The organism is Komagataeibacter europaeus, from assembly GCF_002173515.1.
Taxonomy (GTDB): Bacteria; Pseudomonadota; Alphaproteobacteria; order Acetobacterales; family Acetobacteraceae; genus Komagataeibacter; species Komagataeibacter europaeus.
The window spans coordinates 2,776,157-2,872,500 of sequence record NZ_CP021467.1; the positions used below are offsets into that span (position 1 = coordinate 2,776,157).

Genomic DNA, 96,344 nt, shown 5'->3' on the forward strand with positions numbered 1-96,344 from the left:
CGCAGGTAGCCATGCGCCAGCACGTAATCCCCCAGCTTCTGGCTGCGGCGCAGTCCCGCGCAATGGCCCACCATCAGCCAGCAGTGCGGGCGCAGCACCGCCAGGTGGTCGGTAATGGTCTTGGCATTGGCGGGGCCTACGCCAATGTTGATCAGCGTGATGCCATCGCCATCGGGGCGGCACAGGTGGTAGGCGGGCATCTGCGGCAGGCTCTGGCCTGCATGGGTGGCCGTATGCGGGGTGTCGCGGGTGTGGATGATCTCGCCCGGTTCGACAAAGGTGGTGTATTCCGATCCCGCATCCACCTGCGCATGCCCGTATTCGCGGAAGGCATCCACGTAACGCTGGTAATTGGTCAGCAGGATGAAGCGCTGGAAATGGCGCGGGGCGGTGCCGGTGTAATGGTGCAGCCGCGCCAGCGAGTAATCGGTGCGCGCCGCCGTAAACAGCGCCAGCGGGCGGGGCACGCCGGGGCGCGGGATGTAATCGCAGTTGGCGATCGAATCATCAGTGACATGCAGGTCCGGCAGCGCGAAATGCGACTGGATCCATGCCAGGTCGGATTCGGTCAGTGACGTGACCGCTTCCTCCATCACATAAGGCAGCGGGATCGGCTGGTTCGACAGCCCGACCATGACCGGCGTTCTGTAGTGGCGTAGCAGGCTTTCGATCTGTTCGCGCCAGTAATCGGCAAACAGCGCGGGCCGGGTCAGGGTGGTGCCGTAAAATCCCGGTTCCAGCACCACGTCAAAGGGGGGACGGGGGCCATCGGGCGGCAGGGCGGCCTGCGGCATGAAGGCCAGGTAGGGATAGACCGCATCCGCAAGGCCCGTCGTGTCGCGCGTGGTGAAGGCATGGCGGACCAGTTCGCCCGCACGGTCATACAGTTCGGTAATGCGGGCCACGGCGGCATCCGCCGTATCGAACGGCTGGAAGTCACGCCCGACCTGCTGCAGGAGGGATGCTGTATCCATGGCGGGTCTCTCCGTCTGCCTGACGCGCCTAGCGGCGGATCAGGATGTAGTTGATGGTCAGGTCAATGGGGAAGGTATCCCCCTGCATGTCCGGCGGCACCGGCGGCAGCTGCGCGTTGCGGAACATGCCCACCGTCGCGGCGTCAAGGTAGTACGACCCCGACTGCCCGGTCAGGCGCACCTTGGTGACATGGCCATCGCGGTCCAGTTCCACATGCACCGATGACGGGCCTTCCTCGCCCGCGCGGGCCGCTTCCTCGGGGTAGTACATATGGCTGCGGATCCAGCGGTCGAGTTCGCTGCCGTAATCATCGCTGACCCCCTTGATCTGCGTATTGGTGGAATAGGGGGCGTTGACCTGGCCATTCTTGACCAGTGGGCCAAGCGACAGGTCGATCGGGCTGCCCGTGCCGCCCGCGCGCCCGCGCTGGCTGCGGCGCGGCAGGGGCGATTGCGACAGCGACCAGTTGCGCGGATGTTCCAGCGCCCTGTAATCCGTGGCGGATGAGTGGTTGCGCGACTGCTGTGCGGGGTGGTGGCCGTGGCCCGAACTCTGCATGGATGGATTGAACGTGTCCTGCCGCTCGGACTGCGGTACCGACAGGTCGGATGGCGCGTCGCTCAGCGGTGGGGCGGCGGGCACTTCCGGCGTGGGCATGTTGGGCGAGGGGGAGGAATCCTCGTCGCTCTGCTGCGGGTTGGGGGTCTTTTCCTGCGCGCTGGGTTCGGGTTGGTCCTGCTGCTGCCGCGGCGCGTTCTGGCCGCCCGCCATGTCGGGCGAGGACTGTCCCTGCATCCCGCTGGAGGTGGGGGGTGAAAAGACCATTTCCACCTGTGGCTCCGACTGCGTGGCGTTGGGGGAGCCGTGCTGGCTGTGGTGGGCGGATTCAATCAGGATGGTCGCCAGAAGGGCCGCGTGCAGCAGTCCCGATATGGCGATGGCCCGGCCGGGACCGGGCGTTTCCTCCGTATCCGGGCGGATCAGGCCCGACATGGTGGGGCGCAGCTTGCGGTATCCCGGTGGCGGCGGCACGGCCACGCCCGCCAGCAGCCGTTCGCGGTCGGGCGGCTGGTACTGATCCCCTGCCGGATCAGGCGGCAGGCTGGCGCCGGGCTGTGTGCGGCGTGGGATCAGTACGGGCTCCACGGCATTGCGCCGCCGGGAGGAGGGACTGAGTGTCACCGTCATGAAAGGCTACGGGTCTCCGCCATGTTGGTCTGTTGCCGGGGCCGCGCACCTGCCTGCCCTGTTATATCGCCAGCATAACCGACGCGGATGGGGGGTCTGTCAAGGACTGGATGTGTAACGGAAGTCGGTTCAGTAACGTTCAGTGAAATTTTCCAGCAGTTCCGCAAATCTTTCAGGGTTTTCGACATGCAGCCAGTGCCCGGCCTGTTCGATCAGTTCCAGCCGGTAGCACGGAAACAGCCGGCGCATGATGGCATAATGCTCGGGGCGGATATAGGGGGAATTCCCCCCCGCCAGGAATAGCGTGGGACCGGGATAGGTATAGCCTTCGGGTATGTAGGGCCAGTTTTCCACATTGGGCAGCGATTCCACGATTTCACGCAGGCCGATGCACCAGCCCGGATTTTCCCCCACCCGGATGTTCTGCAGCATGAGTGCGCGGACATCCGTGTTGGGAATGTAGTGCTGCAGCAGCCTGTCCGCGCCCGCGCGGTTGAGGAACGGCGGAAACGGTACCCGCAGCATCTGTTCACCCAGTGCGAACTGACCATGCCCGGTGCGCGCGGGCGGGATGTCGGCCACCAGCAGGCTGTGCACCATGCCTGGCCGCGTCAGCGCCAGCGTCATCGCGACCTTGCCACCCATGGAATGCCCCACCAGGGTCGCGGGCAGGGCATTGTGGTGGGCCAGCGTTTCCAGCAGGTCGGCGGCCATGGTGTAGTAATCCATGAGCCCGTGCGGGCTGTCGCCATGATTGCGCAGGTCGATGGCCAGCGTGCGGCGGGTTGTGGCAAGCCGGCGCTGGAAGAAGCCAAGGTTGCGCGCCCGCCCGAACAGGCCATGCAGCAGGACAATGGGGGGACGTCCGGCCGTGTCCGGGGTAATCTGTTCTGGTCCGCGCTCAATGACGTTCAGTAGCACCAGCTATGTCCCTATCGTCCTGTCATATCGATGGGCAGGTGCTGCAGGTCCAGCATGATCTTGCCCATATGCGTTCCGTTTTCCATGAGTTTATGGGCATCGGCAACCCGCGCAAAGGGGAAGGTGGCATGGATGATGGGCCGGATGGTCCGCTGTGCCAGCAATGGCCACACCCGTTCTTCCAGCTGGCGGGCGATGGCGGTCTTGTATGCAGTGCTGCGCGGGCGCAGCGTACTGCCGGTCACCACCAGTCTGCGGGTCATGATGCGCGCCAGGCTGACGCCATCGGCCTTCGCCCCCCCCTGCAGGGCGATGATGACCAGCCTGCCCGCCGTCGCCAGTGAACGCAGGTTGCCATCCAGATACGCTCCCCCGATCATGTCGAGGATGACGTCCACGCCCCGCCCTTGTGTCAGTGCCTTTATGCGCTGGGGGAAATCCTCGGTCCGGTAATTGATGGCGGCAGCCGCGCCCAGGGTCGTGCACAGCGTGCATTTGTCGTCCGTGCCTGCCGTGGCGTAGACCGTGCCCCCCATGGCGCGCACCAGCTGGATGGTCGTGGTGCCGATGCCGCTGGTGCCCCCATGCACCAGCACGCTTTCGCCCGGCTTCAGGCCCGCTGTCATGAACAGGTTGGACCAGACGGTGAAAAAGGTTTCGGGCAGGGCAGCCGCATGGATGGCGTCAAAGCCCGCGGGCCACGGCAGGCATTGGCCTGCAGGCACGGTGCAGTACTGGGCATAGCCCCCGCCATTGACCAGCGCGCAGACCCGCGCGCCAATGGCGGGGAAACTGTCGGCGGGCACGTCCGGCCCCGTCGCCACGACTTCGCCCGCGACTTCCAGCCCCAGCAGGGGACTGGCCCCCGGCGGTGGCGGATACAGTCCCTGGCGCTGCATGATGTCGGGCCGGTTGACGCCCGCCGCCATGACGCGGACCAGTACGTCCCCGCCGGTGGGCCGGGGCACGGGCAGGGTGGAAATGCACAGGGAATCGGGGCCGCCGGGCTGGCTGAAGGTAACGGCCTGCATGGTGTCGGGTATGGCTTGGGTCATGTCTGTCCTCGTGAGGCGTGTACGTGCGGCATGCGGGCCTCAAGGTGTAGGCGATATGGTGGGCGGGACCAGTGTGCATGACCGGGAATCGAGCAAACGTGTGCACACCATCCCGGTTGCCCCGTCGCCGCGCGCGGTCGTGACGCGGACATGAAAAAAGCGCCGGAACCATTCCGGCCCCGGCGCTTTCTGCCTGTCAGGTTCCCGGGAGGGAAGCCGTGATCAGACGGAGTAGTACATTTCGAATTCAGCGGGGTGCGGCGTGTGTTCGAACTTGTAGACTTCTTCCCACTTCACGGCACAGTAGCTTTCGATCTGGTCCTTGGTGAACACGTCACCGGCCAGCAGGAATTCGTAGTCCGCTTCCAGCGCCGTCAGGGCTTCACGCAGGGAACCGGCAACCGTCGGGATCTGCTTCAGTTCTTCCGGCGGCAGGTCATACAGGTCCTTGTCCATCGCATCGCCCGGGTGGATCTTGTTCTTGATCCCGTCGAGGCCGGCCATCAGCATGGCGGCGAAGGCAAGGTAGGGGTTCGCGGTCGGATCGGGGAAACGCACCTCGACGCGCTTCGCCTTCGGGCTGGTCGCGTACGGGATACGGCACGAAGCCGAACGGTTGCGGGCCGAGTACGCCAGCAGCACGGGCGCTTCGAAGCCGGGGATCAGGCGCTTGTAGGAGTTGGTGGACGGGTTGGTAAAGGCGTTCAGCGCCTTGGCGTGCTTGATGATGCCGCCGATGTAGTAAAGCGCCTCATCCGACAGGTCGGCATAGCCGTTGCCGCCGAATGTGGGCTTGCCGTCGCGCCAGATGGACTGGTGGACATGCATGCCCGAGCCGTTGTCGCCATAGATCGGCTTCGGCATGAAGGTCGCCGTCTTGCCGTAGGAATGGGCGACGTTGTGCACGCAGTACTTGTAGATCTGCATGAAGTCGGCGGAGCGGACCAGCGTGTCGAACTTGGTGCCCAGCTCGTGCTGCGACTGTGCGACTTCGTGGTGGTGCTTTTCGATGGGCAGGCCCATCTCGCCCATGGTGGTCAGCATTTCGGCGCGCAGGTCGCCTTCGCTGTCAACCGGGGCCACGGGGAAGTAGCCACCCTTGACGCCGGGGCGGTGGCCCATGTTGCCTTCGGGATAGTCCTTCAGGGAGGCGCCAGGCCCTTCGATGCTTTCCAGTTCGTAGGTGCCGAAGTTCGGGCCGGTGCCGAAACGCACGCTGTCGAAGATGAAGAATTCGGCTTCGGGGCCAAAGAAGGCGGTGTCGCCCAGGCCGGTGGACTGCAGGTACTGTTCGGCCAGCTTGGCGGTCGCGCGCGGATCGCGGTTGTAGAACTGCCCGGTGGACGGTTCGACAATATCACAGATCAGGATCAGCTGCGGCTTGGCGGAGAACGGGTCCATAACCGCGGTGGTCGGGTCAGGCAGCAGGATCATGTCGCTTTCGTTGATGGCTTTCCATCCGGCGATGGAGGAACCGTCGAACATGAAGCCTTCGCGGAAGGTGTCTTCCTCGATCGTGGTGACGTACTGGGTGGTGTGGTGCCACTTGCCACGCGGATCGGTGAAACGCAGGTCAACCATCTCGACCGCGTTTTCCTTGATGATATCAAAGACCTTCGCGATGGCCTTGGCGGAATGTGACGGCGTGGAGGCCGCGGCCGGGGCCTGTGCTTTTTTTGCCATGTTAATTTACCTGTCCTGACTTTGGTGTGCCGTTCCATGCGGCGCGGCGGCTATGGTTACGGAAACGGAAGGCGGCTGTCGATAGGCGTGCTGCCATGGGACCCATGTTTGCATCCCGGACCTCAGACCGCATCGGCGCCGCGCTCACCTGTGCGGATACGGATGACATCCGTGACGGGGGTGACAAATATCTTGCCATCGCCGATGCGTCCCGTGCGGGCGGCCGCCATGATGGCTTCTATCGCGCGCTCGGTCATGTCGTCGGGGCACACGATTTCCAGCTTTACCTTGGGCAGGAAGTCGATGATGTATTCCGCGCCACGGTACAGTTCCGTATGGCCCTTCTGCCGCCCGAAGCCCTTGGCCTCCGTGACGGTGATTCCCATCAGACCGATTTCATGCAGGGCCTCCTTCACCTCGTCGAGTTTGAAGGGCTTGATGATGGCCTCGATCTTTTTCATGCTGCTGTGTCTGTCTTCCGTCTCGTGGCGTAAGGTCCGCGTGCCGTCTGTCTGGCGCAGGCAGGGTTGCATGGCTTTGGATTTCAGGCAATCGGATGATAAGGCAAAAAACACGCACGCGCGCGCGTCCTCATGCACGCGTCGGGACAGGATGATACGATGAAACCCGCGAACTCGCTGCTTTCGGGGCTGCCGACCACCATTTTTTCAGTCATCTCCGCGCTGGCGGTGAAACATGACGCCATCAACCTCGGCCAGGGCTTTCCCGATACCGAAGGCCCCGCCGACATGGTGGATGCCGCGGCCGATGCCCTGCGGGACGGGCGCAACCAGTATCCCCCGCTTGCGGGCCTGCCGGAACTGCGGGCCGCCGTGGCGCGGTCGAATTCGCGTTTTTATGGAATCGCGGTCGATCCCGCGCGTGAAGTGGTGGTGACGTGCGGTGCTACGGAGGCGATTACCGCCTCCCTCATGGCGCTGGTCAACCGGGGCGATGAAGTGGTGGTGTTCGAACCGTTATACGACACCTACATGCCGGTTCTGGACATGCTGGGCGCGGTCGTGCGCAAGGTGCGGCTGACGCCGCCGCACTGGGACCTGCCGCGGGCGGAACTGGCGGCGGCTTTCGGCCCGCGCACCAAGGCGATCCTGCTGAACACGCCCATGAACCCGACCGGCAAGGTGTTCACCCGCGACGAACTGGAATTCATCGCCGGTCTTGTCGCGCGCCACGATGCCTATGCGGTGTGTGATGAGGTGTATGAACACCTGACCTTCGGCGCCATTGCGCACCTGCCACTCATGACGCTGCCGGGCATGCGTGAACGCACGATCCGCATCGGCAGCGCGGGCAAGAGCTTTTCCATGACGGGGTGGAAGGTCGGTTACGTCACGGCCCCCGCCCCACTGGCTGATCTTGTGATGAAGGCGCACCAGTTGCTGACGTTCACCGTTGCGCCCAACCTGCAGCGTGCGGTGGCCATGGGGCTGGACAAGGATACCGCCTATTTTCACCAGTTGGCGGAAGGCATGCGCGATGCGCGCGACCGGCTGTCGGACGGGCTGTCGCGCGCAGGCCTGTCGGTGCTGCCATCGGATGGCAGCTACTTCCTGATTGCCGATATCGCGCCGCTTGGCTTTGCGGGGGATGATGTTGCGTTCTGCCAGCAGATGATCCGCCATGTGGGCGTGGCCGCGATTCCGGTCTCGGCTTTCTATGACAGCAGGGGCACGGATATCCCTGCCCGCTATGTCCGTTTTGCGTTCTGCAAGAAGGCGGAGGTGATCGCGGGTGCCGTAAAGCGGCTGCAATCCGTACGGGAACGGCTGTGCGCCGGGAATGTTGTGGAAATCCAAAAAGGGTAGTTGACGTACCGGCACGGATTTCATAAATCACTGCGCAGTTGTGGCGGACGTAGCTCAGTTGGTAGAGCGCCGGTTTGTGGTACCGGTCGTCGCGGGTTCGATTCCCGTCGTTCGCCCCAACCCTTTTCCAGACAATATCAAATACGATATCTGGCGGCAGGTTGCTTCAACCGGGCCGTGCGAACGTATGTTTCAGCCCCGTCCCCAGCGGCACGGGCGAAAGCCCCAGCAGCGTGCGCATGGGCGTAATGTCGAAAATCTTGTCTTCCATCAGGCGCCGTACTTCGGCTGGCGCAATGGGCGGCAGGCCGGGCAGGTGGATTCGCGCCGCCGCCATCAGCAGCCAGCCGGGGACGGATGCAACAGGCCGGGGGCGTAGCCCCGCCGCGATCGCGACATGGCGGGTGAAATCACGATAGGTAAGCTGATCGCCGCCCGCAATGACCAGGCTGTGCGGCCCATCCCATGGATGGTCCAGGGCGGCAAGGATGGCGCGGGTCACATCATCCTGCCATATGGGCTGGATGCGTGACGTGCCACCACCGGGCAGCGGCAGGATGGGCAGGCGGCGCATGAGGGCGGCAAGGCGCTGCACATTATCCTCCCCCGTCGCGCCATAGATCATGGTCGGGTGCAGCAGCACGCCATGGCGGCCTGACCGGGCAAAGGCCCGTGCGCCTTCCATCACGCCACGCGCATGCGCGTCGGGCCAGCGGGTGAAGATACGGGTGCTGCCCAGCGCCACGATCCGGGCCCGTGGCGGGGCCGCCGCCAGCACGGCGGGCAGATGGCGGGCATGGGCGGTCAGGACGATGGATGTGGCATCAGCCAGCGCCGCGCGCAGGCGGCCGGTATCATCGCACAGGTCAGCCACACGGGCCGGATACGCCATGCCCGTCGCCTGCCACCGGGACAGGCTGCGCATGACGGGCATAACGGGCCGCCCGGCAGCCTTCAGCGCATGGCACAGCGCCAGTCCCGACCGGCCGGTCGCGCCAATGACATGCACCGGCCCGGCATCGGTCATCAGGGGGTGGAAATGGTCAGGCCCAGCGGGGCGGCGACCGACGGATCCCCTGCCATGGACAGGGCAACGCCCAGCATCATCAGGTTGACCGGCTTCATCGGGCGCAGGGCGATCTGCAGCGGATGGTCCTGGGGCGACTGCAGGAAGCGGCCCATGGCGCGCATCGAGGCATCATCGGACGTGCTGAGCGTGGACAGCAGGTTCTGCCGGTAGGTGTCCACATCCATGTCACGGCTTTTGGCCAGGCCGGCCACGACGTGATTGGCCAGCGACAGGTCGTCCCACGTCATGGCGGCGGAGACGATCCGCGCGGTTTCGGGAATGATGGCCATGTCGTCAAACGGGATCTGGTCCAGTTCGGACACCATGGTCAGGTTGCCCATGTCGGGGGATTCGATGGTCAGCGGTTCCAGATGCACACGGCCCGCGCTGCGGTCGCTGGTGCTGTTGGCGTGGATGTTGCCGCTGAAATGATCATAGCCGAAGGCGTTGAGGATGGACGGGTTGTCCGTGCCGGTGGCCCACAGGGTCAGGTGGTCCAGCTTCGTATCCATCTTGTCTTCGGTTTCGGTGGAAAAGCGCGACGTGGTGACGTGGTCGATCTGCAGCATGGGATGGGTGCTGTCGATTTCCACCTTCTTCAGGTCCATCGTCTGCGGATGGCGTTCATGGACCAGATGCCCCGACTGGATCAGGCTGGCGACCTCGCTGGCGAAATCCGGGCCGTCCACCACGATATGCTCGACGGAAATGCGGCGCGTGGGTGTCAGGTTGATCTGCGTGGCCAGCCGGTCAAGGTCCAGATGCGACGAACGGCCCATGCCGTACTGGCTGACGGTCATGCGCCCGATGGTCACGTCCGTCTGGCTGGCGGGAATGGCCAGGTGCATGTTGGTGAACGCCCCTTTGTCCAGCACCAGGGAATCGAAACCCAGCGGGCGGGCCATGCCGCCCGCCGCGCGCGCGGTGTTGGGCAGGACGAGGTTGCTCAGTTCCACCTGGTCCAGCGATATGGTGTTGGAGGTGGTCATGACCTTCACGTTGCGCAGTACCAGGCTGCCGATCTTCTCCCCCTGCACGTTATTGCCGGTCAGCCCGCCCAGCCGCACGTCGGCCGCGATCAGCGTCATGGCGGGGTTGTGGTAGGTGACGGCGGTGAAATGCGCCCCCCGCGCCAGCGTGCGCGGCCGCGCCGTGGCGTAGCTGAACGTGGCGTCGGGCCCGATGGAGGCCCGGAAGTCGGCAATGCCGGCCTCCAGCCTGCGTTGGGCAAAGTGGTGCACCCCCCAGCTGCCAACCAGCAGCACAAGTATAAGCAGGGGAATGGCGGGATAGAGTTTCTTCACGAGCCTGATATCCGTAATGACCTTGAACTGAGTGCTATCGCATTCCAGCCCCCTTGGGCAATCGCCAGTGGCGGGAGAGTGGCCGAAAGATATGCGGTATCATGATACCACATGCGTTTTTTTAGCGGAAAAATGCCGCCTGTACGGGATTATGTGCTTGACGTTGGTGTCCCGTACGGATGATAACGCGCCACCTGTTACCGCTACATTACTGGACGGAACACTGAATCCATGAAGACCACACTTTCGCTGAAACCCGCAGAGGTGACGCGTGGCTGGACCCTGATCGACGCCGAGGGCCTCGTCCTGGGCCGCCTGGCGACCATCATCGCCCAGCGCCTGCGCGGCAAGCACAAGCCCCAGTTCACCCCCCATGTTGATTGCGGCGACAACATTGTCGTCATCAACGCCGAGAAGGTTCGCCTGACCGGCAACAAGGTGGACCAGAAGCTGTTCCACTATCACACCGGCTATCCCGGTGGGATCAAGGAACGCACCATCACCCAGCGTCTGACCGGCAAGAACCCCGGTGATGTCGTGCGCAAGGCTGTCGAGCGCATGATCACCCGTGGCCCGCTGCAGCGCGCACAGATGAAGCACCTGTATGTCTATGCCGGTAGCGAACATCCGCACGAAGGGCAGAAGCCGCAGGTTCTCGACGTTGCGTCAATGAACCGCAAGAACGCCGTGAACACCCAGAAGGTCGGGGGCTGAACAACATGTCCGAAACCCAAGAACGTACAGGCACGCTGGCCGACCTCAAGGAAGCGGTTGCTTCCGGCCAGGTCACCTCTTCGCAGGAAGCCGCACCCGTTTACGAAGCCAAGCGTGATGCGCAGGGCCGTGCCTATGCCACCGGCCGCCGTAAGGACGCCGTGGCCCGCGTGTGGATCAAGCCGGGCAAGGGCGACATCATCGTCAATGGCCGTCCGGTCGGCACCTATTTCGCACGCCCCGTGCTGCGCATGCTGATCACCCAGCCGTTCCTGGTTGCTGATCGCTACAACCAGTTTGACGTGTACTGCACCGTTGTCGGTGGCGGTCTGTCCGGTCAGGCTGGTGCGGTCCGTCATGGCATCAGCCGTGCGCTGACCCATTATGAACCCGCGCTGCGCAGCATCCTGAAGGCTGCTGGCTTCCTGACGCGCGATTCGCGTGTTGTTGAACGTAAGAAGTACGGTCGCGCCAAGGCCCGTCGTTCCTTCCAGTTCAGCAAGCGCTGATCCTGCTTTTCCCGTGGCGTGCCACGGGATACGGGTTTTGCAACGGGGTCGGTCCAGCAATGGGCCGGCCCCGTTGTGCATCAGCCGTGCCGGGTCCGCGCGGTATCAGTCAAAGGGGTTGGCGACTTTGGCCGGCTTGCGGGGGGGCAGGGCATCAGGCAGGTCCTTTTGTGCTTCCAGGGTCGCCACGACCTGCTGCATGAACGCCAGCAGCGCGCGCGCGCGTTCCAGCCCGGTCCTGTCACGGCTCAGATCCGTCTGGCCGTAAAAGGCAATGCTGTCGGTGCCGTTTTCCACCGTCATGCCGCCAATGGTGCGGCTGGCACTGTTGTCGGCAAAGGGGACCAGCGCGTCGGTGGCGGTCGGGTGATGGGCGGTCATGATCTGTCTCCTGCGAAAAGAAAGGGGCCGGTCACCACCGGTAATAGATATGCCGGCTGCGGCGGCGGTGGTAACGGGTCGCCCTGTGTGTGCGGGTGTGCGTGCGGGCGCGTGTCGTGCCTGTCGTGCCCAATGGCAGTGCCACGCAGGTCTGCTTCAGGCGTGCGGGCAGGGCGGGAAAGGGGTCGATTCCGGTAACATGCGTCAGTTCCGCCACGCTGACATGACTGCAGCCGGGCGCGCGGGCGACATTATGGCATACGTAAACCCCCGTCTGTTCACGGCGCGGGTCGTATATGGCCTTCCATGTCGAGGTCGGCACCAGCACGCGATCCGTCCCGATGGCCGACAGGGTGGCGCCATGGAAGGCGGGGCCGGTCACGACATACAGTTCCCCTTCACGCAGGGTCAGCCTGCGCACGGCCGATTCGATTTCCTCCCACCTGCCCCGGTTCAGTGCGGCGCGTTGCGGTACGATATTGGACAGCAGGAAGGTCTCTTCCTGTGTCTGTTCGTCGGGCATGTCGCCCGATGGGCTCATATGTCCCCGGTCAAAGCCGGATCGGACATAATCCTCCAGCTCCGCACGTTCACCTGGCGCAATGCGCGGATCGGGATGAAAATCCCCCCGACGCGGGGTGGACATGGCCGCGCGAATCATGGCGGTATCAAGATGTTCCGCCGACCACAGGGGTTCATGTGCCAGGCCGGAATACAGCACGGCATAGCGGGCATTGCACAGTAGCTGTGTCCGGGGCGACAGCTTTGCGTTGTCCAGCGTTGGTAACTGCTGTCCCGCGCCCAGTTCCGCGCACCCTTCGGCGTGGGCGGCATGAGGCGGGCACAGGGTCACAAGCCAGACCAGAAGGGGCAGGACATACCGTGTCATGCGAAAGGCAGGGCAATGTCGGGACACGGTCTGGCGTTATCCATCTGTTCTGGTAAAACGGGACCTATCCATGAAACATCTGATGGGGCAGGGCAATGGCCGAGCAACCTGATTCAGGAAATCCCGGTCCGCAGGACTCCTTCGTCCTGCATCGTCGTGAACTGCCCCCCACGCGGCGCGAGCGTATGCTGCGCATTGGCCTGCGTGTGGTAACGGTCGTGTTGCTGGCGGCGGCGCTGATCGACCTTGTCATGCAGCTTGCCGGACATGGTCGTTAAGGAACTGGAACGACAGCCTGCGCATTATAAAGAAGTTTCTGGTAAGGAATATGTTCTGAGAACACGAAGTGATATTCTGTTCCTGGATGATAAATTTATTGATTTCTATATTAAAAATCAGGTGCCTTCTGCGGCGCGCGTTTCGCAGCCTGAAGCGGCGTATCCTGATTTCAGAATTCTTTAAGCTTGATCCGTATATGTTCGAAATCCTGCCTTTTCATTATAGCGACTGGTTCCATTTTGGCCTGACTGAAGATGTGCTGCCTGATAATATAATGGACGCAAGGTATTGCGAAATAAATCCATACCAGAAATCGATAGACTATTGAGAAAATAAATTTTTCAGAATTGATGCTGTATTATCATGATGACCATACATGCATAAATTAACCTATTGGTATTCAGGATAATAACTTCCCGATTGCCGACACCACTGAAGTGCGGACATATTTTAAGAAATATGAACATGTGGGCAATGATAGATATATTTATTCTATATGCATACTGTATGTTATGTGAAAGAAAATAATAAACAATAATAATAAAATTAATTATGAATTTATTTCATAAAAAGATATATTAATAGTTAAAGTCGAATTTTATCAGAATGGTATATAAATAAATTGACAATACCGGATAATATTATTGTAAAATTATTTATTAATTCCATTGTGGTATTTTTAAAAAATAAAACGTAGAAACTAAAAGAAACGCCTAAGTATTTTTCAGGGGTTCCAAGTTCACACTAACAAGACATATAGGGGAATCTATATTCCCAATCGACACGGATAACGTAAAGATCCGGCTGTTATCCTTCCCCTGATCGCCAGGGACGTTATGCGCCTTGAACGCGTATAACGCTCTTTCTGAGCGTGAAGTATGCGAAAGGTCGTTTCGCGCCCTTTCGCCATGGCATCCTCAAAGGTTTTCCCACAGACTTGGTACCGTCTTGGCAGACTTTTCGCTTCCATTTCCTGTCTGGTATACGTCAGTTTAACTGTCTGTCCGTCGCCTCCGAAATGGCGACGACAAGGTGTTTACCCCGACACGATCTGTCCTGACCGGCTGACATGCGGTACGCGGGGCCAGCAGATAGCAGCCCGACACCAGTCCCTGCTGCGCCTGAACCAGCAGAAACAGCCGCTCCCATAAGCCAGTCTTTTCCTGCCATTATCCGGTAGCGAATGATCTGTATGATTTGTGCTGATGGAAGCCATGTCTGTCGATCATGGCTTCTTTTTTTTGCCCGAATATTTTAGATGACTCTTAACAAAATATGACTACAGACACGCTTGTCAACTGGTACAGGCTGATCATCTTCAGTCTTCTCATGGTGCCTGAAACAGTTTTGTGGTCCCGGATCAAGGAATCCTGCGGTTAAAAAACGTTTTTTCCTTAACCGACCTGCATCATAGGGTTTGCATATTACCTGTCATATATCCTAAAAATACTGAAAGGTTTCCAATCTGATCCAGAAATATTATGAAAAATTTGGCATTATGAAAAAAAACGGGCTGCTTCTGAAGATTTCTGTCGGGGTTTCGACGGTCATCCTGGCTTTGACGGACACGTGTGTTGTTGCCGTGGCGGACGATGTCTCTGGCACGGAGAACTTTACCCTTGCGCCAGGTGAATCCCTGGTGGTCGATGATGACAAGGCGCTGTCGATCAAGAAACCGACCGATATATCTGTTGATATCGGTGCGGGGGCAAAGGTTGTCGGGTCTGATGATGGTATCCACGGTGGCAATGCGACTGCCGGCACCGTGACCATCACCAATAGTGGCACCATTGAAAGTACGCAGGGTGGCCAGGGGATCGACCTGAATGATTTTGTCGGGTCCGATAACAAGACGACCATTACCAACAATGCAGGTGGCCTGATCAAGGCAGACGATGCCGATGGCATCCGCCCGGGTGCGAACGCCACGGTGGTGAATGCGGGCACGATCTATTCCGATGGTGCGCTGGGCGACAGCCATGATGGCGTCGATTTCCAGGAAGCGCCGACCGGCACTGTCATCAACCAGGCCGGGGGACTGATCTCCGGCGAACGCCACGGTATCACGACCGATGGGTACGTGGATGTCTATAACGCCGCGGGGGCGACGATCATAGGCCGCAATGGTTCGGGCGTCGGGTCCGATGGCACCGGCAAGGTTGTCAATTACGGCACCATCATTGGCGGTTACAACGGATCGGGCACCGGCGATGGAGATGGCGTGGATATCGACGGTTATGCCACCGTTGACAACTACGGAACCATCAAGGCTGAAGGCGCCGCGGGTGTTGATAAGAGCGGCAGCCTCAATGTATCCGAAGCACTGACCCTGACCGGTGGCGGCACCATCATAAATGAGAAAGACGCCGTCATCAGTTCTGTTCAGGTCGGGGTGACCCTGTGCTGTACTCTCTCGCCTTTCGTCGCCTACAATTACGGGACGATCCACGGCACGGACATTGGCGTCAGCGCCATGAGCACAACTACTTTATACAATTATGGTAGTATAACCGGCGATTATCATGCTTTCGAGACATATGTCGGCCCGGCGAACATTGCGCTCTACAATTACGGAACGATAAGCAGCCCGCAGCAGGATGCCCTGTTCATGGGGCCGGACAGCAAATACGATATCTATATGTATGCCGGTTCGAAAATCCACGGGAATATCGAAAGTTATGGTGCGGTCACATTCCATAACGATGCCGATTACACGATGGCCAATACCCTTATCGGTAGCGGCAGCCTTACGAAAGCCGGGTCCGGCCTGCTGGATTATACCGGTGACGGTTCGGGTTACAGCGGGCAGGCCGATGTCACGGCCGGGACGCTGGCAGTTGACGGCAATCTGGCCTCTGCCCCGGTGACGGTCGAATCAGGTGCAATGCTGGAAGGTGGCGGCCAGGTCGGCAGCGTTGTTGTCGATCAGGGCGCGGTCCTGCAGGGTGGCCGGAACGGGACGGGCACGCTGTCGGTGAATGGAGACCTGCAGCAGCAGGCAGGTTCGGCTCTGGTGGCCAATGGCGGGCATGTGTCGGTTACGGGTAGCGCGACAATCGCGCAGGGCGCGCAACTGGTCATGTCGCAGGGCGTTCTGGGCGGCCTGCGGAATGCAGGGACGGACGGGTACCGGGTACTCAGCGCGGCGAAGGGCGTGAGCGGAACCTATGCACTGCTGGGCGATACGCAGGTTTCGTCTTTTGAATCCATAATAGACGCATATGACGCCAATGATGTCTATCTGCGCACCGAACAGACCCGTGCCTTTACCGACGTGGCGGTGACACGCAACCAGATGGCCACCGCCGGGGCACTGGATGCATTGGCGAGTAGCGGCATCGCCAGTGCGGTCGGGCTTGTCGGTAGCGATGCGCAGGCACGGCAGGCGCTGAATGCGACATCGGGTGAAATCCATGCCTCAGCCCGAACCGCACTGATCCAGGACAGCTTCTACCTGCGTAACGCGGCAATCGACCGTCTGCGTGGCGCGGCATGTGATCCGGGGGCGGGACCGCAATCGACCGCCAACCTGCATGGTCGCCGCACCGATGGCACATGTCAGCAGGAGCACGCCGCGTTGTGGGGTGAAGCCTATGGCGGATGGGGTCACAATTCAGGCGATGGAAACGCCGCAGGCATGCATCACAGTGTCGGTGGCTTCATCCTGGGTGCGGATACCCCGGTATTCGGTACGTGGCGTGTTGGCGGACTGGTCAGCTATGGCCATTCGGCCTTTGACGTCGGCGGGCGCGATTCCTCGGGCCACAGCAACACCGTGTCGGTGGGTGGTTACGCGGGCACGCACTGGGGGCGGCTGGCGCTGCGGATCGGGGCGACATATTCGTGGGATATGCTGGGCATGAACCGGCAGGTGGCGTTCGCGGGATATTCCTCACGTGAAAGCAGTGCCTACATGGGGGGCACGGCACAGGGATTTGGCGATCTTGGTTATCGCTTCAATGCAGGCCTGGTCGCACTGGAGCCGTTCGCCAACGTCGCCTATGTCAACCTGCATACCGACGGGTTCCACGAACATGGTGGCACTGCCGCGCTGGTGGGGCGCGCGATGGACACCGGCACCACTTATTCCACCTTCGGACTACGGATGTCATCAAGCCTGCGGGCCGGGGCGGTCATGCTGGTGCCTAACGCCAGCTTTGCCTATCGTCATGCCTTTGGTGAGCTGACGCCCACCACGCGGGAATATTTCGCGCAAGGTGGCGGGACGACATTCGATATCGCGGGCGTGCCGCTGTCTGAAAATGCAGCGGTGGTGGATGCTGGCCTGAAAGCGGTTATGAGCGACCGCATCGATGTGGGGGTATCCTATATCGGGCAGTACGGTGAACGTTCCAGGGATACTGGTATCCGTGGGAAGTTCCGCCTGAAGTTCTGATCCGGAGACTGTCTGGCCCCGACAGGGAGCGTACTTCGCCTCTCCTGATCTCGTGTGAAAGTCATGGTCTGTCAGAAGCCATGATCGTTGACGGGTTCAGGATGAGGCCCCTGTACTGGAGATTGCCGGAATACGGCGGAATTATGCGTCTATACTTGATGCAGTGACAGAAGTGCCGGAACGAGGTGTTGTGCCCGTCATGTGCGCGGCAGAGGCTGAGATCGTGTCTTGCCGTGCGGGCGAACCGCCTCAATCAAAGGCTCCCGACCAGAGGCCCGGAAGCAGCGCCGTCAGAATGGCGGCATGACATCGACCGGGTCTATCACTCTTTGTTGTCTGACTGGTCCTGCAATGAAAATATAGGCGTCCAGGCCGCAAAATAATCTCTGCAACCATTGGCATCATGATCTTTTTTTTGTAACCATATATTTGAAAATTAAGATTATAATTTCGGGGCGTCCCTCCATGTTCAAAAAGTTGCGCAAGAAATTAAAATTCATAATCAACATCAAAAAAGAAATTAAATATCAACATTATAAGCTTGCGCGGGTATCTTCCAATGGACTGAAGGGGTTTGCTTTCCACAGACTTGAACCTTCAACTGAAACCGGAGCAGACAAAAAGCTTAATGTCGCATTTTTTGGGCCCTGTGCCCTTTTGCCCATAATCAATTATGCGATCAATCACGGGCATCATGTGATTCATGTGGCAATGTGCGTTGATGAAAGCCGGCAGAGCCATTTTTCTCCGCCATTGTCGGAAGTAAATCACGAAAAAGCAGAAGTGAATGTCATTGGTCTTCCACTTCGCTCGGTCATGGCTGAGGGGGCTGTGCCTTTTGATGGTTTTCAAAACGAAATATTCTGGCCACGCCTGAAAAGTGAAAGTGACCACGAAAATTATCTGAAATATTGTGTTGAATATATTTCCGATTTTGTGGATTCCATTTCTGAGCTGCTTGGTGGCAAGCCGACGTTCTTCCTGTCGTTCTGGGAGCCACGGCAGAATTTCATGGGGTCGCTCTTTCCCCATTTTGATCTGTCAAATCCGCAGTATTTTGTGATGCGGCTCAATGCTGAAATGGAACGGATCATCCGTGCCTATCCGAATACGTACCTTCTGGATGTAAACAATATTCTTAATTCAATGGGACGTTTCCGCATACAGGATGATTATGCGCGGGAACTTTCCCATGCATCGAATATATTCGATACAACGTTCGAGGATGATACCAAGCGTATCCGCAAGAGTACGCCTCTTTCCCATATATATGACGTGGATGGCCAGCCCGCTGTTTATGGGCATTGCGTGTTTAACGCCATTCGCGACAATCTTGCCATTATAAACGCAGCGGCTCCCATCAAGCTCATCATTGTGGATCTTGATGACACCATGTGGCGTGGCGTACTCGCGGATGGCGACCGCTCGCCTTATGAACGGACCGATTACTGGCCAACAGGTTTAGCGGAAGCACTGCTTGTGTACAAGGCCAGGGGTGGATTGCTGGCCATATGCAGCAAGAACGATCCCGAACTGGCCCGTGCCGAGTTCGAGCGCGTGTGGGGTGGGCGCCTCAGGCTGGATGACTTTGTATCGGTCAAGATCAATTTCCAGCCCAAATCCGAAAATATCCTTGAAATACTGGACGAGGTGAATCTTCTGCCGGCCAATGTCCTGTTCGTGGATGACAATCCGCGTGAGATTGATGAAGTTCGGTCCGTTATCCCTGATCTACGGTTCCTGAGCGAAGAACACATGGACTGGCGGCGTGCGATCCTGTTTTCGCCCAGCACGCAGGTGCCCCGGATCAGCACGGAATCCCAGCAACGCACGCAAAGCCTGCGCGCCAAGATCAATCGTGATCAGGTCCGGCAGAAAATGAGCCGCGAGGAATGGCTCCGTTCCCTTCAGATCAAACAGCGTTATGCTGTGGTACGTTCTGAAAATGACCGGAATTTTGCGCGCGCATTTGAACTGCTGAATAAGACCAACCAGTTCAACACCACAGGGCAGCGCTGGTCGCTGGACGCCATCAAGACGCTGTTTGCGCGGGGTGGATACATATTCTGTGTGTTCCTGCAGGACAAGGAAACGGATAATGGCCTGATCGGCTTGCATCTTGTACAGGAAAACAGGATTATTCAGTCCATCCTGTCATGCCGTGTGTTTGGCCTGTGTTCGGAATATGCATCCATGCATGTGCTGGCCCAGCATATCCTGAAGGAATATCCCACTGTAACCGGACACTTCATATCAACCGGGCGCAATTTCTATTGTGAGAACTATCTCGAAAAGTGTGGCTTTACCAAGGAAGCAGATGGCTTCCTGACCAGTGCGGCGCCGCCAAGCCCGCCAGAAATTACCAATGATAACAAAGTGACGTGGTAATGCGGCGTGCGCATAAGGATCAGCGCCGCATGCCGTATCTTCTTTAGATATGCACGGTTGCTGGAAAAAAGTTCTCGATGATGGATCGGGGGCATGGGGCCTGTACAGGTGGGCCTTGCGTGTGAACCGGTCCATGATCACCACAAGATAGAGAAAACCCTATCGCATAGGGATGTAGGCGCTATCAGAACATCAGACCTGACTGGATCGGTCGATGGGCAGATCCCACTGCGGATACGGATATTTTCTATGTTCCGCATATGGCGCCGTCGGGCGTGACCTCTGGTTGGACCTGTAACGGTTTTGTGCCGGTCATCTGAGCGTTTCAGGCTCGTATCAGCAGGCCGACGGAGCAATAAAGCATATGGAAAGCTGTAAACTCGAGGCCGTGGGGATTGCATCAAGCCGTGCCTTGTCACGCACGTGCGTTGCCGCGGGTCTTGGTGTTGGCAAATCCACCCTGGGTTACGTGAATGGCGGATTACTGTCCGACCGGGTCGGCGCCCGTGCAGCATGTCATGTTGATGCTGCTGCTGCGCCACAAGCAGCAGGATTGCCATGATTGGCCCCATGGCTGCATCATTTTTGCAACTATCTGCTTTTGACATGAAAAGAAATAATACCTGTTCCGTTCGGTATATATTCATACGGATATAGATATATCCCTGTAACAGGGAATGTGAAACCTTCATGCCGTTGGGAACAGACCTGAGCAGATCAGGCAACTTCTCCTGTGTCACGACATGGGCGTGTGCTTCAAAACCTTTGTTATTACATGAATTTTTGCGAGACATGACCGTAATGGTCTATTCGGGAAAGAACCTTCCGGATAGAACTTTGTGCAAGTCCAGCGATCACGACTACTGGTATATTCGCAAATAATCAGGTTATTGGATATGATATATCAGAAATAAATATATATTGACAGTGTTTACATCCGATCACATACATTCCGGCAGATGACGTATATCAAAAGTCATATTTGTAGAACGGAATGTTTCTCAATGCTGATACGGTCCTTCTTTAATAAGAAAACGACAAAAGTACGGACAAATGCCACTTCCAGTCCGGTTTCTGTTGAGAAGTGTTCCGAATGGCAGGATTTTACGACCCTGCGCTCGCTCGAATATTGTACTGCCCTGACCAATATAACGTCATGGCGTAACCTGTTCACCAGAATGCGGCGTAACCTCGTCCTGCGTGGGGACAGGTGGGCGGTTCGGCCTGTATCGACCCTGATCCTTGTCCTGGGCTTTCCGGTCGCGGCATCGGCCCAGTGCGTCACCAGTTCCACTGGAGGTTCCATTTCCTGCACGGCGCCTAGTGGAACACAGGGCTCTACCGTTGTGAGTACCACCACGGTGGGAAGTATTACCAACGGGCTGTCCGTTACGGTTGGACAGGACGCCGTCATTTCGACAACCAGTGATGCGGTAACCAACCCCGCGACGCTTGAAAATGATGCGATTGTCGTCGGCACGAATTCCACGGTCGAGGTGGCCGGAACGGTCGAGACCCAGTCGGACAATATAGTCGGCAAGGGAGGTACTATTCCAGGATTGAATAGTACCGACACGATAGAAGGGGAAAACGGGACAACAATTACTGTTGATTCCGGTGGTCAGGTTCTTTCCACGGGTGTTCAGAAAACGGCAGAGGCCATTAACCTTACCGGTGAAGGCAATACCATTATCAATAATGGTACCATTGAATCGCAAAATGCCGATGCAATGTATTTTGATGATGAGAAAGCCAATATTGGCACGGCGACGACTACCGCAACAATAATCAACAACGGTACCATTGCAGGGTATCTGGCCGATAATACAACAGCCAATCCGAATGGAAACGCCAGCACCGTTGCGATTGGTGAAGGTGGTGGCGAGACATTCAATATTACCAATGAATCAGGTGCCACGATCGAGGGGGAGATAGTCCTCAACAAGGGCGTCACCAACCTTACGGTTGATCCGGGTTCCACGATTACCGGCAGCGTGCATGCAGATGGCGTTGCGGCCACCAATACGGTCATTCTTGGCGGCGATTCTTCTTCAACCGGCGTTATGTCTTCGTCCCTTCAGGGTGTGGTCGACGGTTTTTCCACCCTGGACAAGACCGGGACAAGCACATGGGAAGCCGACAAATCCATCAATTCGGAACTGCTTAATAGCAAAGGGGGCGCAGAAGCGGTCGCGGTTGATGTGCAGGGTGGCACTCTGGCCCTGACGGCGGACAACAGTAAGTTTTCAGGAACCATGACGGTTGATTCCGCCGGAACGCTGAAAATCGGTGATGAGGCGGATGGCGCAACAACGGCGGGCAGCCTGACCGGCGCGGTAACGAATAACGGAAGCGTTGTCTTTGACAACAGCGCCAGTACCACGATGACAGGCCTGGCCATCAGCGGCAATGGCACCGTCACGCAGGAAGGTGACGGCGCGACGACCCTCGACACGGCACAGTCCTATACCGGGGCGACGACGATTGATGCAGGCACCCTTGCCCTGACCGGCAACGGCAGCATTGCAGATTCCAGTGGTGTCACTGTCAATTCGGGCGGGACGTTCGATATCAGCGGCACGAAATCCGGCACGTCGGTCCAGACCCTTTCCGGCACGGGTGGCGTCTCCCTGGGGGGCGAGACCCTGACGCTGTCCAACGCCAGCGGTACCTATGGCGGCGACATGTCGGGTACGGGCGGCGGCCTGACGGTGGCTGGCGGGACGGAAATCCTGTCGGGGCAGAACACCTATACCGGCCTGACCACGGTGGGTTCCGCCGGGACACTCGACGTGACGGGATCGGTTGCGGGCGATGCCTCCAACGCGGGCAAACTGAACGTGACGGGCACGGTCGCCGGTACGGTTGGCAACACCGGGACGATGGACGTCAATGGCGGCACGGTGGGTGCCACGACGAACAGCGGTACGGTCACGGCAGAAAACGGTACGCTGGCCTCGCTGGACAATACCGGGACCGCGACCCTGGCGGACAGCACCGTGACGGGCGCGCTGAACAACGGGACAGGCGGCACGGCGACGGCGACCGGCGGGACGATCGGCAGCGTCACCAATGCCGGTACTTTGACGCTGGGCGCGGGCAATACGGTGACGGGTGATGTCACGAACGCCGCGGGCGGCGCGCTGACACTGGATGGCGACACCGTTGGCGGGACGCTGGCCAGCAACGGAACCAGCCTCGACGTGACGACGAACGGCGCGTCGGCCGCCTCGCTTTCGGGCAGCGGCAATGCCGCGCTGGACGGGACGCTTACGCTGACGAATGCGGCGGATACCTATTCCGGCGCGTTGTCGGGCACGGGTGGCCTGACGGTGGCTGGCGGGACGGAAACCCTGTCGGGGCAGAGCACCGGCTATACCGGCACGGCCACGGTGGGGCCCGCCGGGACGCTGGATGTGACGGGATCGATTGCCGGGGATGCCAGCAATGCGGGCAACCTGAACGTGACGGGCACGGTCGCCGGTACGGTCGGCAACACCGGGACGATGGACGTCAATGGCGGCACGGTGGGCGCCACGACGAACAGCGGTACGGTCACGGCGGAAAACGGCACGCTGGCGTCGCTGGACAATACGGGCAACGCCACCCTGACGGACAGCACCGTGACGGGCGCGCTGACGAACGAGGCAACTGGCACGGCCATCGCGACCGGCGGGACGATCGGCAGCGTCACCAATGCCGGCACGCTGACGCTGGGCGCGGGCAATACGGTGACGGGTGATGTCACGAACGCCGCAGGCGGCGCGCTGACACTGGATGGCGACACCGTTGGCGGCACGCTGGCCAGCAACGGAACCAGCCTCGACGTGACGACGAACGGCGCGTCGGCCGGCTCGCTGTCGGGCAGCGGCAATGGTACGCTGGACGGGACGCTTACGCTGACGAATGCGGCGGATACCTATTCCGGCGCGTTGTCGGGTGCGGGCGGCCTGACGGTCGCCGGCGGGACGGAAACGCTGTCGGGAGCCAATACCTATAATGGTGTGACCACGGTGGCATCCGCTGGCACCCTGGATGTGACGGGATCGATTGCCGGGGATGCCAGCAATGCGGGCAACCTGAACGTGACGGGCACGGTCGCCGGTACGGTCGGCAACACCGGGACGATGGACGTCAATGGCGGCACGGTGGGCGCCACGACGAACAGCGGCACGGTCACGGCGGAAAACGGCACGCTGGCTTCGCTGGACAATACGGGCAACGCCACCCTGGCCGACAGCACCGTGACGGGCGCGCTGACGAACGAGGCAGCCGGCACGGCGACGGCGACCGGCGGGACGATCGGCAGCGTCACCAATGCCGGCACGCTGACGCTGGGTGCGGGCAATACGGTGACGGGTGATGTCACGAACGCTGCGGGTGGCGCGCTGACACTGGATGGCGACACCATTGGCGGGACGCTGGCCAGCAACGGGAGCAGCCTCGACGTGACGACGAACGGCGCGTCGGCCGGCTCGCTGTCGGGCAGCGGCAATGCCGCGCTGGATGGCACCCTGACCCTGACCAACGCGGCGGATACCTATTCCGGCGGGCTGTCGGGCACGGGCGGCCTGACGGTCGCTGGCGGCACGGAAACGCTGTCGGGGGCGAATACCTACAGCGGTGCGACAACGGTGGCGTCCGGCGCGGTGCTGCAGCTTGGCACGGGGGGGATGTCCGGTTCACTTGATGGCACGTCCGGCATCAGCGATGATGGCACGCTGGTTGTGGACCGGTCCGATGCATCCACCCTGTCGGCACCGATTTCCGGCAGCGGCGCGCTGGTTCAGGCAGGCACGGGCACGACAACCCTGACTGGCACCAACAGTTACAGCGGTGGCACGACCATTTCCAACGGCACGCTGGCGGGCACGACCTCGAGCTTCGGTTCGGGCGCGATTACCGATGACGCGGCGCTGGATGTCGATGTCGCCTCCACCGATACGGACAGCCTGGCCAACACGGTCACGGGCACCGGCAGCATGACCAAGACAGGCGGCGGTACGCTGGTGCTGGATAACGCCGCCGACAGCTACAGCGGTGGCACGACGGTTGCAGCGGGCACCCTGCAGGTCGATGGCAATGAAAGCCAGATCGGCGGCACGACAACGGTTGCGTCGGGCGCCACGCTGTCGGGTGTCGGGACCATGGGCGGGGATGTCACCATCGCCAGTGGCGGCACGCTCTCGCCCGGTGATGGCGCCAACAGCGTCGGCACCCTGTCCATTGCCGGGAACCTGACCGAAAGCAGCGGGTCCATCGCGAATTTCGATATGGGGCAGGCCGGGACCGTTGGTGGGAAATATAACGATCTGGTCAGTGTCGGGGGCAACCTGACGATTGCCGGCACCCTGAATGTCAGCCAGAGCCCGGGCGGTGATTTCGGGCCGGGTGTGTATCGCCTGTATGATTATGGCGGCACGCTGACCAACAATGGCGTGACGCTGGCCGGGACGGGTGAAACACTGCAGACATCCGTTGATAACGAAGTCAACCTGGTCGTGGCGGCGGCTGGCACGCAGGAGCAGTACTGGGATGGCGGCAACGTCAACGGCGACCACGGCAGCGATGGCACGTCCGGCAACGGACAGGTCGATGGCGGGAATGGCGTCTGGACCGCGCCGGGTGGCAGTGGTGATGGCAACTGGACCAGTTCGTCCGGAACGGGCAACACCCCCTCCACACAGGGCGCATACGACATATTCGAAGGCAAGGGCGGCACCGTCACCGTTGATGACAGCAGCGGCGATGTCACGCTGAGTGGCGCGCAGTTCGCCAATTCCGATGCGTCCAGCGGCGGCAAATATGTCATTACCGGTGATACGCTGTATTCATCCGGATCGGACCTGACGCTGCGCGTCGGTGACGGTACGGCCGCCGGCGCGGCGACGGTCGCGGAAATTGATTCCAAGATTGACGACAGCAAGGTCGCGGGTGGCACGACCCTGACCAAGACCGATGGCGGCACGCTGATCCTGGGCGGAAACAACAGCTATAGTGGCGGGACCGATATCCAGGGCGGCACGCTGGTGGGCACGACATCCAGCTTCGGCACGGGTGCGATCAATGATGAAACGGGCGCCAGCCTGACGCTGGACCAGGGCACGGATGGCACGCTGGGCAACGGGCTGAGTGGTTCCGGCGCGCTGGTGAAGGATGGTTCCGGTGATGTCACGATCGCCAGTGATGATTCCGGCTTTACCGGCAACACCAGTGTCAATGACGGCACCCTGACGGTCGATGGCTCGCTGGCGAATTCCAGCGTGACCGTCGCCGGGGCGGGGACGCTGGCTGGCACCGGGACCGTGGGCTCGACCACCGTTGCCAGTGGGGGCACCCTGTCACCCGCCGGTGGCAATGCGCTGGGGACGCTGACGGTTGATGGCAACCTGAACATGGGTGCCGGTTCCACCTATGTCGTCAATGGCGGGACCGCGGGACAGAGCGACCTGGTATCGGTCACCGGTGGGGCGACCCTGACCGGCGGCACGGTTGAATTCACGGTTCCCAGTGGCACCACACTCAAACCCGGGACCGAATATACCATCCTGACCACCCAGAACGGGGTGACGGGGCAGTTCGCGGGGCTTTCGACCAACCTGTCGGATGCCTATACCTTCCTCTCGCCTGAACTGCTTTATACTGCGGACGACGTGGATATTACGCTGGGCCGGAACACCACGACCTTCGAATCCGTTGCGAATACGCGCAATGAACGCGACGTGGCGGCCGTGCTGGATGGCATGGGTGGCAGCAATGCGATGGTGACCGCCATCGAGCAGCTGAACGGGGCGCAGGCGCGCAAGGCCTTTGACGCCCTGTCGGGCGAGATCCATGCATCCGCCCGGACCGCGTTGATCGAGGACAGTTTCTATGTCCGCAACGCCGCGATCGACCGCCTGCGCAATGCCGCGTGTGATCCCGGCGCCGACGCCAACCAGAAGACGGCAACCCTGAAGGGCCGCAGGACGGACGGCACCTGCATGCAGGACCGCGTGACGCTGTGGGGCGAGGCCTTCGGGTCGTGGGGCCATAATTCCGGCGATGGCAATGCAGGCGGCATGAACCATTCCGTTGGTGGCTTCGTGCTGGGCGCGGATGCGCCGGTCTTCAATACGTGGCGCGTTGGCGGACTGGTCAGCTATGGCCGTTCGACCTTCAGTTCCGAAGGGACCGATGCCTACGGGCACAGCAACAACGTCACGGTTGGCGGCTATGCCGGGACGCACTGGGGTCATCTGGCCCTGCGCATGGGGGCGACCTATACCTGGGCGATGATGTCCACCAGCCGGAGCGCGTCCTTCCCCGGTTTCTATGAAAAACTGAACAGCAGCTACAATGGCGGCGTGGCGCAGGGCTTTGGTGACCTGGGGTATCGCTTCGACCTGGGCAAGACCGCGATCGAGCCGTTTGGTAACGTGGCCTACGTCAACATGCATACGGACAGTTTCCGTGAACATGGCGGGGCGGCGGCGCTGAACGGGCGCGCCATCGATACGGGCACGACCTATTCCACCTTTGGCGTGCGCATGTCGTCCGTATTCCATGCGGGCAATGTCCTGCTGGTGCCCGAAGGCAGCCTGGCCTACCGTCATACCTTTGGTGCGACGGTGCCCACCACGCGGGAAGCCTTTGCCGCGGGCGGCAGTTCGTTTGATGTCGCGGGCGTTCCCCTGTCGCGTGACGCCGCCGTGCTGAATGCCGGGCTGCGCGCACACCTGACGGATCGTCTGGAACTGGGCATTTCCTATATCGGCCAGTATGGCAACAGGTCGGTGGATAGTGGCCTGCGCGGCCGTTTCGCCTGGAAGTTCTGACCGGGCGGCGACGTCCCTCTCTTGATCAATCAATCACCATCTGGCCGGGCGCCCTGTTCCGGCCAGATGCCTGTATGGAATGTGGAATGATGAACTGGAAAATCATGGCAGGCGCGGCAGCCTCCCTTGCCATCCTCGCCGTGGCGGGAACAGAGGTTGCCCAGCATGCCACGGCCTCCACCGCTACAGCCAGGACTGCCCCGGCGGCCACGCCTTCCGCACCGGCACCCGCACCGGCGACGCATCTGCTGCCTGGTGGCGCAACGTCCATCAATGAAACCTATCAGGACTGGCGGGTCATATGCCAGCAGACCGACAAGGCGGCGGGCTGCATCATGGTGCAGCAGATCATGGACAAGAAAACGCACCGGATGGTCATGAACATGGAACTGACCACCGATCCGCAGGGACTGCGCGGTGTTGTCGTACTTCCGTTCGGGCTGGATCTGGGCAAGGGGGTCACGGTAAAGGCGGATAACGCACCCGTCGGGCAGCCGGTTGGCTTCAGGACATGCCTGCCGTCAGGATGTATCGCCCCCTTTGCATTCGATGCCTCTGTCCTGGCGCGCCTGCGGACCAGCAAGACCATGCAGGTTGCCGCAGTTTCCACAAGCGGGCAGACCATTGCCTTCCCGGTATCCCTGAATGGTTTTTCCAATGCGTTTGACCGGATCAGATCCATACGGAAATAGCGCTCCGGTTTTTCCCAAAACTGGTTTGCAGGCCTGCATGATGGCCTGAAATACAGCATTTTATGGATGTTCCGTCTGGAATGCTGTCGTGGCCGCGACGAAGCTGGATGATGATATCAGGACATATGCCGGGCATTGCTTGTTGCCAGTCAGCATGCCATGGCGGCTGGACAACTGACCCATGATCCATTCGTGCTGAGCGTTGAAACCGGATGATCGCGGGTGCACGCATCGTTGTCGGCTTATCCGGGTTTCTTCCAGGCTTTCACGACACGCCCCAGCAGGGAGGTATTGCGGACTGGTGAGAAGCCCAGTTCTTCTTCCATAGCCAGCAGGTCCAGAAAAACCTGGCTGGCCTGAACAAGGGCCAGGTGGGTTTTGGTCAGGATATGCTCGGCGCCGAAGATGATTTCCATGTCTTCGAACTGTTCGGCAAGGTCGAGCAGGAATTCCAGCGAACTGGAAAAGGTAATGGCCCGAAGCGTGGAAAACCCTGCGAACACGTCCAGCCAGTTCTGCTGGACATGCGCGTCCAGTCGGGCCTGAAAGACAGCCAGGGGCGCAGGCTGTCGTGAGGGCAGGTTGGAAAGCAGGTCCGTCATGCGGGGCTCCCGCAGGCATGAAGGGGATGAGACCACCTACGATTGCGCGACTGGGGACCAGCGTGGGATCACGATAGGGAGAAATGTCATTTTTTCGACGTCAGGGGTGTCCATTGTCAGGCAGTTATGGACAGATCCCATGAATGCGGAAAGGCCCCTAAGGGGAGTGCGTTCGCGCTGTCGTGGTGGGCGATGGCAGGTCGGCCGAAATGCCGCTTTTGGACAGGGCGATGGTCACGTCTATCGTTTCCTGATTGACCTGCGCGTCAAATTCCCGGTCCACCACCGGGTTCTGCGCTATCGTCATCATGTCGCCAAAACGCAGGTGCGCCCAGTCGATGCGGTCATGGGCCTGACGGGTCACGTCAAAGTTCACCATGGGGTGCCGTGTTCCGTTCAGGTCTGTGTAGGACCATGCGAAATGGCAGCGTGCGGGCGCGCCGCGCTGGGTAAACAGGGTATGGACGAAGCCGGGCGTCACATCCATCTGCAATGTGTTCATGAGATAACGCGGCGCCTGCTTCTGCAGTGCGGGCGTTACCTGCGTATTGAACAGCCCGGCCTGAATCATTTCGGGCATGTGGGCCATGAACGTGGACTGGTTTATGGTCATTTCGACCACGCATGGCGCGGTCTGCGCAAAGCGGGTTTCAATACCCCATGCGTGCGCGGTCGTCTCCGTTCCCATGATGGGCGCGGGATAGGTGGCTGATGCGGCATGTGCCGCACCCATGCCACCCATAAGGGTCAGGGCCAGGACGGCACCATGCAGGGTCCATCGTGGCGGGACAGGACATTCGGAATGGGTCGGACGTGTCAGGCTAGGCAAGGGTCGGCACCGGTCTGTGTAAGGTCTTGGTGAATTGTCACGACGGCAGGAAACAGCTTTTGTCCCCCTGCTGTCACGGGGGGTATGGGCATGTCAGCCCTGCCCAGTATGGGCGACCCTCCACATCGTGGGCAAGTCCTGCCCTATACCGCGCAAGGGGCAGGTAATGGACTGGCATGTCAGTATATTGCATTTCATGGCAATAATTATTACGGACCATTCATGCTTTGCATGTATTGTTTTGTTATCTGTCTGTCCATATTGTCGCCAGTCATGGAAATGCCACAATAATCGTCTTTTTCATGCCCCGCGGTCCCGCTGCCACGCTCTGGCGGGGGCATGTCACATATCGCAGGCCATGGCTGGCAACTAATTGTGGCCACTGGTTTTTTCAGGGTATGCGATGATGAAACTCCTTCTGCCCTGTCGCGTTTGCGGCGGGTAATGGAAATCAGAAGAATGTTGCCGGTGGCAGCCTGTCGATATGGCCTGCCCATGGGGTGGCCGTGCAGGCTGGCGCAACCGGCAGTTCGGGTCAGGGAACCATGTTTGAGTCAAAGATCATAGAAGTGGATGGCGTATTCGTGGGGGCGGCCATCATTACGGGCATTGCGTCCTCGCTGCGTTTTTACGCAACCCATGACAGCGTGCGCAGCCTGCACAACGCCATCCTGCCCGATCTGGTGGCGCTGAAGCAGCGGGTGACGGCGACATTCCGCCATATGGGGCACAAGGCCGTCACCTTCCGCGAGGCCTAGCCACAAAACGTGCGACGCCCCGGCGGGAACCTGTGTCCCGCCGGGGCGTCGGTGCTGTAAAAGACTGCCCCCTTTTTGCAAAAAGGGGGCACCCCAAAAACCTTTATTGTTTTCAAACAGCCTGCCACATCGCCGGATATATCAGCGGCTGGTGCGGCGTCCAAGCTGGCTGACATCACGCACGGCGCCGCGCGCGGCGCTGGTGGTCAGTGCGCCGTAAGCCTGAAGGGCGACGGAGACTTCGCGCTGCCGGTCCGGCTGCCATGCACGGTCGCCACGTTCTTCCATTTCATCGCGGCGGGCGGCCAGTTCCGCATCGGTGACAGTGGTGCGCAGCACGCGGTTGGGAATGTCGATCTCGATCGTATCGCCTTCATGCAGGAGGCCGATGATGCCGCCTTCCGCCGCCTCGGGCGAGATATGGCCGATCGACAGCCCCGAACTGCCGCCAGAGAAGCGGCCATCAGTGATCAGGGCGCATTTCTCGGCCAGTCCCTTTGATTTCAGGTAGCTGGTCGGATACAGCATTTCCTGCATGCCCGGCCCGCCCTTCGGCCCTTCGTAGCGGATCACCACTACATCGCCCGGCACGATCTTGTCGCCAAGGATGGCGGACACGGCCGCGTCCTGGCTTTCAAAAATGCGGGCCGGACCGATAAAGGTCAGCAGGTTGTCGGCAACGCCGGCGGTTTTGACAATGGCGCCATCTTCCGCAAGGTTGCCGAACAGCACCGCAAGGCCGCCGTCCTGGCTGTAGGCATGTTCCGCATCACGGATCGCGCCATTGGCCCGGTCGGTATCCAGCGCCCTGTACCGGCTGGCCTGCGAGAAGGCTTCCGTGGTGCGCACGCCGCCGGGGGCTGCGCGGAAGAAGGTGCGCGCGGCCTCATCCACCGTATCGGCGCTGACATCCCACTGCGCCAGGGCTGCCGCCACGCTGGGGGCATGCACGTTGGGGGCGTCCATGTGCAGCAGGCCCATGCGGGCCAGTTCACCCATGATGGCGGGAATGCCACCGGCGCGGTGCACGTCCTCCATGTGGATATCCATGCGTGATGGCGAGACCTTGCACAGGTTCGGCACCTTGTGGGACAGGCGGTCGATGTCGGACATGGTGAAATGCACCTTGCCCTCATGCGCTGCCGCCAGCAGGTGCAGCACGGTATTGGTTGACCCGCCCATGGCGATATCGACCGACATGGCGTTTTCAAATGCGGCCTTGGTGGCGATGCCGCGCGGCAGGACGGTTGCGTCGTCGTTTTCGTACCAGCGGCGGGCGAGGGCGACGATCTCACGGCCCGCGCGCATGAACAGGTCGCGGCGGTCGGCATGGGTTGCGACAAGGCTGCCATTGCCCGGCAGGGCAAGGCCCAGCGCCTCGGTCAGGCAGTTCATGGAATTGGCGGTGAACATGCCCGAGCACGACCCGCAGGTGGGGCAGGCGGAGCGTTCGATCGTGGTCGACTGTTCATCCGTCACATCCGGACTGGCGGCCGCCACCATCGACGTGATGAGGTCAACCTGCTGTTCGGTGCCGTTATTGATGATCTTGCCCGCTTCCATCGGCCCGCCGGAGACGAAGATGGTCGGAATGTTCAGCCGCATCGCCGCCATCAGCATGCCCGGCGTGATCTTGTCGCAGTTGCTGATGCATACCAGCGCGTCGGCGCAGTGGGCGTTGACCATGTATTCCACCGCATCCGCGATCAGTTCGCGCGACGGCAGGCTGTACAGCATGCCGCCATGGCCCATGGCGATGCCGTCATCCACGGCGATGGTGTTGAACTCACGCCCGACGCCACCGGCTTCGGCCACCGCACCGGCCACAAGCTGGCCCAGGTCCTTGAGGTGGACATGCCCGGGCACGAACTGCGTGAACGAATTCGCAATGGCGATGATCGGCTTGCCGAAGTCACCGTCCTTCATGCCGGTTGCACGCCACAGGCTGCGCGCACCGGCCATGTTGCGGCCATGGGTCGTAGTGCGGGAACGATAGGCGGGCATGACGGTGACCTCTCGCGACAAAGGGGTTAGACAGGGGAACGATATTGCCTGACCGCATACAGGACGCGCGGCCTGCGCGCCAGTCCAAACCTGCCGTTAACCGTGGGGGTGGATACTGGCGGGGGCGGCAACTCCACCTGCGGCCATCCGTTCATCTGATACCTTACCCGTCATTGCACAAGGAGCACACGCGGCATGCCAGAACCGGACCGTCAGGATGGATCACCCAGCACACGGCGGCGTGGCGTGCTGGCGCAGATACGGTTTCCGGTGCTGGGGGTTCTGGCGGTTGCCATACTGGCGCTGGTCATCTTCTGGTCATGGGACTGGTTCATCCCGCTGGTGGAACGCCGGGCGGAGGCCGCGCTGGGCCGCAGGGTCACGATCGCGCACCTGCACGTGCATCTGGGCCGTGTGATCCGCGTGACCGCCGACGACGTTCATATTGACGAACCCGACGGGTTTGCCGCCCTGCCGCCATTCGCCACGGCGGACCACCTGATGGTGGGGATCAATCTGTGGCACCTGCTGGGGGGCGGGATCGACCTGCCGGTGATCGCGCTGGATCGGCCGGTCGTGGAACTGGATGAAAAGCGTGACGGCAGCGCCAATTACCATTTTCCCGGCGGCAGTGATGGCGGATCCACCGCCATGCCGCAGATCGGGGAACTGAACATTGCCGACGGGCAACTGCATTTCGTGCATGCGGGTCTGCGCAGCGACATGCGCGCGCAGGTGCATACCACACCGGCAAAAGGGGATACGCAGCCCCGCATCGTGGCGGAAGTGCACGGCACCTATACCGGACAGGCCATTACGGGACATTTTTCCGGCGGGGCGCTGGTGTCACTGGCGGACAGGACGAAACCCTATCCCATCGATGTCGAGGTGCATCACGGCCCCACGCGCCTGACGTTGGCGGGATCGGTGGATGACCCGCTGTCGTTCCGTGGCGCGCGCCTGAAGCTGACGCTGGCGGGGCCGGACATGTCGCTGCTGTATCCGCTGACGGGCGTGGTGATCCCGCAGACGCCCACCTATCACGTGGCGGGCAGCCTGGACTACCATGACCAGCGCGTGCGCTTTCATGACTTCGAGGGCGTGGTCGGGTCCAGCGACCTTGGCGGTACGCTGAGTGTCGATCCCCATCAGGTGGTGACGTTCGTAGATGCCGAACTGCATTCGCGCCATGTGGACCTTGCCGATCTTGGCGGTTTCTTCGGGGCGACACCGGGGGATCATCCCTCCACCACGCAGCAGGCGGCGGAACAGAAGGCGCATGAGGCCAGTGGCGCCGTGCTGCCCACCACGCCCATCAACCTGCCCAGGCTGAAGGCCACCAATGTCCATCTGGCCTATCACGGGGACCATATCGAAAACCGGCACGTGCCGCTGGATAACATCGATGCGCTGGTGGATATCCGGGACGGGACGATCGATGTCCATCACCTGAGCTTTGGCGTGGGTAAGGGCACACTGGCCAGCAGTGGCACCTTCGTGCCGCAGGGCAATGGCGTTGATGCCCGCATCCGGGTCGACATGGAACAGATCGACCTGTCCCGTCTCATGCAGGCACTGGGCAATTATCAGGGGCAGGGGACGATTGGCGGCCACATCATGGTGCATGGTCATGGGCAGTCGCTGGCGCAGATCGTGGGCGATGGCAATGGTGGCGTGACCATGGCGCTGGATGAAGGCGGGGATATTTCCGCCATCCTGCCCGACCTGCTGGGGCTGGAACTGGGCAAGGCGCTGCTGTCCGCCCTTGGCCTGCCGGCCAAGACCGACCTGAAATGCCTGATCGCGGACATGCCGCTGCGCGACGGGGTGTTCCATACCAGGACCATGCTGCTGGAAACGGGCGATACCTCCACGGTGGGCAAGGGGGACATCAACTTCAGTGACAACACCATCAAATACGCCCTGCTGACCCGTTCACGCCATTTCGCCATCGCATCCTTCCCCGGCCCGCTGCACATTACCGGGCCGCTGAAACATCCCAGCATCATGCCGGGGGCGGAGGTGATCGGTCGGGCCGTGGCGTCGGTGCTGACGGGTTTTGTCTTTTCCCCCGTGGGCCTGCTGCCCACGATCGAGGCAGGCGTGGGCAAGCAGTCGTCATGTGCCGAGGCGATCAGGGAAGTGAATGAAAATCCCGCCGCCGGGATCGCCCCCCATGCCTCGCGTCCCGTCCGGCATGCCGCGCGGGCGCGCAAGGCCGCCGCGGCACAGCAGGCAACCGGCACGGTTTCCGGTAACCTGAGCCGTGAGGAACGCGAACATATCCGCGCCGTATGGGCCCGGCGGATGGCCGCGCATTAAAGGGGGAATCCCTGCTTGACCATGCGGGGCATTTCGGCAAAAAGGGGGAACAGGAGCAGTGAAGAGTCCGATCATGGGCATGCTTCATTGTAATGCCGGGTTAGCACAGTGGTAGTGCAGCGGTTTTGTAAACCGAAGGCCGGGGGTTCAAATCCCTCACCCGGCACCATCTTTCCCCAGAATACAGCGATCCATGCACTGCACCTGTGGTGTGTAGGATCCTGCATTTATGAAAAAGATAAAAGTTTTCGAGTGCCGCCTTTTTTCAAAAAGGCGGCGTTCTTCTGTAGCTTTTTAAAAAAAGCTACAGAAGAAATATCCTTCAGGCGAAAATACGTTCCATCCATGCTTCGACCGTATCGCCACTGCTGATGGCAGGATCGATCAGGCCATCCACCATGAAGGTGGGGGAGACGTGGATACCGTTCTGACGGCTGTATCTGCACTGCCACTTGATGGCTTTCTGCAATTCCGGCACGGCAAAGGCCGCCTCCAGCTTCACGCCGCTATACCGTTCGATCCGTCTGATAATGTCATTTGGCGTCGCATCCATGTTGGGACCGGCGCAGTGATCGGTAAATTCGAATTCCTCTCGGTGCGCCGCCACGGCGGCCATGACGGTGCGGGCCGTCTCCTTGCCCCCGTCCAGTGTGGCGGCCGCAAGGATGCACCGTATGATGACACCGGAAAACATGTGCCATGGCTGGGACTGCAGGCGGATCCTGATGGTGATCCGGTCTGCGCCGGCCTTTTCCAGCAGTTCAGGCAGTTTGTTGAAGGCGCGGCACGAAAACGGGCAGGTCGGTTCAAGGAAGACATCGAAAACACGCGGGCCATGGCCCCATGCAAGCGGATCGACATGCAGGGGAGACGGGGTTGCTGGCATTGCCTGGATTCCTTCATGCTGGCGTGGCGAGGGGACAGTTTCCCTCCATGGAACATGGGCGGGGCCTGCCGGTTCATCCAATGTCTTTTTTACCCCACGGATGGGGCATATGCCTAATGGGCCATGGTGTGCCGGTCGTGGTCTTTCATATAGGCAATCCGCTGGAAAGCCTGCATAAACGCAACATTCCTCTTTTCCAGAAATCTGCCGATGAGATATCCCGCAAAACAGGAAGAAGTTTTTGGTGAAGCTTTTTTCAAAAAGCTTCAGGGAACGTCGCCTTTTTGAAAAAAGGCGATACCCAGAAACTTTTATTATTTTCTATCAACTGGTTGTCTTGAACTCATTTCCAAGGTGGTAATGCATGGTCCGTACCCTTTTGCTCAGGAATGCGCTGCGTCTGGTTACGATGGATGAACAGAGGCGCGAAATCGAAGGGGGATGGGTACTGGTACGTGACCGGCAGGTCGCGGCCATCGGTACGCCTGCGGACCCGTTGCCTGCCGCTGATGATGTCATTGACATGACGGGGCATGTGGTGATGCCGGGCATGGTCAATACCCACCACCATATGTACCAGACCCTGACGCGGGTCATTCCCGCGGCACAGGATGCCTCCCTGTTCGGGTGGCTGCAGGCGCTTTATCCCATATGGTCAGGCCTGACGCCGGACATGATCCGCGTTTCCGCCTGCACGGCCATGACGGAACTGCTGTGGTCGGGATGCACCACCACCAGTGACCACCTGTACCTGTTTCCCAATGGTGCGCGCCTTGATGATGAAATCGAGGCAGCGGGACAGATGGGCATACGCTTCCATGCCGCCCGTGGCGCGATGAGTGTTGGGGAAAGCAGCGGCGGCCTGCCCCCGGATTGCGTGGTGGAGGACGAGGACGCCATCCTGTCGGATACGCAGCGCGTGATCGAAACCTATCACGACCCCGCACCACTGGCGATGCTGCGGGTGGCCGTGGCCCCGTGTTCGCCGTTTTCCGTCAGTCGTGACCTTATGCGCAATGCCGCCGCCCTTGCCCGCGCGACGGGGACGATGCTGCATACCCATCTGGCGGAAAACGCCAGCGACATTGCCTACAGCCGCGAGAAATTCAACATGACCCCCGCCGAATATGCCGAGGACACCGGCTGGATCGGCCGGGACGTCTGGCATGCCCATTGCGTGCAGCTGGATGATGCGGGCATTCACCGTTTTGGCGCGACCCATACCGGCATGGCGCATTGCCCGTGTTCCAACATGCGGCTGGGGTCGGGTATTGCCCCCGTGCGCCGGATGGTGGCGGCGGGCATGCGCGTCGGGCTGGGGGTGGATGGCTCGGCCTCCAACGATGGCAGCCATATGCTGGGGGAAGCCCGTCAGGCCATGTTGCTGGGTCGCCTGCTGCCTACGGCTGACAACCAGCCCATGATGCAGGCGCGTGAAGTGCTGGAACTGGCCACACGTGGTGGCGCCAGCGTGCTGGGACGTGATGATGTCGGCTATCTGGCCCCCGGCATGGCCGCCGATATCGTGGCGTTTGACATGCGCGGGATCGACCATGCGGGCGCGCAGTCCGATCCGGTGGCGGCGCTGGTGTTCTGTACGCCGGGGCGGGTGGCATGCAGCATTGTCAATGGGCGGGTGCTGATCCGTGACGGACAGTTTACGGCGCATGACCCGGTTGCACTGTCCCGGCAGCATAATGCGCTGGCCCGCGATCTTCTGAAAAAATCATGATAAAGCATTGATAAAAATAAATAAAACTTTTTTGGGTGCCACCTTTTTCAAAAAGGCGGCATTCCTTGAAGCCTTTCGGAAAAAAGCTTCACCAAAAACATCTCTATGATTCCAAGGACATTCAGGGCGGTTACTCTGTCCTGTCGATCAGTTGCGTGAAGCGCGCCGTTTATAGGTGCGATAGCCCATCCGCCCCAGAATTTTCATGACCGGCAGGCTGAGGTTGAGCAGTCCCTGCGATGCAAGGCAGGCATGGGTGAACAGTTTGTCAAAGACGGAACTGAAGATTTCCCGGCTGCTGCGTTCGCAGCATTCCAGGATCCGTTGCGCCGTGACGTCCGGTTCCTGCGGCTGGTCGATGAAATTGTATATCGACCCGCCTGCGTCCATTTCATGACGCAGCATAGGCGTATTGACGCTGGCGGGATAGATGGACGACACCTGTATGCGTCGGGGACGCAGTTCCTGTTCCAGTGCGCGGGCAAAACCGCGCAGGCCGAATTTGGCCGCCGTATAGACACTGCTGCCCGCCAGCGGAAAAACCGCGGCCATGGAATTGACGAACACGATATGTCCCCCGCGCCGCATCGCGGGCAGCAGGGCATTGGTCAGTTCAATGGGTGCGGTCAGGTCGACTGCAATCTGGTCGGCGATTTCCTGCGTGCCCAGCTGGCCAACCGGTCGGGGTGTGATGATACCCGCGCAATGCACGATAACGTCGAGTTGCGGCGCATGCCGGGTAATCGTTCCGGCAGCCTGGCATATGCTGTCCATATTGGTCAGGTCGCATACGACCGGCGTGACACCGGGCATGTCCACCTGCGCCTGTCGGGATAATATGATCACCTGATAGCCACAACCGATCATGCGGCGTACCAGTGCCTGCCCAATGCCACCGGTTGCCCCGGTCACGACGGCGACCCGTCCTGTCGCGGGCTTGCCGATTCTGTCGTTTAAATAACTCTTTTCCAATGAACTACATACTTCCCTGACCGCAATGTCCTGTCGTAGCGCCTGATACGCGCCAGACCCGACATTCCGCAAGGGATTTTCCCTACGGTGCAAGGGAATGCCAACCCCTGTCTGATCGTATCCATGATATCTGTAATAAAATGATACGTCGATAACCTTTCATTTCTCCACATCAATATACCGGCATACGCTGAAAGGGGCATGGATGGCATTATACTGTATTAGTGTTATGCCTGACATGTACAGCACCAGTCTGGCATGAACTTCGTGATGAAGTCGTCTAACGGGTGCAATCAGTGACTGGCGATCTGATCTGGAAGCATAGCGCGCCGTCCGTTTCAGGCCACACCATGAACGACCCATGTTGCAGGTCTGGCCGGGTCCGGCGCACGCAGCGACCTGTATCCGTGGCCGCATGCCGCCGCGATATCCCGATCCCATTTCATCCATACCGCCTGGGACGGCGCCATGCGGATCATCTGGCAGGTAGCAGGGCAAGGCTGCAACCACGATCGGAATGGCTACCTTTGCAACTGATGAGGCGATATATCGCCCGGATTTCTGGCTGCTGCGGTCATGGCCCGATGGGTCTCAGGCGTATCCACATCTCATGCAGGCATCGGATGAAGCCGGCTGCTACTGCGTCGCTGATGACGGCGCTGGCGCGGAGGGTGCCGCCGGTTTCGACTTCTGCGCTGCATCGGGCTGGTAACAGGCAATCAGTGGTTCCAGTATCTTGGCTGCTTTCTGATAACCGCTTGGGGTCAGATGCACGCCGTCATCTGCACGCAGGCGCACTTTTGATCCATCGACCCCTTCGCCATACGCGGAAAAATGTCCGTTGTCGGAAAAAGCTGTCCATAGCGGCACGAACTGGGCACCGTTCCTGGCTGCCTGATCCTGAAAAATAGTATTCAGGATGGCCATGTCAGCCGAGAATTCTTCATCACGCACCATGGGGTGCCCAACCCAGATCACCGGGATATGTCCGTTTTTCAGCGTTGTCATGATGTCACGCACGCGCGCTGAATAAATTTTGGTAAAATTCGCCAGCTGAGCCGGATCAACCGCGCCATGCACCCTGACCGGGGGCCTGTCATTGGCGCCAAACATGACAACAGCAACATCGGCATGTTCGGTCGCCGCCAGTTTATGCACCTCATCCGGCCAGTTATAGAATGATACGGACACCAGGCCGGTGGAAATTTTACTGTGGTCCAGGACACGCATGTTCCTGTTGGTGCGATAAAGCCATCGCAGCCCGCCTGCCAGGCCTTGGGCCTGTGAATCACCAATCACCAGTATGCGCCCGGTTTCACCAGGCGATGAATGACAGACTGGTGCGGGGGGAGGGGAGGCCGCATCGGGGGACGCGGCAGGCGCCGCCTGCGCAGTCGCAGCAGGCGCTGCCGCAGTGGCCGCCGCAGCCGGTGCGGATGCAGCGGCAGGCGAACCGGATTGGGAAGTCCCGGTTGCGGCAGCCGGAGCGGGGGTTTGTGCATTGGCACCAGTGCACAACGCGGAAAACAGCACAGTTGCGCACATCAAATGATGAAGCCGACCCTGAAAATTCTTTTTTAGCCAGCTGGAAGAAAAAATCATAAACGCCTCAAACGTATTCGCAACAGATTGGTGCATGACAACCGGGATTTAGCCAGGAAATCCCGATATCGATGGTTTGTAATTATAATGCGGTTTCCAGGGAGGTGGAGCGGATTGATAAATCTTGATTGTACAATTCAACTCCAGTAGGAAACAATATTTAATATTTTCCAAATATTGATACGACAATACCAGAAATGGAAATACATGCATTTATAGAATTTTCTTTACTATGATCCTGTAAAGGCGTCAATCTTTCCCGAAACAATTCGCGACATCATCACTGCGAATGTGATCGTTTCTTAAGTAGAGTCCGGTCGGGAAGGATATGGACGAATGAAACATGGTCGATTTACGGAAGAACAGGATATCGGCATGCTACATTCCGCATAATGCACGCGGGTGATTACCTGCGGCCGCATGCCCGGGACGGAGCATGTCAAACATGTTTGCTGGAAACGGAGCGATAACCTTTTGTAGGGCTGTGTGAAAAGCCAGTCTCTGCACCCTCGTGTAAATCATGAAGAAGTTTCTGGTGAGGCTTTTTTCAAAAAAGGCGGTATTTAAAGGCTTCTAATTTTTATTTATCAAATACTTAATTTCAAACAGTTCCTTACTGGAGGGATGTTTCCGCCTCCAGCGGCAGTCTGACCTTCTTGTCTTCGGCCAGCAGATCGAGGCTGACGGGACGACGATTGAGCTTTTCTGAATACATCCAGCTACGCAGAAGGACTGTCTCGATCCAGTTGCGGATCTTGGGGTTGGGAATGGCCTCCAGAAAAGCAAGGGATTCATTGGCTTCGTGTTCGGAAGCATTCCAGTGCGCCACCGCGGTATGGCCGACGGCATAACTGGCCAGCAGACGGATGAGATGATTGTTGATATGCCCGTCATGCGCAAGCGCCATCAGGTAACGCTGTCCAACCAGCAGATTGACGGAAGGATTGCTGAGATCCGCATTACGTCCACCGGCGAAATTGGCAGCTGTGCGTGGCATCAACTGCATCAGTCCCCGCGCACCGCTTCTGGAGACCACGGTCGGCTGGAAACGGGATTCAATGGAAACAATGCCATATACAAGCGCCGGGTCCACCACAAACCCACCGCGTGGCGTGAAACGCTGTGGAAGATCAATGGTATGGCCCGGTACAAGTTTGCTGGTCCCCGCGCGACTGGATGTTTCGGCCTCATCCGCGACCGTGTGTACGATCAGCCCTATGGACCGGCGTGCATTGGTATTTTCCGCACTCACCCAGTCCGTGCGCAGTTCGGTCTCAGCCAGGTCCGCACGCCCAACCTGAAGCAGCGCCAGGGCCCGATGGCCTGCCGGCCGTGCGGAAACCGCATTGACGTCCACAACGGTGGGCACACCGGCATCGGCCATCTGCGGGCCGTTTTGATTGATGGCATGCCGTGCGATCACCCCATAAAAGCAGTCTTTGCAATGGGCGCTTTGCACAAGCCAGCGCAAGGCGTCTTTCGTATTGCCGATACGCCCGGTTGCGCGACCTGCCCACCAGGCGGCGGCGCTACGCAGGTCCCGGGTGGCTGTGTCCGCATTGGCGGCCCACGCGAACAGGAGTTGCGCCTGTTGCATCTGCCCCAGCCGCCAGGCCGACAGGCCCGCGTAAAACGCCACCTTGCCACTGGATTCCCTGATGGCGGAAGTGGTCAGGGCCTTGTTGAGAACGACCTGGTCCTGCCCCTGTATATAAAGATTTTGTGCATCAGCGGCATTAATGCTTCCGCTGTCAGCCCGGTTCGCGTTGGCAGGGGCCGTTATTGGAGACCCCGTTGAGACATCTGCCGGCAGGTCGCTGCGGGATTTCAGCAATGCCTGCATCATTGGCGTGTCCGGCAGGTTCGGGTAATGCGCCAGCCAGTCTTTCAGCATGGGTGTCGCACAGGCATATGACGCCTGAAGGCACCGTTCGGCGAGGACGGTACCCGTCAGGCTTTTATCCTTCACCTGTTTCAGCAGGACATCGGCCTGGTCGAAATTGCCGGTGGACTGCTCCGCGAAGGCCGTACGGATACGGGTGGCATCACTTGGGGAAAGCGGATGGAGGAGTGCCGTCTGCCCCTGCTGCATGGCAACTTCATCCGCCCGGGCGTGGCCACGTGAAATATCAGATGCCTGGCAAGATATTGTTGCCAAAGAAAAAGTGGCAATAGAAGCAACGGCAGAAAGAGTCACCATCCTGTGCTTCATGGGTTGTAAAATACACCGCATAATCATGGCCAATAACAGATATTTCAAAATGAATAAATACCGGAATGACACTCTGGTATCCTGTCCGGGGCAGGCTGCCGGTGCGTTCCGCCATGTCCCAATTTTGTAGGAATGCTTCGCTGTTTTTTGGCTACATCCTGTCATGTAAACGTATGGCTTCTGTCCGGGGTTGCCTGACCGTCGTGCCGTGTTCGTGAAAGTGCCCGGCCTGCCTCTGCATGGTCATTATCCGGCGCGCAGGAACAGCAGGAGTGGGCACGCTCCGGGCCTGTCAGGTGATGAAAATATCTGGTTACAGATATCGTGTTTCATGGTAGAATTATGGCAATAAAAAATTTTTACTGGGAACTCAGTGTCATTCTCTCGCCGTAGCCTGAGCGCTCGCCTGCTCCGTAACTGTTCTTTGCCACTGTTTTGTGCAGTTCTGTTAATGGGGTGTGCCGCGGCCCGTGACCCATTACCTGCCCATGAAAAAATCGGCCGTTATGCTTCTGTAGTGCCTTTTTACAAAGCTCTGGATTCACTGCGGAGTGGTCAGGCGACAGAACCTGTGACCGTAATGCAGATTGGTGACAGCCATACCGCCAACGATTCTTTCAGCGACCAGATGCGCACCCTGCTGCAAAAAGATTTCCAGAATGCCGGCAGGGGCTTTTTACAGCCGGGCATCCCATTCCGCTATTACCATCCCGCGCAGGTTACGGTTTCTTCTACAGGATGGACGCCTGTCAGTGCGTTCAGCAAAACAGCTACAGGCCCGTGGGGCATCAGCCTGGTCAGGCAGCATGCCGATACGCCCGCCAGCATGACCATCACCCCGGATGAAGCAGGGGGTGTCGGGCGCGGCATGGTGGAGTTCCTCAGCCAGCCGGGCGGGGGCCAGCTTGTCATCGAGGCGGATGATGGCGGGCGCACCGCTGTTTCAACCGCGTCATCGCAAGATTCCGATTCCATGTGGCTGCGGATGCCCACCACGGCTGATACTCATTCCGTTACAGTTTCCGCCATGGGTGATGGGCCGGTGGATCTCCTGGGCTGGGAAGTGGCAAAAGGAAGTCAGGCAAAGCCCGCGCCGGGAATATTATATTCCAATCTGGGCATTACAGGCTCCACCATAGACATCCTGAGCCGGGTCGACCCGAGGATACTGTCGGAAGAAATGCGGCGTCTGGATCCGCGCCTTCTGATTATCGCCTTTGGCACCAATGAAGGTTTCAATACCTCGACAAATTTCGATACATATTCGGCACGATACGAGCAGATCATACAGATGCTGCGCAATGCAGCGCCCATGGCGGGTCTTGTGGTTGTCATGCCCCCCGACGGCGTTCGTCAGGAACGGCTGCCCCCTTTCACCCGGTCGTGTGAAAGACTGGCGCCCACGGGCAAGGGCTTTGCCTCACCGGCTGCCCTCAATACCGTCCGGCAGGCCCAGATTGACGTAGCCCGGCGTAACCACTGGATGCAGTGGGACTGGCGTCAGGCCATGGCGGATACAGCCCACCCCGATGGTCGATGCACCATTCTGGTCTGGGGAAACCGCAACCCGCCAGTTGCCGCGAAGGACCACGTTCACCTTCTGAAAGCAGGATACCAACAGACTGCAACGTCATTATATGATGATTTAATGAATGGTTATAAATTGTGGAATTCACTGAAACATAAAAAGTAATGCTTTTTCCAACACTCAATTTTGCTTTGTTCTTTATTGCCGTTGCTGTCATTCTGGCATTGATTGGTGGCCTGTGGGAACTCAAGAAGATCTTCCTGGTTGCAGCAAGCTATGTTTTTTATGCATGCTGGAACTGGCATTTCTGCTTTCTCCTGCTGTTCAGCACGACTGTCAGTTATTCGGTCGGCCTGTTTTTGCCAGAAGAAGACAGCCCCCGTTTACGTAAATGGATGGTTGGCGGCGGCATAGCCGTTCAGTTGCTTGTTCTGGCATTTTTCAAATATTACGATTTCTTCGCGACATCCCTGAATAAGGTGACACGTGATATCGGATGGGGGGAACCTGTTCCGCTTATTGAAATCCTTTTGCCTGTCGCCATTTCATTTTTTACCTTTCATGGCATCAGCTACATCGTTGATGTGTATCGTGGTAAAGTCACACGGTGCCGCCGTTTTACGGACATGATGCTGTATATGTCCTTTTTCCCGCAGCTTGTGGCTGGACCGATCGTACGTTCTTCCAAATTCCTGCCGCAACTGGAACGGCCGTCAAGCAATCCTCCCGCCATGGCAGCAGCCCTGTTGATGATTGCAGGGGGGCTTTTTAAGAAAGTTATACTGGCAAGTTATCTGGGAACGCAGCTTGTCGACCCGGTTTTTGCTGATCCCGCCAGTTTTTCCACGCTGGATCTGGTATTCGCCCTTTATGGGTTCGCCGTTCAGATATTTTGTGATTTTTCTGGTTATACGGACATTGCCATAGGTCTGGCTGCCCTGCTGGGTTTCGCGTTTCCGCAAAACTTCAACCAGCCCTATCGTAGTGCGTCCCTGCGCGATTTCTGGCGCCGTTGGCATATGACGCTATCTTTCTGGCTGCGTGACTATCTCTATATACCCCTTGGCGGTAGTCATCGTGGCTCGGTGCGTACATCCGCCAACCTTCTGATTACCATGCTGCTGGGTGGCCTGTGGCACGGCGCCGCCATGAAATTTGTCATGTGGGGCGCATTGCATGGCGGTGGCCTGGTGCTGGAACGCCCTTTTTCCGAGCGTCTGGAAAATACACGGGGCCTTTTCCGCGTCATGGCCGTGCTGCTGACATTCCATTTCGTCTGTCTGACATGGCTGTTTTTCCATGCGGAAGATATGGAAAGCGTCTGGCTTTATCTGCAGTCCATAACACCCCTGAAACCAGGAAGTTTTGCACAGGTCACGCCCTTTACACTTGGCCTGATCGCTATTGGCATCGGTCTGCATTTTGTGTCCAGGAACATGCCTGAACGCATTGCGGCGTTCCCTGTGGTGCAACGTGCGCCGGACTGGGCGCTTGCGCTTGCGTTCGGTATTTGTGTGTTGATGATTGACGCCGCAGGACCAAGCGGTGTCGCCCCTTTCATATATTTTCAGTTCTGATGGCCCATTCTTCCTCCCCGCCCCCCGCGCGTCGTCTGCTCACAATCGTGCTGGTCGCAGCCGCAAGCGGCGTCATTTTTGGATCTGGCCCCATTCTTGCCTGGACCGAGCAGTTGCCGCTCACCATGCCGTACCAGGCGGTGTTGCAATCTGCGGCGGATCGGTGGAATACCATCGCTGCGCGTCTAAAGATAACCACGCCATACGATACGGTCCGTGCTTCGGAACGACGGATCGAGAGTTATCGCTTTGCCCCTGCGCCAGACCAATAAAGACAGTAATTTCATGATATTTTATTTTTAATTATTAATATTAGCTAAGATACTGTTTAAAAAATTATCCCGGAGAACATTCAGCAATCATAAAGAAGTTTTTGGTGAAGCTTTTTTCAAAAAGCTTCGAAGAACACCACTTTTTTGAAAAAAAGCGGTACCCAAAAACTTTATTTATAATTTTTAGACTATTTCAAAAATTCTCTTAAATTCACCCTGTTGAACAGATGGCCTGCCTTGGAACGATCTATATCGGTCCAACGCATCGTGACTACGTTGCTGATCTTATCTTGCCGGAATTACATCAAGGGTGATTTAGAAAGCCAGTTACCAAATCAGGTCAGTAAGATTTGCGGGCCAACTGCATGAGGCGCTGCGAAATCAATACAATGATTATCGCCGGTCGAATATGCGCAGTCCCCGGTTACGTGACGATCGCAAAGGGTCGTGTATCGGGGACGAATGGGTATGACTGCTGTGCTCGACGCAGGCACATGCTACAGGAGGCAGGCAGGAGATCACCGGAAAAGGATGAAAGATCCTGCATGTGGTGGCGCCGTAAACTGGGTATCGCTGCAGAACGTGCAGGAGACATCATGCAGGGTGGCATATGCCTGAACGGCGGGGTCGTCGGGCCTTGGTCCGGTTGTGTGCAATGTCCCAGCAGTCCTGCGCCATGTGCCTGCTTTGAACATCATAAGTTCTGTCCATCTTTGATGGCTTCCACGCTACGCATGAAAGTGCATTGTCCAGACATATCGTGCACGTCATCCATACCCTACGATATGTAACGCTGCACACGTAACTACACCATGCATAACTGTAACGTTGGATGTAGCTAAATAACTTATTTTACAGGGGAAAATAAAGCATGGCGGAGAGAGTGGGATTCGAACCCACGGTACGCTATTAACGTACACACGCTTTCCAAGCGTGCGCCTTAAGCCGCTCGGCCATCTCTCCAGCCGGTACCGGACTTTATGCCATCCTGTTGCAATGGCAGGGTCCGATGCGGCGGAACATATCACCAATTTTCATCGGCGCAAGAGGAAAACGCCATGTTTGCCCGGCCTGCCACAATTATGATGTGACAGGCCGGACAGGGGGATTACTGGTCCATCTTCAGCGCGGCAAGGAAGGCGCTCTGCGGGATTTCGACCTTGCCAAACTGGCGCATGCGCTTTTTGCCTTCCTTCTGCTTCTCCAGCAGCTTGCGCTTGCGCGAGATGTCGCCGCCGTAACATTTCGCCGTCACATCCTTGGACATGGCGCCAATGGTCTCACGCGCAATGATCCGGCTGCCGATCGCGGCCTGCACCGCAATCTTGAACAACTGGCGGGGGATCAATTCCTTCAGCTTGGCGCAGATGGAACGCCCGCGCGTTTCGGCAGCCGAGCGGTGGGCGATGAATGACAGGGCATCCACCGGCTCCTGGTTGACCAGGATCGAAATGCGTACGAGGTCGCTCTCCTCATACCCGTCCATCTGGTAATCAAAGCTGGCATAGCCACGCGTGACTGATTTCAGGCGGTCGTAGAAGTCGAACACGACCTCGTTCAGCGGCAGGCGATACACCGCCATGGCGCGGTTGCCGACATAGGTCAGGTCTTCCTGCACGCCGCGCCGTTCACTGCACAGGGTCAGCACCGCGCCAAGATATTCGTCAGGCACCATGATGGTCGCCTTGATCCACGGCTCCTCGATCTTCTCGATCAGCGACAGGTCCGGCATGTCGGCGGGGTTATGCAGTTCCGCCGTCTCGCCATTGGTCAGCTGCATTTTATAGACGACCGAAGGGGCCGTCGCGATCAGGTCTAGATTGAACTCGCGGCTCAGGCGTTCCTGAATGATTTCAAGGTGCAGCAGTCCCAGGAATCCGCAACGGAAGCCGAAGCCAAGGGCGGCGGAAGTCTCGGCCTCGTAATGGAAGGAGGCATCGTTCAGCCGTAGCTTGGACAGGCTGTCGCGCAGCTTTTCAAAATCATCGGCCACGACCGGATACAGGCCGCACCACACCACGGGGATGGAGGGCTTGAAGCCTGCCAGGGGTTCGCTGGCCGGGCGGCGGTCATCGGTAATGGTGTCGCCCACGTTGGTGTCGGCCACGGTCTTGATGGCGGCATTGATGTAGCCGATCTCACCCGGGCCCAGTTCGTCCACGTTGGTCATGCGCGGGGCGAACACGCCCACCTGATCCACCTGATGGACCACGCCGGTCGACATCATACGGATGCGCATGCCGCGCTTCAGGCGGCCTTCCTTCACGCGCACCAGCGTGATGACGCCCAGGTACGGGTCGTACCAGCTATCAACCAGCAGCGCCTTGAGCGGGGCTTCGGCGTCGCCGGTGGGCGGCGGCAGGCGCTTGACCAGCGCTTCCAGCACGGCCTCGATATTCAGGCCGGTCTTGGCCGATACCTCGACCGCGTCATCGGCGGGAATGCCCACCACTTCCTCGATCTGTTCCTTCACGCGCGGGCAGTCGGCGGCAGGCAGGTCAACCTTGTTCAGAACCGGCACGATTTCATGGTTGGCATCGATGGCCTGGTACACATTGGCCAGCGTCTGCGCTTCCACGCCCTGTGACGCATCAACCACCAGCAGCGACCCCTCGCACGCGGCAAGCGACCGGCTGACCTCATACGCGAAGTCCACATGGCCCGGCGTGTCCATAAGGTTCAGGACATAGGTCTTGCCATCTTCGGCAGGATAGGACAGGCGCACGGTCTGCGCCTTGATGGTGATGCCACGTTCACGTTCCAGATCCATGTTATCCAGAACCTGGTTGGTCATTTCCCGTTGTGTCAGCGCGCCGCAGGCCTGGATCAGGCGGTCCGCCAGGGTGGATTTCCCATGGTCGATATGCGCGATGATCGAGAAATTGCGGATCAGGGAGAGGGGCGTGTCGGTCATGGCCGAGACATAGTGTAAATCGGGAAGAAAGTCAGCCGCTACCTGTCACGATAACACGGAAAATATTACCCCCTGCACGCAATGTTACATGCAGGCCATCGTGATGCGGTGGATGCGGGTCACGCCATCAAGGATGATTTCCTCCCCCTCGATCGCGGCCAGCCCCTTTATGCGCACCAGTTCATGCAGGGGTGCGGTCACGGGCGCGTCGTGCCAGCGTTCGGTCACCAGCCCGCAGCATGACGTGCCCTGCGGGGTATGGAGCAGGACGCGGTCATTGACCCGGATCGCGGCGGTAGGGGAGATGACCAGCGTGCCGCCCTTGCGGAAGATCGGTTCCATGGTGTCGCAATCCACATGCACGGCATAGGAATGGTGGTCGGCCATGCCATGGAATTCCCATTTTTCCCACCGTTCCCCATCGGGCAGCCCGGTTTCGTCAAACAGCTCGGGGTGGGCCAGTTGCGAGAAGGGCGCGATCTTGAGGTGGGAATGATGGGCCTTGCTCGACGCTTCGGGGTCATGGTGGCCTGACAGCAGGCGACTGAACCCTTCAAACGAAATGCCGGTGGCCGACAGCGTGCGCGCCAGACTTTCCGTGCCGGGCCAGCGGGGACGGCCCGATGGCGTGATCCGTTTGGAGGGATTGAAGGTCGTGCTGTCCAGTCCCGCCGCGCGTGCAAGGCCGGATGGGGTCAGCCCCCGTTCGGCGGCCAGGCGGTCGATGGCGCGCCAGATGTCGTCATGGCTGATCATACGGGCAATTTCAGTATTTCGGTCCGGTGGCGCGCATGGCCCGCCCCGGTCAGGATGAAGCGGTCATTCCCCTCGCTGCATGCCAGCCCCATATGGCTGAGCCGGTTCAGGCAGGGCGCATCGGGTGCGTCGGCCGGGCGGCCGTCATGGCCGCTCAGTTTCAGGCGATGCAGGGCCGAACGGCAGCATGTTTCAAGATAAGGTTCATTCCACATGGAACAGGGACCGCCAAGGAACAGGTATGCGCACCGCCACCTTATTTACGACGGACCATTGCCGGGGTTCAGGCATGGGCGCGTGCGCTTGTCCATGTCACATAGTGGCATTATTACGACATGTCCACCACGCGTGGCGGCCTTGCCTGCGCCATCACGAAGGGTGGCATGTGTTCCATGCGCTAGGCATTGGCGGATTGATTACTATATTCAGGTATGAAGCTGGTGCACTGTCATATTTCTGACCGAGATATGGTCTATGACTTTTGTAAAGTTCATGTAGAAAACAATTGATCCAAGGTTCTGGTGATGAAATTCCATAAATATCTTCTTGCCCTGTCCCTGGCCGGTGCAACTGTCGGGGGATCTGTGGGTGCCATGGCGTCTGATTGCGACAATGGCCAGGACACCCCCAGGTGGGACCTGCTGGGCCGTGCGGCGCAGGCGGGCAACTGCGCGGATAGCCGCCTGCGGGACCGTCAGCAGAACCTCAGGCAGGATTACGACAACAAGATGAACAGCCTGCACGACGACACGGTTGGCCGTTGGGATAACGCCCGTGATGCCGAAAAGCAGAAACTGGAAGATGCCCGCAGCCGTGTGGACGACAAGATCCAGAATGGCCGTGACCGTCTGGATGCGATTCGCAATGCCCCGAGAAACCGCCTGGACAGCCTGCGCAACGCTGGCAGCGCGGAACGCCAGCGTTGGGATGATCTGAAAAGCCAGACCAGTTCCAATGTCAATAATTTCCTGGACGGCGGAAATAATCAATAACTCATTGAAAAGATGGGTCTGACCGGCATGGACTATGCCGGTCGGCCAGATTTTTTCCGGGTCCGTTCCCATAAGGGGACGGACCTTTTCCGTCAGGGGGATGCGTCGATGCGCAAGTGGAAGGCGCGTCTTTTCCGCACCGTGGCATCGGACCGTGGGGCAACCTCGACAAGATAGAGATCATCGTGTGGCACGGTCCATGACTGCACGGTTCCGGCATGGCCCAGATGGGGATCGATGATCCGCAGTGCCAGCCCTTTGTCGGGCGTGTCCAGTTGCGCGGTCACCTGTTCCCCCTGATGCAGGCTGATGCGATAGACGCATGTTCCCCCCGGTTCCAGCCTGCCCTGCCAGTCCAGCCGGCCGCCCGGCGACAGGTCCTGTGGTCCGTTACACAGCGGCGGGGCGGTATCAAGGTTTTCAATCAGGGTCCGCACATCGGCGGGTTTGGTCGGTGCCACCGGCCCGGTTGTGTAAAGTGACAATGTGCCGGGGTTCAGGATGCCAACCGTCATGTTGCGTCCTGTCCGGTCAGCCAGCAGCCAGGCAATGCTGCTGCCACCTTCATGCCGCCGGTTCCCTGTGATGAACAGGGTATCGCCTTCGGCCTCCAGCGGGCCGGCAACTTCCATGTTCTGGATGAAGCTGCCGTACCGTGCCCCCAGTTTCCGTTTCACGATGGTGGCCAGCGGCCCTTTTTCAAAAAGATGGGTATCCGGTGCGTAATGCCCCGTGGCGGCAGCCAGTTCGCGGCCCAGGGCGGTATCGGAATCCGCATGGGCAGGCACTGTGGTCAGCAGCGCCAGAAGGCCGAACAGGCACAGGCTGGAATGACGGGGGTTGGACACGGCAGGCCCTTCCTGTCGGGGTCATGAAAACAGACATGCCCGGCTGAACCGGGCATGAAGGAAACACAGCGTGTTTAAGCAGGGACGTGCCGCATTTACGAACGCGGACGCTTGCGTGAAGACGCGCCACCGCGTGGCGGCCCGCCAAACCCGCCACCGGGGCGACCACCACCGGGCTTGCGCCCGAACGGACGCCCGCCACGCGGCGGCGGCCCACCACGACGTGCGCCGCCGCCAGCCGGTGCGCTGGCAGGTGTGATCTGCACTTCGTCATTCTCGATCGCGGCAATGCACGAACGGAATTTCTCGGTTGAATCCGGGGTGATCTCGAACAGGGTCTGGTTATCGTTGATGCGGATCGCACCGATATCCGCCTTGCGCACGCCGCCAAGGCGGCAGATCAGCGGGATCAGCCACTTGGGATCAGCTTTTTCCTGCCGGCCCACATTCATGGCGAACCATGCGCCCGGTTCGGCGCTGGCATAACTGTCGCGGGTGGGGCGGGGGCCGTCACGCTCGCTGCGCTCACGCACGGGACGGGGGGCGTCTGGCGTGATGTGGCGCACGTTTTCGGGCGCGGGCAGGCGGGCGCGGTACATCTGCAGCAGGGCGGCTGCCAGCTGTTCGCTGGTGCGGCCTTCAACCAGCTGGCCAACCAGTTCCCTGTCCGCTTCGGCCACGTCCTCGTTCAGGACGGGATCGGCCAGCAGGCGCTTGGCATCATTGGCGCGGATATCGGCTGCCGTCGGCACGCCGGACCATGTGGCCGTGATCTTTGCGCCCTGCATCAGGCGTTCGGCACGGCGGCGCTGCGACATGGGCACCATCAGCACGCACACACCCTTGCGCCCCGCACGTCCCGTGCGGCCCGAACGGTGCAGCAGGGTGGCCGGATCGGTCGGCAGGGTCGCATGGATCACCAGCGCCAGCGCGGGAATATCAATGCCACGGGCGGCCACGTCGGTGGCGACACACACATTGGCCTGGCCCTTGCGCAGACTGTCGATGGCGCGCGTGCGCTCGTTCTGGCCCAGTTCACCCGACAAGGCGACGGAGGAGAAGCCGCGTTCGACCAGTGCCGCCTGCATATGGCGCACCATTTCGCGCGTGGCGCAAAACACCATGGTGGTCTGGCTGTCGGTATAGCGCAGCACGTTGACCACGGCGGGGATCAGTTCGCGCGCATCGGCCACGACGGCGCGGTATTCGATATCGGCATGCTGCTTGGCGCCCGACAGGGTATCGATGCGCACGGCGTCGTTCTGGTAACGACGCGCCAGCGATGCGATTTCCTTGGCGATGGTGGCCGAGAACAGCAGCGTGCGCCGTGTCTTGGGCATGGCGTCAAGCAGCTGCTCAAGCTCGTCACGGAAGCCGAGATCAAGCATCTCGTCCGCTTCATCCAGCACGACCACGCGCAGCTGGGACATGTCCAGACGCCCACGCGACAGATGATCGCACAGCCGGCCGGGCGTGCCGACCACGATATGCGCGCCCATCTGCAGGGCACGGGCTTCACGCCGCGCGTCCATGCCGCCAATGCACGATACGATACGGCCGCCCGCGGGCGCATACAGCCACGTCAGTTCACGCGTGACCTGCATGGCCAGTTCGCGTGTCGGCGCGATGATGACGGCCAGCGGCGGTCCCGCCGGGCCAAAGCGTTCGGCCCCACCCAGCAGGGTATCGGCCATGGCCAGACCGAAGGCGACGGTCTTGCCCGACCCGGTCTGGGCGGAAACAAGCAGGTCGCGCCCTTCGGCGGCGACATCCAGCACGGCTGTCTGGACGGGGGTGGGGTTGTCGTACCCACGCTCGTCCAGCGCGCGTTGCAGGGCGGGGTGGGTTTCGGGAAACGGCATGTATCGGGCAATCCGGACAAAAACATGAAGAACACGGGCGACGCAGGAAGGAAACTGGCCGCCGGCCCGTGTTCATGCGTCAGGGAGAAGGCCGGTGCATAAAGAATGATTGCCCCAAAAGCCAGAAATAATAATGGCCGGGGCATTTTTGCAGCGGTCGTGAACACCCGTCCGGTGGGGACCGGGGGCATTTGCCACCTGCATGGGCGCTGTACCTTTCGGGCGATTGCCGTAGGGCGGCGCGGAACATGCAGGCGGCCAGGGCATCAGTAGCATACGCACCCTGTGGCAGTCATCCCCATCTTTGGCCACGCATGGTCAGGGCACCAGGACTGCGGCGCCTTCAAACCGGCCATGGCGCAGGTCATCCAGCGCCCTGTTCGCTTCTTTCAGCGGGTACGGGGTTGTGGTGGTGCGTATGCCCACGCGGGGCACCAGTTCAAGGAAGTCGATGCCGTCCTGCCGCGTCAGGTTCGCGACCGAGACGATCTGACGCTCCTCCCACAGCAGGTCATAGGAAAAGGCCGGGATCTCACTCATGTGGATGCCCGCGCAGACTACGCGCCCGGCCTTGTGCACGGCCTTCAGCGCGGCGGGCACCAGCGCGCCCACGGGGGCGAAGATGATGGTGGCGTCCAGCTGTTCGGGCGGCAGTTCATCCGACCCACCGGCCCAGATACAGCCCAGCGAGCGGGCGAATTCCTGCGTTTTCGTATCACCGGGACGGGTGAAGGCGTAGACCGAGCGCCCCTGCCACACCGCCACCTGGGCTATGATGTGGGCCGCCGCGCCGAAGCCGTACAGCCCGATGCTGCGCGCCTCCTTGCCCGCCATGACCAGCGACCGCCAGCCGATCAGCCCCGCGCACAGCAGTGGGGCGGTCGCCACGTCGTCATCGCCATCGGGCAGGGGAAAGGTGAAATGCGCGTCCGCCACCGCCATGGTGGCATAGCCGCCATCGCGCGTGTAGCCGGTGAACAGCGGGTGGTCACACAGGTTTTCGTGGTCGGTTTCGCAGTAATGGCAGCAGCCGCAGGTATGGCCCAGCCACGGGATGCCCACGCGCTGGCCCATGTGCAGCCCTTCCACATTCGGGCCGATCGCATCGATCCGGCCTACGATTTCGTGTCCCGGCGTCAGCGCATGGCCGGGAAAGGGCAGGTCGGCATCCACAACATGCAGGTCGGTGCGGCATACGCCACATGCGCCCACCTTTACACGGATCTGCCCTGGTCCCGGTGTGGGGTCGGGCAGTTCGGTCCACTGCAGGGGGGTATGGGGGGCAAGCAGTCGCATTGCGTACATGGGGTCCGCTCCTTGGCTGTCAGGCTGCGGCCTGCGGGCCGCCAGTCATCATGCTACGCTACCATGTCCGGACGTTCGCGCGGCATGACATGTATCATCATGCCGATCACGACCCGGCGCGGTAGGGGGTCATGGCGTCCAGCGCGGGCAGTTCGGCCATGATGGCGGCACGTTCATGATGCAGGAATTCCGCCACGGCTTCACGCAGGCCGGGATGGCTGATCCAGTGGACGGAATGGGTCAGGCAGGGGCGATAGCCGCGCTGCAGCTTGTGTTCGCCCTGCGCGCCCGCCTCCACCCGTTTCAGCCCGTGGGCGATGGCGAAGTCGATGGCGCGGTAATAGCACAGTTCGAAATGCAGGAAGGGCCAGTCCCCCTCCAGCCGTCCCCAGTTGCGGCCATACAGCGTATCGCGCCCCATGAGGTTGAGCGCCCCCGCCACCGGCACGCCGTCGCGTTTTGCAATCATAAGCACCACCCGGTCTCCCAGCCGTTGTGACAGCAGCGGGAAAAAACCGGGTTGCAGATAGGCGCTGCCCCATTTGCGGTCCACGGTGGACAGGTAAAACTGATAGAAATCATGCCACAGGGCGTCGGTGATCTCGTGGCCGCGACAGGTATGGAAGGTCAGGCCACAGGCATTGGCGTCGCGCCGTTCGCGGCGGATGGCCTTGCGCTTGCGGGAGGCGAGGGTATCCAGGAAATCATCGAAACTGGTATAATCGCAGTTGTCCCAGTGGTACTGCACCCCAAGGCGCTGCAGCCAGCCGGTCTGTCCCAGCAGGTCATATTCATGCTGCGTGCAGAACGTGACATGGACCGATGACAGGTCCAGTTCCCCGCAGGCCTGCCGCAGCGCGCGGCCTGCAAGCTGGCGCAGCACATCGGCATCCGGTGCGTCCCGGTGCACCAGCAGGCGCGGCCCCGGCACGGGGGAGAAGGGAACGGCCACCTGCAGTTTGGGGTAATATTGCCCGCCCGCCTGCATGAAGGCCTGCGCCCATTGCTGGTCGAACACGTATTCGCCGTAGGAATGGCCCTTGGCATACAGGGGGGCGACCGCCAGCAGGCGGCCCGTATCATCGCGCAGGGCAAGATGCTGTGGCATCCAGCCGGTCCGTGGGCCGGTGGAACCACTGTCTTCCAGCGCGGACAGGAAGGCATGGCTGACAAACGGGTTGTCATCCCCCGCGCAGCCATCCCATTCCCGTGCCGGGATTTCGGCAATCCTGCGGTGCAGGATCATGGTGGTGCCGGTCATGACGGGCGCGCCAGTGGAAAAACCGCATGGGGCGTTGGGGTCATGACAGGCTCCCTTTTCCGTGGTGGGGCTTTGCCTCAGCCTATTTCGAACAGGCCTTCCACTTCAACCGCCGAATCGAGCGGCAGCGACGGCACGCCCACGGTGGAGCGCGCATGGCGGCCCGCGTCACCGAATACCGCCACCGCCAGGTCGGATGCGCCATTCATGACGGCGGCATGCTGCGTGAAGTCCGGCGTGCAGGCGATGAATCCGCCCAGGCGGACAACGCGTTTCACGCGCGACAGGTCACCAATCGCGGCCTTCACCTGCGCGATCACGTTGACCATGCTGTAGCGTGCGGCCTCGACCGCCAGTTCCACGGCCACGCTGTCACCCAGCTTGCCCGTGGTCAGCAGCTTGCCATCGACCAGCGGCAGCTGTCCTGACACCACCAGCGAGGAACCGCTGATGACGGCGGCGACATAATTCGCCACCGGCGCGGCAGGGGTGGGCAGGACAATGCCAAGCTGCTTCAGGCGCTGTTCGGGAGTGGTGTCGGGCATCGGGTCATCCTCTGTCTTCAGGGGTGGGAAATTACGGCTGTCGTGTCATCCGACCAGCCGCAGCCTGCGCCGCCGGGGGGGGGTGTCATCGCCATCGTCATTGCCGGATTCAGGCAGGTCCAGCGGCAGCATGGGGGCGGGAGTGTCCATCATCATGTCCTCATGCGGGGCGTCGGGCAGCCTGCGACCCAGATAGGCGTCGGACAGCGCCCGGAAGGCATAGTCCAGCATGGATGTCGCGTATGATGCAACCGGGTCGCCCTCCACCGTGCCGGCAGGGCCGAAATGGGTGTAGGCAAAGGCCTCGACATAGCTTTCCAGCGGCGCGCCGTATTGCAGGCCGATGCTGACGGCCTGCCCCAGCGTATCCATCAACCCGCGTACCATCGGGCTTTCGCGCGTGGGGGTCAGGCTGATTTCGCCCAGTGACCCGTCGGCATATTCACCCGTGCGCAGGAACAGGCGATGGCCGCCCACGCTGGCCTTCTGGGTAAAGCCGCCATGACGCGCGGGCAGGGGGCGGCGTGCGCCACGTTCCAGTCCCACGCGGGTGGCCAGCGTGTCGCGCGTGGCGTCGGGGCGGGCGGGCACACGGTCCACGAAGCCGCTTAACGCACGGTGCATGGCCTGATGGGACGCAGCACCGGGCAGCGGCAGCACGGTGTCCCCCGCCAGTGTCGCGGCAAAGGCCGCTTCCAGCGTCAGCCCCCGGCACGCAAGGCGTGCCAGCGTGCTGGTGGCCAGCCGCCCGTCGGCGCGCAGCGGGGAAAAGACCGGGGCGAGCCCGCACGATTCCACCCCCAGCAACGCATCGATCGGGCCGGGCGTGGAAAATCCGGTTTCGACGCGGGCGGCGGGGTGGTCGGTCTCGACCGCGGCTTCCTGCCACACCGCGCGCGCGATCTGGCTGACGCCGGGCAGGATGCTGCGCACGGGCGGCAGGGGCATGGCGTCAGCCCCCTCGCCCGAATGGGCGACAAGGGTGGCCAGGGCCACGATGCTGCATGCCGCGTCGCGCCCGGCCTCGCTGTCATAATCCAGCCCCAGCCCCGCAAGGCAGGTATCGAGGTTGGTCAGCAGGATGGCGCCCGCCATGGGCGGGCGTTCGCGGGGTTCGGCCGCGGCAGGGGCGGGGACGGCGCGCAGGTGGGGCGTGGCCTGCTGCCCCTTTGGGTCGGGCAGCGGCAGTTCGCCATTGCGCATGTGCATCTTCTGTCGTGACGCCGCGCGCAGCACGCGGGCCAGCAGGCGCAGGGCCGCGACAAAATCGGTGGCCATGAAACCGTTATCAGCTTCGACAAAGGCCGCGAGGTTGACCACGAAGGCGGGCCTGCGGTCATGATGGCCATGCCACAGGCTTTCGGCAGGTGCCGCCTGCCGCATCAGCAGCAGGCACGACAGCGTGCGCGCGATGGGGCGGACAATGGGGCCCGCCACCTCGCCCGTACACAGGTCGTCTATCCATCGCGCGGCCTCGACCGGCAGGCTGGCTGGACCATGGCCGGGCGTCAGCTGGGCCAGGGCCTCGGCTGCCGTGTCATCCCAGTCGGCGGGCAGGGTAACGGAACGTGGGGCGTCGTCGGGGTCGGCTGCGGCCTCGACGGTGCGCATGCGCACGCCGTTCCAGTGGCTTCGTGCTGTCATGCCTACTGTTTTACCGGCACGGACCGGGCGTGCGGAACCCGTCTGGACCGGAGTCGCAACTATACATTCCACTGGATACCGTGGATATGGGGGATAAGTACGCACGCGCCCGAACCGGGGGTGGATCGGGCTGCGCATGCGCTCCGCGACGGCGGTCGAGTCCCGTCGCGGGGCGGCGCATTCCCGCACCGGTGGGGGCAGGTACGCGCGCGGGCAGGCGTAAGCCGTAGCGCCGTCATGCCGCTACGGCCTGATCCCGCAGATGTGACGATTGATCGCGCATATGCGCGTGGACCGCGCGCGTGCGGGCGGACTAGGCTTCGGTCATGGCAAATCTAGGCACCCGTATCTATACGCATTTCAGGGGGCGGCTGGTCGGCAGGGACGCCGACGGCCGACCCTATTATGAGGCCCGGACCCCCAACCGTACCGGCGGCGGGGAAAAGCGGCATGAACGCTGGGTCATCTATCACAAGGGGGAGGACGCATCCGCCGTCCCGCCAGAATGGTGGGGCTGGCTGCACCATATGGAGGACGCGCCCCTGCCCGAAAGCGCGCGCCAGCCATGGCAGCAGCCGTGGCAGCCCAACCAGACCGGGACCGTGGCGGCGTACCATCCCCCCGGCAGCGACCTGCGCGGCGGGCAGCGGGCTTCAACTACCAGCGATTATGAGGCATGGTACCCCGAGGGATGAAACCGGTGGCGTAACCTGCTAGGGTATGCGCCACTGGATATTGGGGAAGCTTTGCCAACATGGTTGCTGCTGTTTCAGGCCGGGCGGTGCGCCAGCCCGCGGAACTCCTTGCCGGGTTTGCCGTGCTGGCCGTGCTGGCGGGGCTTCTGGCCTATGCCGTGCTGGACAAGGGACGGCCGCATGAATCCGGTTATCGCCTGAACGCGGGTTTCGCCCATATCGATGGCCTGTCCGTGGGGTCGGATGTCAGGCTGGCCGGGATCACGGTCGGGCAGGTGGTCGATGAGCATGTCGATCCCAAGACCTTTGCCGCCCAGGTCACCTTTACCGTGCGGCCCGATATCAAATTGCCCGATGATACGGCGGCGATCATTACCAGCGACAGCCTGCTGGGGGGCAAGTATATCGCCCTGTCCCCCGGTGGCGATGAAAAGATGCTGGCCCCCGGCGGCACGATTGGCGAGACGCAGGGCGCGATCAGCCTGGAACAGTTGCTGAGCAAGTTCATCTTCTCCGTCACCGATACGCTGACCAAGGCGCGACAGGACAAGGCCCAGGCGTCCCGGCCGGCTGCCGCCCCCGTGGGTGGAGAGACCCCATGACCCAGGACGGAAACGCCAGCGCGGGCATGCCGGCTGTCTGGCCGCAACCTGATGGCACGCCAGTGTCATGTCGCGACAAATTGCTGATATTGCAGGAAAATTATACTGAATTGCAGGGTATTCTCCGTGATGCGTTCGAGGACGCGATTCTGATGGGCGTGGATGAGGTGGCGATGCGCCGGATCCTGCTCGATCTTGTGGGCAACCTGCGGAGCCCGAAGGCATGAGGCGTCTGCTGCGGTGCCTGCCCGCCGCCCTGCTTGCCAGCCTGCCCGTCCATGCCCATGCGGCTGAATGGCTGGCCCCGCCCGCCATGTATCCCCCCGATACGTGGCAGGGGCGCACGATTGCCACGGTAAGGGTGCTGGACAAGCTCGACGCCCATATCCAGATGCTCGATATCCCCACCGGGCAGGACGTGCCGTATAAAAGCCTGACGCTGCATGCCACGTCATGCCTGCAGCGCCCGCCCACCCTGCCTGCGGACAGCGCCGCCTGGCTGGAAGTGCATGATGCGCATGAAGGCATGGCGCCCTTCCAGGGCTGGATGGCCGTAGCCGAACCTGCGACCGGCGTGTTCCAGAACCCGCTATACGACGTGCAGCTTGCGGGTTGCGGCGGGGATGCGGTCGCCCCCGTGCCACCGCCGCTGGCGGTTGCCGCCGTGCCGCAGCCCGGTGCGGATGGCAGCCCGGTTCCGGTGGTCGGGGCCACCCCGTCGCCCACGTCCGGGGCGGGCGATGTCGATGTGGCGCAGCCCCTGTCCCCCACGCAGGCCCCCACGACGGCCGTGGCCCCGGTTTCCCCGCCATTGCCAACCCCGCCGCCTGCTGACCCTGCGGATGAGGGGGCAGCCCCGCTAATGCTGCATTAGATAATAGTTTAATTTGTATCGTATCAATGCTGTCGGCCTGTCCGGTGTGGTTCCGGGCTTGCGTATTCCCCAGCTTTGCCGGAGGCTAGATCCATCATGAGCAAGATACCTTCCCTTCCTTCGCTCGATCGGCTGCCCCCGCCTGCCCGCGCGGCATTCCTGCTGGATTTTGATGGGACACTGGTTGATATCGCGCCCACGCCTGAATCCGTTGTGGTGGCGCCCGGCCTGCTCGATACGCTCAAGCGCCTGCGTGACAAATGCGGGAATGCGCTGGCTGTGATTTCGGGACGGCCCATTGACCAGATCGACCATTTTCTGGGGGACGTGCCTTATGCAGTGGCGGGTGAGCATGGCATCGCCATCCGGCACGCACCGGGGCAGGCCATTGAACGCGCGCCCCTGCCGCCGGTGCCTGCCGCGTGGCTGGAACAGGCCGACAGGCTGGCGCAGGCCCATCCTGGCGTGCGGATCGAACGCAAGAAGGCTGGGCTGGTGCTGCATTACCGCGGCGCGCCCGATGCCGGGGAGGCATTGGGCAAGGTGGCGGATGGCTGGGTTGCCGCAACAGGCGGTGCCTTTCATGTCCAGGCCGCCAAGATGGCATGGGAAATCCGCCCCGCCGGCATAGACAAGGGCCACGCGGTGGAGGTGCTCATGCAAAGCGCACCCTTTGCCGGGCGATCCCCCATTTTCGTTGGCGATGACGTTACGGATGAAGATGGCATCCGCATGGCGGTGCATCTGGGTGGGGTCGGCTTCCGCATCCCCGCCGATTTCCCCGATCCTGCCGCCTTTCGCGGCTGGCTTGCGCAACTGGCACAGGGAGGCAGGAACGCATGGGGCGACTGATTATTGTTTCCAACCGCGTCCCGTCCCCGCGTGAACGCAGCCAGCCCGCCGGTGGCCTGGCCGTTGGCCTGAAAGACGCGCTGCGTGAGGGGGAATCACTGTGGTTCGGCTGGTCAGGCAAGCAGGTACAGCTTCATGGCGGCGATCCCGTGCCCCGGCTGGACCGGGTTGACAACGTAACCTACGCCACCATTGACCTGACCCCGCTGCAGTACGAGGGATTTTACCAGAATTTCTCCAACGGCATCCTGTGGCCGCTGTTCCATTACCGCGTGGGACTGATGAATTATTCCCGCACGGACTGGGAAACCTACCTTGCGGTCAACGCCATGTTCGCGCGCACGCTGCTGCCGCTGCTGCGGCCCGATGACGTGATATGGGTCCATGATTACCACCTGTTCCCGCTGGGGCAGGCGCTGCGGGACCTGGGGGTGAAGTGCCGGATCGGTTTCTTCCTGCATATTCCCTTTCCACCATGGAGCCTTGTGCGATCGCTCCCGGGCGCGGAACTGCTGCTTGAGGACATGCAGAGCTACGATCTGGTGGGCGTGCAGACCCCCGAGGATGCCGAGAACCTGAACCATTCGCTGGAAGTCAATGGCCTGCCGCCACGGGGGCAGGCATTTCCCATTGGCATCGATCCCGATGAATTCCGCGCGCAGGCGGAAAAAAGCATGCAGGGGCCGGAGGTCAGGCGGCTGGAAGACAGCCTGCGCGGCGCAAAGCTGGTTCTGGGCGTGGACCGGCTGGATTATTCCAAGGGCCTGCCTGAGCGCTTTCGCGGGTATGAGGCGCTTCTGGCCCGCTACCCCGAACATCGTGGCAAGGTCACATTCCTGCAGGTCGCCCCGATCTCACGTGGCGGTGTCGAGGAATATCGCCAACTGCGTCGCCAGCTGGATGAACTGACCGGGCGGATCAACGGGGCCTATTCCGAATTCGACTGGACACCCATCCGCTATATCACCCGTCCCCTGCCGCGTGAGGTTCTGGCCGGGTTCTACCGCCGGGCGGAAGCTGCCCTGATTACGCCCCTGCGCGACGGCATGAACCTTGTGGCCAAGGAATACGTTGCGGCACAGGACCCGGCTGACCCGGGTGTGCTGATCCTGTCGCATTTTGCGGGGGCCGCGCCGGAAATGGATGAAGGCATCCTGGTCAACCCGTATGACCCTGATGAGATTGCCGACGCCCTGCATGAAGCGCTGACAATGGGCCTTGCGGAACGGCGTACGCGCTGGCAGGTGCTGGAGCGCGAGGTCAGCAGCACGACAGCCGTAAGCTGGGCCGCTGACTTCATGCGCGCGCTGCAGGCGGCGCCCGCCGTGGACCGATCGTAACCAGCCATGCGTTCAACTGCTTTATTGATGGTGCTGGCAGGCTTTGCCGCACTTGGTGTGGCGTGGTGGAGCCAGGACATACTTGGTCACGTACCCTGCGGGCTATGCCTGTGGGAACGCTGGCCCTATCGTATCCTGATCGTGCTGGGGGGACTGGCCACCGTTCTGCCGCGTGACACGGCGCGTGGCGTGCTGTGGCTGTGCGTGCCGGTGCTGCTGTGCGCGTTCGGGCTGTCGGTGGTGCATGTGGGGGTGGAGCAGGGCTGGTGGGCCAGTCCGCTGCCTGAATGCCGTGCGCCCACGTTCCATGGCGGCAGTTTTGCCGAACGCCTGGCCTCCATGCCGCGCCGCCCGGCCAAGCCGTGCGACGCGGCAACCTATCTGGTGCCCGGCGTGCCAGTATCCATGGCCATGATGGACGGGATCTATGCCCTTGCGCTGATCCCGCTTGTACGCCGGGGATTGCGGATCAGGGCGAAGTTCCGCGGCCGCGGCCGAAAAACAATCCAAGGATGAACAGGACGATAAAGACGAAGAACAGCACCTTGCCAAAATAGGCAAAGGTGTCAGATATGCCGCCGAAGCCAAAGACCGCGGCGATCAGGGCCAGGACAAGGAATGTGATGGTCCAGCGTAACAGGTCCATGATTCGGTTCCTTCCGATCGTTGTTGTGACAGACGCGGGCATGCCATCCGCTCTATAACAATGCGCCAGATGGCACCCGGTTCATCGGGGTCATGATTTTGGCTTTTGGGGCTGGGATACAGGATATGACAGCAGGCAGTGGCATGGCCGGATTTTACGCTCTGTACACTCATGGGTTCGCACGTGTGGCCGCATGCACGCTACCGGTCGTGCTGGCTGACCCCATGGAAAATGCGCGTCGCACGCATGACGGCATCCGTGCCTGCCATGACGCCGGGGCAGTGGTCGCGGTTTTTCCCGAACTGGGTCTGTCCGGTTATGCGATCGAGGACCTGCGCCAGCAGGATGTGCTGCTGGACCGCGTGGGGGACGCCATCACGTGGCTTGCGGGGCAGACGGCAGGCTTGCGGCCGCTGGTGCTGGTGGGGGCACCGGTCGTGTGGGGGGATGCGCTGTATAATTGCGCCATAGCCCTGCATGACGGGCGTATTCTTGGTGTCATTCCCAAATCCTACCTGCCTGATTACCGGGAATTTTATGAAGCCCGGCAGTTCAGCGCCGGTGCGGGGCTGCGGGGCGGCCATGTCGCGATCCATGGCCATGACGTGCCGTTTGGCACCGACCTGCTGTTCCGTGCCCGCGCCGTGCCGGGTCTGGTGGTGGCCGCTGAAATCTGTGAGGACATGTGGGTGCCCCAGCCACCGGGCATTCAGGCAGCCCTTGCCGGGGCTACGGTCATCGCCAACCTGTCGGCATCCAATATCACGGTGGGCAAGGCACGCACGCGCACGCTGCTGTGCCAGTCCCATTCCGCACGATGTGTGTGTGCCTACGTTTATGCCGCGGCGGGGGAGGGGGAATCGACCACCGACGTGGCATGGGACGGACAGACCTCCATTTTTGAAAATGGTGCGATCCTGGCGGAAAGTGCGCGTTTCCCGTCCGGCCTGGTCACGCTGATGGCGGATGTGGATCTTGACCTGCTGCGGCAGGAACGCCTGCGCATGGGCAGCTTTGCCGACAACCGCGCGCATGAAGGGAGCCAGGACTGGCGCTGGATCGATCTTGCCCTGACGCCACCGGCCGGGGATATTGGCCTGCGGCGCGCCATTCCCCGCTTCCCCTTCGTGCCCAGTGACCCCGGCGTGCTGGATCAGGACTGTTACGAGGCCTTTACCATACAGGTCACGGCCCTGAAGCGGCGATTGCAGGCGTCACGGGCGAAAACGCTGGTCATCGGGGTGTCTGGCGGCCTGGATTCCACCCATGCCCTGCTGGTGGCGGTGCGGGCGGCGGATGAAAGCGGGCTGGGGCGCCAGGCGGTGCTGGGCTACACGATGCCCGGTTTTGGCACCAGCAGCGACACGCGTGGCAATGCGCATGAACTGATGACGGCGTTGGGCATACAGGCGCGCGAGATCGACATCCGTCCTGCGGCGAAGCTTATGCTGGAACAGATGGGGCACCCCTTCGCCGCGGGGAAGGACGTGTACGATGTCACGTTTGAAAATGTGCAGGCCGGGCTGCGGACCGACTTCCTGTTCCGGCTGGCCAACCAGTCGGGCGGGATCGTGATCGGCACGGGCGACCTGTCGGAACTGGCATTGGGCTGGTGTACCTATGGCGTGGGTGACCAGATGGCGCATTACAACGTCAATTCCGGCCTGCCGAAAACATTGATCCAGCACCTGATCCGCTGGGTCATGGCCAATGGACAGGAACAGGCACGGACCTGTGCGGTGCTGGATGCCATCCTCTCCACCGAGATCTCGCCCGAACTGGTGCCCGCCACGGCCGCGCAGGCGGTGCAGAGCACGGAGTCGCTGATCGGGCCGTACGCATTGCAGGATTTTACCCTGTTCCATGTGCTACGGTACGGCTTCCGTCCGTCCAAGGTCGCGTTCATGGCGCTGCATGCATGGGGCGACGCCACGCGGGGGGCATGGCCGCCGGGTTTCCCCGCAGATGGCAGGCGTGCCTATGCCCTGTCCGAAATTCGGCACTGGCTTGGGGTTTTCCTGAACCGTTTCTTTGGCTTCAGCCAGTTCAAGCGTTCGGCCATGCCCAACGGGCCGAAGGTCGTGGCCGGGGGCGCGCTGTCGCCGCGCGGGGACTGGCGCGCGCCATCTGACGGCAATGCCCGCATCTGGCTGGAGGAACTGGAAAAACGTGTTCCATTAAACTGAACCAATCTGACCCTGATTCCGAATTTCTTAACCCATTGCTGTCAATTACCGTCGTGAAAGCATCTCCTTCCCGGTCGTGGCGATCAAGCGACGCGGGTAGCGGATATCTGTAGCGAGGTCGGGAGACATGCATGTTCCCGCGATGCGTGAAAAGGAACGGAATGCATGGGAGTGACCGTAACCGGGGCCACTGGCCTGACGCTGGGCATCAACCCGGACAAGAGCGATATCATACTGGGACTGCACAGGGTGAGCGAGGTCGCGGCGCTGCAGTCGCTCGGCAACGTTTCCAGTGCCGAGGTCTCGGCCCTGCAGCAGGCCTATGGCAATGATATTCCGGCGCTGGCCGTGCGCATGTTCGGCGTGGCCGGGATCGATACCGTGATGGAGCAGTCTGGCGGCGTGAACCAGCAGATCACGACTGCTGGCACACACACCGTGACCGGCACCGAGGTCGAGATCGGCAGCACCACCTCGACCCCGCTGAACAGCAGGATCATCCTGAAGGGCGCCACGCATGCCGCCACCGTCATTGATGGTGACATGGGCACGGTGGATTTCGTCGCGCAGTCAGGTGACGTGAATTATTACGCTGCCGGTGGCAATACGGATTTCGTCAGTGGCAAGGGGAACGACACCATCCATGTCCTGGGTGGAGCCGACACCATTTATGGCGCTGACGGCAGGCCGACCGTAACCGGCGACTGGAACGCGCCCGGCAGCACTGCGGATGCGGCGCGATTTAACGGTGGCGACGTGAATTTGCGGGTCATTGACGGCGTGATGGTGCAGGATGTCAGCCATTCCACCATCAGTGGTTACGGGGATGATGATTACTTCGGGGAACATAATCCCGCCTGCTATACCAACACCATCGACGGCGGTGTGTCCGACTCCATTTATGGCAACAATAACCTGGTCGTCGATTCGGTCAGTGACAGCACCATCCGGGGAGATGAAGCACTGACCGTGAGTGGTGGCAGCAACGATACGATTTCCGCCAGTTATTCCACCCACCTTGATGACGTGAATGCCAGTACGATTTCGGTCAGCGTGAATGGCAGCCTGACCTTCATTGATGGCAGTAACGGCATTTCCGATACCGTGACCGGCAACCATGCCACCATTTATGGCACGGCGGGACTGGACCTGACGGCGAATACAAAGACAACCGCCACCTATTATGCCAGTAGCGGGAACGAAACGCTGGATGGTGGCCTGTCAACAGGCAATCTGTATGCCGTGGGGGGCAGTGGCAACGATACCCTGATTGGCGGCAGCGGGCACGATACCCTGCAGGCCGGGACGGGCGACGACCTGCTCATGGCAGGAAGCGCCAAGACGGAATTCGAATTTATCAAGGGCAAGGCCGGTGGCAACGACATCATTCAGGATTTCGGCAAATCGGCAGGTAATGTCGTCACGCTGGCCGGTTATGATGCGACATCGTCTTCCATCCAGGCCATGCTGGACAACGCCACCATTTCCGGTGGGAATACGACTGTCAGCCTGACGGATGATACCCGGATTACCTTTGTCGGCGTGACGGACCTGAAGGTACAGAATTTCAAAAGCTGACCCGAAGGGCCTGTACCAGATATCGCCTCCGGCCGGGGGCATATCTGGCAACGGCGTCATTTTATCCGGGTTATTTTTTTTGACTACAATGATACGATTTCGATATAAACAATCTGTTATCGCGGAAGGTAACCGATATAACTGCTGTTTGTAAAACAGTTACGGTTCTTGCTGACTATGACAGCAGAAATTTTCATGTGATAACAAAAAATTGCTGGTGTAACCCCAATCATCAGGGTAAAAGCCGCGACCGTCCGGTCCAGATGGCGGCGATCGTCCCATTTGACTACGGAAACAGGATATTCACGACGTCAATTTTCAGCCAGAAGGGAGCAGGCCGTTACGATGAGTAAAGCCTTCATTGCAGCAGTTATACAGGATTCGATTGATTGCACGGGCGTCGCGGCCAATCAGGCTGCCTCCGACCTGATCGCGGCAATTGTCAAGGAACTGAAGCGCGAGGGGGGCTTTACCCTGCCGTCTTTCGGCACGTTTACGGTCAAGAAAACCAAGGCCCGCCAGGCGCTTAATCCCCGCACGGGTGAACAGGTCAAGGTCAAGGCCGGCAAGACCGTGCGGTTCAAGGCCAGTCCCAACCTGAAGAAGGCCGTCTGATATCAGGCAGCTTCGCGCCATTTCAGGAAAATGGCGCGAAGGGCATGTCTGAACGTTCAGGCAAACCAGACCGAAAGGGAACGCACACCCTGTGCGCCCCGGATCAGCACGCCCTGGATATCCGCCGTGGCGGAGGGGCCGCTCATCAACACGCCATAATTGGCGGTCTTGAATTCCGGCCGTTCCTGATACGCGGTATGCATGTTCGCCGTAATGGCATCCGGGGACAGCACGACCACGATGTGCTGCCCCAGATGGGCGAAGGAATTGATCGGCAGCTGCGATTCGCTGAGGAAGATCGACCCCATTTCCGCAATGCCGAACGGTGCGCGCACCACGGTCACGTCAATGGTCGCCGCGTCCTGCGGGGTCTTGACCTTTTCCACCGGCAGCGTGCCTTTCGCTTCAGGCACGTTGGAACAGATCACCTTCGCATCCGGGTGACGGCGTGTGATCGCCTGGTCCAGCGTCTCCCCCTCAACCGGTTCCAGCACGTCACCGCCCAGTATCTTCAGGCTGGCGATAAAACGTTCACGGCTGGCATCCAGATCGCCCAGCGTCTTTACTGGCGGTAGCGGATGGTTTTCCGGCGTAGGGCGGTTGTTGCGCATGGCCTGCAGGATCTCGTCGCGTGCGGTGTTCATTTCTTGGTCTCCGGTGCGGCGGCAGGCTTGGCCTTCTCGCGGTTCTTGCGATACCAGTCATTGAATGTCTGCTTGACCGGATGGGGGTTTTCGCGATGCTTGCCCCACGGGTTCAGCCAGTTATACAGCACGAAGCGCGGCATGGTGCCCAGCGAGACCTCGGTCGCCTTGATGGCGGCGCGATACAGCTTGGGCTGACCCATGAGCTTGCCCGCCATGTGCATGATCTCACGCTTGACGAAGGGCATTTCATGGTGCTGCACCAGCACGCGGCGCCATTTGTACAGCTGCTCGTGGATGTTGATCTTGACCGGGCAGACATTGGTGCAGCTTCCGTTCAGTGTCGAGGCATAGGGAAGCGTGCTGTATTTGCGTTCGTTGAAGGTCGGGTCGATGATCGCGCCGATCGGGCCGGAATACACCGCGCCATAGGACAGCCCGCCCGAACGGCGATAGACCGGGCAGGTGTTCATGCACGCGCCACAGCGGATGCATTTGAGCGACGTCCAGAAATCTTCCATGCCCAGACGTGCGGAACGCCCGTTATCGACCAGCACCACATGCATCTCGCCACCCTTCTGCGGGCCACGGAAATGGGTGGTGTACTGCGTGATCGGTGATCCCAGCGCACTGCGCGACAGCAGGCGGATGAACACGCCAAGGTCGGCCATGCGGGGCACGAGGCGTTCAATGCCGATGGTCGCGATGTGCAGGTTGGGCACCGTCGCGCTCAGGTCGGCATTGCCTTCGTTGGTGCAGACCACGAACGTGCCGGTTTCCGCCACAACGAAGTTGCCGCCGGTCATGCCCGCATCCGCGTGCAGGATCACGGGGCGCGCCGCCTGTCGCTGTGCTTCGGCCAGAAGGTGCGGGTCACGGATGTTGGGGTCGGTGTGATAGTCCTTGGCGAAGATTTTCGCCACGTCCGATGTCAGCTTGTGCACCGCCGGCACCACGATGTGGCTGGGCAGCTGGTCATCAAGCTGCTGGATGCGTTCGCCAAGGTCGGTTTCGGTTACGGTGACACCCTGTTTTGCAAGATAGGGCCGCATGTCACATTCTTCGGTGACCATGGACTTGCTCTTGATCAGGTTGCGCGCGTTATGGGACTTCAGGATTTCGCCCACGATGCGGTTATGTTCCGCCCCGTCGCGCGCCCAGTGGACGTGAATGCCGTTCTTTTTCGCGTTTTCCTCGAACTGCTCCAGATATTCGGGCAGGCGGGAGAGCGTGTGCTCCTTGATGCGCGATGCTTCCTCGCGCAGTTCCTGCCATTCAGGCAGGATGTGCATCTGGGCGTCACGCTTCTGGCGCATGTCCCACAGGCGTTCGTCATGGAACTGCAGGTGGGGCGCATCCTCGAGGAAATGCTCCGCCGCCCGGGCGTGGTTGACGGGCTTGTTGCTCATTCTGCTGCTCCGTTAAGGATCTGCGCGATATGAATGAAGCGGATGGGTACCCCCGCGCGTTCGGCGCAGCCCTGCTGGTGCATCACGCATGAAGAGTCGGCCGAGACGATGTAATCCGCCCCTGCCTGGTAATGGTCACGCACCTTGTCCACGCCCATTTTGGCCGACACCGCTTCTTCCGTGACCGAGAAGGTACCGCCAAACCCGCAGCATTCATCGGGGCGCTTGGGGGTGACGAAGCGGATTCCCTTTACCTTCTTCAACAGGTCCATCGGCTTGGAAAACGGCTTTTCGCCCAGTTCGGACATGCTGGCCGTGCGCAGGGCGCGCAGCGTGCCGCAGCTGTTGTGCAGGCCCACGGTATGGTTGAATTCCGCCCAGGGGAAGGCATCCACCTTCAGGACGTCATGCAGGAATTCGACCAGTTCATAAGTGTTTTCGCGCACATGGCGCACTTCATCGGTCTGCGGGATCGCATCAAAATTGTCGCGGACATGATGCGTGCAGCTGCCTGAAGGCATGACGATCTTGTCGTATTTGGCGAAATTGCGCACAAACAGGGCTTCCGCCGCGGCGGCATCCGAATTGCAGCCGGAATTGCCCATGGGCTGGCCGCAGCAGGTCTGGTCCAGCGGATATTCGACATCCTGTCCCAGTTTTTCCAGCAGTTCCAGCGTGGCGATCCCCGCTTCAGGGTAGAACGCGTCGATATAACACGGAATGAACAGGCCGATTTTCATTATGGGATACTCATCCTCAGCACGATTGGCGCGAAACGTGGCGCAAGCCATGTTATTTCGTCAAATATATATTGAAAGACATTCCCATATATAATTTATATGGAACATGGATCTAAGGCATTTACGTTATTTTGTAGCCGTTGCCGACAATGGCAGCTTCACCCGTGCCGCAGAGCAGCTAGGCATAGAACAACCACCTCTGAGCCAGCAGATCAAGCAGCTGGAAAACGAACTGGGCGTCCTGCTGTTCCAGCGGCTGACGCGCGGGGTCAGGCTGACGGATGTCGGGATGATCCTGCTGGATCAGGCCCGCGCCCTGCTGGGCATGCAGCAGCAGTTTCTGGCCACGGCGCAGGGGCTGGCGCGCGGTGAGAAGGGACATATCCGCGTGGGGCTGGCGGGCGCGGTCTCGCTGCTGCCCATGATCCCGCTGACGGTGCGGCGTTTCCGGGAACTCTGGCCCGATGTCACCATCTACCTGGAAGAAAGCAATACCCCCGCCCTGCGCAAGAGCCTGCATGACCGGGCCATAGATATCGCCATTGTCCGCCCGCCAGTGCCCGATGGCGCGGGGCTGCTGGTATCCCCCCTGCTGGAGGAGGAAACGGTCGTGGCCCTGCCCAAGGGGCACCCGCTGGCCACCCGCCCCCATCTTGAACTGGAAATGCTGGTGGATGAACCCTTCATCATCTTCCCGCGTGAACTGGGGCCGGGGTTTCATGACGCCATCCTGTCCGCCTGCCACAATGCCGGTTTCACGCCGCGCATGGGCCAGCAGGCCCCGCAGATCGCCTCCACCGTGCCGCTGGTGGCGGCCGGGCTTGGGGTATCTGTCGTGCCGCGTTCGCTGCACCAGATCCATTCCGGTGGCGTGACCTACCATTCGCTCGGCGCCAAGGCGCCACGCGCGGAACTGGCCATTGCCATGCGGGCGGGCCAGCATGTGCCGCTGCTGTCCAATTTCATCACGACCCTGCGGGCCTGCTGCCGTGACATGTATGCGGGCACGCAGGCCGACCTTTCCCGGCAGGATCAGGGGGAAGAAGCCTAGCGGTCCCACCCATTATACGGAAATGCCACAGGTTTCCGGGCCTGGTCTTGCAGGTCATCCAGTATGCTGGCCCCGGTAATTTAAAGATTATATTTTTTTCTTATTTCGTCTTCAAAGCCACGATTGTTCTGTGTCTTCTTTTTTGCAGCTTCGGCTTTGGCTTCTTCTTCCCGATCTATCTCTTCCATATCTTTTTTATATTCACCGCTTATGAAGTATATGAAAAGATTGTAAAATCCACGAATTGTATACAAAATTATTTTTAATAAAAATGGAACGGAAATTGCAAGAAATACAATTAAGAAAGCAAGTATGGGCTCAAAAGAAAGTATGGCTATTCCCATTTTTATCTCTTTCCATAGATGTGAATGTTTTCTTTTGGAAATTTTAAACGACGCATCGTGGCCTTAATATAAACCGTAAAGAATAATTTTTAAATTATAGAATCCTGACAGTCGATCAGGCCCCGGCGGGCGCCTGCGCCACGCGGCTTTCGCGGATCAGGTCATGGATGAAAGACAGCTTGCGCAGGATCTCCGGCGTCAGCACAAAGGGATAGAAATCCGGCAGGCCCATGGAACGGTTTAGGCTGTTGACCGCATAGGTCAGTGGCAGCCAGCCCTGCGTGATTTCGTCAAAGGACATTTCGGTATAGGGGTCACGCCGGACGCTGGTGCGCAGCGGTGGCGCATGTGCCCCTGCGGCATCAATGGACATGCCATAGGCCCATGCGGTCTCAAGGGTCGAGATGATGTGCAGGTAATGCGCCCATGTCTCGGCAAAATCCTCCCACGGATGGGACGTGGCATAGTGGCTGACATACTGGCCGCGCCAGGCGTCACTGGCCGGGGCCGCGTAATGGGCCTTCAGGCTGTCGGCGTAATCGCGCCGGTCATCGCCAAATACCACCCGGCAGGCGGCCAGTCGTTCAGGCCCCGCGTCCCGGATCAGCACGTTCCAGTAGTAATGCCCGATTTCATGGCGGAAATGGCCCAGCAGAGTGCGATAGTATTCCCCCATTTCCTGCCGTAGCTGTTCACGGCGTGCGTCATCCGTTTCGTTCAGGGCGATGGTGATGACGCCGTTCATGTGGCCCGTCATGGCGGGCGTGCCATCGGGCAGACTGTCGAGGAAATCGAACGCCAGCCCGCCTTCGGGATCCTGCCGCCGGTTGCGCAGGGGCAGGCCAAGCCGCAGCAGGCTGTAGAACAGGCGGTGCTTGGCCACTTCCACCTTCTGCCACCGCGCGATATTGCCCGGCACCGACAGGTTGGGAATGGTGCGGTTGAAACTGCAGGCGATGCAGAAGGGCCGCCCCGGTTCAGCCAGCCAGTTGCACGCGCTGTAAGCGTTGTTGACGCATAGCGCGCGCGGCGGGGCATCGGGTGTTGCCAGCGGTTGCCACAACCCGTCCCCCATGGCGTCCAGCGCGGACAGGACGGTCCGTTCCGGCACGTAGCCCAGCGTATGGCCGCAGCGTTCGCATGCCGTATTTTCGAAAAACAGGACCTGCTGGCATGACTGGCAGAAAAACAGTTTCATGAGGGGTGTATAGCCCGGCGCGGGGTGGATGCCATATCCGCGACCGGGGGCATGGGCATGGTTTCCATCACGGCTTCAAATGTGGCGACGCAATGGTCCAGCAGGCCACTGACCGGGGCGGCGTGCTGTGGGGTCGTGGCGACTGCCAGCGGGATATGTCCCTGTGCCGCCAGCAGGCCCGATGTCGTATCCAGTCCGATCCAGCCTGCGCCGGGCACATGTACCTGCGTCCATGCATGCAGGTCGCAGCCCAGCCGGTCGGGGGCATTCAGGTCCGGCTGGAACAGGTAGCCCGATACAAACCGGGCGGCAAAGCCCAGCCGGCGCAGCACGGCAATCAGCAGCCACGCGCTGTCGCGGCAGGAACCGGCGACGTGGGACAGGGTTTCCTCTGGCGACCATACACCCGCTTCGGGCCGGATGCGGTAGGTGATGCGTGTTGCGATGGACCGGTTCAGGTCCACCAGCAGGTCCAGTGTGGGGCAGGGCAGCCTAGCGCGCCATTCTTCCACAAAGGCATCAAGCAGCGGGGTAGGCGACCCATCCGCGCCGTCGTCTGCGTTCAGCCTGTAGGGGGCAAGGGCAGGATCGTCGCCCGTGCCCCCTGCAGGCCACTGGCGGGCGGACGGGGCAAGGGTGAAGTGGAACGGGTTGATGGGCGTCAGGTCGGTTGCAAGGCGTACGGTAATGTCGAAATGCGTGACGCGTTCGGGAAACGTGACGCGGGCGATCCGGTTGCCAGATGCATCCTGTCCCCAAACGCGCGTACAGGGCTGGGGCGCGATGTCCATGCTGTGGGACAGGATGTTGCGACAGCCCGGCAGGGGATGCAGGCGGATGGTCTGCGGGCCAAGGTGAACGGGCCGGTCGTATCGGTACCGTGTGTGGTGGACCAGCATGGCATGCGCGTTCATGTAATCTAGAGCCCCGGAAAACTGTCCCGCATGCCTGCCATCGTGATCCGGCGATGGTGCGGTTCGGACGTGGTGTGTCTGTTGCCGTCCACGCTATCAGGATTGGTGGCGGCGGCAATATCGTATTTTTCCGGCATTTTGGCCTGAATGGGAAGGGAATGCAGATTCGTTCTTGGCAAGAGACGATTTTCTTGCTCCGCTAGAAACGGATCGAAACGAAATTGCAGGTGGGCGGACATGATTCCTTCGCGCCTGATCCACCTCCACGCCAGCGGGGGTAGGACATGAATGATATGAATATGGCAGCACAGGCCGCCGGGCTGTTCGCGACATACGACATTCCGGATTTTTTCTGTGAACTGCTCAATCGCGGGGATATCCCGCCCCCCGGCCTGCAACTGGTGCGTGACCGCCTGGCGCGCTTTGACCTGGCGGAACTGCGGCGCAGGGCGGCCGCGGTGGAAGCGCAGTTCTACCGCCTTGGCATAACGTTTACCGTCTATTCCGACCGGGAGGCGATTGATCGCGTCCTGCCGTTCGATGTCATCCCGCGCGTGCTGACCGCGGCGGAATGGGACCATGTCGAACGCGGCGTGCAGCAGCGCGTGCGCGCCATCAACCTGTTCCTGCATGATATCTACCACGACCGGCATATCCTCAATGATGGCGTGGTGCCGGCGGGCCTGGTGCTGGGCAACGCCAATTACTGTCAGGCCATGGTCGGGCTGGATGTGCCCGGCGGGGTTTACGTGCATATCAATGGCACCGACCTGGTGCGCGACCGCGATGGCCGCTTCCTGGTGCTGGAAGACAACGCCCGCACGCCGTCAGGGGTGTCATACGTGCTGGAAGACCGGCAGATGATGCTGCGCCTCATGCCTGATCTGGCACGGGGGCTGAACATCCGCCCGGTGGATGAATACGGCCCGCGCCTGCACCGCGCGCTGGCGGAGGTCGCGCCCACAGGCGTGGACAGCCCGCAGGTGGTCCTGCTTTCGCCCGGCATCTATAACGCCGCGTATTTCGAGCATGTGTTCCTGGCGCGTGAAATGGGCATCCCGCTGGTCGAGGGGCGTGACCTGATGGTGGAGGACGGGCGTGTCTACATGCGCACCGTGGCCGGCCCCCGTCCGGTCCATTCCATCTACCGGCGGCTGAATGACGATTTTCTTGACCCGCAGGTGTTCAATCCCGACAGCATGCTGGGCGTGCCCGGACTGGTGGATGCCTATCGCAGGGGCAACGTGACGCTGGCCAACGCCATTGGCACGGGCGTTGCGGATGACAAGGCGGTTTACGCCTACATGCCGCGCATCATCCGTTATTACCTGGATGAGGAGCCGATCCTGACCAACGTGGAAACCCATATCTGCGCCGAGCGCGAGGGGCTGGAATACACGCTGGCCAACATTGAACGGCTGGTGGTCAAGCCGGTGGGCGAATCCGGCGGCTACGGGCTGCTGATCGGTCCCCATGCGACGCAGACGGAACTGGATGAATTCCGGGCCCTGCTGCGCGCCAACCCGGCAAATTACATAAGCCAGCCGGTCATAAGCCTGTCGGTGTCCCCCACGTTATGCCCCGCGGGGGTCGAGGCGCGGCATGTGGACCTGCGCCCCTTTGCCGTGACCGGGCGCGATACGTGGGTGCTGCCGGGCGGCCTGTCGCGCGTGGCGTTGCGCAAGGGGTCGCTGGTGGTCAATTCATCGCAGGGTGGTGGGTCAAAGGATACATGGGTGCTGGCATCATGACACAGGTTTCGGTCTTTCCCGCTCCGGTCATGCCGGGGCTGCGCAACCTGCTTTCGCGCTATGCCGAAAGCACGATGTGGCTGTCGCGTTATATGGAGCGTATTGAAAACCTCGCCCGCCTGATCGAGGTGACCAGCACATCGGTTTCAGCCACCAACCTGGATGCGGGATGGGACAGCGTCATCCGCATCAACGCGGATGAAGGCCTGTTCTTCCAGCATCATGAGGCCGCGACCGAGCGCAGCGTGGTGGCCTTCTACATCATCGATGCCAACAATCCGGATTCCATCGTGTCCATGGCCCGTTACGCGCGGGAAAATGCGCGGGTGCTGCGTCCCCTGATCTCGACCGAGATGTGGATGCACCTGAACGTCTTTACGCGCTGGGTCATGGAACTGGGGCCCAATGATGTGGGTGCTGGCTACCTGTCCGGCCTGTGCACGCGCCTGAAGCAGGACTGCCAGACCCATTTCGGCATAACCGAGGGCACGCTGTACCGTGATCAGGCATGGCTTTTCTATATCCTTGGCAAGCACCTTGAACGCGCGGACCAGATCACACGGCTGATCGACATAAAATACCATACCCTGCTGCCCAGCGGGGTTGGGGTCGGTTCGGACATCGACATGAGCCAGTGGACATCCGTGCTGCGGTCAGCAGCGGCGTACCATGCCTTCCGCCGTGTCCTGCCCGAAGGGATGACACCCGCCAATATCGTGGGTTTCCTGCTGAAGAATGACGGTTTTCCCCGTTCGCTGTCCACCAGCCTGCGCAGTGTCTACAGCGTGATGGGATCACTGGCGGGTGAGTACCGCCTGCGTCATTGCGCCCCGATCATTGAACGGGTGGAGGAACTGCGTGTCACGCTGGCTGAGCAGACGGTGGAAGACATCATCATGCGGGGCCTGCATGAATACATGGACTGGATCCAGCGCGAACTGCGTCAGATCCAGAACGAAATCGCCCATGCCTTCTGGCCCCCTGCCGTATCCGTCCAGTCCACTGGCCCGGGGCGGATGGAACAGATGCAGGATTAGGGGCAGGCAATAAAGGTTTCCGCGCATCGCCTTTGTTTAAAAAGGCGGTGTCGCCTGAAGCTTTGGAAAAAGCTGCACCGGAAACTTCTTTTGAATTTACGGAATGGCGCAGGGCTGGACGGCCCTGATACGTTACGATTTCAGGAATGACTGGCTGGGGCGGGAGGGTTCGAACCTCCGCATGGCGGAATCAAAATCCGCTGCCTTACCACTTGGCTACGCCCCAATAAGTCCGGTAACCGTGCGATTCGCGCGATATGGTGATCTTCTAATGTCTAAAGGGCCGTCCCGTAAAGGGGGGACGGCCCGATCGGATTCATTCAGGCCGAAGGTTCCAGCGGCAGGTCCACCAGCGGGTCGGTGCCCGCGTCATACCCGCCACCGGGCATGGGGGCCTGCGGCGCCGCCGGGGCCAGGCCGGTAAAGCGTGCGGCGCGGTCCAGCGCCTGATCAAGGGCTGCCATGGTGGTGCCCATGTCCTGACTGTCATCCTTGTCCCATGCCCGCAGTGTCATGGTCCAGACGCCCAGCAGGGCCTGCAGGCGCAGGCCACCGGCCAGGCCACTGGTTTCCATGCCCGCCGCGTTGGCAATCCACTTCATGCTTTCCAGCGTCGCGCCGCCCAGCAGGATGGCCAGGGGCGGGTCCATTGGCAGGGCGTGCAGCACGCTGCGCACGCCCTCGCGGTACTGCTGGAACACGTCCAGCCGGCGCATGAGCATGTCGAACAGTTTTTCACGCACGCTGCCTTCGGATTCGTCCTCCACCAGCGCCGCCTCATCCGCCAGCCGGCCCAGCGTCAGCAGCAGCATCGCCTTGCACGGTGCGCGCCTGCGCGCGGTCTCCAGGCTCAGCCCGGCGTCGCGTGCCGCGTCAACGACCGTCACGCGTCGCCAGCCGTGCGAAGCGGCACGTTCCAACGCTGAGCGGAGAAGGGTGGCGTCAAACAGGTCGTTATCCATGGAGGGCATAATCTTCCGGGTTAAGGGTATCGGTGGTGGGCACACGGCACCGCGTGGTCATGAAACGGGTTGCGGGCCTGACAGTTCACGCGCCCGTTTTGCCCCCGCCTTCAGGGCGGCGGCAAGGGTCGCGGGCCATGCGCCGTCCGCCATCAGCACTTCCAGTGCCTTCTGCGTCGTGCCGTTGGGGCTGGTCACGTTGCGGCGCAGGGTTGCGGCGTCGATGCCGCTCTGCTGCATCAGCGCGCCCGCGCCCGATACCGTCTGGCGCGCGATCAGGCGGGCAAGGTCGGGCGGCAGGCCATCGGCCACGCCCAGCTGTTCCAGCAGTTCCGCCAGCAAGAAGACATAGGCCGGTCCGCTGCCGGAAATGGATGTGACGATGTCGATCTGGTCTTCATGCTCGACCCATGCCACTTCCCCCACCGCGCGCAGCAGGCGTGTGCACAGGCTGCGCTGTGCGGGCGTGGCGATGGGGGGCGCGTAGCAGACCGTCATGCCCTGCCCGATGGCGCTGGGTGTATTGGGCATGGTGCGGATCACGATGGGTGTCGGGCTGCCTGGTGGCTGAAGGGCGGCCAGCGCATCCGTCAGGCTTTTTACCGTGCGGCCCGCCAGTACCGATATGACGGGCGCATGAAGGGCGAACTGCGCGACCGTGGGCAGGACGGCGTCCACCTTCTGCGGTTTGGTGGCCAGTATGATCATGCCCGGCCGGAAATCGGCCGGGACATCATCAAGGCTGCGGACAAGATGGTGCGGGGCAGGCACGGATTCCCGGTGACGGTCGACGATGAAGGACGGGGCCAGCCCTTCCTTCAGCCACCCGTCCAGCATCGCGCCGCCCATCTTGCCGCAACCGACCAGAAGGAGAGGGGGGAGCGTTTCCGTCATCAGGCCATCCCCACGCAGTCAAGCATCGCGGCTTCCAGCGCGTCCGCCGGTTTCTTGCCGCCCCACAGCACGAACTGGAAGGCAGGGTAGAAACGTTCACATTCGGTCAGTGCGATGTCGATCATGTCTTCCAGGCTTTCCACGGATGCGCCACGTGACCCGCGCAGCAGGACCGCGTGGCGGAAGACCGGCGTGCCATGGTCGGGATCCATGCTGAAATGGCCGATCCACAGCCGTTCGTTGGCCAGTGCAAGCAGTTCGAACAGGTTGCGCCGCTGGTCCGCGGGGACCTTGAGGTCGAAGGTGCAGGTGAAATGCATGGCGTTCACTTCTTCCGACCAGCAGAAGAACAGGCCGTAATCGCACCATTTCCCCGGTGCCTCGGCCGCCATTTCCGAATCGTTGCGGCGTTCGAAATTCCAGTCATATCCGCCCACGATCCGTTCCATCAGATCGAGTGGATTCGTATTGCGAGGGATCGCTGTTTCAGTCAGAGCTGGCATGTGGCACTCCCCGAAGCCGTCGTGGAGGAAATCCCGGCATGCGCCGGATTCCGCGTATCTCTGCATCCGGTCCGTGGCCTGTTGCGGGGAATCAGGGCGCGGACCGTCCTGTTACACTATGGCCCACCGGCGCGCGCTGCAAGCGTCGTGCTTACAGCCCCGGACGCGTGGGCGCGGTCAGGCTGGCCTCAAGGTCGGAGACGCGTTCTTCCAGCCGGCTGATCCGGTTTTCCAGTTCGCCCTGCGCCAGGCGCGCACGGGTCGCGACTTCGCGCACGACCTCGAATTCATCGCGGCGGACAAGGTTCAGGCTGCCCAGTGTTTCATCCACGCGCGCGCGGACGATGGCGCCGATTTCCTCACGCACGCCAGCCAGCGCCGAGAACGCGCCACCGGCCACGCCGGCTAGGTCATCAAAAATGCGGGGCCTGTCGGACATAGTGGATACTCCATGACGTTCCGCGCCGCGTCCTGTGCCAGTCCACGCGCGAGATGAAAGCAGCCACTATAGACACATTGGCGGCTCAGGGCTATCCGCACGATTGCAGCGGCCGTGGCGACGCCGCAATATCGACTTCCATGCAACAGGGCAGGGTGCGGGACAGTGATCGTTATTACCGGGGGGGCGGGCTTTATCGGATCGTGCGTGCAGCAGGCGCTGCAGGCGCGCGGGATCGATACGGTCGTGGTGGACTGGCTGGGCAATGAAGGCAAGTGGCGTAACCTGCGTCACCACACGCCCACGCGCATCATCGCCCCCGAGGCGCTGGACGCGTGGCTTGAAACCCGTCCGGACATATCGGCCGTGATCCACCTGGGCGCGATCAGCGAGACGACGGCAACCGATGGCGACCTGGTGTGGCGCACCAACGTGGACCTGTCCGAACGGCTGCTGTCGTGGTGCGCGCATGAAGGGGTGCGGTTCATCTATGCTTCCTCTGCCGCGACATACGGGGCGGCGGACAGGGCCGAACAGTTCAATGACGATCCCGCCCTGCTGGACCACCTGAAGCCGCTCAACCTGTATGGCTGGTCCAAGCAGGCATTCGACCGCTCGGTGCTGCGCCGGGTGGCGGGCGGGGCGATGTCGGGCCTGTCATGGGCGGGGCTGAAGTTCTTCAATGTCTATGGCCCCAATGAATACCACAAGGGGCGCATGATCTCGGTGGTGAAGGTCAAGTATGACGAGGCCCGCGCGGGCCAGCCGCTGCGCCTGTTCCGTTCCGACGTGCCGGGTCTGGCGGACGGGGCGCAGGCGCGCGACTTCATCTGGGTGGGGGATGTGGTCGATGTCATACTGTGGCTGCTGGACCATGGCGCCGTGTGCGGACTGTTCAACTGTGGCACCGGGGCCGCGCGCACCTATACCGACCTGGCCCATGCGGTATGCGATGCGGCGAACGTGCCGCGTCGCATCGAATTCATCGACATGCCCGAAGCCCTGCGCGGGCAGTACCAGTCCTTTACCTGTGCCGACATGCGCAGGCTGCGGGCCGCGGGCTATACCCGTCCCTTCACCACGCTGGAGGACGGGGTGCACCGTTACGTCCACGACTACCTTGCCGCCCCCGATTCCTATCTGTAATCGCCTGCCGCCGCCAGAACCATGACAATGAAAGTGGGCCGATGCTGCCTGTCCTGATCTTCCCGCAGTTCGATCCGGTAATGGTCCATTTCGGGCCGTTCGCCATCCGCTGGTATGCCATGGCCTATATCGTGGCGCTTGTGGCGGGGTGGCGCATCGCGCGCCACCTTGTGGCGCTGCCACCACGGGCCGCGACCGCGCTGCAGGTGGATGACTTCCTGACATGGGCGACGCTGGGCGTGGTGCTGGGCGGGCGGCTTGGCTACATCCTGTTCTACCAGCCGGGCTTCTACCTGACGCACCCGCTGGCGATCCTGCAGGTCTGGCGGGGCGGCATGTCGTTCCACGGTGGGGCGGCGGGCGTGATTATCGCGCTGATCGTGTTTACGCGCCTGAACGGACTAAGCTTCCTTGCCTTTTCCGACCGTATCACCACGGTCGTGCCCATCGGGCTGGGGCTGGGGCGGATCGCCAACTTCATCAATGGGGAACTGTGGGGGCGTCCGGCCCCGTCCTCGCTGCCATGGGCCATGATCTTTCCCGATGCGGGGCCGGAACCGCGCCATCCGTCCGAACTTTATGAAGCCTTTGCGGAGGGGCTGCTGCTGTTCATCCTGCTGTGGTGTGTGTCGCGCAGCCTGCGCGTGCGCCAGCATCCCGGTTTCATTGCCGGGCTGTTCCTGTTCGGTTACGCGGTGGCGCGGACGGTATGCGAATGCTTTCGCGAACCGGACGCCTTCATCGGCTTCCTGCCCTTTGGCGTGACGATGGGACAGGTGCTGTGCGTGCCCATGGCAATCGGGGGGGCGGGGCTTATGCTCAATGCCTGCATGCGTCCCGCGCGCACATCCGTCATGACCGACGCGCCGGACGAACCGGCGGGCGATGGCGGGACCGCCCGGTGAGCGGACCCGGCGAACGCCTGGACCACTTCATGGCCCGGGCGAATGCCGCCTATTACGCCGGGTGCGACCCGTTTGCCGATTTCATTACCGCGCCCGAAATATCGCAGGTGTTTGGTGAACTTCTGGGCGCGTGGGTGGCGGTGGTGTGGGGCCAGCTGGGTTGCCCCGATCCCTTCATGCTGGTGGAGCCCGGACCGGGGCGCGGTACGCTCATGGCGGATGCGCTGCGTCTTGTGCGGCGTGTTGCCCCCGCCTGCCACAAAGCCATGCGGGTACACCTGATCGAAACCTCGCCCCGCCTGCGTGATGTGCAGGCGGCCGCATTGCGTGACGCCACGATCATGCCGGTATGCTGGCATGACCGGCTGGATGGCGTGCCCGATGGGCCGATGGTGCTGGTGGCCAATGAATTCCTTGATGCCCTGCCCATACGGCAGTTCGTCAGGCGGGGGCAGGGCTGGGACGAGCGTTTCGTGCATGATGGCGCCTTCACGCTTGCCCCGGGTGATTTCCCGGCGCGCCATCCCGCCCGCCTGCGCCCGGTGCCCGAAGGAGAAGTGCTGGAAACCTGCCAGCCCGCGCTGGATTTCATCCATGCGCTTGGCGCGCGCCTGCTGCGCTGGCCGGGGGCGGCGGTGCTGATCGACTATGGGTATGATGCCCCGGCGTGGGGGGACAGCCTGCAGGCACTGCGGGATGGCCGTCCGGCCGATCCCCTGCTGGATGCGGGCCGCGCGGATCTTACGGCGCATGTCGATTTCGGGGCGATTGCCGATCATGTCCCCGCCGGGGTGGATGTGTGGGGCAGCATGACCCAGGGCAGTTTCCTGTCCGCGCTGGGGCTTGCCGCGCGTGTGGAACAGCTTGCCCGCGCCGCCCCGCGCAGGCGGATGAAATCCGCGCGGCGGCCCGGCGACTGGTCGCCCCGGACCGCATGGGGCAGCTTTTTCGTGTAATGGGGCTTTCATCCGGGCTTGCGGGTGACCTGCCGGGTTTTGCGGGCAGGCGTGCGGGGAATGGAACAGGCAGGGGAGGAACGCCATGACGACCGACAGCGTGATCACGGATGCGCAGGTGGTGCGCAGCCCTGTTTTCGGCGGGATCAGGCATGGGTTCTTTACCCGCCAGGGTGGCGTGTCCACCGGGCCGTATGCCAGCCTGAACTGTTCGACCCGTTCGGCGGACAATCCCGCCGCCCTGCGTGAAAACCGCCATCGGGTGGCGCGGTATGTCGGCGTGCGCCCTGATCACCTGCTGGGCCTGACACAGGTGCATGGCGATCGCACCATTACGGTCACGACACCATGGGAAACCGGTCGTGGGCCGGAGGGCGACGGCATGGTAACCGACCGCCCCGGCCTTGCGCTGGGCGTGATTACGGCGGATTGCGCCCCTGTGCTGTTCAGCAATGCGGGGGGCACGGTCGTGGGGGCGGCCCATGCAGGCTGGCGCGGCGCCTGTGGCGGGATTCTGGAGTCGGTGGTGGCGGCCATGGGCGCGCTGGGCTGCGCGCCGGGTGACATTCGCGCCGTGGTCGGCCCCTGTATCGCGCCGGGCAGTTATGAGGTCGGTCCGGACATGCGCGATGCGGCGCTGGCGCATGATGCGGCGGCGGAAGCATTTTTCATCCCTGCGGCGCGGCCGGGACATTTCATGTTTGACCTGCCGGGATACAGCGTCATGCGGCTGCGGCGCTGCGGTGTGGGGCAGGCGGAGGCGCTGGGCATTGACACCCTGCATGATGAAACCCGTTTCTTCAGCCATCGCCGCCGTACGCTGGCGGGTGGCGGGGTCATCGGGCACCAGATTTCCGTTATTGCCCGCCCGGCGATATAGATAGGGGCATGATGTCAGAAGTTTTTGCCCGGCGGCTGCTTGCGGGGTCAGCCATTGCAGTACTCTGTATGCTTGGGGGCTGTGTCAGCGTGCCGCATCCCTTCCGCCATGGGACGGAGACAGCCCAGGCGCCGACGGCCCGGCTGGCTGTGCCGGTTTCCACGGCGTCGGGCACGGATCAGGCCGGGGCGCAGGGCTGGCAGCGCGCCATGGTCAATGCCCTGCTGGCGCAGTCGGTGCCCGCAATGGGCCAGCCGGCGCGGCCGGGCGACTGGTGGCTGAAAATGACGGCGGATGCCCGCAATGGCGCGATTGTCCCGACCTATGCCGTCATCACCCCCAAGGGCGAGGAACGCGGCCACATGGATGGCGCGCCCGTGCCCGTGCAGCAGTGGCAGGCGGTGGACGGGCAGGCTGTCACCCGTGCGGCACAGAATGCCGCCCCCGGTGTGGCCGAACTGCTGACCGGCATACAGGCCGCCCAGATGCAGAAGGATCCCAACAGCCTCAAGAACCGTCCCGCCCATGTCTATTTCGCGGGTGTGCAGGGCGCGCCGGGGGATGGGGACCGCGCACTGGCGCGGGCCTTCATCGCGGCATTCCCCGATGCGCATGAGGATATCCGCCATACCGCAACCGGGGCGGATTACACGGTGCGCTGCACGGTCGTGCTCAATGACGCGGTCACCACGACATCCACCACGAAGCAGCAGCATATCGTGCTGACATGGCAGGTGCTGGATGCGCAGGGCAAGGAAGCGGGCGCGGCCACCCAGATCCATGACATAAAAGCCCATTCACTGGATACGAAGTGGGGTGATGTCGCCGTGGCGGCGGCGGATGAGGCGGCAGGGGCCGCGCGCCAGATCATCACGCGCTATTCCGGTCGGGCCAATGTCCCGCTGGCGGCGGATGGCGTGCTGCCGGCCCGGTCATCATCCCCCGTCACACAGTCCGCGACAGCCGGCACGGCCGCTGCGGTGGCGGATACGGTCGCGCCCGTGCCGGTCATCGGTGGCAAGGGCGTTGCCACAGGTACGTCAGTGCCGAAAGCCATCTCCACCCCCGCCCCGGTCGTGGCGGATGCCGTGCCCGTAACCGGGACGCCCGTGGCGGCGCCAGTCGTGTCGCCCACGCCCGTTTCAGCCCCGTCTGCGCACATCGCCGCGCCGTCCCCGGCACCTGCCGCGCCAGCCGTGTCTGTGGCGCCTGTCGCTCCGGTCGTGCATGCGGCCGCCGCACCGGCCGTGGCACCGGCGCCAGTGGTCCACACACCGGCCCCGGTATCCGTAGCCCAGCCCAGGGCGGTATCGCGCCCCGCGCCCCCGGTTGCGCAGAAGGCCGCTGAATGGCCCCCCATGCCCAAGGCGGTGCCCGCGGAAAATCCGGCCCCGACCGAAATCACTGGTAAACCCGTGCCTGTCACGCCGCCCGCACCGGCCCGGCCCTTTCCTGGGGTAACGCTGCCACCCCGTCGCCCGGTGTGACGGATCGGCCACGAAGGGCAGGCGTGCAGGTTTCGCCATCCTTAGATAGGTGACACGGGGTATGCCGGTTGTTAGAACCCCGCACATAAACAACGGGGATGGCGTGCAAAAGCCGCCCTGATCGCCTGTACCGCCGCCCGGGAGCGTCACACGATGAAGATTGTCGCCTGTAACAGCAACCTGCCCCTTGCCGAAAAAGTAGCAGCGGAGCTGGGACTGCCGCTTTGTAATGCGACCGTGCGGCGTTTCGCCGACATGGAAATCTTTGTCGAGATTCATGAAAACGTGCGTGGTGAGGATGTGTTCGTCATCCAGAGCACCTGCTCCCCCACCAATGATAACCTCATGGAACTGCTGATCATGCTTGACGCGCTGCGTCGCGGGTCGGCACGCCGCATCACGGCGGTCATGCCGTATTTCGGTTACGCCCGGCAGGATCGCAAATCCGGCCCCCGCACGCCGATCAGCGCCAAGCTGGTAGCCAATATCCTGGTCGAGGCCGGGGCCAACCGTGTCCTGACCATGGACCTGCACGCCATGCAGATCCAGGGCTTCTTCGACATCCCGGTGGACAACCTGTATGCCGCCCCGCTGTTTACCCGTGACATCCGTGGCCGCATGAAGATCGATGGCGAGCCGCCGCTGCCCTATGACGCCCCGCCGATGGACATTCCCGGTGGCCCCCACAACCTCATGATCGTGTCCCCCGACGTGGGCGGCGTGGTGCGCGCCCGCCAGCTGGCGCAGCGGCTGAACGTGGACCTTGCCATCATCGACAAGCGACGCGAGCGCGCGGGCGTGTCCGAAGTCATGAACGTGATCGGTGACGTGCGGGGTCGTTACTGCATCCTGGTGGATGATATTGTCGATAGTGGCGGTTCGCTGTGCAACGCGGCGGAAGCGCTGATGAAGCATGGCGCGGCAGCGGTTGAGGCATATGTGACCCACGGCGTGCTGACCGGCAGCGCGGTCAGCCGCATTGGCCAGTCGCCGCTGGGCATGCTGACGCTGACCGACAGCATCAAGGCGACCGAGGCGGTGAGGGATTCGGCCAATATCCGCCAGATCAGCACGGCGGCCCTGATCTCGCGCGCCATGCAGGCCATATCGGACGAAAGCTCGGTTTCGTCGCTGTTTGACTGAAGGACGGGATTGACCCCCGGGCCGTCCCGGCGTTACCCCCACAGGGGTGTAACAAGCAAGGAACGACCCCATGACTGACCTGATTGCCCGGCCGTACTGGTATCTGCGCCATGGGGAAACGGACTGGAATGCGCAGGGGCGTTCGCAGGGGCGGACCGATATTCCGCTGAACCAGACCGGCATCCGGCAGGCCGAGGCGGCCGGCCTGCTGCTGGCGAAGCACTGGCATGACCATGCACCGATCGTGCGGATCGTGTCGTCGCCGCTGATCCGCGCGCGCCGGACGGCGGAAATCGTGGCTGACCAGCTGGCGGCCAACGGCGCCCCCCGGCTGGAGATCGCGCTGGATGACGGGCTGAAGGAAGTCTGCTTCGGTGACGAGGAAGGCAAGCCCATGGGAACATGGTACGACAGCTGGATCGCGGGCGATTACACCCCACCCAATGGCGAAAGCTTTGCCGACCTGCGTGAACGCGCCGTATCGGCCGTGAACCGGGCGCTGGAAAAGGATGGCGTGCCGCTGATCGTCTGCCATGGCGCGATGTTCCGCGCCCTGCGTTCGGCCATGCACCTCAAGCCCAATGTGCGCCTGCCCAACGCGACGCCGATGTGGGCCGAACCGGGGCCGACGCCGGTATGGAACCTGACCGCGCTTTCCTGAAAAACCGGGCGGGCGCGCCCTTGGGTGATTGCATCAGGCGCGGTTTTCCGTTAAACGCCGCGCACGCGCTGGCACCCCTGGAGGCCCGCGCGCTTGTGTTTCAGGAGCAAACAAGTGACCAAATTCACCAAGATCGAAGTCTCTTCGCGCGCGAAGGCTGGTAAGGGGGCAGCGCGTGCAACGAGGCGTGCCGGCCACGTGCCCGGCGTTATCTATGGCGGCGGCCAGGAACCCACCCTGATCGCGCTTGACCCCCGTATCGTGCACCGTGAACTGCACAAGTCCGGCTGGCGTTCGCGCATCTATGACATCTCCGTCGCGGGTGGCCCGTCCGTGCACGCCCTGCTGCGTGAGATCCAGCTGCACCCGGTGACCGATGCGCCGCTGCATGTTGACTACCAGCGCCTGGCCGCTGGCCATAAGGTGCACGTGGAAGTGGAAGTCCGCTTCACGGGTGAAGAACTCTCCCCCGGCGTCAAGCGCGGTGGCGTGATGAACATCGTCCGCCACACGGTGGACGTGGTGGTTGATCCGGCCAACATCCCGGAATTCTTCACTGCCGACCTGTCCAAGCTCGACTTCCACGACAACGTGCGCTGGGAAGACCTGAAGGGCACGGAGCATGTTACCCCGGTGCTGCAGGACAACAACTTCGTGATCGCCAACGTCGCACCGCCGAGTGTTGATGAAGAGGCCGAAGCCGCTGAAGCCGCCGAAGGCGAAGCCGAGGGCTGATCCCGCCCACCGCCATGCTGACCTGACAGGAGGATGAACGATGCTGCTCTGGACCGGTCTTGGTAACCCCGAGACGGGGATGAGCCGGAATCGTCACAATGTCGGGTTCATGGCGGTGGACCGGATTGCCGACCGCCACGGGTTCGCCCCGTGGCGGAAGCGCTTTCGCGGTGAAGTGGCGGAAGGGATGATCGGGCGGCACAAGGTGCTGCTGCTCAAGCCCATGACGTACATGAACCTCTCGGGGGAGAGCGTTCAGCAGGCGGCCGCTTTCTACAAGCTGCCAGCCGAGGCCATTACGGCATTCCATGATGAACTGGACCTTGAGCCCGGACGCATCCGCGTAAAGCGTGGCGGCGGGGCGGCGGGGCATAACGGCCTGCGGTCGATGGACCGCATGCTGGGTACGAAAGAATACTGGCGCGTGCGGCTGGGCATCGGGCATCCCGGCAGCCGTGAGCGCGTGACAGGCCATGTGCTGGGTGACTTCTCCCGCACGGACCGCGAGTGGCTGGACCCGATGCTTGATGCGCTGGCTGATGAGGCCGTGCTGCTGGCGGACGGGAAGCCGGAACTGTTCATGACAAGAATGGCCGCGCAGGCCGGGGAGTAAGGGCGTATGGGCTTTAACTGTGGCATCGTGGGCCTGCCGAATGTGGGTAAATCCACGCTGTTCAACGCCCTGACGGAAACAGCGTCGGCGCAGGCCGCGAACTATCCGTTCTGCACCATCGAGCCGAATGTGGGCCGTGTCGCCGTGCCGGATGCGCGACTGGCCAATCTGGCGCGCATCGGCAAGTCGCAGAAGATCCTGCCCACCAGTCTTGAATTCGTCGATATCGCGGGCCTGGTGCGCGGTGCGTCGCGCGGGGAGGGCCTGGGCAACCAGTTCCTGGCCAATATCCGTGAGGTGGATGCGATCATCCACGTCCTGCGCTGTTTTGAAGATGACGACATCACCCATGTCGAGGGTGGCGTTGACCCCATCCGTGATGCGGAGATCATCGAGACCGAACTGATGCTGGCCGACCTCGAATCGCTGGAAAAGCGGATCGTGGCGCTGCAGAAGAAAGCGCGCGGCAACGACCGCGAGGCCGCAGCCCAGGTCGAGCTGATGGAACCGCTGATCGAGGCGCTGCGTGAAGGAAAACCCGCGCGCAAGGCCATTCCGGCGGGGCAGGAAGAAGCGGTGCGCCGCCTCCAGCTCATGACATCGAAGCCCGTGCTGTATGTGTGCAACGTGGATGAAGGCTCGGCTGCGACGGGTAACGAATTTTCCGAACGCGTCCGTGCCCGCGCGGAAGAGGAAGGGGCCGCCATGGTCGTGGTTTCCGCCGCGATCGAGGCCGAGGTCAGCCAGCTTGGCCCCGAAGACCGGGTGGAGTTCCTCGAAGGGCTCGGTCTGAAGGATAGCGGGCTGGACCGTGTCATCGCGGCTGGCTACCGCCTGCTGGGCCTGAGCACCTACTTTACCGTGGGGCCGAAGGAAACGCGGGCCTGGACCATTACCGAAGGGACCAAGGCCCCGCAGGCTGCCGCTGTCATCCATAATGATTTTGAACGTGGCTTCATTGCCTGCGAAACCATTGCGTATGATGATTACATTGCCTGCAATGGTGAAGCTGGCGCGCGTGAAGCGGGCAAGCTGCGGATCGAAGGGCGGGATTACGTGGTGCAGGATGGTGATGTCCTGCTGTTCCGCTTTAACGTCTGATGCGGGCGTATTGCCCGTTCAGGAATGGACTGAAGGAGTGACGGATCATGGACCAGGCTGTTGCAACCCCCACGCGGGCTGACGCACCGCAGCCGGACGTGATCCGCACCATGGCCATCGCCGCCCGCGCCGCAGGCCGCGTGCTGGCCCGCAGCACGACCGAAACCCGCAACAGGGCCCTGATGGCGGCGGCTGATGCCCTGCGCGCCAGTCAGGCTGAACTGCTGGCCGCCAATGCGCGTGACGTGGCGGCCTTTGCCGGGGCGGCCGCATTCCGTGACCGGCTGACCCTTAACCCCGAACGGGTCGAGGCGATGGCGAAGGGGCTGGAGCAGGTTGCCAGCCTGCCGGACCCGGTTGGCCATGTCATGGCGGAATGGGACCGGCCCAACGGCCTGCGCATCCGTCGTGTCGCGACCCCGGTGGGCGTAATTGGCATGATTTACGAAAGTCGCCCCAACGTGGGGGCCGATGCCGCCGCCCTGTGCATCAAGTCCGGCAATGCCGTGATCCTGCGCGGCGGGTCGGACAGCCTGAACAGCGCGCGCGTCATTCACGCCGCCATGCAGGCGGGGCTGCAGGCGGCTGGCCTGCCGGTGGAATGCGTGCAGATCCCGCCCGATGCGGACCGCGCGCATGTCGCGTCCATGCTGGGGGCGGCAGGCCTGATCGACCTGATCATTCCCCGTGGCGGCAAATCACTGGTCGAGCGTGTCTGTGCCGAGGCCCGCGTGCCCGTGCTGGCCCATGCCGAAGGGCTGTGCCACACCTATGTCCACGCTGCCGCCGATCTGGAAATGGCGCGACGGATCGTGCTGAACGCCAAGCTGCGCCGTCCGGGCATCTGTGGCGCGACCGAGACCCTGCTGGTGGATCAGGCGATTGCGCCCAAGATCCTGCCCGGCCTGATCGAGGATCTGGCCACCCGTGGCTGCACGTTCCGCGCCGATGCCCGCGCGCGTGAGATCGTGCCCGACCTGCCCGCCGCGACGGAAGATGATTTCGCCACCGAATGGCTGGATGCGGTCCTGTCCGTTGGCGTGGTGGATGGCGTGGAGGAGGCGCTGGCCCATATCGCACGTTACGGCAGCGCCCATACCGAAGCGATCGTGACCGAGGACGAGGCGGCGGCGACCACCTTCCTGAACGGGACGGATAGCGCCGTGGTCATGTGGAATGCTTCCACCCAGTTCTGCGACGGGGGGGAATTCGGGTTTGGTGCGGAAATCGGTATTGCCACCGGGCGTTTCCATGCCCGCGGCCCCGTTGGACTGGAGCAGCTGACAACCTATCGGTACGAGGTGATCGGCACCGGACAGGTCCGGCCCTGATCCTTGTTGACGGGCGTGGGTGATGTCCTGCCGGTCCGTGGCGACGGGCGGCATATGCGTGTCGGCCTGCTGGGCGGTTCGTTCAACCCGGTGCATGACGGCCACGTCCAGCTTGCCTGCCGGGCGCTGCGGCAGCTGAAGCTGGATCAGGTGTGGTTCCTTGTCTCGCCGGGCAATCCGCTCAAGCCGGTGGCGGGCATGGCGCCCCTGTCGCAGCGGCTGGCGCTGGTGCGCGCGCGTATCCGTGGCGTGCATGGGCGCAGGCTGCTGGCGACCGATATCGAAAGCCGGATCGGCACGCGATACACCGTCGATACGCTGCGTCGCCTGAAACAGCTTTTCCCGCATGTACATTTTGTCTGGCTGATGGGGGCGGACGGACTGGCGCATATGGGCCGATGGCGGCGGTGGCGGGACATCGTGCGTATGGTTCCACTCGCGATTCTACCACGACCGGGCTATAATCCTGCCGCATTGCACGGCCAGATTGCCCGCAGGCTTGCGCGCTGGCGGCGGCCAGCACGACAGGCGGGCAGACTGGCTATGTGCAGGCCGCCGGCATGGGTCTTTCTTCCCGCGCCGCAGAACGCTATATCAGCAACACAAATACGTGCATCGCAGGCCAATTCCGGCCACGGACGGGAGTAACAGCCATAACCAGGAAGCCTTCAGCCGAGAGTGGCGCCAAGCGCCGGACCGGCAGCACCCTTTCCGCGGGACAGCCACGCGTCAACGCGGCGTCATTGGGCAGTGCCGTGCAGGTGCCGGGCACGCCGCGCAAGAAGGCCGCCGTGGCTGGCCCTGTATCCACTGACGCGCGCGAAGCCGACCCGCGCGTGGAACAGTTTCTGGAAATCATCACCACCAGCCTGGAAGATGACAAGGCCGAGGATATCGTGGTCATTGACCTGACGGGCCGTGCATCCTTTGCCGACCGGATGGTGATCGCGACGGGTGTGGCGGATCGGCAGATCGCGGCCATGGCGGCCCATATCGATCGCAAGCTGGGTGAGGTCGGGCACAAGCGGGTACGGACCGAAGGGGCCTCCGGTTCCGACTGGGTGCTGCTGGATGCAGGGGATATCGTCGTGCATCTGTTCAAGCCTGAGTCGCGTGCGCTGTACGGTCTGGAACGGATGTGGGGCGCGGATCTGGATGTCCCGCCGGAGGCGCCAGCGACACCGGTGGACTGAGCGGTGTTCCATCTGATTGCAGTGGGCCGCATGAAGGACCGGGTGGAACGCGACCTGTTTGATCGTTACGCCAACCGGCTTTCGCCGCGTATCAAGCTGGTGGAACTGCCCGAAGGGCGCGGCGCACCCAATGAAATCAAGCGTAGGGAAGGGCAGGCGATCCTGACCGCATTGCCTGACCGCGCGATTGTGGTGGCCATGGATGAAGGCGGCCGGACATATGACAGCCTGGCCTTTTCACATGCGGTGGAACAGTGGGTCGAAACGCCACGCCCGCTGTGTTTTGTCATCGGGGGGGCGGAAGGGCTGGACGCGACGGTCATACAGCGCGCCGACCATACGCTTTCACTGGGCAAGATGACATGGCCGCACATGCTGGTGCGCGGCATGCTGGCGGAACAGCTTTATCGTGCCCGCGCCATTTCATCGGGGCATCCGTATCATCGGGCCGGGCGGCCCTGATTTCAGGGCCACGGCTTCTTTTATTCGATTACCGGACGGAACGATTCGGCGCGTCATCCGTATAGGCAAGGGATGAAGAGGCGTGACCGGCGATGCCTTCAGGCGCTTCGGCCACTTCCGTGCTGTTGTGGCGTGGCATCGTGCGACCGGAAGTCCGCGCCATGGTGGCCGGGTTACGCATGGCCTTCTGGTAGGTGCTCAGCATCATGTTGGATGTGGTATCCGGTCGGGCGTAGATGAAGCCGTAGGTCGGATAGATGCTGCCAAATGCACCGCTGCCGCTGTTCAGCGCCACGCGCACGGCAGACCAGTCATTGTTGGGCGATACGTCGATCACCGGAACATCACGGCTGATCCCGCGCTGGCCCCAGTGGGACTGGTCAATGACGATGGTACGGCTGTTGACGACCTGACGCACCACGGCCACATGGCCCAGTGGCATGCGACGGGTGCCACGGAAATTCAGGACACTGCCTTCTTCCGGCGAATTGCCACGGGCGTAACGCCCGGCGGCGTTGTACCACCAGTCAACCGCGTTGCCCCGGATTTCAACATCCGATGCCGATTTGGCGAAGGCTACGCACTGGATCACATGCCCACGTTCATGCGTGGTGCGACGATAGCTGGCGTGGTGCAGGACATGATGCCCGGCGGCCGAATGCGCCGCGACGGGATGGACATGGCTGACATGCCGGACCGACCTTGCATGTCCCTGTTCCGAAAACATGAATCCGAACGTGGCACCAAGAACGGAAAGCAAAACGCCACGCTTCATGTTTCTGATCCACATTTTCCGCAATCTCTCCACCGCATCGGGGTGATTCTCTGATAACCCGCTCACATCGTGTTCATCGAGTAGCAAGCCCATTGCAAGTCTGACAAGCCTGCGCTGTGAAGGATGAACAGCAACGCTGCATATTTCACCCAAAAACTTCATCTCGGAAAGAAAATAGGAATATATTCTTTAATCGGACCATTCATCCCCTGTTTTTCAGTCGCTTATGCGTGAGAAATCAAAGGGGAGAACATAAGTGGAATGATTCTTGGGAAGCGGGAAAGTTGCAAAAATGTGACATGTTTATCAGCTGACTTTCCCGCATCCCGTTCGTCTTACTTGGTGGCGATCACCATGATCTCGACCAGTACGTCGGGGTGGGCCATCTTGGCTTCGACGCAGGCCCGCGCGGGTGCGCCATCCTTGGGCAGCCACGGACCCCATACCGCGTTCAGCGCGTCACGGTCATTGATGTCCTTCAGCCAGATCTGGGCCTGCAGCAGGCGGGTGTTGTCAGTGCCGTGCAGTTCCAGCGCCTCGTCAATCTGGGCCAGAATGTCCTTGGTCTGCGCCGTGATGTCTGCGGACAGGTCGCGGGCGACGAATCCCTGTGTGAACAGGAAGCCATGGTATTCCACCACCTTGGACAGGATGGGGTTGGGTTCGGTGCGGATAATCTTGCTCATGTCTTGATCCTGGTTGGTTGTCAGGCCGTGCGGTGGACCGCATGGCGTGCCTTCTCTCTTTGCGCTGGCGCGGGCTCAGGTCAACCGTCTGCAAAACAGCGCGCGAAGTCGGCCAACCGGGCCGGGGTGTCAAAGTCCGCCGTAATTTCCGCCCCGGCCGCAACGCGCGCCATGCCGGTTTCATGCTGGCGCAGGAGCGGGCGCGCGCCCTGGTCCCCCGTCAGGGCCAGCAGGGCAGGGAACAGGTCACGGCTCCACAGGACCGGGTTGCCGCGCCTGCCTTCATGCACCGGCATCACGCCGGGTCGGTCGGGATGGGCCAGGAAGGTCGCGATCATGCGGTCGATCAGGTCCGTGCCGATCAGTGGCATGTCCCCCAGGCAGACCAGCGCGCCCGTGACAGCCGGATACGCACTGGCGGCGCGGATACCTGCCGCCAGTGTCTGGGACAGGCCGCATGCATGGTTGGGTGCCGTAATGAATCGGGGGGTGTTTTCCGCCTGTCTGTCCAAGGACGCAGCGGCCCGGATTTCGGCAGCGCGATGCCCCAGCACGACAATCACCGGCCCGGCCCGGCTGGCGGTGATGGCGCGCAGGGTGCGGGCAATCATGGGCAGGCCCGTGGCGTCGGGCGTCAGCAGCTTGTGCAGGGGGGCCGTGCGACTGGAACGGCCCGCCGCCAGCACAATGGCCGCGACACGCGGCCCGGCCCACGTCATGCCCAGCCCGAGATCCGCCCCAGCGGCTTGTTATGGCGCACGGCCACGATTTCAGCCAGAATCGACAGGGCGATTTCAGCCGCCCCCACCGCCCCGATGGCCAGCCCGACGGGACCATGGATACGGGCGATCTGTCCGGCGGAGAAACCGGCCTCGCGCAGTCGCTCAACGCGTGATGCCTGTGTTTTGCGTGATCCCAGCGCACCAATATAAAAAGCATCGCCATTCAGGGCGTAATGCAGGGTGGGATCGTCCAGCTTGGCGTCATGCGTCAATGTCACGATGGCTGTCTGGTTATCCACCCCCAGCCGCGCCAGTGTTTCATCCGGCCAGTCGGTTTCCAGCGTGATGCCGGGGAAACGTTCGGCGGTCGCGAGTTGTGTGCGGGGGTCGATGACCGTCACGCTAAATCCGGTGGTCTGCGCCATGGGGGCCAGTACCTGCGCGATATGCACGGCCCCCGCGATCAGCAGGCGGGGCGGCATGGGAATAAGGTGCAGGAACCACAGGGCCTGCCCCGCTTCATCTTCCAGCCGCAGGCTGCGGCCGGTTTCAAATACGTCCCGCGCGCGGGCGTCCAGCCGTGCAGCCAGATCGGACGATGCATCGGATGCGGCATCGGTCTGGTACAGCAGGCGCGTGGCCCCCGTCGCCAGTTCGGTCGCCACGATGACCGGAACCCGGGCCCGGCGTTTTTCCGCCACGGTTTCCAGCATGGCCAGATCCAGCGTGCCCTGCGGGTGCGTGGGGGTGCGTACGGCGGCCACATACACATCCAGCAGCCCACCACAGGCCAGGCCAACCGCCCATGCGTCATCACTGGATACACCATAGGACAGGGCGGCGGGATGGCCGGTGGCCATGACGTTCCCCGCTTCCTCGATCACCGCGCCTTCCACGCAGCCGCCACTGACCGATCCCTCGATGCGGCCATTGGCGCAGACCGCCATCATGCTGCCAGCCGGCCGGGGGGAACTGCCCCAGGTGGAGGTAACGGTCGCCAGCGCGCAGGGCTGACCTGCCCGCGCCCATTCGATCAGGAGATCCAGGGGATCCCGCGTGGATGAAACCTGTGTCATAGCAGGACTACTCTATCAGCACGCATACACTCATGCCAGCCGGTGGACATGTACGAACAGGCATCCCATATATTGCCACAACATAACGCCACCCCGATGTGGGGCGCGCATGAATGGAGTACTGTAAATGAGTTATGTCGATCCTGCTTGGTATGTTGTTGCCGATAACATTCATGCCCGTATCCTGAAGCATGGCGAACATGGTCTTGCGACGTTCGAGCACCTCAAGAGCGACGATGCAAAGGGCATGGATGCTCCGCGCAACGGTGCCTATGGCAAGGTCATTGCGGAATTCCTGAACACGGTCGTGCGCCAGAAGAAGGCTCCGGCCATCGCGATCTCGGCCCCCGGTGATGTCATGCACCAGATCCGCGCGCATCTGGACGTGCACACCCGTGCGCTGGTGGTCAAGGAACTGGAGCGTGACCTGACCAACACCCCCGATCATGAACTGGCCAAGCATTTTGACATTCCGGCCACCGGCTGGCCGCTGCCCAACGCGGGCTGATCGGCTACTGGTCGCCTGTTGCGCCCCGCGGTAACGTGGGGCGCTTTTTTATATGTAGGGTTCCGCGCATGCCGACACCTCTTTCCCTTGAAATCGTGCCCGTCACCGCCTTTGGCCAGAACTGTTCCATATTATGGAATCCCGACACGCATCATGCCGTCGTGGTCGATCCGGGGGGTGATGTGCCGCGTATCATGGCGTTCATCACGCAGAAGGGACTGACGGTTGACGCCATCTGGCTGACCCATGGCCATCTGGACCATGCCGGTGGGGCGGATGCGCTGCGGCGGGAACTGTCCACACGGCAGGGTGCCCCGGTGCAGGTTATCGGGCCGGACCGGGCGGATGATGCCCTGCTGTCCTCCATTACCCAGCAGGCGGCCCTGTTTGGCCTGAGTGGACTGGAGAACGTAACCCCGGACAGGTTCGTAAAGCACGGTGAGACGCTGGAGGCGCTCGGACATCGTTTCGAGGTCCGTCACGTGCCCGGTCATACCCCCGGCCATGTCATTTTCCATGATCCCGAATCCCGCTTTGCCTTTGTGGGCGACACCCTGTTCCGTGGCGGGGTGGGGCGTACCGACTTCCCGTACGGCGATCATGACCAGTTGATCGACGCCATACGGCGGGAATTGCTTCCGCTGGGCGATGATGTCACGATCCTGCCCGGTCATGGTCCCGCGACGACAATCGGTGCGGAACGGAAGGGCAATCCCTTCCTGAACTGACAGGCAAGTATAAGGGTGCAGGAGAGAATTTGCTTATGATGTCCTTCAAGGCAGGCCGGTGGCTGGCGCTGGCCGCATGCATGGCGGCTGTATCCGTTCCCGTCATGGCGGCGGAAGAAACGGGTGAACCAACCCATGCCCAGCCCGCACTGCCAGTGGTGCCGCTGACCATTACATCCGCCGATGGCGTCAAGCATACCTTTACCGTGGAAAAGGCCATGACCCCGCGGGAGCAGCAGGTAGGCGAGATGTTCCGCCCGTCGGTGCCCGCCGATGGTGGCATGATCTTCGTCTGGCCCTATCCCCGCCAGAGCGACATGTGGATGCAGCATACGCAGGCGCCACTCGATATCGTCTTTATCGGTGCGGATAATCGTGTGTCTTCGATCGTGGAAAATGCCGTGCCGCTTAGCCTGGCGCGGATCAGCAGCCACGGCCCCGTGCGCGCCACGC

The 96,344-nt window shown here is 61.5% G+C and carries 86 protein-coding genes, 4 tRNA genes and 1 pseudogene (2 of these 91 running past the window's edge); 46 read left to right on the top strand and 45 right to left on the bottom strand.

Going from position 1 to position 96,344, the window contains the following annotated elements; genetic code table 11:
- The 6 genes from S101446_RS12845 to S101446_RS12870 all read right to left on the bottom strand — a co-directional run.
- Positions 1-974, bottom strand: the 5' portion of a protein-coding gene (locus tag S101446_RS12845) for an AMP nucleosidase (RefSeq protein ID WP_010510175.1). Its footprint begins 481 nt before the window's first position; 974 of the gene's 1,455 nt are visible here — the first part of the coding sequence; it begins with the start codon at positions 972-974; its stop codon lies off the left edge, out of view.
- A 28-nt stretch (positions 975-1,002) separates the two neighbouring features.
- Positions 1,003-2,163, bottom strand: a complete 1,161-nt coding sequence (locus S101446_RS12850) for an energy transducer TonB (protein WP_010510177.1) — start codon at positions 2,161-2,163, stop codon at positions 1,003-1,005.
- Between the two features lie 129 nt (positions 2,164-2,292).
- The gene (locus S101446_RS12855) at positions 2,293-3,084 is read right to left on the bottom strand and encodes an alpha/beta fold hydrolase (RefSeq protein ID WP_019091849.1); all 792 of its coding nucleotides are present in this window, start codon (positions 3,082-3,084) and stop codon (positions 2,293-2,295) included.
- An 11-nt stretch (positions 3,085-3,095) separates the two neighbouring features.
- Positions 3,096-4,139 (bottom strand): NAD(P)H-quinone oxidoreductase, encoded by a 1,044-nt coding sequence (locus tag S101446_RS12860; protein WP_010510181.1) that lies wholly within the window; start codon positions 4,137-4,139, stop codon positions 3,096-3,098.
- Between the two features lie 222 nt (positions 4,140-4,361).
- Positions 4,362-5,822: a type I glutamate--ammonia ligase gene (glnA, locus tag S101446_RS12865; RefSeq protein ID WP_010510182.1), complete on the bottom strand. Its 1,461-nt coding sequence runs from the start codon at positions 5,820-5,822 to the stop codon at positions 4,362-4,364.
- A 122-nt stretch (positions 5,823-5,944) separates the two neighbouring features.
- Complete coding sequence (locus S101446_RS12870; RefSeq protein WP_010510184.1) at positions 5,945-6,283, bottom strand: P-II family nitrogen regulator; 339 nt, start codon at positions 6,281-6,283, stop codon at positions 5,945-5,947.
- 159 nt (positions 6,284-6,442) lie between these two features.
- Between S101446_RS12870 and S101446_RS12875 the strand changes: the two genes are divergently transcribed.
- Together S101446_RS12875 and S101446_RS12880 are read left to right on the top strand one after the other, a co-directional pair.
- Positions 6,443-7,648: an aminotransferase gene (locus tag S101446_RS12875; RefSeq protein WP_087608512.1), complete on the top strand. Its 1,206-nt coding sequence runs from the start codon at positions 6,443-6,445 to the stop codon at positions 7,646-7,648.
- Between the two features lie 43 nt (positions 7,649-7,691).
- Positions 7,692-7,767 (top strand) — tRNA-His (locus tag S101446_RS12880).
- 47 nt (positions 7,768-7,814) lie between these two features.
- Here the strand turns inward: S101446_RS12880 and S101446_RS12885 are convergent.
- Together S101446_RS12885 and S101446_RS12890 are read right to left on the bottom strand one after the other, a co-directional pair.
- The gene (locus S101446_RS12885; RefSeq protein ID WP_087608513.1) at positions 7,815-8,675 is read right to left on the bottom strand and encodes an SDR family oxidoreductase; all 861 of its coding nucleotides are present in this window, start codon (positions 8,673-8,675) and stop codon (positions 7,815-7,817) included.
- A complete protein-coding gene (locus S101446_RS12890; RefSeq protein ID WP_087608514.1) occupies positions 8,675-10,021 on the bottom strand; it encodes a hypothetical protein in 1,347 nt (448 codons plus the stop codon). The genes S101446_RS12885 and S101446_RS12890 overlap by 1 nt, the downstream gene beginning before the upstream one ends.
- A gap of 231 nt (positions 10,022-10,252) precedes the next feature.
- Here S101446_RS12890 and rplM point away from each other — a divergent pair, with 231 nt between their 5' ends.
- Together rplM and rpsI are read left to right on the top strand one after the other, a co-directional pair.
- The gene (rplM, locus tag S101446_RS12895) at positions 10,253-10,735 is read left to right on the top strand and encodes a 50S ribosomal protein L13 (protein ID WP_010510192.1); all 483 of its coding nucleotides are present in this window, start codon (positions 10,253-10,255) and stop codon (positions 10,733-10,735) included.
- Between the two features lie 5 nt (positions 10,736-10,740).
- Positions 10,741-11,244: a 30S ribosomal protein S9 gene (rpsI, locus tag S101446_RS12900; RefSeq protein ID WP_010510194.1), complete on the top strand. Its 504-nt coding sequence runs from the start codon at positions 10,741-10,743 to the stop codon at positions 11,242-11,244.
- Between the two features lie 105 nt (positions 11,245-11,349).
- Here rpsI and S101446_RS12905 read toward each other — a convergent pair whose 3' ends face one another.
- Positions 11,350-11,625: a hypothetical protein gene (locus S101446_RS12905; protein WP_087608515.1), complete on the bottom strand. Its 276-nt coding sequence runs from the start codon at positions 11,623-11,625 to the stop codon at positions 11,350-11,352.
- Positions 11,626-11,656: 31 nt separating this feature from the next.
- Positions 11,657-12,541 carry a DNA/RNA non-specific endonuclease gene (locus S101446_RS12910; protein WP_408884621.1) on the bottom strand — a complete coding sequence of 295 codons (885 nt, stop codon included), beginning with the start codon at positions 12,539-12,541 and terminating at the stop codon, positions 11,657-11,659.
- Positions 12,542-12,609: 68 nt separating this feature from the next.
- Between S101446_RS12910 and S101446_RS12915 the strand changes: the two genes are divergently transcribed.
- From S101446_RS12915 to S101446_RS12940, 6 genes are all read left to right on the top strand, one after another.
- Positions 12,610-12,792, top strand: coding sequence for a hypothetical protein (locus tag S101446_RS12915; protein ID WP_010510200.1), 183 nt, complete (start codon positions 12,610-12,612; stop codon positions 12,790-12,792).
- Entirely contained in the window at positions 12,782-12,976 is a 195-nt protein-coding gene (locus S101446_RS18425; RefSeq protein ID WP_244184641.1) for a hypothetical protein, read from the top strand. The genes S101446_RS12915 and S101446_RS18425 overlap by 11 nt, the downstream gene beginning before the upstream one ends.
- Positions 12,977-14,291: 1,315 nt before the next feature.
- Positions 14,292-17,189 (top strand): autotransporter outer membrane beta-barrel domain-containing protein, encoded by a 2,898-nt coding sequence (locus S101446_RS18435; protein WP_244184237.1) that lies wholly within the window; start codon positions 14,292-14,294, stop codon positions 17,187-17,189.
- Between the two features lie 465 nt (positions 17,190-17,654).
- The gene (locus S101446_RS12930; RefSeq protein ID WP_244184247.1) at positions 17,655-19,577 is read left to right on the top strand and encodes an HAD-IIIC family phosphatase; all 1,923 of its coding nucleotides are present in this window, start codon (positions 17,655-17,657) and stop codon (positions 19,575-19,577) included.
- 1,346 nt (positions 19,578-20,923) lie between these two features.
- On the top strand, positions 20,924-27,394 hold the full coding sequence (locus S101446_RS18645) for an autotransporter-associated beta strand repeat-containing protein (RefSeq protein ID WP_167376439.1): 6,471 nt from the start codon (positions 20,924-20,926) through the stop codon (positions 27,392-27,394).
- A gap of 86 nt (positions 27,395-27,480) precedes the next feature.
- Positions 27,481-28,086, top strand: coding sequence for an invasion associated locus B family protein (locus tag S101446_RS12940; RefSeq protein ID WP_244184250.1), 606 nt, complete (start codon positions 27,481-27,483; stop codon positions 28,084-28,086).
- A gap of 242 nt (positions 28,087-28,328) precedes the next feature.
- Here the strand turns inward: S101446_RS12940 and S101446_RS12945 are convergent, their stop codons facing one another.
- Both S101446_RS12945 and S101446_RS12950 read right to left on the bottom strand, forming a co-directional pair.
- Positions 28,329-28,688: a hypothetical protein gene (locus S101446_RS12945; RefSeq protein WP_087608520.1), complete on the bottom strand. Its 360-nt coding sequence runs from the start codon at positions 28,686-28,688 to the stop codon at positions 28,329-28,331.
- Between the two features lie 157 nt (positions 28,689-28,845).
- Positions 28,846-29,517 (bottom strand): hypothetical protein, encoded by a 672-nt coding sequence (locus tag S101446_RS12950; RefSeq protein ID WP_231290073.1) that lies wholly within the window; start codon positions 29,515-29,517, stop codon positions 28,846-28,848.
- A gap of 545 nt (positions 29,518-30,062) precedes the next feature.
- Between S101446_RS12950 and S101446_RS12955 the strand changes: the two genes are divergently transcribed.
- Positions 30,063-30,275, top strand: a complete 213-nt coding sequence (locus tag S101446_RS12955) for a hypothetical protein (protein ID WP_019092151.1) — start codon at positions 30,063-30,065, stop codon at positions 30,273-30,275.
- Positions 30,276-30,416: 141 nt separating this feature from the next.
- On the opposite strand, the gene ilvD is transcribed toward S101446_RS12955, so the two are convergent.
- Positions 30,417-32,279, bottom strand: a complete 1,863-nt coding sequence (gene ilvD / locus S101446_RS12960) for a dihydroxy-acid dehydratase (RefSeq protein ID WP_087608521.1) — start codon at positions 32,277-32,279, stop codon at positions 30,417-30,419.
- 195 nt (positions 32,280-32,474) lie between these two features.
- On the opposite strand from ilvD, the gene S101446_RS12965 reads away from it, so the two are divergent.
- Together S101446_RS12965 and S101446_RS12970 are read left to right on the top strand one after the other, a co-directional pair.
- Positions 32,475-34,601: an AsmA family protein gene (locus S101446_RS12965; RefSeq protein WP_087608522.1), complete on the top strand. Its 2,127-nt coding sequence runs from the start codon at positions 32,475-32,477 to the stop codon at positions 34,599-34,601.
- A 94-nt stretch (positions 34,602-34,695) separates the two neighbouring features.
- Positions 34,696-34,770 (top strand) — tRNA-Thr (locus S101446_RS12970).
- Positions 34,771-34,923: 153 nt separating this feature from the next.
- Here S101446_RS12970 and S101446_RS12975 read toward each other — a convergent pair.
- On the bottom strand, positions 34,924-35,487 hold the full coding sequence (locus tag S101446_RS12975; protein WP_087608523.1) for a DsbA family protein: 564 nt from the start codon (positions 35,485-35,487) through the stop codon (positions 34,924-34,926).
- Positions 35,488-35,851: 364 nt separating this feature from the next.
- Between S101446_RS12975 and S101446_RS12980 the strand changes: the two genes are divergently transcribed.
- On the top strand, positions 35,852-37,219 hold the full coding sequence (locus tag S101446_RS12980; protein ID WP_087608524.1) for an 8-oxoguanine deaminase: 1,368 nt from the start codon (positions 35,852-35,854) through the stop codon (positions 37,217-37,219).
- A 147-nt stretch (positions 37,220-37,366) separates the two neighbouring features.
- Here the strand turns inward: S101446_RS12980 and S101446_RS12985 are convergent, their stop codons facing one another.
- The 3 genes from S101446_RS12985 to S101446_RS12995 form a co-directional block, all read right to left on the bottom strand.
- Positions 37,367-38,131 (bottom strand): SDR family NAD(P)-dependent oxidoreductase, encoded by a 765-nt coding sequence (locus S101446_RS12985; RefSeq protein ID WP_087608525.1) that lies wholly within the window; start codon positions 38,129-38,131, stop codon positions 37,367-37,369.
- A 696-nt stretch (positions 38,132-38,827) separates the two neighbouring features.
- Positions 38,828-39,490, bottom strand: coding sequence for a DUF459 domain-containing protein (locus tag S101446_RS12990; protein ID WP_087608526.1), 663 nt, complete (start codon positions 39,488-39,490; stop codon positions 38,828-38,830).
- A 916-nt stretch (positions 39,491-40,406) separates the two neighbouring features.
- Entirely contained in the window at positions 40,407-42,077 is a 1,671-nt protein-coding gene (locus S101446_RS12995) for a lytic transglycosylase domain-containing protein (protein WP_244184251.1), read from the bottom strand.
- 508 nt (positions 42,078-42,585) lie between these two features.
- Here S101446_RS12995 and S101446_RS13005 point away from each other — a divergent pair.
- Together S101446_RS13005 and S101446_RS13010 are read left to right on the top strand one after the other, a co-directional pair.
- Positions 42,586-43,698: a GDSL-type esterase/lipase family protein gene (locus S101446_RS13005; RefSeq protein WP_244184621.1), complete on the top strand. Its 1,113-nt coding sequence runs from the start codon at positions 42,586-42,588 to the stop codon at positions 43,696-43,698.
- Positions 43,698-45,110 carry an MBOAT family O-acyltransferase gene (locus S101446_RS13010; RefSeq protein WP_087608530.1) on the top strand — a complete coding sequence of 471 codons (1,413 nt, stop codon included), beginning with the start codon at positions 43,698-43,700 and terminating at the stop codon, positions 45,108-45,110. Before S101446_RS13005 ends, S101446_RS13010 begins: the two co-directional genes overlap by 1 nt.
- Before the next feature lie 1,144 nt (positions 45,111-46,254).
- Here the strand turns inward: S101446_RS13010 and S101446_RS13015 are convergent.
- From S101446_RS13015 to S101446_RS13065, 11 genes are all read right to left on the bottom strand, one after another.
- Positions 46,255-46,345: transfer RNA gene (locus S101446_RS13015), tRNA-Ser, on the bottom strand.
- Between the two features lie 145 nt (positions 46,346-46,490).
- A complete protein-coding gene (gene lepA, locus S101446_RS13020) occupies positions 46,491-48,296 on the bottom strand; it encodes a translation elongation factor 4 (protein ID WP_010508867.1) in 1,806 nt (601 codons plus the stop codon).
- Between the two features lie 84 nt (positions 48,297-48,380).
- Entirely contained in the window at positions 48,381-49,052 is a 672-nt protein-coding gene (locus S101446_RS13025) for a helix-turn-helix transcriptional regulator (protein WP_010508865.1), read from the bottom strand.
- Entirely contained in the window at positions 49,049-49,267 is a 219-nt protein-coding gene (locus tag S101446_RS13030) for a hypothetical protein (RefSeq protein WP_010508862.1), read from the bottom strand. The genes S101446_RS13025 and S101446_RS13030 overlap by 4 nt, the downstream gene beginning before the upstream one ends.
- A 210-nt stretch (positions 49,268-49,477) precedes the next feature.
- Positions 49,478-50,116 (bottom strand): hypothetical protein, encoded by a 639-nt coding sequence (locus S101446_RS18270; protein ID WP_208620521.1) that lies wholly within the window; start codon positions 50,114-50,116, stop codon positions 49,478-49,480.
- Positions 50,117-50,136: 20 nt separating this feature from the next.
- Positions 50,137-50,892 (bottom strand): hypothetical protein, encoded by a 756-nt coding sequence (locus tag S101446_RS13040; RefSeq protein WP_087608532.1) that lies wholly within the window; start codon positions 50,890-50,892, stop codon positions 50,137-50,139.
- 95 nt (positions 50,893-50,987) lie between these two features.
- The gene (locus S101446_RS13045; RefSeq protein ID WP_087608533.1) at positions 50,988-52,754 is read right to left on the bottom strand and encodes a DEAD/DEAH box helicase; all 1,767 of its coding nucleotides are present in this window, start codon (positions 52,752-52,754) and stop codon (positions 50,988-50,990) included.
- Positions 52,755-53,072: 318 nt separating this feature from the next.
- Positions 53,073-54,059 carry a zinc-dependent alcohol dehydrogenase family protein gene (locus S101446_RS13050; RefSeq protein WP_026019657.1) on the bottom strand — a complete coding sequence of 329 codons (987 nt, stop codon included), beginning with the start codon at positions 54,057-54,059 and terminating at the stop codon, positions 53,073-53,075.
- Between the two features lie 106 nt (positions 54,060-54,165).
- On the bottom strand, positions 54,166-55,320 hold the full coding sequence (locus S101446_RS13055; protein ID WP_167376440.1) for a GNAT family N-acetyltransferase: 1,155 nt from the start codon (positions 55,318-55,320) through the stop codon (positions 54,166-54,168).
- 77 nt (positions 55,321-55,397) lie between these two features.
- The gene (locus tag S101446_RS13060) at positions 55,398-55,865 is read right to left on the bottom strand and encodes a RidA family protein (protein ID WP_019086492.1); all 468 of its coding nucleotides are present in this window, start codon (positions 55,863-55,865) and stop codon (positions 55,398-55,400) included.
- A gap of 45 nt (positions 55,866-55,910) precedes the next feature.
- Positions 55,911-57,509 (bottom strand): TSCPD domain-containing protein, encoded by a 1,599-nt coding sequence (locus tag S101446_RS13065; protein WP_087608535.1) that lies wholly within the window; start codon positions 57,507-57,509, stop codon positions 55,911-55,913.
- Positions 57,510-57,835: 326 nt separating this feature from the next.
- Between S101446_RS13065 and S101446_RS13070 the strand changes: the two genes are divergently transcribed.
- The 7 genes from S101446_RS13070 to S101446_RS13100 all read left to right on the top strand — a co-directional run bounded on the left by S101446_RS13070 (position 57,836) and on the right by S101446_RS13100 (position 62,388).
- On the top strand, positions 57,836-58,204 hold the full coding sequence (locus tag S101446_RS13070) for an NADH-ubiquinone oxidoreductase subunit NDUFA12 family protein (RefSeq protein WP_010508845.1): 369 nt from the start codon (positions 57,836-57,838) through the stop codon (positions 58,202-58,204).
- A gap of 59 nt (positions 58,205-58,263) precedes the next feature.
- On the top strand, positions 58,264-58,806 hold the full coding sequence (gene mlaD, locus S101446_RS13075) for an outer membrane lipid asymmetry maintenance protein MlaD (RefSeq protein ID WP_048850812.1): 543 nt from the start codon (positions 58,264-58,266) through the stop codon (positions 58,804-58,806).
- Positions 58,803-59,033 carry a hypothetical protein gene (locus S101446_RS13080; RefSeq protein WP_019086489.1) on the top strand — a complete coding sequence of 77 codons (231 nt, stop codon included), beginning with the start codon at positions 58,803-58,805 and terminating at the stop codon, positions 59,031-59,033. Before mlaD ends, S101446_RS13080 begins: the two co-directional genes overlap by 4 nt.
- Positions 59,030-59,680: a DUF2155 domain-containing protein gene (locus tag S101446_RS13085; protein ID WP_087608536.1), complete on the top strand. Its 651-nt coding sequence runs from the start codon at positions 59,030-59,032 to the stop codon at positions 59,678-59,680. The genes S101446_RS13080 and S101446_RS13085 overlap by 4 nt, the downstream gene beginning before the upstream one ends.
- A gap of 96 nt (positions 59,681-59,776) precedes the next feature.
- Entirely contained in the window at positions 59,777-60,532 is a 756-nt protein-coding gene (gene otsB / locus S101446_RS13090; protein WP_087608537.1) for a trehalose-phosphatase, read from the top strand.
- On the top strand, positions 60,520-61,872 hold the full coding sequence (locus S101446_RS13095) for an alpha,alpha-trehalose-phosphate synthase (UDP-forming) (RefSeq protein WP_010508835.1): 1,353 nt from the start codon (positions 60,520-60,522) through the stop codon (positions 61,870-61,872). The genes otsB and S101446_RS13095 overlap by 13 nt, the downstream gene beginning before the upstream one ends.
- Positions 61,873-61,878: 6 nt before the next feature.
- Positions 61,879-62,388, top strand: a complete 510-nt coding sequence (locus S101446_RS13100) for a disulfide bond formation protein B (protein ID WP_026019655.1) — start codon at positions 61,879-61,881, stop codon at positions 62,386-62,388.
- Here the strand turns inward: S101446_RS13100 and S101446_RS13105 are convergent.
- Positions 62,342-62,518, bottom strand: a complete 177-nt coding sequence (locus S101446_RS13105; RefSeq protein ID WP_010508831.1) for a DUF1328 domain-containing protein — start codon at positions 62,516-62,518, stop codon at positions 62,342-62,344. The two genes, S101446_RS13100 and S101446_RS13105, sit on opposite strands and share 47 nt — an antisense overlap.
- Positions 62,519-62,643: 125 nt before the next feature.
- Between S101446_RS13105 and S101446_RS13110 the strand changes: the two genes are divergently transcribed.
- The 3 genes from S101446_RS13110 to S101446_RS13120 all read left to right on the top strand — a co-directional run bounded on the left by S101446_RS13110 (position 62,644) and on the right by S101446_RS13120 (position 66,897).
- Positions 62,644-64,704 carry an NAD(+) synthase gene (locus tag S101446_RS13110; protein ID WP_087608538.1) on the top strand — a complete coding sequence of 687 codons (2,061 nt, stop codon included), beginning with the start codon at positions 62,644-62,646 and terminating at the stop codon, positions 64,702-64,704.
- 165 nt (positions 64,705-64,869) lie between these two features.
- A complete protein-coding gene (locus S101446_RS13115) occupies positions 64,870-66,282 on the top strand; it encodes a calcium-binding protein (RefSeq protein WP_087608539.1) in 1,413 nt (470 codons plus the stop codon).
- 345 nt (positions 66,283-66,627) lie between these two features.
- Positions 66,628-66,897, top strand: a complete 270-nt coding sequence (locus S101446_RS13120) for an HU family DNA-binding protein (protein WP_010508825.1) — start codon at positions 66,628-66,630, stop codon at positions 66,895-66,897.
- Between the two features lie 56 nt (positions 66,898-66,953).
- On the opposite strand, the gene S101446_RS13125 is transcribed toward S101446_RS13120, so the two are convergent.
- The 3 genes from S101446_RS13125 to S101446_RS13135 are packed head-to-tail and all read right to left on the bottom strand — an operon-like array spanning position 66,954 to position 69,690.
- Positions 66,954-67,541 carry a LutC/YkgG family protein gene (locus S101446_RS13125; protein ID WP_087608540.1) on the bottom strand — a complete coding sequence of 196 codons (588 nt, stop codon included), beginning with the start codon at positions 67,539-67,541 and terminating at the stop codon, positions 66,954-66,956.
- Positions 67,538-68,950: a lactate utilization protein B gene (locus S101446_RS13130; RefSeq protein ID WP_010508822.1), complete on the bottom strand. Its 1,413-nt coding sequence runs from the start codon at positions 68,948-68,950 to the stop codon at positions 67,538-67,540. The genes S101446_RS13125 and S101446_RS13130 overlap by 4 nt, the downstream gene beginning before the upstream one ends.
- Complete coding sequence (locus tag S101446_RS13135) at positions 68,947-69,690, bottom strand: (Fe-S)-binding protein (protein WP_010508820.1); 744 nt, start codon at positions 69,688-69,690, stop codon at positions 68,947-68,949. The genes S101446_RS13130 and S101446_RS13135 overlap by 4 nt, the downstream gene beginning before the upstream one ends.
- A 106-nt stretch (positions 69,691-69,796) precedes the next feature.
- Between S101446_RS13135 and S101446_RS13140 the strand changes: the two genes are divergently transcribed.
- A complete protein-coding gene (locus S101446_RS13140; RefSeq protein ID WP_087608541.1) occupies positions 69,797-70,741 on the top strand; it encodes a LysR family transcriptional regulator in 945 nt (314 codons plus the stop codon).
- Between the two features lie 80 nt (positions 70,742-70,821).
- On the opposite strand, the gene S101446_RS18275 is transcribed toward S101446_RS13140, so the two are convergent.
- The 4 genes from S101446_RS18275 to S101446_RS17780 all read right to left on the bottom strand — a co-directional run bounded on the left by S101446_RS18275 (position 70,822) and on the right by S101446_RS17780 (position 73,436).
- Positions 70,822-71,085 (bottom strand): hypothetical protein, encoded by a 264-nt coding sequence (locus S101446_RS18275; RefSeq protein ID WP_157684852.1) that lies wholly within the window; start codon positions 71,083-71,085, stop codon positions 70,822-70,824.
- Positions 71,086-71,200: 115 nt separating this feature from the next.
- Positions 71,201-72,283: a zinc-binding metallopeptidase family protein gene (locus S101446_RS13150; RefSeq protein ID WP_087608543.1), complete on the bottom strand. Its 1,083-nt coding sequence runs from the start codon at positions 72,281-72,283 to the stop codon at positions 71,201-71,203.
- Complete coding sequence (locus S101446_RS13155) at positions 72,280-73,197, bottom strand: transglutaminase family protein (RefSeq protein ID WP_087608544.1); 918 nt, start codon at positions 73,195-73,197, stop codon at positions 72,280-72,282. Before S101446_RS13155 ends, S101446_RS13150 begins: the two co-directional genes overlap by 4 nt.
- 5 nt (positions 73,198-73,202) lie before the next feature.
- Positions 73,203-73,436, bottom strand: coding sequence for a hypothetical protein (locus S101446_RS17780; protein WP_010508810.1), 234 nt, complete (start codon positions 73,434-73,436; stop codon positions 73,203-73,205).
- Positions 73,437-73,481: 45 nt separating this feature from the next.
- Between S101446_RS17780 and S101446_RS13160 the strand changes: the two genes are divergently transcribed.
- Positions 73,482-74,948: a circularly permuted type 2 ATP-grasp protein gene (locus S101446_RS13160; protein ID WP_019091160.1), complete on the top strand. Its 1,467-nt coding sequence runs from the start codon at positions 73,482-73,484 to the stop codon at positions 74,946-74,948.
- Positions 74,930-75,985, top strand: coding sequence for an alpha-E domain-containing protein (locus S101446_RS13165; RefSeq protein WP_019086093.1), 1,056 nt, complete (start codon positions 74,930-74,932; stop codon positions 75,983-75,985). The genes S101446_RS13160 and S101446_RS13165 overlap by 19 nt, the downstream gene beginning before the upstream one ends.
- A gap of 151 nt (positions 75,986-76,136) precedes the next feature.
- On the opposite strand, the gene S101446_RS13170 is transcribed toward S101446_RS13165, so the two are convergent.
- From S101446_RS13170 to S101446_RS13190, 5 genes are all read right to left on the bottom strand, one after another.
- A tRNA-Gln gene (locus tag S101446_RS13170) sits at positions 76,137-76,211 on the bottom strand.
- Positions 76,212-76,305: 94 nt separating this feature from the next.
- Positions 76,306-76,947, bottom strand: a complete 642-nt coding sequence (locus S101446_RS13175; protein ID WP_087608545.1) for a TetR family transcriptional regulator — start codon at positions 76,945-76,947, stop codon at positions 76,306-76,308.
- Positions 76,948-77,004: 57 nt separating this feature from the next.
- Positions 77,005-77,841, bottom strand: coding sequence for a pyrroline-5-carboxylate reductase (proC, locus tag S101446_RS13180; RefSeq protein WP_087608546.1), 837 nt, complete (start codon positions 77,839-77,841; stop codon positions 77,005-77,007).
- Positions 77,841-78,344, bottom strand: a complete 504-nt coding sequence (locus S101446_RS13185) for a type III secretion system chaperone family protein (RefSeq protein WP_026019653.1) — start codon at positions 78,342-78,344, stop codon at positions 77,841-77,843. The genes proC and S101446_RS13185 overlap by 1 nt, the downstream gene beginning before the upstream one ends.
- A 151-nt stretch (positions 78,345-78,495) precedes the next feature.
- Positions 78,496-78,783: an accessory factor UbiK family protein gene (locus tag S101446_RS13190; RefSeq protein WP_010508799.1), complete on the bottom strand. Its 288-nt coding sequence runs from the start codon at positions 78,781-78,783 to the stop codon at positions 78,496-78,498.
- A 165-nt stretch (positions 78,784-78,948) separates the two neighbouring features.
- Here S101446_RS13190 and rfaD point away from each other — a divergent pair, with 165 nt between their 5' ends.
- The 14 genes and pseudogenes from rfaD to S101446_RS13260 all read left to right on the top strand — a co-directional run bounded on the left by rfaD (position 78,949) and on the right by S101446_RS13260 (position 91,396).
- Positions 78,949-79,929 (top strand): ADP-glyceromanno-heptose 6-epimerase, encoded by a 981-nt coding sequence (gene rfaD, locus S101446_RS13195; RefSeq protein WP_087608547.1) that lies wholly within the window; start codon positions 78,949-78,951, stop codon positions 79,927-79,929.
- 41 nt (positions 79,930-79,970) lie between these two features.
- Positions 79,971-80,834, top strand: a complete 864-nt coding sequence (gene lgt, locus S101446_RS13200; protein WP_087608548.1) for a prolipoprotein diacylglyceryl transferase — start codon at positions 79,971-79,973, stop codon at positions 80,832-80,834.
- Positions 80,831-81,879: pseudogene (locus S101446_RS13205) on the top strand (class I SAM-dependent methyltransferase). The gene lgt and the pseudogene S101446_RS13205 overlap by 4 nt, the downstream one beginning before the upstream one ends.
- Positions 81,876-82,670: a peptidoglycan editing factor PgeF gene (gene pgeF, locus S101446_RS13210; RefSeq protein ID WP_087608549.1), complete on the top strand. Its 795-nt coding sequence runs from the start codon at positions 81,876-81,878 to the stop codon at positions 82,668-82,670. The pseudogene S101446_RS13205 and the gene pgeF overlap by 4 nt, the downstream one beginning before the upstream one ends.
- Positions 82,671-82,678: 8 nt before the next feature.
- Positions 82,679-84,157: a hypothetical protein gene (locus tag S101446_RS13215; protein WP_244184253.1), complete on the top strand. Its 1,479-nt coding sequence runs from the start codon at positions 82,679-82,681 to the stop codon at positions 84,155-84,157.
- Between the two features lie 153 nt (positions 84,158-84,310).
- The gene (locus tag S101446_RS13220) at positions 84,311-85,300 is read left to right on the top strand and encodes a ribose-phosphate pyrophosphokinase (RefSeq protein ID WP_010508788.1); all 990 of its coding nucleotides are present in this window, start codon (positions 84,311-84,313) and stop codon (positions 85,298-85,300) included.
- Positions 85,301-85,370: 70 nt separating this feature from the next.
- Positions 85,371-85,961, top strand: a complete 591-nt coding sequence (locus S101446_RS13225; RefSeq protein ID WP_019086086.1) for a histidine phosphatase family protein — start codon at positions 85,371-85,373, stop codon at positions 85,959-85,961.
- A 114-nt stretch (positions 85,962-86,075) separates the two neighbouring features.
- Positions 86,076-86,696 (top strand): 50S ribosomal protein L25/general stress protein Ctc, encoded by a 621-nt coding sequence (locus S101446_RS13230; RefSeq protein ID WP_010508784.1) that lies wholly within the window; start codon positions 86,076-86,078, stop codon positions 86,694-86,696.
- 40 nt (positions 86,697-86,736) lie between these two features.
- Positions 86,737-87,309 carry an aminoacyl-tRNA hydrolase gene (gene pth / locus S101446_RS13235; protein WP_010508782.1) on the top strand — a complete coding sequence of 191 codons (573 nt, stop codon included), beginning with the start codon at positions 86,737-86,739 and terminating at the stop codon, positions 87,307-87,309.
- A 6-nt stretch (positions 87,310-87,315) separates the two neighbouring features.
- The gene (ychF, locus tag S101446_RS13240) at positions 87,316-88,410 is read left to right on the top strand and encodes a redox-regulated ATPase YchF (RefSeq protein ID WP_010508780.1); all 1,095 of its coding nucleotides are present in this window, start codon (positions 87,316-87,318) and stop codon (positions 88,408-88,410) included.
- Between the two features lie 47 nt (positions 88,411-88,457).
- The gene (locus S101446_RS13245; protein ID WP_053323629.1) at positions 88,458-89,741 is read left to right on the top strand and encodes a glutamate-5-semialdehyde dehydrogenase; all 1,284 of its coding nucleotides are present in this window, start codon (positions 88,458-88,460) and stop codon (positions 89,739-89,741) included.
- A gap of 6 nt (positions 89,742-89,747) precedes the next feature.
- Entirely contained in the window at positions 89,748-90,389 is a 642-nt protein-coding gene (locus S101446_RS13250) for a nicotinate-nucleotide adenylyltransferase (protein WP_087608550.1), read from the top strand.
- A gap of 95 nt (positions 90,390-90,484) precedes the next feature.
- Positions 90,485-90,934 (top strand): ribosome silencing factor, encoded by a 450-nt coding sequence (rsfS, locus tag S101446_RS13255; protein WP_010508775.1) that lies wholly within the window; start codon positions 90,485-90,487, stop codon positions 90,932-90,934.
- 3 nt (positions 90,935-90,937) lie between these two features.
- Positions 90,938-91,396 (top strand): 23S rRNA (pseudouridine(1915)-N(3))-methyltransferase RlmH, encoded by a 459-nt coding sequence (locus S101446_RS13260; RefSeq protein WP_019086082.1) that lies wholly within the window; start codon positions 90,938-90,940, stop codon positions 91,394-91,396.
- 28 nt (positions 91,397-91,424) lie between these two features.
- Here S101446_RS13260 and S101446_RS13265 read toward each other — a convergent pair whose 3' ends face one another.
- From S101446_RS13265 to S101446_RS13280, 4 genes are all read right to left on the bottom strand, one after another.
- Complete coding sequence (locus S101446_RS13265; protein ID WP_235450474.1) at positions 91,425-92,171, bottom strand: CHAP domain-containing protein; 747 nt, start codon at positions 92,169-92,171, stop codon at positions 91,425-91,427.
- Between the two features lie 335 nt (positions 92,172-92,506).
- Positions 92,507-92,857, bottom strand: coding sequence for a RidA family protein (locus tag S101446_RS13270; protein ID WP_010508769.1), 351 nt, complete (start codon positions 92,855-92,857; stop codon positions 92,507-92,509).
- Positions 92,858-92,937: 80 nt separating this feature from the next.
- Positions 92,938-93,576, bottom strand: coding sequence for a nucleotidyltransferase family protein (locus S101446_RS13275; protein ID WP_087608551.1), 639 nt, complete (start codon positions 93,574-93,576; stop codon positions 92,938-92,940).
- Positions 93,573-94,655 (bottom strand): XdhC family protein, encoded by a 1,083-nt coding sequence (locus S101446_RS13280; RefSeq protein WP_087608552.1) that lies wholly within the window; start codon positions 94,653-94,655, stop codon positions 93,573-93,575. Before S101446_RS13280 ends, S101446_RS13275 begins: the two co-directional genes overlap by 4 nt.
- 127 nt (positions 94,656-94,782) lie before the next feature.
- On the opposite strand from S101446_RS13280, the gene S101446_RS13285 reads away from it, so the two are divergent.
- The 3 genes from S101446_RS13285 to S101446_RS13295 all read left to right on the top strand — a co-directional run.
- Complete coding sequence (locus S101446_RS13285) at positions 94,783-95,163, top strand: host attachment protein (RefSeq protein WP_087608553.1); 381 nt, start codon at positions 94,783-94,785, stop codon at positions 95,161-95,163.
- 68 nt (positions 95,164-95,231) lie between these two features.
- The gene (locus S101446_RS13290) at positions 95,232-95,891 is read left to right on the top strand and encodes an MBL fold metallo-hydrolase (RefSeq protein WP_087608554.1); all 660 of its coding nucleotides are present in this window, start codon (positions 95,232-95,234) and stop codon (positions 95,889-95,891) included.
- Positions 95,892-95,926: 35 nt separating this feature from the next.
- Positions 95,927-96,344, top strand: the 5' portion of a protein-coding gene (locus S101446_RS13295; protein ID WP_087608555.1) for a DUF192 domain-containing protein. Its footprint extends 95 nt past the window's final position; the window shows 418 of its 513 coding nt (coding positions 1-418); the start codon lies at positions 95,927-95,929; the stop codon falls past the right edge of the window.

What these genes read in the sequence shown, in the direction of transcription:
- S101446_RS12850 (WP_010510177.1), bottom strand. Translation starts at nt 2,163, where the DNA reads ATGACGGTGACACTCAGTCCCTCCTCCCGGCGGCGCAATGCCGTGGAG.
- S101446_RS12860 (WP_010510181.1), bottom strand. Translation starts at nt 4,139, where the DNA reads ATGACCCAAGCCATACCCGACACCATGCAGGCCGTTACCTTCAGCCAG.
- glnA (WP_010510182.1), bottom strand. Translation starts at nt 5,822, where the DNA reads ATGGCAAAAAAAGCACAGGCCCCGGCCGCGGCCTCCACGCCGTCACAT.
- S101446_RS12870 (WP_010510184.1), bottom strand. Translation starts at nt 6,283, where the DNA reads ATGAAAAAGATCGAGGCCATCATCAAGCCCTTCAAACTCGACGAGGTG.
- S101446_RS12875 (WP_087608512.1), top strand. Translation starts at nt 6,443, where the DNA reads ATGAAACCCGCGAACTCGCTGCTTTCGGGGCTGCCGACCACCATTTTT.
- S101446_RS12885 (WP_087608513.1), bottom strand. Translation starts at nt 8,675, where the DNA reads ATGACCGATGCCGGGCCGGTGCATGTCATTGGCGCGACCGGCCGGTCG.
- rplM (WP_010510192.1), top strand. Translation starts at nt 10,253, where the DNA reads ATGAAGACCACACTTTCGCTGAAACCCGCAGAGGTGACGCGTGGCTGG.
- rpsI (WP_010510194.1), top strand. Translation starts at nt 10,741, where the DNA reads ATGTCCGAAACCCAAGAACGTACAGGCACGCTGGCCGACCTCAAGGAA.
- S101446_RS12905 (WP_087608515.1), bottom strand. Translation starts at nt 11,625, where the DNA reads ATGACCGCCCATCACCCGACCGCCACCGACGCGCTGGTCCCCTTTGCC.
- S101446_RS12915 (WP_010510200.1), top strand. Translation starts at nt 12,610, where the DNA reads ATGGCCGAGCAACCTGATTCAGGAAATCCCGGTCCGCAGGACTCCTTC.
- S101446_RS18425 (WP_244184641.1), top strand. Translation starts at nt 12,782, where the DNA reads ATGGTCGTTAAGGAACTGGAACGACAGCCTGCGCATTATAAAGAAGTT.
- S101446_RS18435 (WP_244184237.1), top strand. Translation starts at nt 14,292, where the DNA reads ATGAAAAAAAACGGGCTGCTTCTGAAGATTTCTGTCGGGGTTTCGACG.
- S101446_RS12930 (WP_244184247.1), top strand. Translation starts at nt 17,655, where the DNA reads ATGTTCAAAAAGTTGCGCAAGAAATTAAAATTCATAATCAACATCAAA.
- S101446_RS12940 (WP_244184250.1), top strand. Translation starts at nt 27,481, where the DNA reads ATGATGAACTGGAAAATCATGGCAGGCGCGGCAGCCTCCCTTGCCATC.
- S101446_RS12945 (WP_087608520.1), bottom strand. Translation starts at nt 28,688, where the DNA reads ATGACGGACCTGCTTTCCAACCTGCCCTCACGACAGCCTGCGCCCCTG.
- S101446_RS12955 (WP_019092151.1), top strand. Translation starts at nt 30,063, where the DNA reads ATGTTTGAGTCAAAGATCATAGAAGTGGATGGCGTATTCGTGGGGGCG.
- ilvD (WP_087608521.1), bottom strand. Translation starts at nt 32,279, where the DNA reads ATGCCCGCCTATCGTTCCCGCACTACGACCCATGGCCGCAACATGGCC.
- S101446_RS12965 (WP_087608522.1), top strand. Translation starts at nt 32,475, where the DNA reads ATGCCAGAACCGGACCGTCAGGATGGATCACCCAGCACACGGCGGCGT.
- S101446_RS12975 (WP_087608523.1), bottom strand. Translation starts at nt 35,487, where the DNA reads ATGCCAGCAACCCCGTCTCCCCTGCATGTCGATCCGCTTGCATGGGGC.
- S101446_RS12980 (WP_087608524.1), top strand. Translation starts at nt 35,852, where the DNA reads ATGGTCCGTACCCTTTTGCTCAGGAATGCGCTGCGTCTGGTTACGATG.
- S101446_RS13005 (WP_244184621.1), top strand. Translation starts at nt 42,586, where the DNA reads ATGCAGATTGGTGACAGCCATACCGCCAACGATTCTTTCAGCGACCAG.
- S101446_RS13010 (WP_087608530.1), top strand. Translation starts at nt 43,698, where the DNA reads ATGCTTTTTCCAACACTCAATTTTGCTTTGTTCTTTATTGCCGTTGCT.
- lepA (WP_010508867.1), bottom strand. Translation starts at nt 48,296, where the DNA reads ATGACCGACACGCCCCTCTCCCTGATCCGCAATTTCTCGATCATCGCG.
- S101446_RS13025 (WP_010508865.1), bottom strand. Translation starts at nt 49,052, where the DNA reads ATGATCAGCCATGACGACATCTGGCGCGCCATCGACCGCCTGGCCGCC.
- S101446_RS13030 (WP_010508862.1), bottom strand. Translation starts at nt 49,267, where the DNA reads ATGTGGAATGAACCTTATCTTGAAACATGCTGCCGTTCGGCCCTGCAT.
- S101446_RS18270 (WP_208620521.1), bottom strand. Translation starts at nt 50,116, where the DNA reads ATGGGAACGGACCCGGAAAAAATCTGGCCGACCGGCATAGTCCATGCC.
- S101446_RS13045 (WP_087608533.1), bottom strand. Translation starts at nt 52,754, where the DNA reads ATGCCGTTTCCCGAAACCCACCCCGCCCTGCAACGCGCGCTGGACGAG.
- S101446_RS13050 (WP_026019657.1), bottom strand. Translation starts at nt 54,059, where the DNA reads ATGTACGCAATGCGACTGCTTGCCCCCCATACCCCCCTGCAGTGGACC.
- S101446_RS13055 (WP_167376440.1), bottom strand. Translation starts at nt 55,320, where the DNA reads ATGACCGGCACCACCATGATCCTGCACCGCAGGATTGCCGAAATCCCG.
- S101446_RS13060 (WP_019086492.1), bottom strand. Translation starts at nt 55,865, where the DNA reads ATGCCCGACACCACTCCCGAACAGCGCCTGAAGCAGCTTGGCATTGTC.
- S101446_RS13065 (WP_087608535.1), bottom strand. Translation starts at nt 57,509, where the DNA reads ATGACAGCACGAAGCCACTGGAACGGCGTGCGCATGCGCACCGTCGAG.
- S101446_RS13070 (WP_010508845.1), top strand. Translation starts at nt 57,836, where the DNA reads ATGGCAAATCTAGGCACCCGTATCTATACGCATTTCAGGGGGCGGCTG.
- mlaD (WP_048850812.1), top strand. Translation starts at nt 58,264, where the DNA reads ATGGTTGCTGCTGTTTCAGGCCGGGCGGTGCGCCAGCCCGCGGAACTC.
- S101446_RS13080 (WP_019086489.1), top strand. Translation starts at nt 58,803, where the DNA reads ATGACCCAGGACGGAAACGCCAGCGCGGGCATGCCGGCTGTCTGGCCG.
- S101446_RS13085 (WP_087608536.1), top strand. Translation starts at nt 59,030, where the DNA reads ATGAGGCGTCTGCTGCGGTGCCTGCCCGCCGCCCTGCTTGCCAGCCTG.
- otsB (WP_087608537.1), top strand. Translation starts at nt 59,777, where the DNA reads ATGAGCAAGATACCTTCCCTTCCTTCGCTCGATCGGCTGCCCCCGCCT.
- S101446_RS13095 (WP_010508835.1), top strand. Translation starts at nt 60,520, where the DNA reads ATGGGGCGACTGATTATTGTTTCCAACCGCGTCCCGTCCCCGCGTGAA.
- S101446_RS13100 (WP_026019655.1), top strand. Translation starts at nt 61,879, where the DNA reads ATGCGTTCAACTGCTTTATTGATGGTGCTGGCAGGCTTTGCCGCACTT.
- S101446_RS13105 (WP_010508831.1), bottom strand. Translation starts at nt 62,518, where the DNA reads ATGGACCTGTTACGCTGGACCATCACATTCCTTGTCCTGGCCCTGATC.
- S101446_RS13110 (WP_087608538.1), top strand. Translation starts at nt 62,644, where the DNA reads ATGACAGCAGGCAGTGGCATGGCCGGATTTTACGCTCTGTACACTCAT.
- S101446_RS13115 (WP_087608539.1), top strand. Translation starts at nt 64,870, where the DNA reads ATGGGAGTGACCGTAACCGGGGCCACTGGCCTGACGCTGGGCATCAAC.
- S101446_RS13120 (WP_010508825.1), top strand. Translation starts at nt 66,628, where the DNA reads ATGAGTAAAGCCTTCATTGCAGCAGTTATACAGGATTCGATTGATTGC.
- S101446_RS13125 (WP_087608540.1), bottom strand. Translation starts at nt 67,541, where the DNA reads ATGAACACCGCACGCGACGAGATCCTGCAGGCCATGCGCAACAACCGC.
- S101446_RS13130 (WP_010508822.1), bottom strand. Translation starts at nt 68,950, where the DNA reads ATGAGCAACAAGCCCGTCAACCACGCCCGGGCGGCGGAGCATTTCCTC.
- S101446_RS13135 (WP_010508820.1), bottom strand. Translation starts at nt 69,690, where the DNA reads ATGAAAATCGGCCTGTTCATTCCGTGTTATATCGACGCGTTCTACCCT.
- S101446_RS13140 (WP_087608541.1), top strand. Translation starts at nt 69,797, where the DNA reads ATGGATCTAAGGCATTTACGTTATTTTGTAGCCGTTGCCGACAATGGC.
- S101446_RS18275 (WP_157684852.1), bottom strand. Translation starts at nt 71,085, where the DNA reads ATGGGAATAGCCATACTTTCTTTTGAGCCCATACTTGCTTTCTTAATT.
- S101446_RS13150 (WP_087608543.1), bottom strand. Translation starts at nt 72,283, where the DNA reads ATGAAACTGTTTTTCTGCCAGTCATGCCAGCAGGTCCTGTTTTTCGAA.
- S101446_RS13155 (WP_087608544.1), bottom strand. Translation starts at nt 73,197, where the DNA reads ATGAACGCGCATGCCATGCTGGTCCACCACACACGGTACCGATACGAC.
- S101446_RS17780 (WP_010508810.1), bottom strand. Translation starts at nt 73,436, where the DNA reads ATGTCCGCCCACCTGCAATTTCGTTTCGATCCGTTTCTAGCGGAGCAA.
- S101446_RS13160 (WP_019091160.1), top strand. Translation starts at nt 73,482, where the DNA reads ATGAATGATATGAATATGGCAGCACAGGCCGCCGGGCTGTTCGCGACA.
- S101446_RS13165 (WP_019086093.1), top strand. Translation starts at nt 74,930, where the DNA reads ATGGGTGCTGGCATCATGACACAGGTTTCGGTCTTTCCCGCTCCGGTC.
- S101446_RS13175 (WP_087608545.1), bottom strand. Translation starts at nt 76,947, where the DNA reads ATGGATAACGACCTGTTTGACGCCACCCTTCTCCGCTCAGCGTTGGAA.
- proC (WP_087608546.1), bottom strand. Translation starts at nt 77,841, where the DNA reads ATGACGGAAACGCTCCCCCCTCTCCTTCTGGTCGGTTGCGGCAAGATG.
- S101446_RS13185 (WP_026019653.1), bottom strand. Translation starts at nt 78,344, where the DNA reads ATGCCAGCTCTGACTGAAACAGCGATCCCTCGCAATACGAATCCACTC.
- S101446_RS13190 (WP_010508799.1), bottom strand. Translation starts at nt 78,783, where the DNA reads ATGTCCGACAGGCCCCGCATTTTTGATGACCTAGCCGGCGTGGCCGGT.
- lgt (WP_087608548.1), top strand. Translation starts at nt 79,971, where the DNA reads ATGCTGCCTGTCCTGATCTTCCCGCAGTTCGATCCGGTAATGGTCCAT.
- pgeF (WP_087608549.1), top strand. Translation starts at nt 81,876, where the DNA reads ATGACGACCGACAGCGTGATCACGGATGCGCAGGTGGTGCGCAGCCCT.
- S101446_RS13215 (WP_244184253.1), top strand. Translation starts at nt 82,679, where the DNA reads ATGATGTCAGAAGTTTTTGCCCGGCGGCTGCTTGCGGGGTCAGCCATT.
- S101446_RS13220 (WP_010508788.1), top strand. Translation starts at nt 84,311, where the DNA reads ATGAAGATTGTCGCCTGTAACAGCAACCTGCCCCTTGCCGAAAAAGTA.
- S101446_RS13225 (WP_019086086.1), top strand. Translation starts at nt 85,371, where the DNA reads ATGACTGACCTGATTGCCCGGCCGTACTGGTATCTGCGCCATGGGGAA.
- pth (WP_010508782.1), top strand. Translation starts at nt 86,737, where the DNA reads ATGCTGCTCTGGACCGGTCTTGGTAACCCCGAGACGGGGATGAGCCGG.
- ychF (WP_010508780.1), top strand. Translation starts at nt 87,316, where the DNA reads ATGGGCTTTAACTGTGGCATCGTGGGCCTGCCGAATGTGGGTAAATCC.
- S101446_RS13245 (WP_053323629.1), top strand. Translation starts at nt 88,458, where the DNA reads ATGGACCAGGCTGTTGCAACCCCCACGCGGGCTGACGCACCGCAGCCG.
- S101446_RS13265 (WP_235450474.1), bottom strand. Translation starts at nt 92,171, where the DNA reads ATGAAGCGTGGCGTTTTGCTTTCCGTTCTTGGTGCCACGTTCGGATTC.
- S101446_RS13270 (WP_010508769.1), bottom strand. Translation starts at nt 92,857, where the DNA reads ATGAGCAAGATTATCCGCACCGAACCCAACCCCATCCTGTCCAAGGTG.
- S101446_RS13275 (WP_087608551.1), bottom strand. Translation starts at nt 93,576, where the DNA reads ATGACGTGGGCCGGGCCGCGTGTCGCGGCCATTGTGCTGGCGGCGGGC.
- S101446_RS13280 (WP_087608552.1), bottom strand. Translation starts at nt 94,655, where the DNA reads ATGACACAGGTTTCATCCACGCGGGATCCCCTGGATCTCCTGATCGAA.
- S101446_RS13285 (WP_087608553.1), top strand. Translation starts at nt 94,783, where the DNA reads ATGAGTTATGTCGATCCTGCTTGGTATGTTGTTGCCGATAACATTCAT.
- S101446_RS13290 (WP_087608554.1), top strand. Translation starts at nt 95,232, where the DNA reads ATGCCGACACCTCTTTCCCTTGAAATCGTGCCCGTCACCGCCTTTGGC.